100 protein-coding genes and 1 pseudogene (1 of these 101 cut by a window edge) are annotated in these 113,033 nt (G+C 69.0%); 59 read left to right on the forward strand and 42 right to left on the reverse strand.

The window, feature by feature from the left end; all coding sequences use genetic code 11:
• The 6 genes from QSK35_RS28075 to QSK35_RS28100 all read left to right on the forward strand — a co-directional run.
• Positions 1-633: the final stretch of a glutamine synthetase family protein gene (locus tag QSK35_RS28075; RefSeq protein ID WP_285750530.1), read on the forward strand. The gene continues 708 nt to the left of window position 1, outside the view; only the last 633 of its 1,341 coding nucleotides appear in the window; the start codon falls outside the window, past its left edge; the stop codon is at positions 631-633.
• Positions 614-1,309 (forward strand): gamma-glutamyl-gamma-aminobutyrate hydrolase family protein, encoded by a 696-nt coding sequence (locus QSK35_RS28080; RefSeq protein WP_285750531.1) that lies wholly within the window; start codon positions 614-616, stop codon positions 1,307-1,309. The genes QSK35_RS28075 and QSK35_RS28080 overlap by 20 nt, the downstream gene beginning before the upstream one ends.
• Positions 1,306-2,658 (forward strand): aldehyde dehydrogenase family protein, encoded by a 1,353-nt coding sequence (locus QSK35_RS28085; protein ID WP_285750532.1) that lies wholly within the window; start codon positions 1,306-1,308, stop codon positions 2,656-2,658. Before QSK35_RS28080 ends, QSK35_RS28085 begins: the two co-directional genes overlap by 4 nt.
• Before the next feature lie 19 nt (positions 2,659-2,677).
• Complete coding sequence (locus tag QSK35_RS28090) at positions 2,678-3,445, forward strand: 3-oxoacyl-ACP reductase (protein ID WP_285750533.1); 768 nt, start codon at positions 2,678-2,680, stop codon at positions 3,443-3,445.
• 3 nt (positions 3,446-3,448) lie between these two features.
• Entirely contained in the window at positions 3,449-4,144 is a 696-nt protein-coding gene (locus QSK35_RS28095) for a FadR/GntR family transcriptional regulator (RefSeq protein ID WP_285750534.1), read from the forward strand.
• Between the two features lie 145 nt (positions 4,145-4,289).
• Complete coding sequence (locus QSK35_RS28100) at positions 4,290-5,933, forward strand: AMP-binding protein (protein WP_285750535.1); 1,644 nt, start codon at positions 4,290-4,292, stop codon at positions 5,931-5,933.
• A 198-nt stretch (positions 5,934-6,131) separates the two neighbouring features.
• Here the strand turns inward: QSK35_RS28100 and QSK35_RS28105 are convergent, their stop codons facing one another.
• From QSK35_RS28105 to QSK35_RS28115, 3 genes are all read right to left on the reverse strand, one after another.
• Positions 6,132-6,566, reverse strand: coding sequence for a hypothetical protein (locus tag QSK35_RS28105; protein ID WP_285750536.1), 435 nt, complete (start codon positions 6,564-6,566; stop codon positions 6,132-6,134).
• A gap of 39 nt (positions 6,567-6,605) precedes the next feature.
• A complete protein-coding gene (locus QSK35_RS28110) occupies positions 6,606-6,905 on the reverse strand; it encodes a hypothetical protein (protein WP_285750537.1) in 300 nt (99 codons plus the stop codon).
• Between the two features lie 73 nt (positions 6,906-6,978).
• Positions 6,979-8,334 carry an alpha-amylase gene (locus tag QSK35_RS28115; RefSeq protein ID WP_285750538.1) on the reverse strand — a complete coding sequence of 452 codons (1,356 nt, stop codon included), beginning with the start codon at positions 8,332-8,334 and terminating at the stop codon, positions 6,979-6,981.
• A 171-nt stretch (positions 8,335-8,505) separates the two neighbouring features.
• Between QSK35_RS28115 and thrS the strand changes: the two genes are divergently transcribed.
• Both thrS and QSK35_RS28125 read left to right on the forward strand, forming a co-directional pair.
• Positions 8,506-10,512 (forward strand): threonine--tRNA ligase, encoded by a 2,007-nt coding sequence (gene thrS / locus QSK35_RS28120; protein ID WP_285750632.1) that lies wholly within the window; start codon positions 8,506-8,508, stop codon positions 10,510-10,512.
• Positions 10,509-11,054 carry an HIT family protein gene (locus tag QSK35_RS28125; protein ID WP_285750539.1) on the forward strand — a complete coding sequence of 182 codons (546 nt, stop codon included), beginning with the start codon at positions 10,509-10,511 and terminating at the stop codon, positions 11,052-11,054. Before thrS ends, QSK35_RS28125 begins: the two co-directional genes overlap by 4 nt.
• On the opposite strand, the gene QSK35_RS28130 is transcribed toward QSK35_RS28125, so the two are convergent.
• A complete protein-coding gene (locus QSK35_RS28130) occupies positions 11,018-12,070 on the reverse strand; it encodes a serine hydrolase domain-containing protein (RefSeq protein WP_285750540.1) in 1,053 nt (350 codons plus the stop codon). The genes QSK35_RS28125 and QSK35_RS28130 overlap by 37 nt on opposite strands.
• A 93-nt stretch (positions 12,071-12,163) precedes the next feature.
• Between QSK35_RS28130 and QSK35_RS28135 the strand changes: the two genes are divergently transcribed.
• The 6 genes from QSK35_RS28135 to QSK35_RS28160 all read left to right on the forward strand — a co-directional run bounded on the left by QSK35_RS28135 (position 12,164) and on the right by QSK35_RS28160 (position 18,423).
• Positions 12,164-12,865 carry an SDR family NAD(P)-dependent oxidoreductase gene (locus QSK35_RS28135; protein WP_285750541.1) on the forward strand — a complete coding sequence of 234 codons (702 nt, stop codon included), beginning with the start codon at positions 12,164-12,166 and terminating at the stop codon, positions 12,863-12,865.
• A 96-nt stretch (positions 12,866-12,961) separates the two neighbouring features.
• The gene (locus tag QSK35_RS28140; RefSeq protein ID WP_285750542.1) at positions 12,962-13,801 is read left to right on the forward strand and encodes a helix-turn-helix domain-containing protein; all 840 of its coding nucleotides are present in this window, start codon (positions 12,962-12,964) and stop codon (positions 13,799-13,801) included.
• Between the two features lie 1,070 nt (positions 13,802-14,871).
• Complete coding sequence (gene pgsA, locus QSK35_RS28145) at positions 14,872-15,465, forward strand: phosphatidylinositol phosphate synthase (RefSeq protein ID WP_285750543.1); 594 nt, start codon at positions 14,872-14,874, stop codon at positions 15,463-15,465.
• Complete coding sequence (locus QSK35_RS28150; protein WP_285750544.1) at positions 15,462-16,364, forward strand: phosphatidylinositol mannoside acyltransferase; 903 nt, start codon at positions 15,462-15,464, stop codon at positions 16,362-16,364. Before pgsA ends, QSK35_RS28150 begins: the two co-directional genes overlap by 4 nt.
• The gene (locus QSK35_RS28155; RefSeq protein WP_285750545.1) at positions 16,361-17,473 is read left to right on the forward strand and encodes a glycosyltransferase family 4 protein; all 1,113 of its coding nucleotides are present in this window, start codon (positions 16,361-16,363) and stop codon (positions 17,471-17,473) included. The genes QSK35_RS28150 and QSK35_RS28155 overlap by 4 nt, the downstream gene beginning before the upstream one ends.
• A complete protein-coding gene (locus QSK35_RS28160; protein ID WP_285750546.1) occupies positions 17,470-18,423 on the forward strand; it encodes an NUDIX hydrolase in 954 nt (317 codons plus the stop codon). Before QSK35_RS28155 ends, QSK35_RS28160 begins: the two co-directional genes overlap by 4 nt.
• Before the next feature lie 56 nt (positions 18,424-18,479).
• Here QSK35_RS28160 and QSK35_RS28165 read toward each other — a convergent pair whose 3' ends face one another.
• Genes QSK35_RS28165 through QSK35_RS28200 form a run of 8 tightly spaced genes read right to left on the reverse strand, consistent with a single transcriptional unit; the run spans position 18,480 to position 26,816 of the window.
• The gene (locus QSK35_RS28165) at positions 18,480-19,358 is read right to left on the reverse strand and encodes a DUF1906 domain-containing protein (RefSeq protein ID WP_285750547.1); all 879 of its coding nucleotides are present in this window, start codon (positions 19,356-19,358) and stop codon (positions 18,480-18,482) included.
• A 21-nt stretch (positions 19,359-19,379) separates the two neighbouring features.
• Positions 19,380-20,585, reverse strand: coding sequence for a M20/M25/M40 family metallo-hydrolase (locus tag QSK35_RS28170; protein ID WP_285750548.1), 1,206 nt, complete (start codon positions 20,583-20,585; stop codon positions 19,380-19,382).
• 3 nt (positions 20,586-20,588) lie between these two features.
• Positions 20,589-21,782: a hypothetical protein gene (locus QSK35_RS28175; RefSeq protein WP_285750549.1), complete on the reverse strand. Its 1,194-nt coding sequence runs from the start codon at positions 21,780-21,782 to the stop codon at positions 20,589-20,591.
• 15 nt (positions 21,783-21,797) lie between these two features.
• Positions 21,798-23,216: a hypothetical protein gene (locus tag QSK35_RS28180; protein WP_285750550.1), complete on the reverse strand. Its 1,419-nt coding sequence runs from the start codon at positions 23,214-23,216 to the stop codon at positions 21,798-21,800.
• Complete coding sequence (locus tag QSK35_RS28185) at positions 23,213-23,662, reverse strand: hypothetical protein (RefSeq protein WP_285750551.1); 450 nt, start codon at positions 23,660-23,662, stop codon at positions 23,213-23,215. The genes QSK35_RS28180 and QSK35_RS28185 overlap by 4 nt, the downstream gene beginning before the upstream one ends.
• Positions 23,659-24,981, reverse strand: coding sequence for a hypothetical protein (locus tag QSK35_RS28190; protein WP_285750552.1), 1,323 nt, complete (start codon positions 24,979-24,981; stop codon positions 23,659-23,661). Before QSK35_RS28190 ends, QSK35_RS28185 begins: the two co-directional genes overlap by 4 nt.
• Positions 24,971-25,741, reverse strand: coding sequence for a hypothetical protein (locus QSK35_RS28195; RefSeq protein WP_285750553.1), 771 nt, complete (start codon positions 25,739-25,741; stop codon positions 24,971-24,973). Before QSK35_RS28195 ends, QSK35_RS28190 begins: the two co-directional genes overlap by 11 nt.
• Positions 25,742-25,751: 10 nt before the next feature.
• On the reverse strand, positions 25,752-26,816 hold the full coding sequence (locus QSK35_RS28200; RefSeq protein ID WP_285750554.1) for a hypothetical protein: 1,065 nt from the start codon (positions 26,814-26,816) through the stop codon (positions 25,752-25,754).
• 213 nt (positions 26,817-27,029) lie between these two features.
• Between QSK35_RS28200 and QSK35_RS28205 the strand changes: the two genes are divergently transcribed.
• The gene (locus QSK35_RS28205; RefSeq protein ID WP_285750555.1) at positions 27,030-27,398 is read left to right on the forward strand and encodes a response regulator transcription factor; all 369 of its coding nucleotides are present in this window, start codon (positions 27,030-27,032) and stop codon (positions 27,396-27,398) included.
• Positions 27,399-27,457: 59 nt separating this feature from the next.
• On the opposite strand, the gene QSK35_RS28210 is transcribed toward QSK35_RS28205, so the two are convergent.
• The 4 genes and pseudogenes from QSK35_RS28210 to QSK35_RS28225 form a co-directional block, all read right to left on the reverse strand.
• Positions 27,458-28,450, reverse strand: a complete 993-nt coding sequence (locus QSK35_RS28210; RefSeq protein WP_285750556.1) for a TIGR03842 family LLM class F420-dependent oxidoreductase — start codon at positions 28,448-28,450, stop codon at positions 27,458-27,460.
• Positions 28,451-28,463: 13 nt separating this feature from the next.
• The gene (hydA, locus tag QSK35_RS28215; RefSeq protein ID WP_285750557.1) at positions 28,464-29,849 is read right to left on the reverse strand and encodes a dihydropyrimidinase; all 1,386 of its coding nucleotides are present in this window, start codon (positions 29,847-29,849) and stop codon (positions 28,464-28,466) included.
• The gene (locus QSK35_RS28220; protein WP_285750558.1) at positions 29,846-30,688 is read right to left on the reverse strand and encodes a nitrilase-related carbon-nitrogen hydrolase; all 843 of its coding nucleotides are present in this window, start codon (positions 30,686-30,688) and stop codon (positions 29,846-29,848) included. The genes hydA and QSK35_RS28220 overlap by 4 nt, the downstream gene beginning before the upstream one ends.
• Positions 30,639-32,190: pseudogene (locus QSK35_RS28225) on the reverse strand (NCS1 family nucleobase:cation symporter-1). Before QSK35_RS28225 ends, QSK35_RS28220 begins: the two are co-directional and overlap by 50 nt.
• 87 nt (positions 32,191-32,277) lie before the next feature.
• On the opposite strand from QSK35_RS28225, the gene QSK35_RS28230 reads away from it, so the two are divergent.
• Positions 32,278-33,465, forward strand: a complete 1,188-nt coding sequence (locus QSK35_RS28230) for an RNA-guided endonuclease InsQ/TnpB family protein (protein ID WP_285750560.1) — start codon at positions 32,278-32,280, stop codon at positions 33,463-33,465.
• A 211-nt stretch (positions 33,466-33,676) separates the two neighbouring features.
• The gene (locus QSK35_RS28235; RefSeq protein WP_285750561.1) at positions 33,677-34,381 is read left to right on the forward strand and encodes an alpha/beta hydrolase; all 705 of its coding nucleotides are present in this window, start codon (positions 33,677-33,679) and stop codon (positions 34,379-34,381) included.
• On the opposite strand, the gene QSK35_RS28240 is transcribed toward QSK35_RS28235, so the two are convergent.
• Positions 34,362-36,317: a tetratricopeptide repeat protein gene (locus QSK35_RS28240; protein WP_285750562.1), complete on the reverse strand. Its 1,956-nt coding sequence runs from the start codon at positions 36,315-36,317 to the stop codon at positions 34,362-34,364. The two genes, QSK35_RS28235 and QSK35_RS28240, sit on opposite strands and share 20 nt — an antisense overlap.
• Positions 36,318-36,385: 68 nt before the next feature.
• Between QSK35_RS28240 and QSK35_RS28245 the strand changes: the two genes are divergently transcribed.
• Both QSK35_RS28245 and QSK35_RS28250 read left to right on the forward strand, forming a co-directional pair.
• Positions 36,386-37,318, forward strand: a complete 933-nt coding sequence (locus tag QSK35_RS28245; RefSeq protein ID WP_285750563.1) for a LysR family transcriptional regulator — start codon at positions 36,386-36,388, stop codon at positions 37,316-37,318.
• Positions 37,319-37,394: 76 nt separating this feature from the next.
• A complete protein-coding gene (locus QSK35_RS28250; RefSeq protein ID WP_285750564.1) occupies positions 37,395-38,750 on the forward strand; it encodes a S1 family peptidase in 1,356 nt (451 codons plus the stop codon).
• On the opposite strand, the gene QSK35_RS28255 is transcribed toward QSK35_RS28250, so the two are convergent.
• Complete coding sequence (locus QSK35_RS28255; protein WP_285750565.1) at positions 38,747-40,510, reverse strand: tetratricopeptide repeat protein; 1,764 nt, start codon at positions 40,508-40,510, stop codon at positions 38,747-38,749. The two genes, QSK35_RS28250 and QSK35_RS28255, sit on opposite strands and share 4 nt — an antisense overlap.
• Positions 40,511-40,700: 190 nt before the next feature.
• Positions 40,701-41,321, reverse strand: a complete 621-nt coding sequence (locus tag QSK35_RS28260) for a class I SAM-dependent methyltransferase (RefSeq protein ID WP_285750566.1) — start codon at positions 41,319-41,321, stop codon at positions 40,701-40,703.
• 106 nt (positions 41,322-41,427) lie between these two features.
• On the opposite strand from QSK35_RS28260, the gene QSK35_RS28265 reads away from it, so the two are divergent.
• Complete coding sequence (locus QSK35_RS28265; protein WP_285750567.1) at positions 41,428-42,177, forward strand: class I SAM-dependent methyltransferase; 750 nt, start codon at positions 41,428-41,430, stop codon at positions 42,175-42,177.
• On the opposite strand, the gene QSK35_RS28270 is transcribed toward QSK35_RS28265, so the two are convergent.
• The 4 genes from QSK35_RS28270 to QSK35_RS28285 form a co-directional block, all read right to left on the reverse strand.
• Positions 42,161-42,553 carry an ankyrin repeat domain-containing protein gene (locus QSK35_RS28270; protein WP_285750568.1) on the reverse strand — a complete coding sequence of 131 codons (393 nt, stop codon included), beginning with the start codon at positions 42,551-42,553 and terminating at the stop codon, positions 42,161-42,163. The two genes, QSK35_RS28265 and QSK35_RS28270, sit on opposite strands and share 17 nt — an antisense overlap.
• A gap of 140 nt (positions 42,554-42,693) precedes the next feature.
• Positions 42,694-42,969 (reverse strand): hypothetical protein, encoded by a 276-nt coding sequence (locus QSK35_RS28275; protein WP_285750569.1) that lies wholly within the window; start codon positions 42,967-42,969, stop codon positions 42,694-42,696.
• Complete coding sequence (locus QSK35_RS28280) at positions 42,966-49,655, reverse strand: RHS repeat-associated core domain-containing protein (RefSeq protein WP_285750570.1); 6,690 nt, start codon at positions 49,653-49,655, stop codon at positions 42,966-42,968. Before QSK35_RS28280 ends, QSK35_RS28275 begins: the two co-directional genes overlap by 4 nt.
• Positions 49,656-49,782: 127 nt before the next feature.
• A complete protein-coding gene (locus QSK35_RS28285; RefSeq protein ID WP_285750571.1) occupies positions 49,783-50,490 on the reverse strand; it encodes a MerR family transcriptional regulator in 708 nt (235 codons plus the stop codon).
• 129 nt (positions 50,491-50,619) lie between these two features.
• Between QSK35_RS28285 and QSK35_RS28290 the strand changes: the two genes are divergently transcribed.
• Positions 50,620-51,054, forward strand: coding sequence for a hypothetical protein (locus tag QSK35_RS28290; RefSeq protein ID WP_285750572.1), 435 nt, complete (start codon positions 50,620-50,622; stop codon positions 51,052-51,054).
• Positions 51,055-51,102: 48 nt separating this feature from the next.
• Here the strand turns inward: QSK35_RS28290 and QSK35_RS28295 are convergent, their stop codons facing one another.
• Complete coding sequence (locus tag QSK35_RS28295; RefSeq protein WP_285750573.1) at positions 51,103-52,704, reverse strand: PucR family transcriptional regulator; 1,602 nt, start codon at positions 52,702-52,704, stop codon at positions 51,103-51,105.
• 108 nt (positions 52,705-52,812) lie between these two features.
• Between QSK35_RS28295 and QSK35_RS28300 the strand changes: the two genes are divergently transcribed.
• From QSK35_RS28300 to QSK35_RS28310, 3 genes are read left to right on the forward strand one after another with little or no spacing between them, the layout of a single operon-like run.
• On the forward strand, positions 52,813-54,096 hold the full coding sequence (locus QSK35_RS28300; RefSeq protein WP_285750574.1) for an aspartate aminotransferase family protein: 1,284 nt from the start codon (positions 52,813-52,815) through the stop codon (positions 54,094-54,096).
• Positions 54,093-55,553, forward strand: a complete 1,461-nt coding sequence (locus tag QSK35_RS28305) for a CoA-acylating methylmalonate-semialdehyde dehydrogenase (RefSeq protein ID WP_285750575.1) — start codon at positions 54,093-54,095, stop codon at positions 55,551-55,553. The genes QSK35_RS28300 and QSK35_RS28305 overlap by 4 nt, the downstream gene beginning before the upstream one ends.
• Positions 55,531-55,935 (forward strand): ester cyclase, encoded by a 405-nt coding sequence (locus tag QSK35_RS28310; RefSeq protein WP_285750576.1) that lies wholly within the window; start codon positions 55,531-55,533, stop codon positions 55,933-55,935. Before QSK35_RS28305 ends, QSK35_RS28310 begins: the two co-directional genes overlap by 23 nt.
• Here the strand turns inward: QSK35_RS28310 and QSK35_RS28315 are convergent.
• Positions 55,928-57,133 (reverse strand): sialidase family protein, encoded by a 1,206-nt coding sequence (locus tag QSK35_RS28315; RefSeq protein WP_285750577.1) that lies wholly within the window; start codon positions 57,131-57,133, stop codon positions 55,928-55,930. The genes QSK35_RS28310 and QSK35_RS28315 overlap by 8 nt on opposite strands.
• A 91-nt stretch (positions 57,134-57,224) precedes the next feature.
• Between QSK35_RS28315 and QSK35_RS28320 the strand changes: the two genes are divergently transcribed.
• Both QSK35_RS28320 and QSK35_RS28325 read left to right on the forward strand, forming a co-directional pair.
• On the forward strand, positions 57,225-59,462 hold the full coding sequence (locus QSK35_RS28320; protein ID WP_285750578.1) for a tetratricopeptide repeat protein: 2,238 nt from the start codon (positions 57,225-57,227) through the stop codon (positions 59,460-59,462).
• On the forward strand, positions 59,428-60,183 hold the full coding sequence (locus tag QSK35_RS28325; protein ID WP_285750579.1) for a maleylpyruvate isomerase mycothiol-dependent enzyme family protein: 756 nt from the start codon (positions 59,428-59,430) through the stop codon (positions 60,181-60,183). Before QSK35_RS28320 ends, QSK35_RS28325 begins: the two co-directional genes overlap by 35 nt.
• 1 nt (position 60,184) lies before the next feature.
• On the opposite strand, the gene QSK35_RS28330 is transcribed toward QSK35_RS28325, so the two are convergent.
• Positions 60,185-62,236, reverse strand: coding sequence for an elongation factor G-like protein EF-G2 (locus tag QSK35_RS28330; protein WP_285750580.1), 2,052 nt, complete (start codon positions 62,234-62,236; stop codon positions 60,185-60,187).
• Between the two features lie 72 nt (positions 62,237-62,308).
• On the opposite strand from QSK35_RS28330, the gene QSK35_RS28335 reads away from it, so the two are divergent.
• Complete coding sequence (locus QSK35_RS28335; protein WP_285750581.1) at positions 62,309-62,812, forward strand: pyridoxamine 5'-phosphate oxidase family protein; 504 nt, start codon at positions 62,309-62,311, stop codon at positions 62,810-62,812.
• An 83-nt stretch (positions 62,813-62,895) separates the two neighbouring features.
• Positions 62,896-63,795 (forward strand): pyridoxal 5'-phosphate synthase lyase subunit PdxS, encoded by a 900-nt coding sequence (pdxS, locus tag QSK35_RS28340; RefSeq protein WP_285750582.1) that lies wholly within the window; start codon positions 62,896-62,898, stop codon positions 63,793-63,795.
• A gap of 121 nt (positions 63,796-63,916) precedes the next feature.
• Here the strand turns inward: pdxS and QSK35_RS28345 are convergent, their stop codons facing one another.
• From QSK35_RS28345 to QSK35_RS28360, 4 genes are all read right to left on the reverse strand, one after another.
• Positions 63,917-65,269: a cytochrome P450 gene (locus QSK35_RS28345; RefSeq protein WP_285750583.1), complete on the reverse strand. Its 1,353-nt coding sequence runs from the start codon at positions 65,267-65,269 to the stop codon at positions 63,917-63,919.
• Between the two features lie 50 nt (positions 65,270-65,319).
• The gene (locus QSK35_RS28350; protein ID WP_285750584.1) at positions 65,320-65,727 is read right to left on the reverse strand and encodes a type II toxin-antitoxin system VapC family toxin; all 408 of its coding nucleotides are present in this window, start codon (positions 65,725-65,727) and stop codon (positions 65,320-65,322) included.
• Positions 65,724-65,939 carry a hypothetical protein gene (locus tag QSK35_RS28355; RefSeq protein WP_285750585.1) on the reverse strand — a complete coding sequence of 72 codons (216 nt, stop codon included), beginning with the start codon at positions 65,937-65,939 and terminating at the stop codon, positions 65,724-65,726. The genes QSK35_RS28350 and QSK35_RS28355 overlap by 4 nt, the downstream gene beginning before the upstream one ends.
• Before the next feature lie 115 nt (positions 65,940-66,054).
• On the reverse strand, positions 66,055-66,609 hold the full coding sequence (locus QSK35_RS28360) for a helix-turn-helix domain-containing protein (RefSeq protein ID WP_285750586.1): 555 nt from the start codon (positions 66,607-66,609) through the stop codon (positions 66,055-66,057).
• A 57-nt stretch (positions 66,610-66,666) separates the two neighbouring features.
• Between QSK35_RS28360 and QSK35_RS28365 the strand changes: the two genes are divergently transcribed.
• Both QSK35_RS28365 and QSK35_RS28370 read left to right on the forward strand, forming a co-directional pair.
• Positions 66,667-67,350 carry an AzlC family ABC transporter permease gene (locus tag QSK35_RS28365; RefSeq protein ID WP_285750587.1) on the forward strand — a complete coding sequence of 228 codons (684 nt, stop codon included), beginning with the start codon at positions 66,667-66,669 and terminating at the stop codon, positions 67,348-67,350.
• Entirely contained in the window at positions 67,341-67,649 is a 309-nt protein-coding gene (locus QSK35_RS28370; protein WP_285750588.1) for an AzlD domain-containing protein, read from the forward strand. The genes QSK35_RS28365 and QSK35_RS28370 overlap by 10 nt, the downstream gene beginning before the upstream one ends.
• Before the next feature lie 5 nt (positions 67,650-67,654).
• On the opposite strand, the gene QSK35_RS28375 is transcribed toward QSK35_RS28370, so the two are convergent.
• Positions 67,655-68,203 (reverse strand): Lrp/AsnC family transcriptional regulator, encoded by a 549-nt coding sequence (locus QSK35_RS28375; protein ID WP_502881725.1) that lies wholly within the window; start codon positions 68,201-68,203, stop codon positions 67,655-67,657.
• On the opposite strand from QSK35_RS28375, the gene QSK35_RS28380 reads away from it, so the two are divergent.
• The 6 genes from QSK35_RS28380 (at position 68,174) to QSK35_RS28405 (ending at position 73,362) form a co-directional block, all read left to right on the forward strand.
• Positions 68,174-69,364: a trans-sulfuration enzyme family protein gene (locus tag QSK35_RS28380; RefSeq protein WP_285750589.1), complete on the forward strand. Its 1,191-nt coding sequence runs from the start codon at positions 68,174-68,176 to the stop codon at positions 69,362-69,364. The two genes, QSK35_RS28375 and QSK35_RS28380, sit on opposite strands and share 30 nt — an antisense overlap.
• Positions 69,365-69,502: 138 nt before the next feature.
• Entirely contained in the window at positions 69,503-70,840 is a 1,338-nt protein-coding gene (locus QSK35_RS28385; protein ID WP_502881728.1) for an amino acid permease, read from the forward strand.
• A 21-nt stretch (positions 70,841-70,861) separates the two neighbouring features.
• Complete coding sequence (pdxT, locus tag QSK35_RS28390; RefSeq protein WP_285750591.1) at positions 70,862-71,497, forward strand: pyridoxal 5'-phosphate synthase glutaminase subunit PdxT; 636 nt, start codon at positions 70,862-70,864, stop codon at positions 71,495-71,497.
• Complete coding sequence (locus QSK35_RS28395) at positions 71,494-72,243, forward strand: YebC/PmpR family DNA-binding transcriptional regulator (protein WP_285750592.1); 750 nt, start codon at positions 71,494-71,496, stop codon at positions 72,241-72,243. Before pdxT ends, QSK35_RS28395 begins: the two co-directional genes overlap by 4 nt.
• 151 nt (positions 72,244-72,394) lie before the next feature.
• Positions 72,395-72,895 carry a DUF4262 domain-containing protein gene (locus QSK35_RS28400; RefSeq protein WP_285750593.1) on the forward strand — a complete coding sequence of 167 codons (501 nt, stop codon included), beginning with the start codon at positions 72,395-72,397 and terminating at the stop codon, positions 72,893-72,895.
• A complete protein-coding gene (locus tag QSK35_RS28405; RefSeq protein ID WP_285750594.1) occupies positions 72,892-73,362 on the forward strand; it encodes a GNAT family N-acetyltransferase in 471 nt (156 codons plus the stop codon). The genes QSK35_RS28400 and QSK35_RS28405 overlap by 4 nt, the downstream gene beginning before the upstream one ends.
• A gap of 131 nt (positions 73,363-73,493) precedes the next feature.
• Here QSK35_RS28405 and QSK35_RS28410 read toward each other — a convergent pair whose 3' ends face one another.
• The 3 genes from QSK35_RS28410 to QSK35_RS28420 form a co-directional block, all read right to left on the reverse strand.
• Positions 73,494-77,027 carry an nSTAND1 domain-containing NTPase gene (locus QSK35_RS28410; protein ID WP_285750595.1) on the reverse strand — a complete coding sequence of 1,178 codons (3,534 nt, stop codon included), beginning with the start codon at positions 77,025-77,027 and terminating at the stop codon, positions 73,494-73,496.
• 184 nt (positions 77,028-77,211) lie between these two features.
• On the reverse strand, positions 77,212-77,892 hold the full coding sequence (locus QSK35_RS28415) for a glycoside hydrolase family 75 protein (RefSeq protein WP_285750596.1): 681 nt from the start codon (positions 77,890-77,892) through the stop codon (positions 77,212-77,214).
• Between the two features lie 96 nt (positions 77,893-77,988).
• Positions 77,989-78,552: a TIGR03086 family metal-binding protein gene (locus QSK35_RS28420; protein WP_285750597.1), complete on the reverse strand. Its 564-nt coding sequence runs from the start codon at positions 78,550-78,552 to the stop codon at positions 77,989-77,991.
• A gap of 148 nt (positions 78,553-78,700) precedes the next feature.
• On the opposite strand from QSK35_RS28420, the gene QSK35_RS28425 reads away from it, so the two are divergent.
• A complete protein-coding gene (locus tag QSK35_RS28425; protein WP_285750598.1) occupies positions 78,701-80,170 on the forward strand; it encodes a peptide MFS transporter in 1,470 nt (489 codons plus the stop codon).
• 159 nt (positions 80,171-80,329) lie between these two features.
• On the opposite strand, the gene QSK35_RS28430 is transcribed toward QSK35_RS28425, so the two are convergent.
• Together QSK35_RS28430 and QSK35_RS28435 are read right to left on the reverse strand one after the other, a co-directional pair.
• Positions 80,330-81,613: a cytochrome P450 gene (locus QSK35_RS28430; RefSeq protein WP_285750599.1), complete on the reverse strand. Its 1,284-nt coding sequence runs from the start codon at positions 81,611-81,613 to the stop codon at positions 80,330-80,332.
• Between the two features lie 120 nt (positions 81,614-81,733).
• Positions 81,734-82,327, reverse strand: a complete 594-nt coding sequence (locus QSK35_RS28435; protein ID WP_285750600.1) for a TetR/AcrR family transcriptional regulator — start codon at positions 82,325-82,327, stop codon at positions 81,734-81,736.
• 126 nt (positions 82,328-82,453) lie between these two features.
• Between QSK35_RS28435 and QSK35_RS28440 the strand changes: the two genes are divergently transcribed.
• Both QSK35_RS28440 and QSK35_RS28445 read left to right on the forward strand, forming a co-directional pair.
• Positions 82,454-82,621: a hypothetical protein gene (locus QSK35_RS28440; RefSeq protein ID WP_285750601.1), complete on the forward strand. Its 168-nt coding sequence runs from the start codon at positions 82,454-82,456 to the stop codon at positions 82,619-82,621.
• Positions 82,622-82,835: 214 nt separating this feature from the next.
• Positions 82,836-85,724: a PQQ-dependent sugar dehydrogenase gene (locus tag QSK35_RS28445; RefSeq protein WP_285750634.1), complete on the forward strand. Its 2,889-nt coding sequence runs from the start codon at positions 82,836-82,838 to the stop codon at positions 85,722-85,724.
• Between the two features lie 91 nt (positions 85,725-85,815).
• Here the strand turns inward: QSK35_RS28445 and QSK35_RS28450 are convergent, their stop codons facing one another.
• Positions 85,816-87,339, reverse strand: coding sequence for a S8 family peptidase (locus QSK35_RS28450; protein ID WP_285750602.1), 1,524 nt, complete (start codon positions 87,337-87,339; stop codon positions 85,816-85,818).
• 160 nt (positions 87,340-87,499) lie between these two features.
• Here QSK35_RS28450 and QSK35_RS28455 point away from each other — a divergent pair, with 160 nt between their 5' ends.
• The 6 genes from QSK35_RS28455 (at position 87,500) to QSK35_RS28480 (ending at position 93,391) form a co-directional block, all read left to right on the forward strand.
• Positions 87,500-88,054, forward strand: a complete 555-nt coding sequence (locus QSK35_RS28455; RefSeq protein ID WP_285750603.1) for a YbhB/YbcL family Raf kinase inhibitor-like protein — start codon at positions 87,500-87,502, stop codon at positions 88,052-88,054.
• Positions 88,055-88,175: 121 nt separating this feature from the next.
• The gene (locus tag QSK35_RS28460) at positions 88,176-89,387 is read left to right on the forward strand and encodes a glutamate-cysteine ligase family protein (protein WP_285750604.1); all 1,212 of its coding nucleotides are present in this window, start codon (positions 88,176-88,178) and stop codon (positions 89,385-89,387) included.
• A 97-nt stretch (positions 89,388-89,484) separates the two neighbouring features.
• Positions 89,485-90,774: an ergothioneine biosynthesis protein EgtB gene (egtB, locus tag QSK35_RS28465; RefSeq protein ID WP_285750605.1), complete on the forward strand. Its 1,290-nt coding sequence runs from the start codon at positions 89,485-89,487 to the stop codon at positions 90,772-90,774.
• Between the two features lie 4 nt (positions 90,775-90,778).
• Positions 90,779-91,513 carry an ergothioneine biosynthesis protein EgtC gene (gene egtC / locus QSK35_RS28470; protein WP_285750606.1) on the forward strand — a complete coding sequence of 245 codons (735 nt, stop codon included), beginning with the start codon at positions 90,779-90,781 and terminating at the stop codon, positions 91,511-91,513.
• Positions 91,510-92,481: an L-histidine N(alpha)-methyltransferase gene (gene egtD, locus QSK35_RS28475; RefSeq protein WP_285750607.1), complete on the forward strand. Its 972-nt coding sequence runs from the start codon at positions 91,510-91,512 to the stop codon at positions 92,479-92,481. Before egtC ends, egtD begins: the two co-directional genes overlap by 4 nt.
• 79 nt (positions 92,482-92,560) lie before the next feature.
• Positions 92,561-93,391 carry a hypothetical protein gene (locus tag QSK35_RS28480; RefSeq protein WP_285750608.1) on the forward strand — a complete coding sequence of 277 codons (831 nt, stop codon included), beginning with the start codon at positions 92,561-92,563 and terminating at the stop codon, positions 93,389-93,391.
• Between the two features lie 16 nt (positions 93,392-93,407).
• Here QSK35_RS28480 and QSK35_RS28485 read toward each other — a convergent pair whose 3' ends face one another.
• A complete protein-coding gene (locus tag QSK35_RS28485; protein WP_285750609.1) occupies positions 93,408-94,124 on the reverse strand; it encodes a sulfite exporter TauE/SafE family protein in 717 nt (238 codons plus the stop codon).
• Between the two features lie 145 nt (positions 94,125-94,269).
• Between QSK35_RS28485 and QSK35_RS28490 the strand changes: the two genes are divergently transcribed.
• Together QSK35_RS28490 and QSK35_RS28495 are read left to right on the forward strand one after the other, a co-directional pair.
• A complete protein-coding gene (locus QSK35_RS28490) occupies positions 94,270-95,970 on the forward strand; it encodes a LamG-like jellyroll fold domain-containing protein (protein WP_285750610.1) in 1,701 nt (566 codons plus the stop codon).
• A gap of 93 nt (positions 95,971-96,063) precedes the next feature.
• Positions 96,064-97,089, forward strand: a complete 1,026-nt coding sequence (locus tag QSK35_RS28495) for an FAD-dependent oxidoreductase (RefSeq protein ID WP_285750611.1) — start codon at positions 96,064-96,066, stop codon at positions 97,087-97,089.
• Positions 97,090-97,094: 5 nt separating this feature from the next.
• Here QSK35_RS28495 and QSK35_RS28500 read toward each other — a convergent pair whose 3' ends face one another.
• Positions 97,095-98,030 (reverse strand): sigma-70 family RNA polymerase sigma factor, encoded by a 936-nt coding sequence (locus QSK35_RS28500; RefSeq protein ID WP_285750612.1) that lies wholly within the window; start codon positions 98,028-98,030, stop codon positions 97,095-97,097.
• A gap of 22 nt (positions 98,031-98,052) precedes the next feature.
• Between QSK35_RS28500 and QSK35_RS28505 the strand changes: the two genes are divergently transcribed.
• Positions 98,053-98,571: a YdcF family protein gene (locus tag QSK35_RS28505; RefSeq protein ID WP_285750613.1), complete on the forward strand. Its 519-nt coding sequence runs from the start codon at positions 98,053-98,055 to the stop codon at positions 98,569-98,571.
• Here the strand turns inward: QSK35_RS28505 and QSK35_RS28510 are convergent.
• Positions 98,540-99,511, reverse strand: a complete 972-nt coding sequence (locus tag QSK35_RS28510) for a helix-turn-helix transcriptional regulator (RefSeq protein ID WP_285750614.1) — start codon at positions 99,509-99,511, stop codon at positions 98,540-98,542. The genes QSK35_RS28505 and QSK35_RS28510 overlap by 32 nt on opposite strands.
• Positions 99,512-99,601: 90 nt before the next feature.
• Between QSK35_RS28510 and QSK35_RS28515 the strand changes: the two genes are divergently transcribed.
• From QSK35_RS28515 to QSK35_RS28530, 4 genes are all read left to right on the forward strand, one after another.
• A complete protein-coding gene (locus tag QSK35_RS28515) occupies positions 99,602-101,917 on the forward strand; it encodes an ATP-binding protein (RefSeq protein WP_285750615.1) in 2,316 nt (771 codons plus the stop codon).
• Positions 101,918-101,980: 63 nt separating this feature from the next.
• A complete protein-coding gene (locus QSK35_RS28520) occupies positions 101,981-102,643 on the forward strand; it encodes a dioxygenase family protein (RefSeq protein ID WP_285750616.1) in 663 nt (220 codons plus the stop codon).
• Positions 102,644-102,653: 10 nt separating this feature from the next.
• A complete protein-coding gene (locus QSK35_RS28525; protein ID WP_285750617.1) occupies positions 102,654-103,700 on the forward strand; it encodes a hypothetical protein in 1,047 nt (348 codons plus the stop codon).
• Positions 103,701-103,849: 149 nt separating this feature from the next.
• On the forward strand, positions 103,850-104,041 hold the full coding sequence (locus tag QSK35_RS28530; RefSeq protein WP_285750618.1) for a S1 RNA-binding domain-containing protein: 192 nt from the start codon (positions 103,850-103,852) through the stop codon (positions 104,039-104,041).
• Positions 104,042-104,080: 39 nt separating this feature from the next.
• Here the strand turns inward: QSK35_RS28530 and QSK35_RS28535 are convergent, their stop codons facing one another.
• Both QSK35_RS28535 and QSK35_RS28540 read right to left on the reverse strand, forming a co-directional pair.
• Positions 104,081-104,551 (reverse strand): hypothetical protein, encoded by a 471-nt coding sequence (locus tag QSK35_RS28535; protein WP_285750619.1) that lies wholly within the window; start codon positions 104,549-104,551, stop codon positions 104,081-104,083.
• Positions 104,551-105,936, reverse strand: a complete 1,386-nt coding sequence (locus tag QSK35_RS28540) for a helix-turn-helix domain-containing protein (RefSeq protein ID WP_285750620.1) — start codon at positions 105,934-105,936, stop codon at positions 104,551-104,553. Before QSK35_RS28540 ends, QSK35_RS28535 begins: the two co-directional genes overlap by 1 nt.
• Before the next feature lie 430 nt (positions 105,937-106,366).
• Between QSK35_RS28540 and QSK35_RS28545 the strand changes: the two genes are divergently transcribed.
• From QSK35_RS28545 to whiA, 7 genes are all read left to right on the forward strand, one after another.
• Positions 106,367-106,852 (forward strand): hypothetical protein, encoded by a 486-nt coding sequence (locus QSK35_RS28545; RefSeq protein WP_285750621.1) that lies wholly within the window; start codon positions 106,367-106,369, stop codon positions 106,850-106,852.
• 11 nt (positions 106,853-106,863) lie between these two features.
• Positions 106,864-107,262, forward strand: coding sequence for a Rieske (2Fe-2S) protein (locus QSK35_RS28550; RefSeq protein WP_285750622.1), 399 nt, complete (start codon positions 106,864-106,866; stop codon positions 107,260-107,262).
• Between the two features lie 130 nt (positions 107,263-107,392).
• Entirely contained in the window at positions 107,393-107,857 is a 465-nt protein-coding gene (locus QSK35_RS28555) for a Rieske (2Fe-2S) protein (protein ID WP_285750623.1), read from the forward strand.
• A 178-nt stretch (positions 107,858-108,035) separates the two neighbouring features.
• Positions 108,036-109,934, forward strand: a complete 1,899-nt coding sequence (uvrC, locus tag QSK35_RS28560; RefSeq protein ID WP_285750624.1) for an excinuclease ABC subunit UvrC — start codon at positions 108,036-108,038, stop codon at positions 109,932-109,934.
• A 112-nt stretch (positions 109,935-110,046) separates the two neighbouring features.
• On the forward strand, positions 110,047-110,904 hold the full coding sequence (gene rapZ, locus QSK35_RS28565) for an RNase adapter RapZ (protein ID WP_502881729.1): 858 nt from the start codon (positions 110,047-110,049) through the stop codon (positions 110,902-110,904).
• A complete protein-coding gene (locus QSK35_RS28570; protein ID WP_285750626.1) occupies positions 110,901-111,872 on the forward strand; it encodes a gluconeogenesis factor YvcK family protein in 972 nt (323 codons plus the stop codon). Before rapZ ends, QSK35_RS28570 begins: the two co-directional genes overlap by 4 nt.
• A complete protein-coding gene (whiA, locus tag QSK35_RS28575) occupies positions 111,863-112,849 on the forward strand; it encodes a DNA-binding protein WhiA (RefSeq protein ID WP_285750627.1) in 987 nt (328 codons plus the stop codon). Before QSK35_RS28570 ends, whiA begins: the two co-directional genes overlap by 10 nt.
• Positions 112,850-113,033 lie beyond the last annotated feature (184 nt).

The raw sequence follows: 113,033 nt of genomic DNA on the forward strand, positions 1-113,033 counted from the left end.
GCGCAGCAGGGCAAGTCGCTGACCTTCATGGCGAAGTACAACGAGCGCGAGGGCAACTCGTGCCACATCCACCTCAGCGTGCGGTCCCGCGACGGCGAACCCGTGTTCGCCGACGGACACGGCATGTCCAAGATGATGGAGCACTTCCTCGCCGGGCAGCTCAGGGCGTTGCGCGAGTTCACCTACTTCCTGGCGCCGAACGTCAACTCCTACAAGCGGTTCGTCAAGGGCAGCTTCGCGCCGACCGCCGTCGCGTGGGGCCGCGACAACCGGACGTGCGCGCTGCGCGTCGTCGGGCACGGGCAGTCGCTGCGGTTCGAGAACCGGGTGCCCGGCGGCGACGTCAACCCGTACCTCGCGGTGGCCGCGCTGATCGCGGCCGGCCTGCACGGCGTGGACAACGAGCTGCCGCTGGAGGACGAGTTCGTCGGCAACGCCTACGCCTCGGACCGGGCGACCGTGCCGCACACCCTGCGCGACGCGGCGGACCTGCTGGCGGGCTCCGAGCTCGCTCGCGAGGCGTTCGGCAAGGACGTAGTCGATCATTACCTCAACGCGGCCCGCGTCGAGCTCGACGCGTACGAGGCGGCCGTGACGGACTGGGAAAGGGTTCGTGGCTTTGAGCGTCTTTAAGCCACTCATCGGCATCAGCACCTACCTCGAACGCACGAGGTTCGGGTTCTGGGACGTCGAGGCCGCGGTGCTGTACCGCGGCTACCTCGACTGCGTCGTGCGCGCGGGCGGCAACCCCGTGATGCTGCCGCCGGTCGGCGACTGGAACGCCGACAGCATCGGGTTCCTCGACGGGCTCGTGCTCGCCGGTGGCGCCGACGTGGACCCCGCGACCTATGGTGCCGAGGCCGCCCCGGAGACCGGTGCGCCGAGGCCCGACCGTGACGCCGCCGAGCTCGCACTGGTGCACGCGGCGCTGAAGAACGACCTGCCGCTGCTCGGCGTGTGCCGTGGCATGCAGGTGCTCAACGTCGCCCTCGGCGGGACGCTGCACCAGCACGTCGAAGGGCACAACCCGGCGCCGTCGGTGTTCGAGCACACGGAGATCACCGTGTCGGACGGCGTGCTGGCCGAGATCCTCGGTGCGGGCACCACCGTCCGGTGTCATCACCACCAGGCGCTGGACCGCCTGGGCGACGGCCTGCGGGTGGTCGCCACCGCGCCGGACGGGGTCGTCGAGGCCGTCGAGCTGGACGGCGCCCGGTTCGTCGTGGGCGTGCAGTCGCACCCCGAGCAGGACGTCGAAGACCTCAGGTTGTTCGAAGCACTGATCGCAGCCGCAAGGAGAAACGCGTGACCTTCGACGTGATCAACCCCGCCACCGAGGAGCTGGTGCGGTCCGTGCCGCACACCTCGCTGGAGGAGACGGACGCCGCGATCGCCCGTGCGGCAGCGGCTTTCCCGGCGTGGCGCGATGTCGCGCCCGGTGACCGCGCGCGGCTGCTGCGCCGGTTCGCCGAGCTGGTCGACGGCCACGTCGAGGAACTGGCTCAGCTGGAGGTGACCAACTCCGGGCACACCATCGGCAACGCCCGCTGGGAGGCCGGCAACGTCCGGGACGTGCTGCACTACTACGCGGCCGCGCCGGAACGATTGTTCGGCAAGCAGATCCCGGTCGCGGGCGGCCTGGACGTGACGTTCCACGAGCCGCTCGGTGTGATCGGTGTGATCGTGCCGTGGAACTTCCCGATGCCGATCGCCGGCTGGGGCTTCGCGCCCGCGCTGGCGGCGGGCAACACCGTGGTGCTGAAGCCCGCGGAGCTGACGCCGCTGACCGCGATCCGGCTGGGTGAGCTGGCGCGCGAGGCGGGCATCCCGGCGGATGTGTTCCAGGTGCTGCCGGGCAAGGGATCCGTTGTCGGGCAACGGTTCGTGACGCATCCCGCGGTGCGCAAGGTGGTGTTCACCGGGTCGACCGAGGTCGGCAAGCAGATCATGGCCGGGTGCGCCGAGCAGGTGAAGCGGGTGACGCTGGAGCTGGGCGGCAAGTCGGCGAACATCGTCTTCGCGGACTCGGACCTGGAGCAGGCGGCCGCCACCGCGCCCTACGGCGTGTTCGACAACGCCGGGCAGGACTGCTGCGCGCGGTCGCGGATCCTGGTGGAACGGTCCGTCTACGACAAGTTCATGGAACTGCTGGAGCCCGCGGTCAAGGGCGTCGTCGTCGGTTCGCCCGGCGACGAGAAGACCGAGATGGGGCCGCTGATCTCGGCGGCGCACCACGCGACCGTGTCGTCCTATGTGCCCTCCGATGCTCCGGTCGCCTTCCGTGGCACTGCTCCATCCGGACCTGGATTCTGGTTCCCGCCAACGGTTCTGACTCCGCCTTATGAGGACCGGACCGTGCGCGAGGAGATCTTCGGGCCGGTGGTCGTCGTGCTGCCCTTCGAGGATGAGGCCGATGCCGTGCGGATCGCCAACGACAGCGAGTACGGGCTCTCGGGTTCGATTTGGACGCGAGACGTCGGCCGTGCGATTCGCGTTTCGCGGGCCGTCGAGGCCGGGAACCTCTCGGTGAACTCGCACTCGTCGGTCCGCTACTGGACGCCGTTCGGCGGCGTCAAGCAGTCCGGTCTGGGCCGGGAGCTGGGGCCGGACGCCCTGGACGCCTTCACCGATGTCAAGAACGTCTTCATCGCCGGCTGATTAGCGATTAGGGAGAATCATGGTGCAGCGACTCGAGGGCCGCGTGGCCGTCGTGACGGGTGGCGGTAGCGGCATCGGACTCGCGACCGTGCGGAGGTTCGCGAGCGAGGGCGCGAAGGTCGTCGTCGCCGACGTGGACCCGAACGCGGGCAAGGCCGCCGCGGACGAGGTCGGCGGCCTGTTCGTCCAGGTGGACGTCACGGACGAGGAGCAGGTCAAGGCCCTGTTCCAGACCACTGTGGACACTTACGGCAAGCTGGACATCGCGTTCAACAACGCCGGAATCTCCCCGCCCGACGACGACTCGATCCTCACCACGGGCATCGAGGCGTGGGACCGCGTGCAGAAGGTGAACCTCACGTCGGTCTACCTGTGCTGCAAGTACGCCATCCCGCACATGCAGGCGAACGGCAAGGGTTCGATCATCAACACCGCGTCGTTCGTCGCGACGATGGGCGCGGCCACGTCGCAGATCTCCTACACCGCTTCCAAGGGCGGCGTGCTGGCGATGAGCCGCGAGCTCGGGGTCCAGTTCGCCCGCGAGGGCATCCGGGTGAATGCGCTTTCCCCCGGACCGGTCAACACCCCGCTGTTGCGCGAACTGTTCGCCAAGGACCCGGAGCGCGCCGCGCGCCGGCTGGTGCACGTGCCGCTCGGCAGGTTCGCCGAACCTGAGGAAATCGCCGCCGCTGTCGCGTTTCTCGCGTCGGACGACTCGTCGTTCATGACGGCGTCGAACTTCCTCGTGGACGGTGGCATCGCCGGTGCGTACGTGACACCGCTGTAGACGATGGAACACGCGCAGGAGGCGTTGTTCCGCCCCGTGCGGGCGGGCAACGCCTTCGAGGAGACCGTCGAACGGCTGATGCAGGCCATCAAGCTGGGTGTCGTCGCGCCGGGAGAGCGGTTGCCCGCGGAACGCGAGCTGGCCACGAAGCTCGGGGTCAGCCGCGTGACGCTGCGCGAGGCGATCAGGACGTTGCAGGAGAACGGTTTCGTCGAGTCGCGACGCGGCCGCTACGGCGGCACGTTCGTCAACCTCGAGCTGCCGCGCGGTTCCGCGGTCACGGAGTTCGGTGACATCCGCGACGCCCTGACGTTGCGCAAAGTCCTGGAGACCGGTGCCGCGGAGTGCGCGGCGGGACGGACGCTGGGCCCAACGGAACGCCGTGGCCTGCGGTCGCGGCTGGCCGAGTGCTCCGAGGCGTCGCTGGAGGACTACCGGCGCAAGGACTCCCGGCTGCACCTGGCGATCGCGGAGGCGACCGGTTCGGCGTCGCTGACCGCGGCCGTCGCCGAGTCGCGGATGCGGGTGAACGAGCTGCTCGACGGCATCCCGTTGCTGGAACCGAACCTGGCACACTCCAACGACCAGCACGCACACATCATCGCGTCCATTTTGGACGGTGATCCGGTCGCGGCCAGGCAGGCGATGGCCGAACACCTCGACGGCACAGCGGCGTTGCTGCGCGGTTTCTTGACCTGACCGGTCAGTCTAAACGTGAAAACGTTTACAGTTATGAGATGTCCGGTTGTCATGCACATCCCGCATGTAACGCCCCTTCCCGAGACGCGGTCGGCCCGTTACCGTCCGAATACCTCGGGGAACCCCCGTACGCGAGGAGCGTTTGATGGCGGGTTTGCGCAAGGCGTTCCGTGACGCCATGGGCAGAGTGCATTCACTGCGGGTGTTGTCCGCCGCCGGCATGGTCAGCCTGACCAACTTCAAGATGTCCCTGCAAGCCCTGCGGGAAGTGTCGATCTGGGGCCCGAACGTGACGGCCGTCCGGCGAGCGGTGCGGCTCAACCCGGACGGTGTCGCCGTCGTCGACGAACGCGGTTCCGTGACCTACCGCCAGCTGGATCGTCGTTCGACGGCGATCGCACAGGGCTTGCGCGCCTTGGGAGTCCAGCACCAACACGTTGTCGCGGTCATGTGCCGCAACCACCGCGGCATGGTCGAGACCCTGCTCGGCTGCGCGAAACTGGGTGTCCGTGCCCTGCTGGTGAACACCGGCTTCGCCGCCCCTGTTGTATTGGACCTACTCCGCCGCGAGGGTGTCTCACTCGTCATCCACGACGAGGAGTTCACCCCGCTGTTCCATCAACTGCCGCCGCACATCCCGCGGTGGCTGGCGTGGTCGCGCGACGGTTTGGACCGTCGCACCCCGACGCTGGACCAGTTGGTGTCGCGTGCTCCGCGCGGTGAGCTGGAACCGCCGCGCGAACCGGGCATCGTCATCCAGCTGACGTCCGGCACCACCGGCGTGCCGAAGGGGACGTACCGCGAGATCAAGTCCGTGCTGACGGCGTCGGACTTCCTCGACCGCATCCCGATGGGGGCGGGGGAGTCGACGTTCATCGCCGCGCCCATCTTCCACGCGGTGGGGTACTCCCTGCTGACCCTGGCCCTCTCACTGGGGTCGCGGGCGGTGTTGCAGCGCCGTTTCGATCCCCGCAAGACCCTGTGGTCGGTGCAGGGTCAGAAGTGCACGACGCTGGTGCTGGTGCCGACGATGCTGCAACGCATCGTCGAGCTGGACCGGTCCATTCTGGACTCGTTCGACCTGTCGCATCTGCGTGTCGTGTTCTGTTCCGGTGCGACCATCCCACCCGATCTCGTGGAACGGACGATCGCGACGTTCGGCCCGGTTCTGTACAACCTGTACGGATCCACCGAAGTCGCGGTGGCCACGGTCGCCACGCCGGAGGACCTGTCCGCCTCGCCGTCGACCGTGGGGCTGCCGCCGCACAACTGCGTGGTGCGGATCTACGACTCGTCCGGTAACCGGATCACCACTCCTTATGTGACCGGACGGATCTACGTGCGCGGGTCGCTCACAGTCGACGGGTACACCGACGGGACGCAGAAGGAGATGATCGACGGCCTGGTGTCCACCGGGGACCTCGGGCACACCGACGCGGCCGGGCGGCTGTACTTCGACGGGCGCGAGGACGACATGATCGTCTCCGGTGGGGAGAACGTCTATCCCGTCGAGGTCGAGAACCTGCTCATGACGCACTACCGGATCCGCGACGCGGCCGTGCTGGGGGTTCCCGATCCCGAGTACGGGCAGCGGCTGCGGGCGTTCGTCGTGCCCGTCGCCGGGGCGCGGATCGATGTGCGGGAGCTGCGGGAGTTCGTGCGGACGCGGCTGGCGCGGCACAAGGTGCCGCGTGAGGTCGTCGTGGTGCCGAAGCTGCCGCGCAACGCGACGGGCAAGGTGCTTCGGCGCCAACTGATGTCAATCCGCTTCGGCCCCCAACCGCACTGAACCGAGGACTCGCGGGGCCTGAACTGAGGACTCGCGGGGCCTGAACTGAGGACTCGCGAGGGCCGAACTGAGGACTCGCGGAATTGTCAGGGTGCCTGGTTAGGCTCGATTCGGGGGCTGCTCACGCAGGCCGCAGACGCGCACGGTCCCCGAAATCGAGGCTACCGGCGGGCACCGACAATTCCGCGAGTCCTCAACTCAGCGGTCCCAGCGGTCGTGGTGGCCGCGGTCGTCCATGCGGCTGTGACCGGGGCGGTCGTGGCCGCGTGGGCCGAAGCCCGGGCCGCCGCGGCCGTCGCGGTCGAGGAGGGCGACGATTCCGCCGCCGAGGATCAGGCCCAGCAGGCCCACGGCGACGAGCTGGGTGGCGCGGTGGCGGGCGATCACGCGTACCCGTTCGCCGCGCGGCCGCGGTGCGGCAGCGGCCGGTTGCTGGAACGCGGCGTACTCCGGCGCCGGTTGCTGGGCGGCGGGCTGTTCGGGCGCGGGCTGCTGCTGGGCGGCCGCGGGCTGCTCGGGCGCGGGCTCGCCGGCGGGCGGCAGCGGCGACGTCCGCTGCTCGGGCGCGGGCTGCGGCGACCCGGCCGGTCGCTCAGGCGGAGGTGGTGCGGCGGCGGGCGGTTCTTCACTCATGCGTTCAGCATGCGCCGCTGACCTGTGTAAATCCTTAAGTCAAGCTGTCGGTATGACGTGGTTGAGCAGGTGCAACTCGGCATGCGCACACCCGTCCTGCGCGCTGTTCATGATCGGCTGACTCGGCGCGAACGTGTGGCGCTGGTCGGCGTAGGTGGCCCAGAAGCATGCGGGATCCAGACCAGGGGCGATGCACCAGACGAAGTTCAGCGTGGTGCGGGTGCCGTTGGCCGCGTCGCGACGCAGGTAGTGGTCGCGCAGGTCGGCGTACAGCAGGCGCAGCTCGTCCCGGTTCTCGCTGGTCAGAGTGACCGGGCAGTCGACGACCTCGAAGTGCATCGGTGGCTCCCTCGTGCGGTGGCGGGTCACCAGCGTCCTCGCTGACCCACCGCCACCGCATCCGAAAAACCACTTAGACGTGAATGGCGAGAGATGCGTGTGCGGGGACGACGGCGTGGAACCAGCCGGTGCTGTTGACCGCGTAGCAGCCGCCCGTTCCGGACACGTCGCAGTAGTTGCCCGCGGGCATGGACGTCTGGAACCAGCGGTCGGTCGCCGAGTCGGTGTCGTTCAGCACGGCGTAGCCCTTGGTACCGCGGCCGAAGGCGACCAGGTCGCCGCCGTCGTCCCACCAGTTCACGACGGACGTGCCGCGCACGACGTTGTGGAAGCCGACCATGCCCGCGGCCGCGCGGTGTTCGCAGAGCCAGACGGAACCGCAGGAGGCATCGGTAATGCGTCCCGACGAATCCTGGGGCGGGCCTTCGTCCGACGACGAGAACGCGTAGCCGGAGTACAGCGCGGGCGTCCCGTACGGCCACGCGAGCATGAACGTGTTCGCCAGGCGGTAGCGGGCACCGTCCTTGTAGGACAGGGTCGAGCCGTTGCGCTGCGTGTCGTGGTTGTCGACGAACACGACGGCCGACGAGCCGGCGATGTAGCCCCAGCCCTCGCCGTAGTTCTTCAGATACGCGAGCTTCTCGTTGTACAGCACGCGGCGAAGGTCGTAGGCGTAGCGGAACTCGTGCACGTCGCCGACGCCCGTGTACTCGGCCGGGCCGATGGGTTCGCCCGCGCCGTAGATGACCTCCTGGACGATGTACGCCGAGCGGGACAGGCGGGACTTGATCGCGTCGAGGTCCGCGACCGGCATGTGCTTCGCCGCGTCGATGCGCAGTCCGTCGACGCCCAGCGACAGCAGGTCGTTGAGGTACGTGGCGATGCGGTCGCGTACGTAGGTGGTGTCGGTGGCGAGGTCGGCGAGGTTGACCAGCTCGCAGTTCTGGACCTCCCAGCGGTCGCCGTAGTTGGCGATGTCGTCACCGCCGTTGCGGCCGCAGTGGTGGAAGTCCCACGACGCGTACGTGCCGGGGTAGTCGTAGTGCGTGTAGGCCGATCCCGCCCAGCCGGTTCCGGCGCCGCCCGTCGTGTGGTTGATGACGGCGTCGACCAGCACCTTCACGCCCGCGTTGTGGCACGTGGTGACCATCGAGGAGAACTGCGCGCGGGTGCCGAGTCTGGACTCGATCTTGTAGGACACCGGCTGGTACTGCGTCCACCACGCCGGGCCCGTCACGTGCTCCTGGGGCGGGGACACCTGGACGTACCCGTAGCCCTGGGGCCCGAGGAACGTCGTGCACTCACGGGCGACCGAGGCCCAGTTCCACTCGAACAGCTGAACGATCACGTCGCGCGGGCCGGCAGGGGTGGCCTTCGCGGGACACGACAGCACGCTCAGCGTCATTGCCAGCGTCAGCAGGATCCGCATCTCCGCACGTTACGACCACATGGCGGGAACCAGACAGGCCCGAAAGCGGGATCGCGGGCTGAAAAATTTGCAAGCTTTCCCTCTGGATAACATCAGACCGAACAACCCCGCCCAAATCGAGGAGTCACCGTGTCCGAGCACAGCCCCGTGTCCCCCGCGAACCCACCGCGCGTGGTGGTGCCGGCCGGGACGACGGCGGGTACGGCCGTGCGCGAGGCAGGGCTCCCCGGCAAGGGCGCCGACGCGATCGTCGTCGTGAAGGACGCCGAGGGTCACCTGCGCGACCTGTCGTGGACGCCGCAGGTCGACGTCGAGGTCGAGGCCGTCGCCGCGAACACCGACGACGGCCGTAGCGTCATCCGGCACTCCACCGCGCACGTGCTGGCGCAGGCCGTGCAGCAGCAGTTCCCCGAGGCGAAGCTGGGCATCGGCCCGCCCGTGAAGGACGGCTTCTACTACGACTTCCAGGTCGAGAAGCCCTTCACGCCCGAGGACCTGCAGGCGCTCGAGAAGCGCATGAAGCAGATCGTCAAGGGCTCGCAGCGGTTCTCGCGCCGCGTCGTGGAGTCGATCGACGCCGCCAAGGACGAGCTCAAGAGCGAGCCGTTCAAGCTCGAACTGGTCGACATCAAGAGCGACGTCGACACCAGTGAGGTCATGGAGGTCGGCGGCGGCGAGCTGACGATCTACGACAACCTCGACCCGCGCACCGGCGAGCAGGTGTGGGGCGACCTGTGCCGCGGCCCGCACGTGCCGACCACGAAGCACATCCCGGCGTTCAAGCTCACCCGCGTCGCCGCCGCCTACTGGCGTGGCAACGAGAAGAACCCGCAGCTGCAGCGCATCTACGGCACCGCGTGGGAGTCGCAGGAGGCCCAGGACCGGTACCTGGAGCTGCTGGCCGAGGCCGAGCGCCGTGACCACCGCAAGCTCGGTGTCGAGCTGGACCTGTTCAGCTTCCCGGACGAGATCGGCTCCGGCCTCGCGGTGTTCCACCCCAAGGGCGGCATCATCCGCAAGGCGATGGAGGACTATTCCCGCCAGCGGCACACCGAAGAGGGCTACGAGTTCGTCTACTCGCCGCACATCACCAAGGGCAACCTCTTCGAGACGTCCGGCCACCTCGACTGGTACCGCGACGGCATGTACCCGGCGATGCACCTCGACGCCGAGCTCAACGAGGACGGCACGGTCCGCAAGCCCGGCCAGGACTACTACCTGAAGCCGATGAACTGCCCGTTCCACGACCTGATCTTCAAGTCGCGCGGCCGTTCCTACCGCGAGCTGCCGCTGCGCATGTTCGAGTTCGGCTCGGTGTACCGGTACGAGAAGTCCGGCGTGGTGCACGGCCTGACCCGCGTGCGCGGCATGACGCAGGACGACGCGCACATCTTCTGCACCCCGGACCAGGTGCAGGACGAGCTGAAGTCGTTGCTGGGCTTCGTTCTCGGTCTGCTGCGCGACTACGGCCTCGACGACTTCTACCTCGAGCTGTCGACGCGAAACGAGGAGAAGTACGTCGGCTCCGACGAGGTGTGGGAGAAGGCGACCGAGGCGCTGCGTGCCGCGGCCGAGGACTCCGGCCTCGAGCTCGTCCCGGATCCGGGCGGCGCCGCGTTCTACGGCCCGAAGATCTCCGTGCAGGCGAAGGACGCGCTGGGCCGCACGTGGCAGATGTCGACCATCCAGGTCGACTTCAACCTGCCCGAGCGCTTCGAGCTCGAGTACACCGGCCCGGACGGCTCGCGCCAGCGCCCGGTCATGATCCACCGCGCGCTCTTCGGTTCCGTGGAACGGTTCTTCGGCGTCCTGACCGAGCACTACGCGGGCGCGTTCCCGGCGTGGCTCGCACCGGTCCAGGTCGTCGGCATCCCGGTGACCTCCGACAACATCGACCACCTGCTCGCGGTGCAGAAGACGTTGCGCGCCAAGGGCATCCGGGTCGAGGTCGACGCGTCGGACGACCGCATGCAGAAGAAGATCCGCAACCACACCATGCAGAAGGTGCCCTTCATGCTCCTCGCGGGCGCGAAGGACGTGGAGGCGGACGCCGTGTCGTTCCGCTTCCGCGACGGCACTCAGATCAACGGTGTGCCGGTTCAGCAGGCCGTCGCGCAGATCCTGGACTGGGTCGAGCGCCGCGAGAACGGCTCGCCCACGGCGGAACTGCTCCAGTGACCGACTTCGAGGAGCAGGACGGTGCCGGGATCCAGGACGCTTTCCAGCGGCTCTGGACCCCGCACCGCATGGCGTACATCCGTGGTGAGGGCAAGGCCGAGGGCGACGAGCCCGCGGGCTGCCCGTTCTGCCGCATCCTCGGCGGCGACGACGAGACCGGCCTGATCATCGCGCGCGGTGAGCTGGTGTGGGCCGTGCTGAACCTGTTCCCGTACAACCCCGGTCACCTCATGGTGCTGCCGTACCGGCACGTGCCGGACTACACGGACCTCACGCCGGAGGAGACCGTGGAGTTCGCGGAGTTCACGCAGAAGGCGATGCGGGTCATCCGGCACACGGCGGCGCCGCACGGGTTCAACATCGGCATGAACCAGGGCGTCGTCGGCGGGGCGGGCATCGCCGCGCACCTGCACCAGCACGTGGTGCCCCGGTGGGGCGGCGACGCGAACTTCATGCCGGTCATCGGGCACACCAAGGTGCTGCCGCAGCTGCTGGGCGAGTCGCGTCAGATGCTGGCCGACTCCTGGAAGATCGTCGACTGAAGCCAGAAGTCGCGCATCCACTGCGGCGGCACGGGATCCTCGGTGGCGGTTTGCGTGAGCAGGATCGCGACCGTGTTCGTCGACGGGACGATGTGCGCTGAGGTGCCCGTGCCGCCGACCCAGCCGTAGCGGCCGGGGACGTTCCACGGGTCGATCGCCGCGACGTCGACCGTGCCGCCGAACCCCCAGCCCTGGCCGTCGAGGAACAGCGCGCCGTCCCGCCGCTGCTGTTCGGTCAGGTGATCCGTCGTCATCAGGCGTACGGACTCGGGGGACAGCAGCCCGGCGCCCTGGTCGAGGAGCATGCGGCCGAACGCCAGCCAGTCGTCCGCGGTGGACACCAGGCCGCCCGCGCCGGACGGGAAGGCGGGCATCCTGCTCCACTGGCCGTCCGGCGGGTCGAGCACCTCGCCGTTCGCGTGGTAGGCCGGGAGGAGCCGGTCGGAACTGAAGCCCGTGTCCTTCATTCTGAGCGGCCGGAAGATCCGGGTTTCGAGGAACTCGGGTAGCGACATCCCGGACGCCCGCGCGACCAGCACGCCCTGGATGTTGGAGCAAATGTTGTACAGCCACGTCTCGCCGGGCTGGTGCAGCAGCGGGATGCGGGACAGCCGCGCCAGCCACTCGCCGGGCGCGGGAAGTTGTTGCGGGGCCAGTCCGTACTGCTCCAGTTCGGCGAAGAGCAGCTGGACCGCGGGTAGCGAGAAGTCCGCCGGGAATCCCCAGCCGGCCCGCGACGTGAGCACGTCGAACACCGTGATCGGCCGCCGCGCGGGCACCACGTCGTCTACATCACTGCCAGGTGTCCGGACCACCTTCGGGGCCGCCAGTTCCGGCAGCCACCGGCCGATGGGGTCGTCCAGCCGCAGCACGCCGTCGTCGACCAGCAACATCACGGCCGCGGCGACGATCGGTTTGGTGATCGAGGCGATGCGGAACACCGTGTCCCGCTCGGCCTCGCCGCTCACCTGAACCTCGACGGACGAACCACGCGCCATGAGCGTCACAGAATCCATGCCCGGACAGACCGTCCGTATCTTCGGAACTCATCGGTTGTGACGTGGACCGCACACCGTGAACCCGAATGGCCCAGTGATCGTGTGTGGCGCATGCGAATTCGACCCGGACAGGTAGCAGTCGTCACCGGTGCCGCCAACGGCATCGGACGTGCCCTGGTCTCACGCCTCGTCGCCGCGGGCGTGAAGGTCGTCATGGCGGACGTCGAGGAGGCGCCGTTGCGCGTCGCCGAGATCGAGCTGCAGTTCTTTGGCGGCGACGTGCTGGCCGTTCCCACCGACGTCACGGACCTGACCGAGGTGGAACGCCTGCGTGACCGGGCCTTGGAGCACTACGGCCGGGTCGACCTGATCGTCAACAACGCCGGCGTGATCGGCCCCAAGAAGCCGGTGTGGGAGCTCGAGGCGTCCGAGTGGAAGCGCACGACGAGCGTCAACCTCGACGGCGTCTTCTACATGCTGAAGGTGTTTGTGCCCGAACTGGTCACGCGCGGTCGCGGACATGTGGTGAACGTCGCGTCCGTCCTGGGCACGTCGACCACGCCGCTGATGGGTGACTACGCGGCGAGCAAGCACGCGGTCGTCGGCCTCACTGAGACGCTGCGCTCGGAACTGCCGGCTGAGATCGGTGTCACACTTGTCCTGCCCGGCCCGGTGCGCACGCGGTTGCTCGACGGCGAAAACGACCTGATGGGAATCGCTCAGTCGCCTTCGGCGGTCGCGGACCAGATCGTGGCCGCAGTGGATGCCGGACGGATGCGTCTGTCTCCGAACAGTCTTCTCATGGCCGCGTAAATATGCGATAGATCACCCACTCGCCGCGATCGGGCGACGGAATACCCCGCCGATGGCCGATCGTCTGAGCGTGTACAGACGGTTACGGTGCGATACATGACCGCACCCGAACGTTCGCGATTAGCGAGAGAACGGCTGTCGCGAGAGTTACGTCGGCTGCGCACCGAGGCGAAGATGACCGGCACGGCCACGGCCCGTGCCACCGGGATGAGCCAGTCCAAGCTGTCGAAGATCGAGAACGGCATGCTGCTCCCGTCGGTGACCGACGTCGAGCGCCTGGTCGCGGAGTTGGCCGCGACCAGGGAGACTCGGGTCGAACTGGTCGAACTCGCCAGATCGCTGCACGCCGAGGCCGAAACGCGCCGAGTCGTGCTGCACCGGGGCGCACACCGCCATCAGCAAACGATCAGCCGCGTCGAGGCGCGGGCAGCCACGAGCCGGTTCTTCCAGCTCAACCAGGTCCCACAGCTCCTGCAGAGTGAGAGCTACTTGCGGGTCGTGCTGGCCACGATGCCGCCGCAGGAGCAGGAGGCAGCCGTCGCCGCACTGCGCATCCGCCGCGCCAGGCTCGACGACCTCGCCAAACAGTTCGTCTTCCTCCTCACCGAGAGCGCGCTGCGCTGGCGGATGGGGTCGGCCGAGCTGATGTGCGAGCAGATCGACCACCTAGCCGCCACCCTCCGCCGTCCCAACGTGCGCCTAGGCGTCGTTCCATGGACGGCCGATGCGAACCTGGTGGCACTGCACGGGTTCCATGTGTACGACGAACGTGTCGTCACCGTGTCCGTGCTCACTGGGAACGCGACCATCACCGATCCGCTCGACGTCCGCGAGTACCTGCAGCTGTTCGGCAGGCTCGAGCGACTCGCCGTGCGCGGGGAGGAGCTGCAGGCGCTCCTCGCGCGAATCTCCGACGATCACCGTCGGCTCGGCTGAGCAGGCGTTTCGTTCCTCCACCTGACGGCGCGAGGCAACCCCTCGCGGGAGGAACGAATCCCTCGGACCCCTCGGACTCGGTAGGGTGAACTTCGCGGATACCCACAGTGTGCTTAGGGCTGCTGACCTGCGCTTGTGCAATATGGGGCGGCCCGAAATTGTCAGACCCCGGCGGTACGCTTGAAGCGCATAAGGAAGCGCGCGGGGATGGCGAGCGGCATCAGCTGGATGCGGGCTGCTAATGGGGCGAGCACTGCGGACGGCGAGCACTGCGGACGGCGAGCCACTGCGGACGGCGAGCCACTGCGGACGGCGAGCCACAGCGGACGGCGAGCCACAGCGGACGGCGAGCCACAGCGGACGGCGAGCCACAGCGGACGGCGAGCCACAGCGGACGGCGAGCCACAGCGGACGGCGAGCCACAGCGGACGGCGAGCCACAGGGGATAGCGAGCCACAGCGGATAGCGGCGGTCGCGGATGCGAGCCGCAGTCGGCGGCGGGCCAGCGGGCAGCGAGCAGCGGCGATAGCGGCCACGGCGGCCGCGAGCTATGGCGGACGGCGAGTTGCCGCGGCTGGCGAACAGCAGTGAACGCCGGGGCACAGCGCATGCGGGCCCAGGCGGATGGCGGACTGCAGCGGGTGGTGGCCGCAGCTCATGAGGGGCCACGGCGCACAGCGAACCACGGTGCAGGGCGGGTTTTACGGTGCGCCGCAGCGCACCGAGGGCCCAGCTGTCGCACGCTCCAGCGCACCGCGGGGCAGCGCACTGCGGGTCGCAGCGAGTGGCGAGCCAGCGCGCGGCGGGTCCCGCAGGCCACAGCGCACCGCGGGCCCAGGGCGCCGCGGACCCTCCGCACTGCGGGCTTCGGCCGGTGGCGCGGCCCAAGCCCACCGCCCACCTCGGGCCGCCGTGGGCCCAGTGCCCCACAGTCCCCATCGACACCGCCCACCCCAGCCCGCCACCGGTACCCGCCACGCGGGCCAGACCGCCCACGCCGGACACCCAGACGGCGATCACCCGGCCTCGGCGAAGCTTGACGGACTCTGCACAGCTAGGCTGCCTTCGCCATGCTGAACATCTTCGCTCGTGAATCGGTCTCGCGCGTCACCGACCCGATCGGGAGGTGGCTGGTCGCCCGCGGCCTGTCGCCGAACGTGGTCACCCTCGGGGGCTCCGCCGCGGCGATCGCGTGTGCGGTGTGGTTCCTGCCGCGCGGGCAGCTCTTCCTCGGCAGTGCGCTGATCACCGCCTGCGTCCTGCTGGACCTGATCGACGGCGCGATGGCGCGGGCGCAGGGCGGCGGGACGAAGTTCGGCGCCGTGCTCGACGCGACGTGCGACCGGATCGTCGACGGGGCGGTCTACTGCTCGCTGATGTGGTTCTCGTTCGCGCACGGCGACAAGCCGACGGCGTTCGCCGGGTGCATCGTGATCGTCGGGGCCGAGGTGATCTCGTACGTCAAGGCGCGGGCGGAGGCGTCGGGCCTCAACGCCGACGGCGGGATCGCGGAACGCGCGGAGCGGTTCATCATCGCGTTGGTGGGTGCGGGCTTCCAGGATCTGGGTGTGCCGCACCTGCTGCCGATCGCGATGTGGATTCTGGCCGCGCTGGTCGTGGTCACGATCGTCCAGCGCGTGCTCAAGGTGAGGCGGCAGGTATGAGCCTCGCTACGTTCGGGTACGCGGCTGGGTGGCGACTGGTCCGGATGCTGCCCGACAGGACGGCGAGAGCGCTCTTCCGGTTCGGCGCCGACCAGGCGGCCAAACGGAACGGGCCGGGTGTGCGGCAGTTGCGGGCCAATCTGACCAGAGTGGTCCCCCAGGCCGGCGAGGAGGAGCTCGACGACCTCGTCCGGGAGTCGCTGCGGTCGTACGCGCGGTACTGGTGTGAGGCGTTCCGGCTGCCCTCGATGGACCTGAAAGACGTGTACACCAGGTGTGACGACCTGGTGACCGGCCAGGAGAACCTCGACGCCGCCCTCGCCGAGGGAACCGGCGCGATCATCGCCTTGCCGCACAGCGGGAACTGGGACATGGCCGGCGTGTGGCTCGTCGGGCACTCCGGCACGTTCACGACGGTCGCCGAGCGGCTCAAGCCCGAGTCCCTGTACCGGAAGTTCGTCGAGTTCCGCGAGACGCTCGGGTTCGAGGTGTTGCCGCTCAACGGCGGCGAACTGCCGCCTGCCACGATCCTCAAGCAACGACTGCGCGACAACAAGGTCGTGTGCCTGCTGGGAGATCGCGACCTGACGTCCAGTGGTGTCCCGGTGAACTTCTTCGGCGAGCAGACGTTGATGCCGGCCGGCCCGGCGCACCTGAGCGCACAGACCGGGGCCGCGCTGCTGCCCGTGGGGTGCTGGTTCACCGAGGACGGGTGGGGGTTCCGCATCCACCCGCCGATCAAGACCGGCAACGTCAACGCCGCCACGCAGGCGCTCGCGGACGTGTTCGCCGCCGACATCGCGGCGCACCCCGCCGACTGGCACATGCTGCAGAAGCTGTGGCTCAACGACCTTCCGGAGAGCAAGCGCAAAGCGCTGGCGCGCAGGCGCGCGTCATGAAGGTCGGGATCGTGTGCCCGTACTCCTTCGAGGTTCCCGGAGGGGTGCAGGCTCACGTCGTTGACCTCGCGCGTGCACTGCAGAAGCTCGGGCACGACGTGAACGTGCTCGCGCCGGCGGACGAGGACACGAAGCTGCCGGATTTCGTTACGCCCGCGGGGAAAGCGCTCGGCATTCCGTACAACGGGTCCGTGGCGCGGCTGTCGTTCGGACCGATGTCGTACGCGCGGGTGCGGCGGTGGATCGCCGACCACGAGTTCGACGTGCTGCACCTGCACGAGCCGGTGGCGCCGTCGTTGTCCATGCTCGCGCTGATGGTGTCGGACGGGCCGATCGTCGCCACGTTCCACACGTCCACGCCGAAGTCCAAGATGCTGACGGCGTTCCAGCCGGTGCTGCAACCGTTCCTGGAGAAGATCACCGCGCGCATCGCGGTGTCGGCGCTCGCGCGGCGCGTGCAGGTCGAGCACCTCGGTGGCGACGCCGTGGAGATTCCCAACGGCGTGGACGTCGACTTCTTCGCGGGAGCGAAACCGCTCGACGGCTACCCGAAACCGACCGGCACGATCGGCTTCATCGGCCGCTTCACCGAGCCGCGCAAGGGATTTCCGGTGCTGCTGGACGCCTTCCGGCAGTTGGACATGCCGGACGTGCGGCTGCTCGTCGTCGGCCGCGGTGACGCGGACGAGCTGAAGAACCTGGACATCCACGACCGCATCGACTTCCTCGGCCAGGTGTCGGACGAGGAGAAGGCGCGTGTATTGCGCAGCGTGGACGTGTACTGCGCGCCCAACACCGGTGGCGAGAGCTTCGGGATCATCCTCACCGAGGCGATGGCGGCCGGGGCGGCCGTCGCGGCGAGTGACCTCGACGCGTTCCGGCGCGTGCTCGACGACGGCAAGGCGGGCGTGCTGACACCGGTCGGCGACGCCGATGCCCTGGCGAACGCCCTGAGGAACCTCTTGCAGGACAAGCGACTTCGCGACGACTACGTCGAGAGCGCTCGGCAACGGGTGCAGGCGTTCGACTGGTCGGTGGTCGCCGGACAGGTGTTGCGCGTCTATGAGACGGCGATGGCGGCCAACCCGCGGCGGGTGGCCGAGGCGTGATCACCACCCTGGTCGTCGTGCTGGGCCTGGCGGTCGTGATCGGCCCGTGGCTGCTGGGCATCGCGAACCGCCTGGACCGCCTGCACGTCCGCACCGACGCCGCGTGGGCCGCGCTCGACGCCGCGCTGGCACGGCGGGCCGTCGTCACCCGCGCCCTGCTCAACTCCGAGCTTTCCCTGATGGCGGACCGCGCCGAACGCGCCGACCGGTCCGAGCGCGAGGCCGCCGAGAACGAGCTCAGCCGCATGCTCGGCGCGGTCGACCGGTCCGTGCTGCCGCCCGCGCTCGCCGCTGAACTTGCCGACGCCGAGCAACGGGTCGTGCTCGCCCGCCGCGTGCACAACGACGCCGTGCGCGACACGCTCGTGCAACGGCGGCGCCGGGTGGTGCGGTGGCTCAAGCTGTCCGGCACCGCGCCGCAGCCCTCGTACTTCGAGATCGCCGAACCGGTCGAGGAGGCCGAGGCGGTCGTGCTCACGCCCCGGCCGTCCGCGCGCGTCGTGCTGACCGACCGCGACGGCCGCGTCTTGTTGTTCCAGGGCCACGATCCCGCACGGCCGCAGGAGCTCTTCTGGTTCACCGTCGGCGGTGGCGTCGAGCAGGGCGAGGAACTCCGCGACTGCGCCCTGCGGGAAGCCTTCGAGGAGACGGGCCTCCGCCTCACCGACGACCAGCTCGCCGGCCCGGTGTGGCGGCGGCGCGCGGTGTTCAGCTTCGACGGCGAGACCTTCGACGCCGAGGAGTGGTTCTTCCACGCCAAGGTCGACGGCCACACCGTCGACACGTCGGGCTTCAACGAGGTCGAGTTCGCGACCGTCAAGCAGTTCCGGTGGTGGACGCAGGCGGAGCTGGACGCCACCGAGGACACCATCTATCCCAGGCAATTGAGTGAGTTCCTGCCATCGCTCATCAATGCTCCCTGGGACGGTCGCACCCGCGCGATCCGTTGACCACCGTTAAGGCCACCTTCACTGCGTTCAACGCAGTGAAGGTGGCCTTAACGGCACTAGGCGGCCAGCTCGGCGGAGAGGGCCTGCGCGAACGAATCCGCCGTGACGCCCCGAGGCAGGAGGGGCGCCAGGGCCTTCGCCAGCACGCCGACGTCGCCCGAACCCGTTGCCAGGTCCCGCAGAGCGTCGACCACCCGAGCCTCGCCGTGCGTCATCAACGCGGCCGCTTCCTCGTCGTCGGAGTCCTCATCGGACTCATCGGAGTCGTCCGAGCCATCGAGGATCTGCTGCAGCAGGTCGATCGCCTCGCGGATGCGCTCGTGGTCCGGGTTCGGTTCCTCGCGCTCGGCGTCGTGCTGTCCCCAGTCCTCCTCGATCAGCACGTCGTTGATGTCGCACTGCACACCACCGACGACCCGCTGCTCGGCGTGCTGGTAGAGGTGCCGTGCCTCGAAGAGCCGCACCGGCGTGCCGGACCACGCGCGGCACTGCCAGAAGTAGGACGCGACCTCCTCGGCGGCCGCCCGCGACACGATGTCGTGCTCGCCGTACACGCCGACGAACTCGACGCCGCCGAGCTCCTCGGCCGCGCCGCGCAGGTATTCCATGGCGGCCTGGAACTCGTGCTCGTGCACCACGTCCTGGTCGACCGCGAAGTAGATCGGGCGGTCCGACGGGAATCCGATGGCGTCCGCGTGCTCTCGCGCACGGCGGGCCGAGGCGACACCGCCGTCGTAGCCCGCACGCCAGTCGCCCGCGGTGTGCTCGTACACCAGCGCCATGCCGAGATCGTGCTCGGCGAAGTCTTCGAGTTCCGCTGCCGTGGTGCACTTCGGGTTGTTCGGGAAACCGATGTAGCGAACGGCACCGCTGAAGCCGGCCTCCGCGATCGCCGCGGCACCGGGGAAACCCGCTGAATAGTCGAGAACCTGCATCTGTACCTTCCCCCTGAGTTGTTACGGTTGTGAAAGTTCGTGCAGCAGGGCCGTCGCGGTGTCGACGCCGCGGGTGAACGCGTGCAACGAGAGTCGCTCGTCCGGGGCGTGCATCCGCGAGTCCGGGAGCCCGAAACCCAGTAGCAGCACGGGAATGCCGCGGGCGGCGAACCTGCCCGCCACCGGGATCGAACCGCCGGACCGCACCAGCACGGGGGAGTGCCCGAACCCGCGCCGGCAGGCGCGGGCAGCGGCGGCCACGGCCCATCCATCAGTCTGCGATGAAAACCCGGCAGCGGAACCGTTTCGGCGCAAACCGACCCGAACGTCGGAACAAGTCCGCTCGCGGAAGAATCGCCGCACGAAGCGTTCGATCTGCTCGGGCCGCTGATCGGGACCGATCCGGATGTCCAGCGTCGCGCACGCCCGCGCGGGAATCGCGCCCGCGCCGGACCCGGCGCGCAGGGAGGTGACGGTCAACGCCGGACCGGAAGCGAAGTCACGAGCGGGCCGCAGCATCGGATGATCGCTCAGCGACGCGAGGAGGCGGGACAGTTCGAGGGCGGCCTGGGGAACCGCACCACCGAACCGTCCCGCGTGCAGATCGGTGGCCCTGCCCTGAGCCACCGCCGTCAGCTTCACGTTGCCGCGCAAGGAGATCGTCAACGACGGCACGTCCGGCGCCGCCATCTCCGTGTCGCTGATCACGACGAGGTCCGCGTTCATCCGGTCGAGGAACGGCATCGACGAACGGCTGCCGATCTCCTCCTCGCCGTCGAACACGTACCGCACGTTGACCGGGGGCCGGCCCGCCGTGCGCAGCCAGCTCTCCACCGCCGCGACGTGCGTCAGGAGCTGGCCCTTGTCGTCCGAAACCCCTCTGCCGTAAAGCAGATCGCCGGTAAGAGTCGGCGTGAACGGCGGGGAGTGCCATTCCACCAACGGACCCGGCGGCTGCACGTCGTAGTGCCCGTAGACGAGCACGGTGGGCCGGTGGCGGCCCGCGTCAGCGCGGGCCACCACCAGCGGATGGCCACCGGTGCGGACCGCCCGCACGCCGGACAGCCCGGCGCGCCGCAGCCGGCGCACCAGCCATGTCGCTGCCCGGTGCACGTCCGCACGGTGGCCGGGATCGGCGCTGACACTGGGGATCGCGGCGAACCGGACGACGTCGTCGATGAAACGACGCCGGTTCGCCGCCGCGTATCCCAGTGCCCGCGCCAGCACAGCTCACCGCTTGTGGCCGTTGACCGCGGCGAGGCCGCTGCCCTTGTACGCCCCGAGCCCGCCGCGCCTCGAATACGCGGGCAGGTCCGAAGGCGCCGCCACACCGACCGGCCGGTGCGCGTCCCACGGCAGGACCCGCTCGATGTCCGTCCGCTCGGCGACCCGCAGCGACTGCGCCGAGGTGATCCACTCCTCGGCCGGTTCCGCGACCTCCAGCAGCAGCGTCTCGAACTCCGCGCGCGTCGTCTCCAGCAGGTTCGGGCCGGCGAGCCAGCGCAGCACCTGCCGTCCGGTGACGCCCATCCGCTGCCGAGGCGAGGTCACGAGACGCTCGTCGAAGTAGCGGATCAGGACTTCGTCCACGACGTCCCACGCGTTGGCCGCGCCGAAGAGGTCCTTCACGTCCTCCGCGTTGAGGATCTTGAAAGCCTCCTCCAGCAGCTGCATGACCTCGACGCGCAACACGTTGAGGTGGCCGTAGGACGTGAACTTCAGGTTGTTCCTGAGGTCCAGCCCCGCGCGGCGCACCACCGCGATGCTGCCGAACGACGGGTCGTACGCCCGCGCCCGGATCACGTCCGAGATCCGCTTGTCCCGCCAGAACAACGCGATCTGGTTGTTCAGGTGCACGAACAGCCGGTGGAAGTCGGTGTTCGGCCGCGAGTTCGCGGACCCGGATCCCTTGCCGTAGCCCAGGATCCGCCGGTACGCCGAGATGCGGTCCTTCTTCGTGTACCGCAGCACGTCGCGCCGGTCGAACTTGTACAGCCCGAACGCGCCCACGCCGTCGGAGAGGCGGATCGCGCCGCCCTGGAACAGCTCCTGCAGCTTCTGCACCACGCGGAAAACGCCGATCCGCTCGTGCTGGTACAGGTAGTACAGGTCGCCGACCGCGTAGATCCGCTCGGACGCGACGTTCTCGTCGTAGCTCTCGACACCGCGCGGCAACGCGGTCTGCCCGAGCGTCTGCGCCGCCTCCGGGCCGATGCCGACCAACTGGCCGAGCCCGCCGTCCGGTGCGGACGGCTTGGCCCGCTCGGCGGTCTCGACGCTGTCGAGCATGTCGTCGATCTGCCGGATCAACGAGTCCGCGAGCTGCGGGTTGGACGTGAGCTCTCCCGCGAGCCGGTTGGCGACCTGCCCCCGCAGGGCCGCCACCCGGTCGAAGAGCTCCTTGTACTCCTTCTCGGTTGCCATCTCGATCCCTCCCCGCTACGCCTTGGGCCGCGGGCGGGGCCGCGGTTTGGCCGGTGGGCTCAGTTCGGCCTTGAGCCGCGCCACCAGGTCGTCGATCTGCTTGTCCGAGAGCTTCGCCGACCCGTTGGACTCGGGCAGGAAGTCGTCGGGGTGGTGCACGGACTGGGCGATCCGCACGATCTCCTGCAGGTCGTCGTGCAGCTCGTCGATCGCGATCTGCACACGCCTGCTGAAGAACCCGGCCGGCAGCGTGTTGGCGAAGTCCCTGGTGTTGTCCTCGCCCGGTGGCGTCCGGAACCTCCTCGGCAGCGCGCCGACGATGTCCTGCAACCGCCGCGCGACCTGGACGAACGCGTTGTCGACGCCGTCCTTGCCCAGCTCGGCCATCTTCTTTCCGTCGTTGAGCGCGAACTCGTGCACCCACCGGGTCAGTCCGCCGAGCGTCATGGACTCCTTCGGCGCCGTGTCCAGGTCGCTACCACCGCCGCCTGTTGGGATCACCGGTGGCACCGGAACCCGCAGCACCTCGCGCTCGCCGGCGTTGATGAGCACCGAGTCCAGCGCCGCCCAGAGTTCCTCGACCTGCGCGGCCGTCGCGGCCATCAGCTGCGACAACGCGATCAGCGCCGGGCCGAAGAAGCCGCTGGAGTCCGTCGGCGGGTTGAACGGGTCGATCCTGGCGCGCACGCGGGTCCACCCCTCGAAGAGCGAGACGTTCCAGTCCACCAGCGTGATGAACGAGGTCTGCACCCGTTCCTCCTCGATGGTGTTGACCAGCCGGGAGATCAGGCCGAACTCGTCGCGCAGCCGCCCGAGGTGACCGCCGACGTTCTCGTCGGTGATCGGGCCGCCGCCCACGCCCCCACGCCTGGTGTCGACGTCGATGGCGGAGTTGAACAGCAGCATCGCGAACAGCTGGTCCACCTTCGGCACCCGGATCAGCGGGCTTTCGAACTCGTGCAGCAGCCCCCGCATGTCGTCGCGCACCAGGCTGCGGAACAGTTCCGCGTCCTGCGGGTCGAAGTCCACCCGCAGCGGCGTCAGCGCGTCGAGCAACGTCAGCGAGTCCTTGATCGCGGTCCGCGCACGGGCCGCGAGCGACGCCTGCGCGCCGGTGACCGCGCCGAGATCCGCCTGCACGGCATAGCCGCGCGGCCGCCAGGTCGCCTCCGTGTGCCCCTCGATCTGCGTCAGGTCGAAGCTGCCGCTCAGCGCGGCCACGAAACCCTTGGCGTCACCGGGCCGGAACTTCCAGCCCAGCACGTCGCTGATCGCGTTGCTGGCCAGCCGGCCCAGCTCGCCCTCGCCCCGGTCCGTCGACGACGGCGTGACCGTGCCGACGTCCTTGGTGAGAATCGGGAACGCTGCGTCGATGTCGTGCGGGTTGCGGAGTGCGGCGCCGCGATCGCGCTTGTCGTCGTCAATGTCGTTCATCGTGTACCTCCCCCTTCATCCGTGATCTCGCGCCAGCACCTCATCAGCGCATCGCTCACCGCCTGCAGCGGTTCGGCGCACCTTTCACCGCCGGAGATGACCGAACCGGCCCAGCCGCGCCACTCCGGCCCGTGGCCCCTGATCCCGACCAGCAGATCGCTGACCGCGAGGTAGGACCGCATGCGTTCGTCGTACCTGCGCCGCAACGCCTCCAGCTCGACCGCCGCCGCGTAGACGCGGGCCGGGCTGGCCCCGCCGTCGAGCTCGCGCAACGCGCTGTCCAAGTAGGACAGACCGTCGACGACCGCTTCCTGCACGTCGTCGGCGACCGCGAGGCCCACGCCCGTGGGCTTGTCCTCCGTCACCGTCACGTTCAGCTCGCGCCACGAGTCGTGCAGGCGGGCGACGGCGTCGCGTAGTTGCGGCACTTCCGTTCGCACGCTCATCGCGACCTCCTCCCCAGTTCCGCGAAGAAGTTGTGCATCAGGCGTTCCGGCGGCGCCAGCTCCCGCTCGATCGCGTGACGCACGGCCCCGATGAGGAACCGTTCGGGCACCACGCCGGGGTCCACACCCTCGGCGAGCCGGCCGGCCGCCTCCTCGATCATCGCCTGCTCCTTCGGCTGGAACCGCAGCACGCGCAACAGGGTCCGGCCGCCCAGCGTCGGATACTTCGTGCCGCACACCGCGTCCACCACCAGTGGAACGGCGGTGCGCGCGGTCTTCAGCAACTCCGAAGGGATGTCCGACCCGCGCGTGTCCGGGTAGAGCGACCGCCACGTCCGCAGGTGCGCCTCCGCCTCGAGCGGAAACCCCATGCGCCGCAACAACTCGACGGACAGGAACGCACGCAGGTACGGCGTGGGATGCACCCCGCCCGGCGAGTAGGTCAGCGTCTGGCGCCGCGACCTGCCCACCACGTCGAACAACGAGCCGACCGCCGCGGGACCGCCGAGCAGCAGCCCGGACATGTCCGCGAAGATCTCGCGGTTCCACCGGGTCCACACGGCCGCCACCGACCGGGGCAGGCCCGCGTCCAGCAGCCTGCGCGCGATCGTCACCGGCACGGTCTTCTGCAACCCGAGGTCGTTCTGCAGGTTGTGGCTGACCTCGTGCAGGATCGCGCCGAGCGTCCACGGGTTCAGCAGCCGGTGGTACGGCAGTTGGATCAGCGCGAACGGGTTGAGCTGCTTCCCGATCTTGCTGAGCCGGATCCCACGCCGGTAGGTGGCGGGGGAGAAACCCGTGCGCATGTACGCGAACGGCGGCGGTGCGGGCACCGACCGCGTCACCCCGATGCCGAGGTACGCGTACTGGTAGCAGTCCAGCGCGATGCGGTCGCACGCCACCAGCCACGGTGCGAACGCCGACTGCCGTTGCCCGAACAGCTCGAGGTAGAAGTCCCAGACCTGTTCGGTGGCGCGAACCCAGTCGTGTGCCTTGGACTTCAGCTCCAGCAGACGCGTCAGCCGAGCTCGGCTCGGCTCGTCGACGGCCTCCGAAGCCGCGCGTTCGAGTTGTGCGAGGACCTTGCCGAGCGGCTTGCGGAGCGTGCCGAGGAGGTCGTTGACCGCCTTGACGTGCCCCTTGCTCGGGCCGGTCGCCGGATCGCCGAACTCGTCGAACCGAAAGGGCCGCAGGCCTTCCCGGTGCCGCACGACGTTCTGAGCCTGGCTGAGCACCCAGGTGCGCAGGTGATCGGACGCGCCGGCGGCGTCCGCCGGTCCGGTCCGGCGGGCCTGCGGCGCGAGGAGCTCAGCAACCACGGCGACGCCTGCCGGCGACGCGACGCTGTGCGGTGGGCTGGCGACGACGACGGGCCGGCGTGCGGTAGCCGCTCGCGCGGCGGCCGCCGTGGCCCGACTGGCGTTGCTGGTGCCTGCGGTTGAGCTGGTTGGTCGCGCGGACGGCGCCGGTGCGGTTGGAGCGCAGCGTGTCGGCCATGTTCTTGCCGAACGTGCCCGCCGCCTTGCGCCAGCTGATGTCCTTGCCGTCGGCCCACTGCCCGGCGAGGTCACCGGCGGTCTTCAGCACGGCGTCCGGCACGGCCTTCACCAGCTGCCGCGTCTCCGGCCGCTTCCACAGCTGGCGCCCGACGTTCGCGACCCCCTTGATCAGCTGCGGGCCGACCTTCCGGATCACCGGCAGCGCCTTGGGCAGGATCCGCGCCGCCAGCGGGACCAGCGCACCGAGGAACGCCTCGGCCTCGGCCTCGCTCTCGGCGTTCGCGGCCATGCTGGCGAAGTGCGCCATGAGCTCGGCTTCCTGCGCGACGCCGAGCCGGCTGGCACGGAGGTTGGGGTTGGCGAAGTCCTCCCACTCCGCCTCGTACTCCTCCTCGAGCTCGTCCTCGTACTCGTATTCCTCCTCGAACTCCAGCTCGCGGACGAGGTTCTCGAACTCGTTCTCCCACTCGCCCTCGTCCTCGTCCTCCCACTCGAACTCGGTCTCGTACTCGCCCTCCCACTCGAGCTCGTACTCGCCCTCCAGCTCGCCCTCGATCACCGGGTAACCGTTGCGCCTCATCGAATTCCCCCTAGAACTCGTTGTCCTGCCGGACACTCGCCGTGCGACCGGCCGGCACCGCCCCCTCGGGCACCTTCACGTGCGAGACCACCCGCACCAGCCGCGAGCCGTTCGCGGTCGGCACCCGCACCGGCGTCGTCACCTGCACGGTCGACCGGCCCGGACGCTTCGACGCGGACCCGTTCACGACCGGCGCGCGCAGCGGTCCCGGATAGGTGGCGACCATCCCGAGCTGCCGCGCCTTGCGCACGCCGCGGACGTGCCTGGTCAGCGCCTGGCGCGCGGCCTGTGGATCGGCCAGCACGCGCGTGGCGTGCGCGCCCAGCGCGTGTCCGACAACCTGGCTGTTCAGCGGCCGGCCGCTGCGGGCGTACTTGGTCAGCGTGTTCGCCGTCCGGTCTACAATGGACGGAACGATGCCGGTGTACGCGCGGGTGGCCTTGTTGCGGTGCAGCAGTTCGGCGAGCACCGACGCCCCGCGCACGAGGTCGGCGTGGACCTTGCGCAGCGCGCGGCGGTCCGGCCTGCTGAGCAACGTGCTGGCGGCCGCGCCGACGAGCGCCTCGGCCTCGCCCTCCGACTCGGCGTGCGCCGCACTGGCGGCGAGCGCCTCGGCCTGCGCGTGGGTGGCGCTGATCGGACGCGCGAGCTCCTCCTCGAACTCGGCCTCGTCCTCGTACTCGCTCTCCAGCAGCGACCCGATCGCCTTGCCCGCCAGTCCGCCCAGCGGACCGCCGAGCGCGGTACCGATCATCGGGGCGGCGATCTTCGCCAGCGGCCGCAACACCTTCAGCCCCCGGCTCGCGATGCGCCCGAAGCGGCGCAGCCCGCGGCCGATCCGCTTGAAGAACTCCTCGCCCTCGTCCTCGTACTCGTGGTACCTGGCTTCGTCTTCGTACTCGTGGTGCCTGGCTTCGTCCTCGAGCTCGTACTCGTGCTGCCCGACGAGGGCTTCCAGCTCCTCCTCGAATTCGCTCTCGTACTCGCCCTCGAGTTCCTCCTCGGCCTCCAGCTCGTCCTCGCCTTCACCCAGGACGTTGCCGAGGAACTCCTCGTATTCCAACTGCTGCGTCATGATGTGGCTCCTCTTCCCTGGCCTGTCGCACAGTCCACCTGCGCCGTTGAGCTGGGAAAAGTCACACATTCCATTGGCGTGCGATTGAGCTACTGCACACGTGTGTCACACGAATCGGGGACGCGGCGAATGGCGGATTGCGCTTTCCTGGTTACTGGAACCTTGCGCGATTCGCTCGGGGGAGCGGTTCCAACACGCCGGGGGAGGGCGTTCATGGATCGACAAGAAGTGATGGAGGACGACCGCGTCAGATCACTGCTACGCGCGCTCGTACGTCGCGTCGCCGAGCTGGGGGAGTCGTCGGGGGACGCTCCGCTGCTCGACACGCAGGAACTGGGGGTTCGGTGCCTGCTGTTGCCGTTGAACCCGGATCCGGTGGATCTGTTGTCACCGCGGGAACGGGAGATCGCCCGGATGGTGGGGCTGGGGCACACCAACAAGATGATCGCCGCCGTGCTGGAGATCTCGCTCTACACGGTGTCGACGCACCTGCGGCGGATCTTCGCGAAGCTGGACGTGTCGACGCGGGCGGCAATGGTGGCGGTGCTGGCCGACCACCACGCGCTGCCGCAGTCCGGTTAGCGTGTTCGTTGCTCCGGCCTGCGGGCTGATGGTCCGCAGGCCGGAACGAATTAACGGCGTCAGATTGCCGGAATGATCGAGGATCCGTACGCTTCGCGGGTCTTGTCCTTCTCGTCGTGCATCAGATACAGCGAGAACTGATCGACTCCGATTTCCTTCAACTCCTGAAGGCGATCCACGTGTGCCTGTTCCGGGCCGACCAAGCAGAACCGGTCGACGATTTCATCCGGAACGAAATCGGTGGACCGGTTGCCCGCTTTGCCGTGGTGGGAGTAGTCGTACCCCTCGCGGCCCTTGATGTAGTCCGTCAACGCCTTCGGCACCACGCCGGAGTCGCCGTACCGCGCGACGAGGTCCGCCACGTGGTTGCCGACCATGCCGCCGAACCAGCGCAGCTGCTCGCGCTGGTGCGGCAGGTCGGTGCCGACGTACGCGGGCGCGGCCACGCACATCGTGATGGCCGACGGGTCGCGGCCCGCCGCGGTCGCGGCTTCGCGGACCGCGCCGATGGTCCAGCGGGCGATGTCCGGGTCGGCGGTCTGCAGGATGAAGCCGTCGGCCTGTTCACCGACCAGCTTCAGCGCCTTGGGACCGTACGCGGCCATCCAGATCTCCAGCTTGCCGTCGCGCACCCACGGGATGCGCACGGGCGTGCCGTGGTGCTGGACCTCGCGGCCCTCGGCCAGTTCCTTGATCACGTGCATGGCCTCGCCGAGCACACCCAGCGTCGCCGGCTTCTGGCCGATGACCCGGCGCGCCGAGTCGCCGCGGCCGATGCCGCACACCGTGCGGTTGCCGAACATGTCGTTGAGCGTGGCGAACAGCGACGCCGTCACCGACCAGTCGCGCGTCGACGGGTTGGTGACCATCGGGCCGACGATCAGCTCCTTCGTGGCCGCCAGCACCTGCGAGTAGATGACGAACGGCTCCTGCCACAGCACGCACGAGTCGAACGTCCAGCCGTAGCGGAACCCGCAGTCCTCGGCGGCTTTCAGCCCCGAGACGACGTCCCGCGCCGGCGGGTCCGTCTGCAGCACGACACCGAAATCCACGAGGACTCCATTCTCAGATCAGGTACTGGTTGAGCTCGCGCTCAAGGAACTTGCCCTGCCCGGCCGCGCCACGGAACGTTCCGCCCGTGAGCACCACCCGACCGCGCGACAGCACGGTGTCGACCTTGCCGGTGACCTCGAAGCCCTCGTAGGCCGAGTAGTCGACGGCCATGTGGTGCGTCTCGGCCGAGATCGTCTGGCGGGCGGCCGGGTCGTAGATCACGATGTCCGCGTCCGCGCCGGGGGCGATCACGCCCTTGCGCGGGTACAGGCCGAACATGCGCGCCGGAGTCGTGGCGGCGATCTCCACCCACCGGTTGACCGTGATCTCGCCCTTCACCACGCCCTGGTGCAGCAGGTCCATCCGGTGCTCGACGCCCGGCATGCCGTTGGGGATCTTCGAGAAGTCGCCCACGCCCAGCTGTTTCTGGTCCTTGAAGCAGAACGGGCAGTGGTCGGTCGACACGATCGACAGGTCGTTCGTGCGCAGGCCACGCCACAGCTCGCCCTGGTGCTCCATGGGCCGCAGCGGGGGAGAGGCGACGTACTTCGCGCCCTCGAACCCCGGCTTGGCGAGGTCTTCCAGCGACAGGTACAGGTACTGCGGGCACGTCTCGGCGAACACGTTCTGCCCGGTGTCGCGCGCCCTCGTGACCGCGTCCAACGCCTGTGCCGCGGACAGGTGCACGATGTAGAGCGGCGAGCCGGTGACCTTCGCGAGCTGGATCGCCCGGCTGGTCGCCTCACCTTCCAGCTCCGGTGGCCGCGTCAGGCCGTGCTGGACGGGCTCGCCCTTGCCTTCCGCGAGGGCCTGCGCGACGAGCTGGTCGATCGCGATGCCGTTCTCGGCGTGCATCATGATCGTGGCGCCGGTCTCGCGGGCCTTCTGCATCGCGCGCAGGATCTCGCCGTCCGTGGCGTAGAAGACGCCGGGGTAGGCCATGAACATCTTGAAGCTGTTCACGCCCTGGCTGATGCACGACTCCATTTCCTTGAGCGACGTGTCGTTCACGTCGGAGATGATCATGTGAAACCCGTAGTCGATCGCGCAGTTCCCGTCGGCCTTCTCGTGCCACTTGTCCATTGTGGACAGCAGTGACGTGCCCTTGGCCTGCACGGCGAAGTCGATGATCGTCGTCGTGCCGCCCCACGCGGCCGCCGTGGTGCCCGTCTCGAACGTGTCCGCGGACTGGGTGCCGCCGAACGGCATCTCCATGTGCGTGTGCGCGTCGATGCCGCCAGGGATGACGTACTTTCCTTGCGCGTCAATGGTCTCGTCGGCCTGCAGGTCGAACCCCGGCGTGACCAGTGCCGCGATCTTCTCGCCGTCGACGAGCACGTCGGCGGCGTGCGTGCCCGTCGCGTTCACGACGAGCCCGTTGCGAATCAGGATGCTCATGGCGTGACCAGCCCCTCGTAGGTGTCGGGGCGGCGATCGCGGTAGAACGCCCACAGGTCGCGCACCTCGGCGAGCAGGTCCATGTCGAGGTCGCGCACGACGACCTCTTCCTCGGTGTCGCTGGCCGCGTCACCGACCAGCTGCCCGCGCGGGTTGACGAAGTACGTCTGGCCGTAGAACTCGTTGTCGCCCAACGGTTCCACGCCCACGCGGTTGATCGCGCCGACGAAGTACTCGTTCGCCACGGCCGCCGCGGGCTGCTCCAGCTTCCAGAGGTACTCGCTGAGGCTGCGGCTCGTGGCGGACGGGTTGAACACGATCTTCGCGCCGGCCAGGCCGAGCGCGCGCCAGCCCTCGGGGAAGTGCCGCTCGTAGCAGATGTAGACGCCGATGCGGCCGACCGCGGTGTCGAACGTCGGGTAACCGAGGTTGCCCGGCTTGAAGTAGAACTTCTCCCAGAAGCCCTTCACCTGCGGGATGTGGTTCTTGCGGTACTTGCCGAGGTACGTGCCGTCCGCGTCGATCACGGCCGCGGTGTTGAAGTAGACGCCGGGCTGTTCCTGCTCGTACATCGGCACGATCAGCACGACGCCGTTCTGCTCGGCGACCTGACACATCAGCTCGGTGGTCGGGCCGTCGGGGATGCCCTCGGTGTAGGAGTAGAAGTCCGCGTCCTGCACCTGGCAGAAGTAGGGGCCGTAGAAGAGTTCCTGGAGGCACACCACCTGGGCGCCCTGCGACGCGGCGGTCCGGATGTGCTCGACCGCGTTCGCGATCATCGACTCCTTCTCACCCGTCCACTTCTGCTGAACCAGTCCGGCCCGGACGATGTTGCTCACCTGGCGGTCTCCTTAGTGCGTAGGGACAGTGCGAGATAGGCGGCGAACCCCGCGACGAACCCGACGACCCAGTTGTAGTCGTAGAGCGGCTTGAGCAACGGAATCAAGCCGTCGGCCGGAAATGGTCCGCCGTACGCGCCGCCGACGGCGAGCACGCCGCCGATCACCGTCGCGACCACGGCCTTCCAGTTCCAGCCGCCGTTGAACCAGTACGCGCCCGTGCCGTCCTCGTAGAGGTCCTGCAGCTTCAGTGCGGTCTTGTTCAGCACCCAGTACCCGGCGACAAACACGCCCGCGACGGCCGCGAGCAGCCCGCCGTAGAACCCGAGCCACGCGAAGATGTAGATGTTCGGGTCGCTGATCAGCCGCCACGGCTGGATCACGATGCCGATCACCCCGGTGATCAGCCCGCCGAGCGCGAAGGTGATCTTCTTGGGGAACGCGTTGGAGAAGTCGTAGCTGGGGCTCACCACGTTCGCCGCGAGGTTCGCGCTGATCGTCGCCAGCACGAGCGAGATGAGCGCCACGAGCACGACCAGCGTGCTGTCGAACCGGCTGGCGAGGTCGGCCGGGTCCCAGATCGCCTGCCCGTACAACGCCTGCGCGCCGGACGTCGTCAGGATGGCGATGATCGCGATGAAGCTCATCGTCGTCGGCAGACCGAGGATCTGACCGGTGATCTGCTTCTTCTGGCTGCCGCCGAACCGCGTGAAGTCCGGCATGTTGAGGCTGAGCGTGGACCAGAACGCGATCATGCCCATCAACGCGGGAAAGAAGATCTTCCAGAAGTCCGCGCCCCAGCCCAGCTTGCTCGGCTCCTGCAGGATCGGCCCGAACCCGCCGGCCTTGCCGACGACGTACCCGAGCAGGATGAGGAAACCGATGCTGACGAGCGGCGCGGTCCAGTTCTCGAACCGCCGGATCGCGTCCATGCCCCGCCAGATGATCAGCATCTGCACGACCCAGAAGCCGAAGAAGCACAGCCACAACGTCCAGGGCTGGCCGCCTATCTGCGGTGCCTTGATCCAAGGGTCTCCAGCGAGCTTGCCGATGATCACGTGCAGGGCCTTGCCGCCGACCCACGTCTGGATACCGAACCACGCGCACGCGATGAACGCCCTGAGCAGCGCCACGAGGTTCGCGCCCCGCACGCCGTAGAACGCGCGGGCGAACACCGGGAACGGGATGCCGTACTTCGTGCCCGCGTGGCTGTTCAGCAGCATCGGGATCAGCACGATCAGGTTGCCGAGCGTGATCGTGATGAACGCCTGGACCCAGTCCATCCCGATCGCGATGAGGCTCGCGGCCAGCGTGTAGCTCGGGATGTTGTGCGCCATGCCCATCCACAGCGCGAAGAAGTTGTACGTCGTCCAGGTGCGATCCTTGATCGGCACCGGCGCCAGTTCGGGGTTGTAGAACCTGCTGTGTTCGATGGGACCCACGTCGGCGAGCTCTACGCGGCCATCGGGTGTGACCTGGGTCTGAGCGGGGTCAACGGCCATCGGTCATCGGCTCCAATCCAGGCAGGCTCTGGCCCTCCGGCCAGGCGCGCGACCGGTTTTGTCGGTGGCTGTCGATAGCGTGATCCCATGTCCCACCGCTATCGGCTTGTGCTCGCACCCGGTCAGGAGGCCGGGCTCCTCGAGCACTGCCGGCACGCTCGGTTCGTGTGGAACCTCGCCGTGGAGCAGCACCAGTACTGGCGGCCGGGCAGAGCCGCGGCGCCCGGCCTCGCGGAGCAATGCCGGCAACTGACGGACGCTCGTGCTGCCTTCAACTGGCTGGCTTCCGGATCGGTGACCGTGCAGCAGCAGGCGCTGCGTGATTTCCACCAGGCGATGCGGCGCTTCTACACCGGCACAAGCAGACGGCCCGGCTGGCGCAAGATGGGCACGCACGAGGGTTTTCGTCAGGTCGGGCTGCGGGCAGACCACGTGCGGCGGCTCAACCGCGGCAACGGCCGCGTGTGGGTGCCCAAGATCGGCTGGGTGCGGTTCCGCTGGTCGCGTGCGGTCCCGGCCAATGTCAAGTCCTACCGCGTCACCCGTGACGTGGCGGGGCGTTGGCACATCGTGTTCGCGAGCCGTCCCGAGCCGATACTCGCACCGGGCAACGGTCAGACGGTGGGTGTGGATCGAGGTGTGGTGGTATCCGCTGCTCTGTCGACCGGCGACCTGTTGTACTGCCCCGCCACGCCGACGAATGCCCGGCGTCGCCTCGTTCGCCTGCAGCGCAAGCTCGCGCGTGGCTGCCTGAGATCCAATCGGCGTCGCCGCGTCAAGGTCGCTGTCGCGAAGATGCATGCGCGGACGCGAGATCGCCGTCGGGATTGGGTGGAGAAGACCAGCACCGACCTGGCCCGTCGGTTCGACGTGATCCGGGTCGAGAACCTGACCGTCGCGAACATGACCCGGTCTGCGAAGGGCACCGCCGCTGAACCGGGTCACCGGGTCAGGCAGAAGGCCGGGTTGAACCGCGCAATTCTGGCGGCCGGCTGGGGACACCTCGTGTCGCGGTTGGAGCACAAGGCTCCTGGACGAGTGGAGAAGATCAACCCCGCGTACACGTCGCAGCAATGTTCCCGCTGCGGGCACGTGGCAGCGGAATCCCGCGAGAGCCAAGCGGTGTTCCGGTGTCGGTCCTGCGGCTTCGAGTGCAACGCGGACGTGAACGCGGCTCGCAACATCGCCGCCGGGCGGGCGGTGAACGCACGGGGAGGCGACCGGGTTGCCGGGCCTGTGAGCCGTGAACCTCAACTAGTCACCTCCGCCACATAGGCGCTGGTAGCTGCGTTGGAATCATCGCCCTGCCGGGCGATGAGGACGTCAATCCCTGGTTACGCTGCTGAAACAGCGCGGTGTGGTCGACGGCTCGTCCTGGTGTCCATCTCGGAATCCTGGGTCCGGTGTTCTTTGCGTGGCAGTGTCAGAGTGTCCACGCTTCCCATGATCGGCGCACATTGTGTCCGTTGCCGTGTTCAATGGTGTCGTGACGATCAATCGGCGCCTGCTGCTCGGCGGCTTCGGGGTGCTCGGTGCCGGGGCCGTCGCGGGCGCTCTGTCGGTGCCCGGTCGCCGGGTCCTGGGGTGGACCGGGCCCGACGGTGTGGTCCCTTCCGTCGACCCCGCTCCCGTCTCGTGGCAGCCGTGGGGTGCGGTGATCGGGTCTGGTCCCGCGGTTCTGGCGTTGCACGGGCGGGGCGGGTCCGCGCAGTGGTGGATCGACATGGGGCTGCCGCGGTTCCTCGCCGCGAGCGGCGGTGGGTTCTCGATGGTCGCGGTCAACGGTTCGGAGAAGTACTGGGTGGACTTGGAGCTGCCGTCGCCGGTGGTGGCCGCGCTGGGGATCTCCATGGGCGGCTTCGGGGTACTCGACCTCGCCACCCGGCAGCCATTAAAAGCCGTGGCCGCGATCAGCCCGGCGCTGTTCCCGTCGTGGGAGGACGCGGATCGGATCAAGGGCTTCGCGTCGCGGGACGTGTGGGAGGCGCACGAGCCGTTGCGCCACACCGAAGCCATCTCGGCACCCGTGGGGGTGTGGTGCGGCCGCGAGGATCCGTTCCACGATCCCGCGGTCGACTTGGCGACCGCGGTGAACGCCCAGGTGCGGTCGTTCGACCACGGCGCGCACGACGGTGGCTACTGGCAGCGCGTCCTGCCGGAAGCGTTGACCTTCATTCGGTCCCGGCTCTGAGCTGGGCCACATATGCCTCGAAGCCGGCGATCTGTGGTGAGTCGACCGCTCGAAAGGCGTCGAGCGCGGCCGCCCAGGCCTGCTCCGCCTCGGCCACCCGCCCGAGATCACGCAGAGCGTGTCCCAGGTTGAGCCGGACGTGTCCCTCGGCGGCCAGGTCACCGAAGGTGCGGCACGTGGTCAACGCGTCCTCCAGGCACAGCACGGCCACCTGTGGCCTGCCCATCAGGACGTAGGCGAGGCCCAACTGGTTGCGGGTGCTCACGCCGTGATGCGAGTCCAGGCCGAACCGTCGTTCCATCCGCAACGCCTCTTCGAGGAAGCGGGACGCTTCCTCCGGCCGGCCCTGGTCGAGGTGGATGGTGCCGAGATTCCCGAAGAACACGCACAACGTGTGACCGTCGCGGCGTTCCAGCGCTTCCGTGATTCCGGCGTGCAGCAGTGTGATGGCGTCATCGATCCGGCCGCTGCGCATCAACACCGCCGCGAGCGCACCGACCGCCGTGAACCCGACGTCGGGGAACTCGTGGTCCATCGCCAGCTTCCACGCCTTCATCAACGCCGCGTACGCGGGGGCCAGTTGCTCGATCGCGAACTGGGCCATGCCCTGTTGGGTCAGCGCCTCGGCCTCCGCGCGAGCGTCGCCGACCGCCCGTGCGGACGACATGGCCACCGCGCTGATGTCCAGCCATTCGGAGATGTGCGACCTGATGCGGAGATAGAAGTACGACCAGCGGGCCACATTGATCGCGCCGTCGTGCCGGTCGGTCGCGTTGGCGAGCGACGCCGTGCTGATCAGGTTCTGCCGGTTGGTGTCGAACCAGTCCAGTGCGGCGGCCCGGTCCGCTTCGTCGGCCGGCGAGTCCAAGCGCCGGCCCGTCAGGATGCTCTGGCCGGAGAAGTACAGGACGAGGCGGTCGAGCGCGGCCTCGCGGTCCGCGGGCGGCTCCTCGGCCAGGCGGCCCTTCGCGTAGATCCGCACGAGGTCGTGGAAGCGGTATCCGGGCTCCAGCAGGTGGGCCGTGCGCAGCTCCCGGAGCGTCTTGCGGGTCGGCTCCAACGGGACGTGCGACATCATCGCGGCGCACTCGACCGAGATGTGGTCACCGGGGTGCAGCGCGAGCAGCCGGAACAGTCGTCGCTGCTCCGCGGTGAGCCAGTCGTAGGACAGGTCGAACGCGGCGCGCACGGCTCGGTCGCCGTCGTCGAGGAGATCGAGCCGGTCACGGGCCGCACGCAGCCGGACGACCCATTCGGCGATGGGCTGTTCCGGTTCGGCGGTCAGCAGCGCGGCCATGATGCACAGCGCGAGCGGCAGCCACCCGCACAGCTCGGCCAGCTCCGCGTCGGGCACCAGGGTGAGCGCGGCCTCCCGGCTCAGGACGTCGAGTTCCAGGTGATCGGCGCCGTCCAGCCCGACGAGCTTGTGCCTGCTGGTGACGATCACCCGGTGCTTCGCGGGCAGCAGCGGCCGGACCTGTGCGGCCGACGAGGCGTTGTCCAGCACGACGAGCATCGGCTCGCGGCGGGCCGTTGCCGAGCGGTACAGGGCGGCTTTGTCGGCTTCCTCCGGCGGGATGTCCTCACCCCGGATGCCGAGCGCTCGCAGGAACGACTCCAGCGCCCGGCCCGGCTCGACCCGCCGGTCGCGGTCGTAGCCCTGCAGGTCGACGAACAGGTACCCGCCCGGATGCGGGGTGGTGTGGGCGAAGTGGAGCACCAGCTCCGTCTTGCCGACGCCGGCGAGCCCCGAGACGACGGTGAGCTCACCGGACTCCCGCAGCCGGTCCAGGTCGGCGGCACGTCCGGTGAACGTGGGACTGCACCGGGGTATGCCGTCGAGCGCGGTCGGCGCGGCCGGTGGGAGGTGCACCGATCCGATGGAGCCGGCCTGGACGAACGAACCGTAGTTGTCGCCGGTGAACTCGTTGGTCACGGCCGGTGTATCGCACGGCGAGACCAAATGGTTGCGCTGCGCGAGCCGGAAGGAGTCAACTGCGCGGCATGAAGCTGGAGCTCCGCCACCTCCGCGTCATCTGCGCGATCGCCGAAGCCGGCAGCCTGTCCAAGGCCTCAGCCGTCCTCGGCCTCGCCCAGCCCGCCCTCACCGCGCAGCTGCAACGGCTGGAAAGCCTGGTCGGCGGCCGGTTGTTCGACCGGGATCGGAGAGGCGCGAGACCCACGGCGCTCGGCGAGCTCGTGCTCGAACGGGCCAAGATCCTGCTGCCCGCGATCACCCGCCTCGAAGAGGACGTCCAGAAACTGGCGGAGCGACCGGAGCCGGACCGAATCCGCATCGGTGCGGTGAACGGGCCGTTCCTCGGCGGGATCGTGCATCGGCTGACCGAGGATCACGCCAACGTCAGCACGCAGGTGTCGTGGTCGGCGGACGAGCTGGCGAGGGGGCTGGACCAGGGCAGGCTCGACTGCGCGATCATCGGCGTCTGCGGCAACGACACCGCGCCCGAGGGGTGGGTGGAGATCGCGACGGACCCGGTGTTCGTCCTGCTGCCCGAGGAGCACCCGTTCAGCGGCGACCTCGCGGAGCTGAAGGACATGCAGTGGGCGGCCACACCCGGCGACGGGTGCTTCGGCGACTGCTTCGCGCGGGCGTGCGACGACGCCGGGTTCACGCCGAAACCGTTGTACGAAGTGGACGTCATGAGCTGCGTCGACCTCGTGCAGGCGGGCAAGGCGGTGGCGTTGTGCCAGCCGACGTTCCGGAAGGCGGCCGGCCTCGAGGTGCGCCCGATCAACGGGACACCGCTGCGGTGGCGGCACTTCATGGGCAACCCCACCGAGCGGATCATGGGGTACGCGGCTGAAGCCTACGTCGAGGCGGCCGAGCGGAACCCCCGATATGTGAGCTGGCTTCTGGATAACCCGGGCTTCGGGGTTATCAACGGATGTTATGACCCAAGCGGTATTACCCGCTGACCCGAATGCGGGTTAGCTTCGGACAACCGCTTCCGGAAGCGTGCCCACCCCTGCACTCCTGACAAAGGAGATCGGCATGCTGTACGCAAGAGCGCTGGCCGCTGCCTGCCTGGCCGCCGCGGTTCTGACCACACCGGCCAACGCTTCGGACGACATGATGTCCGCAGTCCAACGCGACCTCGGGCTGTCCGCCCAGGAGGCCCAGGCCCGCATCCAGGCCGACAAGCAGGCCAGTGACACCGCGGTCAAGGTCCGCAAGGCCCACTCCGCCATCTACGCCGGATCGTGGATCGACAAGGGCCGGCTCCACATCGCACTGACGAGGCAGGTCGACGTCCCCGGCGCGAAGACCACGGTCGTCAAGCGCACCGAGCAGGAACTCGACGCCATCAAGTCCACTTTGGATGCCAAGCCGAAGAACGAGAACGTCGTCGGCTGGTACGTCGACGTCGCCAGGAACCGCGTCGTGGTGAAGGCCAGGGACCTCGGCGAGGGCAAGAGGTTCGCGGCGGGCACCGACGCCGAAGTCGTCGTCACCAACGAGCAGCCGCGCGCGTTGATCGACGTCATCGGCGGCAACGCGTACTACATCAACGGCAACACCCGGTGCAGCGTCGGCTTCTCGGTCAGCGGCGGGTTCGTCACGGCCGGCCACTGCGGAACGAGCGGCGCGACGACGACCCAGCCGTCCGGCACGTTCCGCGGCAGCAGCTTCCCCGGCAACGACTACGCGTGGGTGCAGGTCGCCTCGGGCAACACGCCGCAGCCGCTGGTGAACAACTACGCGGGCGGCAACGTCACCATCGCCGGCTCGCAGGACGCGCCGGTCGGCTCGACGGTCTGCCGGTCGGGCTCCACGACGGGCTGGCACTGCGGCACCATCCAGGCGCGCAACGCCAGCGTCACCTACCCGCAGGGCACGGTCAACGGGCTGATCCAGACGACCGTGTGCGCCGAGCCCGGCGACTCCGGCGGTTCGCTCGTCGCGGGCGACCAGGCGCAGGGCGTCACGTCCGGCGGCTCCGGCAACTGCTCGTCCGGCGGCACCACGTACTTCCAGCCCGTCAACGAGATCCTGCAGGCGTACGGCCTCACGCTGCTCACCTCCGGCGGCGGTGGCGGCGGCTGCACCGGGCAGAACACCTACAACGGCTCCGTCAGCCAGGGCGGGTCGTCGTACCAGCCCAACGGCAGCTACTACTACTCCGGCTCGTCCGGCACGCACAGTGGCTGCCTGACCGGGCCGTCGGGCACCGACTTCGACCTCTACCTGCAGAAGTGGAACGGCAGTGCGTGGACCACGGTCGCCTCGGCCGAGTCGTCGAGCTCGTCCGAGACGATCAGCTACAGCGGCACGGCCGGGTACTACACCTGGCAGGTCTACGCCTACAGCGGTTCGGGCAGCTACACGCTGAAGACCAGCAACCCCTAGCCCTTACCACGCAGGAGGTCGAGCGCGGCGCGAACGCGTTCCACCTCCTGCGTGGCACCGGCTTTCTCGAGCACCTTCACAGCGAACGTCCAAGTCCGTGCGGCCGCATCGACCGCGCCCACATGCCGATGGACGAGGCCCATGTTGTACAGCCCCTGGCCGGCGCGCAGGAGGTCCTCGAAATCCATTTTGATGCGCACGGAATCGGCGAATGCGTCGAAGGCCTCGGCAAAGTCCTGACGGGTGTAGTAAGCCGTACCGAGATCGTTGAGCAGCAGGCCTTCGGTGTGCCGGTCCCCGATCTCCCGAAATATCGTCACCGCGCTCGAGAGACACGCGATCGCCTCGTCGAGTCGGTGCAGCCCGTGGTAGGCGCACCCCAGACTGGCGAGTGTCAGGCCTTCCGAACGCCGGTCATCCAGCTCCCGGTCGATCACAGCACACCGTTCAAGGCACGCGACGGCGTCGTCGAAGCGCCCCATCTTCGTGTAGAGGTCACCGAGGCCGTGCAACGCGAGGTCCTCCCAAGCACGATCACCGAAGCGGGAAGCCAGCTCGAGAGCGCTGCGCAAGCAGGAGATGGCTTCGTCGAAGGACTTCAGCTCGCGATGGGCGTCACCAAGACTCTTCAACGCCTTGAACTCCGCCACCTTGTCATCGTGCGCGCGTGCCGACACGAGCACGTGTTCCATGACTGTTCTCAGATCGCGCCAGCCTGACGCGAAGTAGAGATAGCGCACCAGCAGGAAACCGAGGTGGTGCCCCAGCTCGTGATTTCCGGTGGCCGTCGCCATGCCGACAGCCGCGACGACGCCGACATGGTGACGATTGACGGCCGGCAGCCGACTCAGGTCGTCCCTCACCGCTTCCATCATCACGACGTAGCTGCTCAGCAGCCGTTTGACGGCCGTGTCGCGGTCCGCGGCGGGCTCATCGGACAGGCATCTGCGTGCGAAAAGACGTACGAGGTCGTGGAACCGGTACCAGTCGGCCGTCACACCGTTTTCCAGCAGATGCGCACGCCGGAGCTCACGGAACAGTGAGCGGACGCGTTCCGGCGGCAAGTCCACCAGCCACCTCACCGTGTGCAGGTCGAACTCGTCGCCGGGATGAAGCGCGAGGAGCCGGAACAGCCGCTGCTGGTCGGGAGTCAGTGAGCCGTAGGAGAGCTCGAAGGCGGCGTACACCGGTGGACGGTCCCCGTCGTCGATGACGTCGAGCCGGTCCCGCGCTCCCCGCAGTTCCGCCGCCCAGTCGGCACGCGGATCGGTGACCATCAGCGCCCTCATGATCTGGAGAGCCAGCGGCAGCCCGCCGCAGAGCCGCGCCAGCTCGGCGTCACCCACCAGAGTCGCCGCTTCGGGCTCGTCGAGCACGTCGAGCTCGACGTGGCGCGCGCCGTCGAGGCCGGACAGCAGATGACGACTTGTGACCATCACGCGGTGTCCCGGCCTGCCGGGTAAGAGCGGTCGAACCTGGTCGGCGGACCTGGCGTTGTCGAGCACGATCAGCATGCGGGGTTGCCCGGTCAGGATCGAGCGATACAGCGCCGCCCGTTCGTCCTCCGCCGGTGGGATCTCCGAAACGCCCAGGGCCCGCAGAAACGACTCCAGGGCATCGCCGGGGAGCACGCGCAGCTTGTCGTCGTAGCCCTGGAGGTTCTTGAACAGAACGCCACCCAGGAACCGTTCCTCCGCGAGCGCGGCGTGCGCCGCGTGCAGGACGAGCTCCGACTTGCCCACCCCGGCGAGCCCGGACACGACGGTGAAGTCCTCGTCCCGCAGGACGAGCAGCTCGGCGTCCCGGCCGACGAACGCCGGCGTCGCGGGTGGCAGGCCTGCCAGCGCTTTCGGCGACGGCGCGGCGTGGAGCTCGACCTTGTCGATGTGCCCGGCTTGGACCACCTGGCCGTGGTTGTGCCCGGTGAAACGGTTGTCCATGTGACTGGTTCTACTGCCTGGTGAACTCCGCGAGCCAGCGGTCTTCGGTGCGGCGGATCGACACGGCCCGGAGGCCGTCGGTCGCGAACGACTCGACCTCGGTCGCCGTCAGCGGCCACGGCGGGCCGTCCGGGATGGGCGAGTCGTCGTCGCGCGCGCCGCCCATCACCAGCAGGGTGCTCTTGACGAGGCGGGCGACCTGGCCGATCGCCTCGGGGTGCAGCTCGATGGGCAGCGACTGCACGGTCAGGCTCTCCACGACGAGGTCGAACGCGTGGTGCCACTCGGCGGGCGGGGCGAGCAGGTCCGCGACGCGGTAGTCGACCGGCGAGTCGGGGAAGCGTTGCCGGACCGTGTCGATCGCGGTGGGGGAGATGTCGAACGCTGTGACTGCGAAACCCTTGCGCGCCAAGAACTCCGAGTCACGCCCGTAGCCGCAGCCGACCACCAGCGCGGTCCGGCCGGTGCCGTCGACGTCGCGCGCCCACTCCGGAAGCAGGGCGAACGGTTCCGGCCTGTCCCACGGCACCTCGGCGTTGCCCTGCGCGGCCTGGGCGTAGAGCTGCTCGAACCAGCCGGTCGGGCTCGAGTTCGCGGCGAGGTTGCGGGTGTGCTCATCGGGATCGACCATGCCCCTGTTGTACTCCTCTTCGGACAGTCCCGTACGCGGAAGCCACAGACCCGTCGGCGCAAAAGAGTTGGATCGCCTCGCAGTGTCCGGGGAACAATCGGGAGCCATGATCGACCACTACCGGGACCTGGTCGAAGCCGACCGGCTGACCAGGTCCATGCACGGGCGCCTCGAATACCTGCGAACCCAGGAAATCCTGCGTCGCACCCTTCCGTCGCGCGCCACCATCCTCGACGTCGGCGGCGCCACCGGCGTCCACGCGAAGTGGCTGAGCGACGACGGCCACCACGTGCACCTGGTCGACCCGGTCCCCGAACACGTCGAAGCGGCCCGTGAACAAGGCATCAGCGCGGCGATCGGCGACGCCCGCCGGCTCGGCGAACGCGATGACAGCTACGACGTCGTGCTGTTGTTCGGTCCGCTCTACCACCTCACCGGCGCCGCGGACCGGCGCCGGGCGGTGGCCGAGGCGCGGCGCGTCCTGCGCCCAGGCGGTCAGCTGTTCGCGGCCGGGATCTCCCGTTACCTGACGCTGCTGGAGTTCGGCACCAACGGCCGGCTCGGGCCGGACAACGAGTCCGATGTGGACACCGTGATCAGGATCGGTGCCTACAACCGGCACGCCGCGTTCACCGACGCGCACTTCCACACCGGCGACGAGCTGGCGGCCGAGCTGGCGGGGTTCACCGACGTCGAGGTGTTCGGCGTCGAGGGACCGGCCTGGCCGACCCTCGACGCCACCGGCAACCCCGGTCACATCGACGCGGCGCTCCGCGCGGCACGCCTGGTCGAGCAGGATCCGGCGCTGATCCACGCCAGCGCTCACCTCATCGCCCGCGCTACTCGAGGTCGGTGAAGAACCGGGCCACGTCGTAGTTCGTGATGAGCCGGGCCAGCGCGACCGGGGACTGGCCGTACGCGTTGACCCGGTGCGGATCCGCGCCGTGGTCACGCAGCAGTTCGATCAGGTCTCCCCGGCCCTGGGAACTGGCGACGGCCACGTGCAGTGGGGTGTTGCCGAAGTCGTTGGCCAGGTCGACGGTGGCCCCGTGCTTCAGCAGCACGCGGGCCACCCCGGCGTTGCCGTGGAGAGCCGCGAAATGCAGCGGGGTGAAACCGTTGCAGTCCTGCAGGTCGAGCTCCGCACCGGCGGCCAGCAGAACCCTGGCTTGTGCGGGTTTTCCTTCGGCGGCAACGTAATGCAGCTCGGAGCGTCCCAGGCGATCGACCACGTCGACGTCTCCTCACGCTCCGCGGCGGGCTCTGCATCACTGTCCGGGTTCGTTGCTCCATTCGTCAGTCTGCGATCGGCTGGCAATGTCGTTCGATCACCCGACACGTGTCGGGCGATCGAACGACAAGCGCGTTCCGTCTACTCCGGATCCGGCAACCCCTGGTTGTCGAGGTCCGGTGGCATGAACTCGTCGTCGACGATCCCGGCGGCGTGTTCGCGGATCGCCACGATCAGGCTGGCCGGCACCTGGACGTTCTCGTTGACGATGATCCAAGCGAGTGCGCACATGGCTTCTGCCGGCTCCCCGTGGTCGACGAGGTGCTGCACACGGCCGACGCCGTCGGCCGAGACGTAGTCGGCCGCCTTCCACACGATGGCCTGAACTCGGCCGACGTAGTCGTCCATGCTGCTCATGGGTTCCTCGGTGTGTTGGTGGGGTAGGCGGTCCAAATCTCGTTGCGCCGGATCAGCACCTCGATGTCGATCCCGTCTCGGGTGCCGTTGACCCAGAAGTCGCCAGGACGATCTCCTGTCCGCCACGTGATGTGCGGATCGGTCGCCACATCGGAGATGTGGTGCATGATCTCGTCATCGGACCATCTTGCCGGGAACTCCGACTTCCGGGGGTAGCCGGTTCCCGGTCGATGTCCACCACCGTAGGTCCCGTTCGGCCGCACTTCGCCGTCCAGAATGTGCGCCCGGCGGGCGGGAGACACCAGGTCGACGAACTCAGGGGTGCTCTTCTCGGTCTGGGAAGCCGAAGGCTTCGGGGCGGGCTCGTCCGCCCCTCCTCCGAGCTTGATGGAGCCCCGATCGTCACGCAGATCGACGGACCGCACGCGGTCCTTCAGGCCGTTCACGGCCCGTCCGACGGCGGGGGCGGCACCCTTGATCGACCGGCCGACAGCCGCGCCGGCCTTGGCGAGCCCGCCCGTCAACCCACCGAAGATTCCGGCAGCCGCCACGTGGTCGACGTCCACCCGCCCGGTGGCGAGGTACTGGCTGACGACGTCGCTCGCCGCCCCGGCCAGCGCACCGGCGACGATGGGACCCGCGCCGAGGGTGAGCCCGAAGACGAGACCCCCGACGCCGCCGGCGACCGCGCCGCGGCCGACGCAGCTGAGGACGGCCTGACCGTCGGGGCAGTCCAGTGCACCGCTCACCGCACCAGCGGCGGCGCCCGCGAGGACCGCGCAGCCGATCGTGCCCACGCCGACGCTGGCCGCTTCACAGGCCACGAACGTCACCGCGCCCACGGCGACCGTCGCCACGGTCTTGAGCAACGCCTTCGGGTCGCCGACGAGCTTGTAGAACGTGTCCTTGACGTCGGTGATGATCTGAGCGGCGTGGCTCTGCACGACGGAGCCCACCGAGCCGGGCAGCAGCACGCCCAGGACACCGAGCCCGACGCGCCACGGTTGTTCGGTCACGTTCTTCGCGATCGTCGAGACCGCCGAGGACACCGCGTTGCTCACGTCCTCGACGCGGTCGGACACCCAGTTCACGACCGTGGTGAACGCGCTCTTCACCGCGTCCCAGCCGGGCAGGCTCCAGTGGCCGTCGGGGTCGAAGAAGTCGAGCGGGTCGGCGTTGCCGTAGGTGTAACGGTTGAGCGTGACCGGTTTCGTCAGGTCGCCGATCACGTCGTCGGCGGTGGTGAACCTGCCCGTCGTCGCGTCGTAGGTGCGGGCGCCCATGTCGACCAGGCCGGTCGCCGGATCGGTGAACATCGACTGGAAGCCGAGCGGCACCGGTGCGCTGCCGGTCGTGGTGGCCTTGCCGAACGCGTCGTACACGGCCGTCTGCCGGACCGTCCCGGAGGAGGCGTCGGCCACCATGCCGAGGTCGCCGTGGATCGTCGGCCACAGCCGAGCACTGGTCGAGCCGTGGGTGGCCTCGGCCAGCGGCGTGCCGTTCGGTTCGCGCACCAGGTCCGTCGTGGCCGTGCCGCGCATCTGCGAGAGCGTCGTGGACACGCCGTCGTAGGACAGCTGCTGCGCGCCACTGCCGGACATGCGGCCGAACGCGTCCCGGCTGTAGTCCACAGTGGACGTACCGGTGCCGGACCGGACGAGCTCCCCGAAACCGTTGTAGTCGTAGTGGGTGGCCGGGCTGCCCGGCTTCGCCACGTCGGTGAGGTTGCCGTCGGCGTCGTAGGTGTAGGCGCTGCCGTCCGACGAACCGGTGAGCCGGTCCGCGGCGTCGTAGTCGGAGACCACTGTGGACTGTCCGGTGGTCGCGACGCTCGTGCGGTTGCCGTTGGCGTCCCACCCGTAGTTCGTGGTCGACACGACCGCGCCGTTGCGCGACAGCGTGGCGCTCGCGAGCCGGCCCGCGTCGTCGTAGCCGTACGCCGTGGTGTTGCTCGCGGCATTGCCCGGCGCGGTCTGGGTGAGGCTGCTGACCTGCCCGTCCGCGGAGTACTGGGCCTTCACCTCGTACGAGCTGGCGCCCGTGATCGACGTGGTGTGCCGCGCGACGTCGAGGTACCGCGACTCGCTGCCGGTGGTCGGGCTGACCGCGCTCTTCGTGACCTTTCGCGAGATGTAGCTGTAGCTGTAGTTGAGGTTCGTGCCACCGCGCACCTGGCTGAGCCGGCCGTAGCCGTCGTAGGTGTACGTCGTCGCGACGCCACCGGGCGGTGTCGTGGCGGACAACCGGTGGGCCGCGTCGTAGGCGTACGTCGTGTCGCCGCCGGCGTCGGTGCCGCGCACCCGCAGGCCGCGGTTGTCGTAACCGAAGCCCAGCGCGCCCGCCGAGGTGATCCGGCCCGCGTCGTCGTAGCCGTACGTGCGGGTGTCGGAGCCCGCGGTGCGTTGCGTCAAGCGGCCGGCGGCGTCGTACTGGGCGGACACGACGCGCCCGGACGGGCGGGTCGTCTTGGTGAGCCTGCCCTCGTTGTCGTGCTCGAACGTGGTGGTCGCGCCGAGCGGATCGGTCTCGCTCGACAACCGACCGGCGAGGTCGTAGTGGTAGCCGTACCCGCCGCCGCGCGGCAGGGTGAGCGCGGTCAGTTCGCCCGCGGCGTCGTAGGTGTAGCGGCTGGTGTTGCCGAGCGCGTCGGCCGCCGTCGCCACCCGCCCCGAGCCGTCGTAGGTCCGCGTCTGGGCGTGGCCGCTCGGCGGCGTCACGGTGACGACGTTGCCCGCCGCGTCGTAGCCGCGGGTGGTGCGCTGCTGCAGCGGATCGACGTCCGCGGTGCGCCGGCCGCGCGCGTCGTACTCGAACTTGGTGACCTGGTTGAACTCGTCGCTGTACGACACCAGGCGGCTCGCCGCGTCGTAACCCAGCACGCGGTCGTACCCGACGGAGGCGACCCTGGTGAGGCGGTTCAGCGCGTCGTAGGTGTTGGTGATCTTCACACCCGAGGGGTCCGTGCTGGTGAGCACGTTGCCGTTGAGGTCGTAGGTGTCCACCCAGCTGGCGCCGTTGGTGTCGCTGCGCACGGCCGGCCGGCCGGCGGGGTCGTACCCGATGGCGCTGAGCACGCCGGTCGGGTCCACTGTGGACGTCCGACGGCCGAGTGCGTCGTAGGTGTGCCTGGTCTCCTTGGCGAGCGGGTTCTTCTCGACCGTCACGCGGTTGGCCGCGTCATAGGTGTACTCGGACGTGGAACCGGTGCGGTCGGTGTGGGCGGTCAGGTTGCCCACGGCGTCGTAGGTGAACCGCTCCGTGCTCGCGTCCGGCCACGTGCGTTTGACGAGCCGGGCGAGGCCGTCGTACTCGGCGGAGGTCACGCGGCCGAGCGGGTCGCTCACGCCGGTCGCATGGCCGGCCGGGTCATAGGTGAACGTCGTGGTGCCACCGGTCGCGGCGGTCTGCGAGACGAGGTTGCCGTCCGCGTCGTATGCGCTGGTGCTCACGTCACCACGGCCGTTGGCGGCGCGGACGACCTCACCCGCCGCGTTCGAGGTGACGACGCTGACCACGCCGAGCGGATCGCTGATCGTGACCGTGCGCGCCGCATCGTCGTACGCGACCGACGTGACGACCCCGTTCTGGTCGGTGCGGGTGACCGCGCGGCCGACCTCGTCATATCCGATGACGATCGTCTTGCCGAGCGGATCCGTTGTCGTCGTGGGGTTTCCGGCGGCGTCATAGGCCTGCAGCCACTTGCCGCCCAGCGGGGTGACCGACTGGCTGGTCCGGCCGACCGTGTCGTAGGCGAACGTGCGCTTCGCGCCGTCCGGGGTCTGCACGGCGGTGGCCCGACCGGCGCGGTCGAACACGGTCTGGGTGACCTGGTTGAGCGCGTCGGTGACGCGGATCCCGCGTCCGGCCGGGTCGTACTCGGTCCTGGTGACCGCCCCGGCCGGGTCGGTGGCGCTGGTGGGCCAGCCCTCGGCGGAGTACGTCCGTTGCAGAACGCCACCGCGCGGGTTGGTGATCTTCGTCGGACGGCCGGCCGCGTCGTACTCCACCGTGGTGCGGCCGCCCGCCGGATCGACCGTGGCGCCGAGCCGGCCCGACCCGTCGTACTCGTAGCGGGTGACCGCGCCGGTGGGGTCGCTGCTGCCGGTCTTGCGGCGGTCGTCGTCGAACGTGACCGTGTAGACGCCGCCGCGCGGCTGGGTGATCCGCTCGGGCTCGTCCCACGCCGTATAGGCGATCGTGCGCCGCCGCCCGGCCGGATCGGTGATCGCGACCGGCCTGCCCTGCGCGTCGGTCTCGTAGCCCGTGGCGGAACCGAGCTCGTCGGTCACGCCGGTCCGATCCCCGTTCGCGGCATAGGCGTAGGTCGCGGTGCGGCCCAGTGGATCGGTGCGGCCGGTGGCCTGGCCGCGATCGTTGAACGTGTAGCGCCAGAGCTTGCCGTGCTGGTCGGTGACCGTCGCCAGCCTGCCCGCCGCGTCGTAGGTGCGGGTGATCGTCGTGTTGTCGGCGAACGTCGTGACAGCGGGCTTGTGGCCGGTGAAGGTGGTGCGGACCGTGACGCCCAGCGGGTCGACCCGCATCGCGGGATCACCGTTGCGGTCGAAGAACGTGGTCTCCGCGGCGGGCCCGAATCCCGTCATCGGCACGGTCGGCACCCCGGTCACGACGACCGTCGCGCGGCCCTCGGCGTCGTAGATCACGTGCCTGCCGCTGCCACCGATCACCTGGTCGGTCACCAGCCGGCCGCTGGTGTCGTAGTCCTGCCGGACGTGTGAGCCGTCGGGCAGGTCGATCGTGGTGCGCCGGTTGGCCGGGTCGTAGCTGAACGTCGATCGGCCGGCGCCCTCCTGCTCGATCCAGGCGACCTTGCCGTCGGCGCCGTACCCCGCGGCGAGCAGGGTCCGCCCGGACGGCGTGGTCACCTTGGTGAGCCGGCCGCCCTCGTAGGTGTAGGTCTCCGTCTTGCCGTCCACACCCGTGGCGGACGCGAGCAGATCACCCTCGCCGTAACCGAAGCTCACCGAACGCCCGGTGGAGTCGGTGACCGACCGGAGCTTGCCGTCGGAGCGTCCGTAGTCGAGCCGGCGACCGGACACACCGGTCACGCGGTCCAGTTGCCCGCCCGAGCGGCCGATGGTCAGCTTGTGCCCCGGATCGCCGAGCAACATCCCGGTGAGCGCGCCGTTCGGGTCGAACTGGTAAGTCTCCAGGCCCGGAGTGGTGACCTCGGATCCGCCCGCACCGCTGGAGAACCCGGCCGACACACCCGGAGCGGGCACGTACCCGGCGGCCGGATCGGTGCCGAACGCGATCGACTGTCCGTCCGATGTGGACATCGTCGCCACGCCGTTCGCCGTCGACAGCGCCTCGGAGAACGCCGACGTCCAGCCCTTCCCGGCATCGCCGGTCGTGACGTCGGAACGGTAGGTGCGGGTGGCGGTCACCTGCTTGCCCGCGTCCTGCATCACGAGGTCGGAGGCCTGGTAGGTGAGCGCGCCGGACTGCGTGTTGACCGGCCCGTACCGCGGTGCGGACGCCTCGTTGACCCCACCGGGAACCGTTCCGGGCGCGCCGGACAACGTGGGCAGCACCGGCTTCGAGTAGCCGGTCACCGGATAGGTGTAGGACGGCGAGTCGCCGCAGATGGTCGACGTGTTCAACGACCAGGGCGGGGTCGCAGCGTTCGCCTGAGCGGTCGTCGCGCACGCGGGCAGGGCGAAGGTGTTGACGTTGTAGCCCCACCAGTTCTGCGACCAGTCGTCGAGGTCCTGCGACGACGGGTACCAGTGGTTCACCCCGGCCTGGAAGGTGTTGTAGCGGACGTCCGCGGTCGCGCGCGTCGGACGCGGCGAGCCTCCGATCACGGACGGGCCGCTGCCGAAGGTGTTGAACCACATGCGCAGCTTCGTCGCGGCGTTGGCGAGCAACGACCGGTACCCGAACGAGCTGCCGAAGGTGTTGCCGATGACCTCGACCTGGCTGCTCCACGTGTTGATCCCGCAGCGGCTCCGATCGAAGTTGCTGTTGTAGACACCGACGAAGCCGTTCGCCCCGATGTTGCCGATCGAGATCGCGTTGTAGTGCGCGTCGGTGAACGACGAGTTCGAGATCACCACGCGGGCGTCGTAGGCGATGTCGACCTGCCCTGCGGCGCCGCACAGTCCGCCACTCCCGCGCCCGCCGTACCGCATGTCGGTGTAGTCGAGCGCGCTCACCGTCGTCGTCCGGGGCGTGGCGAAGCCGATCTTGAGGCCGGTGTAGTCACCGGGCACCGGGGCGGTCGCGGAGCCGTCGCCGTTGGTGTCCCCACCGACCGAATCGTCCTTGTAGGACGTGAACACAACGTGCCGGTCCGGGGTGCCCAGCGACAACAGCGGCCCGTCGACCCAGATGAGGGCCTGGTAGTAGTCGGGCTGGCCGTCGAACTTCACCACCGTGCCGGGCAGCAGGGTGAGCGAGGCCTGCGACTCGATCTTGACCTGGTTCCGGATGACGTAGGGCGAACCCTGCGGCCCCCACACCGTGTCGGTCTTGATGTGGACGCCGTCGAGGATCGTCGGCCCCGGCGTCATCACCGTCTGTACCACCGGCGCCGGGTTCACCGCGGCGGGCGGCTGGGCCGGCGTGGCCGCCTGTGCGGCCCCGTTCGACACTGCGGCGACCTGGAGCGCGAGCACTCCGGCCGTGAACAACGACAGCATGCGGACAACACGGTTGCGAGTCATTCCAACCCCCAGTGCCAGAAGGGGTCTCACTCTCCGTGTTCAGTTCTCCGCTCGTCAGTCGGGCGATCGGCCGGATCCCCGACCGATCGCCCGACACGCGTGTCGTGTGATCGAATGACTAGCGGCGCTACTCGGCGGCGCGCACCCGGTTCACGTAGTCGACGAGACCGTCGTCCGCCGCCCAGCCCATCTGGGTGCTGATGGCGGCCTTGTTCTCGTTCCACGACGCCTGGGCGGCGGCCTTGATGCCGTCGTCGTCGCCGTGGAACCGCGCCGCGAGCGCGTCCCATTTGCCGACCAGCTCCCGCACGGCGGGATCGTCGACCGGGGTGCCTTTGTTCATGTGCTCACGCAGCGCCGTCGCCAGCTCCAGCCACGACGCCTTCAGCTTCTCGACCGCCTCGGGCCCCATGGCCGCCGCGCGCTCGCGCAGGCTGGTCAGCTGGTCGGCGGTGAAGTAGCTCTCGTACACGGACATCATCTCCAAAGTGGACAGAAGGGACTCGGGATCGTCGTGACGCAGCAGCCCGGAGATGCGCGAGCGCAGCTGGTCCAACCGGAGCGCCTGAGCGTCCAGCGCGGCCAGTTGCGCCTCGAACAGCGCGTGCAGTGAGTCCGCCGAGGACAACATCGAGCGGATGTCCTCGAGCGAGAAACCCAAGGCGCGCAACGATCTCACCCGGTAGAGCAGCCGAACGTCGTCCACCGTGTACCGGCGGTGGCCGGACGGCGTGCGTTCGGATGCGACCACCAGTCCGATCTCGTCGTAGTGGTACAGGGTGCGGATCGTCAGCCCGCTCGCACGGGCGAGGTCTCCGATGCTCCATCGCGTCACGAGACGACCGTAAAACCTCCCGTTACGGGAGGTTCAAGTCCCCAATCACCTGATCGTGTGGATAAAGGAACCCGATAGCTGCTGCCGATGAACTCGAAGATCGGTCCCCAAACCAACGTGAGGAAAACTGTGTCTCGTACCGGACTGTTCCGTGCTGCCGCTCTGCTCGCCGCCGGCGCTTCGCCGCTGCTCGTCGGCGCCGCCAGCGCGGCCGAGACCCCGAACCTGCCCGCCGCGCCCGACGCGGGCACGGACAAGCTGATCGACACCGCGACGGGTGCCGCGAACCCGCTCGACGCCACCAAGGCCGTCCAGCTCCCGTCGGTCAAGGCCCCCGGTGCGCCGCAGGTCGCGCCCCAGGTCAAGACGCCGGCCGCCGGCGACGTCAAGGCGCCCGCCGCCGAGCGTTCGCTGCCGGTCGGCAGCCTGCCGGTCGGCACGCTGCCGACGCTGCCGGACGCCGGCACCGTTCCGGACGCGAAGGTCGCCGACCTGCAGGTTCCGGCCGTCTCCAAGCTGCCGGGCCTCGAGCAGGTCCAGGGCCAGCTGCCCGCCCTGGGCTGAGCCGAACCAACCCGCGAAAGCCGGGCCCATGACGCGGTGGCACCCGCGTCATGGGCCCATTTCGTGCACCAGCAGCGCGACATACAGCGACAGCACGGACTCCGGGTCCTCCAGCGACACCCCGAGCACCTGCTCGATCCGCGACAACTGCTGGTAGTACGCCGTCCGCGACAGATGCGCGGCCGAGGCCGCCGCGGACTTGTTCCCGCCGTGCTCGCACAGGCAGCGCAACAGCTCCACCAGCCGCGAGCCCTGCGCGGAGTCGCGCGACAACAACGGTCCGAGCTCGCGGTCCGCGAACGCGCGCACCCGCTCGTCCTCCCGCAGCAGGTGCAGCAACCCGCGCAGCCGCACGTCGTCGAGCCGGTGGTACAGCTGCGATCCCGGTGACCGCAACGCCGCCCCGGCCACGTGCGCGGCCTCACCCAGCGACCGTCGCACATCGACCGACGCGGACACCGTCGTGCCGACCGCGATGACGACCGACCCGGCGGCCGTGCGGTGGATCTCGCGCGCGACCTTGCGCAGCACCCCTTCAACACCCACGGTCAGCGGCAACGACAGCAGCGCGCGCACGGACGTGTCATCGACGACACCGACGAGTGCGGCCACCGTCACGCGGCGTGCGGCCAGCGCGGTCGCTTCGGCCAGGTCGCGCAGAACCTCCTGTGTCGCAAGGGTTTGCGCGGACGCGACCGCGCCCGAAGGCCGGATCGCGACGCCGACGAGCTGACGCCGTTCGAGCGGCACGCCCAGCGCCGCGGCCCGCGCGCCGAGATCCGGCGAGATCGGCGCCTGCCCGAGCAGCTGGGCCAGCAGCGTGCGGTGTGTCTGGCGTTCGAGCGACTCGCGGTCACGCGCGACGAGCCGGTGCACCGCGAGTGCCGACGCCGCGCGCTCGGCCACGACGATGTGCCGGTGCGGCGGCGGTTCGGGCGAGATCAGCACGAGCCGGCCCCAGTCCGCGCCCCGCGCGCCGACCACGGTGACCAGCCAGCCCGAGGCCGCGTGATACGCCGTGCGTTCGGACACCGTGACGTTGCGAGACCGCGAGCCCCAGTCCGCGAGCAGCTCGGAAGGGTCCTGACCTGCGGCGTCGTACGCGAGCACGTCGTGGCCGAGGGTCTCCAGCACGACCGCGAGCCCGGACGTCCGCGCCACCTCACGCAGCACCTCGGAGGGTTCGGCGCCCGCGACCGTGAGCGCGGTGAACGTCTCGTGCACCTGTTCCGCGGCCCGCAGCTCGGCGAGCTGGGCGTCCACGATCAACGCGACGACGGCCTCGGTCACCGAGACGTACCGCGTCTCCTGCGCGAGCGTGACGAGCGGTAACGCATGTCTGTCGGCGGCTTCCACGAGTGCTTGCGGTACCTCGTCGCGCCACCGGCGGCCCAGCTCCAGCACGAGCCCGGCCACCCCGACCGCGGCGAGGTCGTCGACGTACTTGGTCAGCGCGTCGTCGTCCTCACCGAGCAGCACGCCGGTCGTGAGCACGAGCTCACCGCCGCGCAGCAGCCGCGCCATGTCTGCGACCTCGGCCACATGCACCCAGCGCACACGTTTCTGCAGGCCCGCCTCGCCGGCCACGATCTTCGGCTTTCCCGCCCGCACCACGGGCAGAGCGACCACTTCGGCGACCGTCGGGTACATGGACACAACGTAATGCGAATCGCCCAATCCCGGTACAGGTTGTCCATGGCGGCAGACGGGCGGTGTCGACAGACTCCCAGCTAGGCGGAACGCGACCTGGAGGACCCCATGGACGACCTGTTGGCCCGGCACCGCGCGGTGATGCCGAAGTGGCTGGCCCTCTACTACGACCAGCCGTTGGAGATCGCGTCGGCGTCCGGCCGGCACGTGACCGACCGCGAGGGGAACACCTACCTCGACTTCTTCGCCGGGATCCTGACCAACGCGATCGGCTACGACGTGGCCGAGATCAGCGACGCGGTCCGGTCGCAGGTCGACACCGGCGTGCTGCACACGTCGACGCTGTACCTCATCCGCAAGCAGGTCGAGCTGGCCGAGAAGATCGCCTCGCTGTCGGGCATCCCGGACGCCAAGGTGTTCCTCACGAACTCCGGCACCGAGGCCAACGAGACCGCGCTGATGCTCGCGACCTCGTACCGGCGGTCCGAGCAGGTCCTGGCGTTGCGCAACTCCTACCACGGCCGGGCGTTCGCGACCGTCGGCATCACCGGCAACCGCGGCTGGTCGGCCTCTTCGCTCTCGCCGGTGAAGGTCTCGTGGGTGCACGGCGGGTATCGGTTCCGCAGCCCGTTCCGCGACTACTCGGACGCCGACTACATCAAGGCGTGCGTCGCCGACCTGCGCGACATCATCGAGACGACGACGTCCGGTGACGTGGCGTGCATGATCGTCGAGCCGATCCAGGGCGTCGGCGGCTTCGCGACGCCGCCGGACGGGCTGTTCAAGGCGTTCAAGGAAGTGCTCGACGAGTACGGGATTCTCCTGGTGTCGGACGAGGTGCAGACCGGGTGGGGCCGCACCGGCGAACACTTCTGGGGCATCCAGGCGCACGACGTGGTGCCGGATGCGATGACGTTCGCCAAGGGCCTCGGCAACGGTCTCGCCATCGGCGGCGTCGTCGCGCGCGGTGATTTGATGGACTGCCTGGGCGCGAACTCGATCTCCACGTTCGGTGGCAACCCGGTGTCCTCCGCCGGCGCTCTGGCGACGTTGAACTACCTGCTGGACCACGACCTGCAGGCCAACGCGGCCAAGCTCGGGTCGCGGCTGATCGCCGGACTGCGGTCGGTGGCTGAGCGTCACCCCGTCGTCGGTGATGTGCGGGGCAAGGGCCTGATGGTTGCTCTGGAGTTCGTCGGACCCGAGGGGGAGCCCAATCCCGCTATTGCCAGTGCCGTCCTGGAGGAGACGCGGCGGCGCGGGCTGCTGGTCGGCAAGGGCGGGTTGTACGGCAACGTGATCCGGCTGGCGCCGCCGATGACGTTGACCGAGGACGAACTCGAAGAGGCGCTGGGGATTCTGTCCGCGTCGGTGGAGGCGGTGTCCGCATGAGGATCACGCACTGGATCGGTGGCAAGCCCTGGGACGGGATCTCTTCTCGGTCGGGTGACGTTTTCGATCCCGCTTCGGGGGTCGTTGCGGCGCAGGTGGATTTCGCTTCTGTCTCGGAGGTCGATGCTGCCGTTGCTGCGGCTGCTGACGCTTTTTCGTTGTGGCGCAACGCTTCTCTGGCGCAGCGGTCTACCGTGATGTTCAAGTTCCGCGAGCTGCTGAACCTGCGCAAGGAGGATTTGGCGGAGATCGTCACCGCGGAGCACGGCAAGGTGCTTTCGGACGCGGCGGGGGAGATCCAGCGGGCGCTGGAGTCCGTCGAGTACGCGTGCGGAATTCCCGCGTTGCTGAAGGGCGGGTTCAGCGAGAACGCGTCCAACCGCGTGGACGTGTACTCGATCGAGCAGCCGCTCGGCGTGGTCGGCGTGATCTCGCCGTTCAACTTCCCGGCGATGGTGCCGCTGTGGTTCGTGCCGACGGCGATCGCCTGCGGTAACGTCGTGGTGCTGAAGCCCTCGGAGAAGGACCCGTCGGCGTCTCTGTTCATCGCCCAGCTGTTCGCCGAGGCCGGGCTGCCCGACGGCGTGCTGAACGTCGTGCACGGCGACAAGGTCGCGGTCGACCGGCTCCTCGAACATCCCACGGTGAAGTCGATCTCGTTCGTCGGGTCGACGCCGATCGCCCGGTATGTGTACGAAACCGGTACCGCACATGGGAAACGCGTGCAGGCGTTGGGCGGCGCCAAGAACCACATGGTGGTGCTGCCGGACGCCGATCTCGACCTGGCGGCGGACGCCGCGGTGTCCGCCGGGTTCGGGTCGGCGGGGGAGCGCTGCATGGCGATCTCCGTTGTGGTGGCGGTGGATCCGGTCGGTGACACCCTGGTGTCGAAGATCGCCTCCCGGATGCGGACCGTGGACGTCCGGCGCGAGATGGGGCCTCTGGTCACCGACGCGCACCGCGCCCGCGTGCGGTCCTATGTGGACGCTGGCGAGGCTTCGGGCGCCTCGATCGTGGTGGACGGCCGCGACTTCCCAGGTGACGGATTCTGGTTCGGGCCAACGCTTTTCGACCACGTTCAGCCCGACATGTCGATCTACACCGATGAGATCTTCGGCCCGGTGCTGTCCGTGGTGCGCGCGCCGTCGTACGACGCGGCCGTGTCCCTGGTCAACGCCAACCGGTACGGCAACGGCACGGCGATCTTCACCAACGACGGCGGCGCCGCCCGGCGGTTCCAGAACGAGATCGAGGTCGGCATGGTCGGCGTGAACGTGCCGATCCCGGTGCCGGTCGCCTACTACTCGTTCGGCGGCTGGAAGGAGTCGCTGTTCGGCGACTCGCACGCGTACGGCCCGCACGGCGTGCACTTCTTCACCCGCTCGAAGGTCGTCACGTCGCGGTGGCTCGACCCGTCGCACGGTGGGATCAACCTTGGATTCCCACAGAACACGTGAGCTGGTCCAGCGGTTCTACGCCGACGCGTGGAACCGCTGGGACTCGTCCGTGCTGCCGTCCCTGCTGGCCCCGGACTTCGAGTTCCGGGGCTCGCTGGGCGACACCGTGTACGGCATCCACGGCTGGTGCACCTACCGCGACAAGGTGCGGGCCGCGTCACCCGACTTCCACAACGAGATCGTGTCGCTCGTCGTGGACGGGCCGGAGGCGGCGGCACGCCTGCGCTACTCCGGGCACCACAACGGTGTGCTGCTCGGCGTCCCCGGCACCGGCGTGCTGTTCGAGTACGCCGGTGCCGCCTTCTTCACCGCCCGCGACGGGCTGCTGACGTCCGCGTGGGTGCTCGGTGACCTGGACGGGTTGCGGCGTCAGCTCAGCTGAGCACGACCGTGCTGTACCAGAGCTTGTCGTCGCGCCCGTGCGGGTAGCTGTAGTCGCCCGCGCAGCCCCAGTTGGTGTGGCAGTTGTCGCCCATGATGTACGCCGTGCGCGGCGACGTGACCGCCACACCCGTGTACCCGCTCGACCCGAGCGACGAGCAGGGCATGAACGTGCCGTCACCGGCGGGCTGGCCGTCGGTGCAGCCCGCGGTCGGGATGTTGTCGTAGAAGCTGTGCGCGGCCGACCACGTGGCGCCGCCGTCGTGGCTGAACGTGATCTTGTTGCGCGGCCTGCCGAACACCAGCATCAGCACGCCCTGGTCCATCGTGTGCAGCACGGGCGCGACGCCCTGCACCACGGTCTCGTCGGCCGCGCCCGGAACGACCACCGCCTTCAACGGCCCCCAGGCCGCGGTGGCGAGGGAAGCCGCGTCGTTCACCGGGCCGTTGGTCGTGCGCGACCCGAGGTGAGCGATGCGTTTGCCGTTCAGCACGACGTCGTAGCGGGAGATCATGACCAGATGGCCGTCCGCGCGGCGGGCGACCGAGGACTCGCTGTAGGTGTTGGTGTCGGACTTGAACACCGTCGCCGCACGCTTCCAGCTCGCGCCGTCGTTGGTGCTGACCAGCAGGTGCGACGCGTACCTGCCGGTGGCGTGCGCGGCGTAGAACGGCATCACCAGCGACTGGTCGGGCAGCCGGATGACGCGCTGGAACGCCCGCCCACCGCCGAGATAGGCCCCGCCGGACATGTCGAGCGCAGCGGTGTAGGACCGCCACGACACGCCTCCGTCGGTGGAGACGCGGCGCATGAGGTGCCCGTCCTGGACCTGTTCGTCGATCGTGGCCGTCGCACCTGTCGCCGTGCGATAGGTGTTGTTCATCTTGGCGTACGGCGTGGTGTACAGCAGCTCGCGACCGGTGGTGGCGTCGAGCGCGGGCTTCCAGTTGTTCGTGTCGGTCATGCTCGCCTGCCCGCCGACGTGGTACTGGACGCGCGTGACCAGGGAGCCGTCGTCCTTGCTGATCTGGAAGCTGCGGACGAACCGCTGCTTGGTCTGGCCGGCCTCGGTGTAGCTGACGTACTGCAACGCCGGCATCGACCGGTACTGGTAGCCGGGGTCCTGTGCCTCCACCGAGACGGGGCCGTACGTGGGTGTGAGCGCCAATGCGAGCGCCATCACCGCGACTTTCACCATGTGCCTCCCCCTTCTGGGTTTTGCCGAACTCTGCCCGTGGGGTTTCGGCCGAGCCAGTAAGTTGGAGCTGAGCTGGAGTTGGGGACCTGGAGTGAAACACCGCTTCGCGCGTGAGTTCGACGAGCTGCTCGGGCGATCCCCGTGGTCGGTCAAGAAGATCACCTCGGTGGCGCGGCGACATGGCATCGGCTACTCGACCTTGCAGACCTGGCGCACCGGCGAGCACCTGCCCCGCGCGCCCGACGACAATCCCGGCTTCTGCGCGTTCCTCGGCGAGGTGGCGGCTGATCCGGCCGAGGCACGGCGCGTGCTCGATCTGGCGACTTCGGCGTGGCGCGAGTCCGTCCGGCTCAAGAAGTCGCGGTTCGTCGGCCGGATCGAGTACCAGCAGGTGCTCGGTGCCTACCTGAAACCGAGTGATACTCCCAAGATCGTCGTCATCTGGGGTGCCGGTGGCATCGGGAAGACGGCGCTGGCGCGGCAGATCGTGCGCGACGCGGTGACCGTCGACCTGCGCGGCTCCGGTACCGATCCGCTGTCCGTGCGCCAGGCGCTGGCGGAGCTGCTCGAGTCGTTCGCGCCGGGGTTGAGCGGCGGGGTCGAGGTGCTGCGCGCGACGTACCAGCACCTCGTGTCGGCCCGGCCCGCGGTCCTGCTGCTCGACGACGCTTGTGACGCGGCGCAGGTTCTGCCACTGCTGCCTTCGTCGCCGGCGTGCGTCACGGTCGTGACCAGCCGCGATCCGTTGCAGGAGCTGGAATCCAGGGGTGCGCTGCGGGTGCGCCTGGGACCGCTGCGGCCCGCCGAGTCGCGGCAGTTGCTGTCTTCCGTGAACGCTCCGGTGTCTTCCCTGGACGAGCTCGCCGCGTTGTGCGGACACGAGCCGTTGGCACTGCGCATCGCCGCCGGACAGCTGGCCGGCTCGGACGGGCCGGCGTTGGCTCGCTATGTGGGTGCGCTGCGCGGCGGCCGGGCGACCCACGTCGAGCTGGCCTACCGCGACCTGCCCGCGGACGCGCAGGAGCTCTTCCGGCTGGCCGGCCAGAGCCCCGGTGTGGACTTCACCGTCGATGCGCTGGCCGCGTTGATCGGCAAACCCCTGACGGAGACCGAACGGCTGCTCACCCATCTCGTCGCGGTGAACCTCGTCGACCGCCGCGTGCCCGGCCGGTTCGGGCTGCACGACAAGCTGCGCCTGTTCGCGCAGGAACGTGGTGGCGACGGCGGGGCGGCGTCGCGCAGGCTCGCCGCGTACTACGCCACCGGCGCGTTCATGGCGGCGCGGCGGATCTTCCCGGAGATGCTGACGCTCGTCGAGATGCCGGTCGTCGCGGCGCCTTCGTTCGACACCGACCAGCAGGCGTCGGCGTGGCTGGCGGCCGAACGCGTGAACATCGTCGCGACCGCGTCGGCCGCGCCCGGTCTCTGGCTGGCCAACGCCTTGCGTGCGGTGCAACAGGTGCGCCCGCACGGCATCGACTGGACTCCTGTCGCCCTGGCGGCCCTGAGCAGCGCCGCTTGTGTTCGCGACCGCGCCGCCATGCATCTCGCTGCGGGACTGGCGCATTGGGGCATCGGCAAACTCGAAGCCGCCGCGGGGCACCTCTCCGACGCGGTGCGGTTGTACCGGGACCTGCGCAAGCCGCGTGAACGTGCCGTGGCGCTGCTCGCGCTGGGCGCGGTGGCCCATGTTCTCGGTCTCGCCGATGACGCGTGCGGCTACCTGACCGAGTCGCTGCGGCTTCGCCGCAGGTTCGGCGAACGCCGCGGCGAGTCCAGCGTGCTGATCTTCCTCGCCGACGTCCGTGCCGACCTCGGCGCGTTCGCGCAGGCGCAACAACACGCCTCGGTCGCACTGGAGCTGGCGGAGGAGACCGGCTACACCGCCGGAGTCGTTGGCGCGCTTGGCATTCTGGGCCGAGTCTGCGTCGCTCTGGGCGACACTTCCCGGGCCGCGTCGCACTTCCAGCGGCAGCTGGACCTCGCCACCGACCTGGAGTTCGGCTCCCGCAAGGCGATCGCGCTCGTCGGACTGGCGACGGTCGCGTGCGCCAACCGCCACTACGAGCAGGCCATCGAGCAGGCGACCTCGGCCGTGTCGATCGCCTCGGACAGCGGCAACACCGCGACGCGCTGCGACGCGCTGAACGTCATCGGCGCCGCGCACCTCGGCCGGGGCCGGCCCGCCGCTGCCGTGTCGTTCCACCGCCAGGCACTGGAGGCGTCCGAGCTGGCCGGGTACCTGCGAGGGCGCGCGGAGGCGTTGGCGGTGCTGGACTCGTTAGAGTCCTCCCGTGGACTGGGTGCGGCTGCGCCAGGAGATCACTGAGACCGCCTCGCGCGTGGGTGCGTCGCTGCGGGCGTTGCCGCCCGACACCCCACTGGCGCGGGTGACGTGGACCGCCGCCGAGACGGGCGCGCACCTGGTCAGCCTGCCCGGCCGGTACCTCGCGATGGCCGACGAGCCGCACCCGTTCCCGGCGTCGCTCGCGGAGGAGAACCAAAGGGAGCTCGCCGGCACGCGCGATCCCGCTGAGCTCGCCACCCTGCTCGAGGCCGAGGTCGGAAAGCTGCTCGCCGCGTTCATCGACGGCGACCGGCCGGTCTGGTACTACACCGCGCGGCTCGACGAATACGCGGTCACGGCGAGCATGCTCAGCGAACTGCTGTTGCACGGCACGGACCTGGCGCGTGCGCTCGGCAGGCCGTGGACCATCACGAGGCAGCAGGCCGTGGCGAGCCTGCGGGCCGTCATGCCCGCGGCCGTTCTGGTGGCCGATCCGCGAATGGCTCCGAAGGCGCGCGGCACGTATCACGTGCACGAGCGCGGTGGCGACGACTGGACTGTCGTCGTGCGCGACGAGGTGACCGTCTCACGCGGGAAGCCGGCCCGTGCCGATCTTCACCTGTCCGTCGATCCCGTGGGGTTCCTGCTCAACGCCGTCGGGCTGATGAGTCGAGCACGGTTCGCGTTGACCGGTGGCATGGTGATGTGGGGCCGCAAGCCGTGGCTCGCGGCCCCCTTCAGCGGGCTGTTCGCGCGCGTCTGAGCTATTTGGCCTTCGCTGCCAACGCTTCCGGCAGCGGGTCGTAGCGGCAGAACTGGCGGGTGAAGGTCCCGGTGCCGGACGTGAGGGACCGGAGCTCGATCGCGTAGCGCAGCAGTTCCGAACTGGGCACCTCGGCGCGAATGAGGGTGCGTCCACCCTCGTCGGCCTCGGTACCGAGAACGCGCCCCCGCCGGCCGGACAGGTCACCGAGCACGGTGCCGAGGTGTTCGTCGGGCAGCCGGATCGCCACCTCGTCCATCGGCTCGAGCAACGTGGTCCGCCCGTTGGCGGCGGCCTCCTTCAGCGCCAGCGACCCAGCCGTCTGGAAGGCGGCGTCGGACGAGTCGACCGAGTGGGCCTTGCCGTCGACCAGCGTCACCCGCACGTCGACGATCGGGATTCCGTCGTGCAGCCCGCGCTCCAGCTGGGCCCGCACCCCCTTCTCCACCGAGGGGATGAAGTTGTTGGGGATCGCGCCGCCGACGATCTTGTCGACGAACTGGAAGCCGGATCCGCGCGGCAGCGGCTCGACGATGATGTCGCACACCGCGTACTGGCCGTGGCCGCCGGACTGCTTCACGTGCCGCCCGTGGCCCTTCGACTGCGTGGCGAACGTTTCGCGCAACGCCACGCGCACCGGTTCGGTGTCGACCTCGGCGCCGCCCGCGCGCAGGCGGTCCAGCACCACGGCGGCGTGCGCTTCGCCCATGCACCACAACACCATCTGGTGCGTCTCGGGGTTGCGGTCCAGGCGCAACGTCGGGTCGCTCGCGACCAGGCGGTTGAGGTTGCGCGCCAGGTTGTCCTCGTCGGACCGGGTGCGCGGCACGACCGCGATCGGCAGCAGCGGCTCGGGCATGTCCCACGGCGCCATCAGCAGCGGCTGGTCCGGTTGCGACACGGTGTCGCCTGTCTCGGCCGAGGTGAGCTTCGTCAACGCGCACACGTCGCCCGCCACGCAGTACGGCACCTCGCGCAGGTTCGCGCCCAGCGGCGAGTAGATGTGCGCCACGCGTTCGTCCACGTCGTGGTCCTCGTGGCCGCGGTCGGCCATGCCGTGACCCGAGATGTGCACCGGGCGTTCCGGCTTCAGCGTGCCGGAGAAGACCCGGACGAGCGACACGCGGCCGACGTAGGAGTCCACAGCGGTGCGGACGACCTCGGCGACGAGTGGACCGTCGGGATCGGCGGCGAGCCTGGGGCGCGGGATGCCGTCGATGCCGGTGATCTCCGGCAGTGGGTGTTCGAGCGGGGACGGGAAGGCGCGCGCGATGCCGTCGAGCAGTTCGGTCAGGCCCATGCCGGTCGCGGCGCACACGGGGACCACCGGGTGGAAGGAGCCGCGTGCGACGGCGGTCTCCAGGTCCGTGATCAGCGTCTGCTGGTCGATCTCCTCGCCGCCGAGGTAGCGGTCCATGAGGGACTCGTCCTCGCTCTCGGCGATGATGCCCTCGATGAGCGCGGCGCGTTCCTCCGGGAACTCCTCGGACGTCAGCAGGCCCACCAGCCCATCGCCTTTGGGCAGGTAGAGCGGCACGACACCGGCGCCGAACGCCTCCTGGCACGCGGCGATCTCGGACATCACGTCCGCGCGGTGATGGTCCGTCCGCGTGATCACGACGGCGCGCGGCATGCCGACGCTCGCGCACTCCTCCCACAGCGTGACCGTGGCGGCGTCGACGCCTTCGAACGCGTTGACCACGAACAACGCGGCGTCGGCGGCGCGCAGGCCGGCCCGGAGCTCGCCCACGAAGTCCGCGTAGCCGGGGGTGTCGATGAGGTTGATCTTGATGTCACCGTGCTGGATCGGCGCCACCGCCAGTCCGACCGATCGTTGCTGCTTCACCGCGGCGGGGTCGTGGTCGCAGACCGTGTTGCCCTCGGTGACCGTGCCCGCGCGGGTCAGCACGCCGGTGGCGGCGAGCAGGGCCTCGGTGAGCGTCGTCTTGCCCGAGCCGGAAGGACCGACGAGCACGACATTGCGGACCTTGGCCGGGTCGTCCACAGCGACCGCGCCTGCCGAAGTGCCGTTGTCGGAATGTTTGCTGCCCATTTGCTAACGCTCCTCCCGGCCGTCAACTCGTAGTGTTCGATCTCACACCCGTTGAGCGGGGAGGACAAGTCCGTGGACCCGGTAGCAGCAACGCCAAGGTTGTACGGAGCGGCAGCGCCACCCGGTCGGCTGCTGCCATGGGAGTGGGCTCGTAGTCGCCTGATCGCCGCGCGCGACTACTGGATCGCGTCGGTTTCGGCGTCCGGGCGGCCGCACACCCGGCCGGTTTGGGGCGTTTGGGGGACGTTCGGGTTCTGGTTCTCGACCGGATCTTCGGCGCGCCGGAACCTGCTGGTGAACCCCCTGATCAGCGTGCATCTGCCGGACGCCGATGAGGTCGTTGTCGTCGAGGGGCGGGCTCGGTCGAGCGCGCCTGAAGCGTGCCTCCAGGCCTACAACGCCAAATATTCGTGGTCGTTCCGCGCTGATGGGGACGGGGTGGTCGACGACGACGGAACGTCCGGTGCGGCGTTCCTGGTCGTGCCCACCGCGGTGTTCGGCTGGGAGTCCGGGTTGGGCTCGCCGACAAAGTGGCACCCGTCACCACCAGGCACGGGAGACCAAGTGGACTGGTGATTACGTGCCGCAGTGGCCACCTTCAAGTGGCCACGTGGGACGTACCATCGAGGCGTTCGTTCCCTACTTGGAAAGGTTGCCCGTTGAGCACTCCCTCTGATCAGGTGACTGGCACCGCGCGCGTCAAGCGCGGCATGGCCGAGATGCTCAAGGGTGGCGTGATCATGGACGTGGTCGACGCCACTCAGGCGAAGATCGCCGAAGACGCCGGTGCCGTGGCCGTCATGGCCCTCGAGCGCGTCCCCGCCGACATTCGCGCCCAGGGCGGCGTCGCCCGCATGAGCGACCCCGACCTGATCGACGGCATCATCAACGCCGTCTCGATCCCCGTCATGGCGAAGGCCCGCATCGGCCACTTCGTCGAGGCGCAGGTGCTCGCCGCGCTCGGTGTCGACTACATCGACGAGTCCGAGGTGCTGACCCCGGCCGACTACGCGAACCACATCGACAAGTGGCAGTTCACCGTGCCTTTCGTCTGCGGTGCCACGAACCTGGGCGAGGCGCTGCGCCGCATCACCGAGGGCGCCGCGATGATCCGCTCCAAGGGCGAGGCCGGCACCGGTGACGTCTCGAACGCCACCACCCACATGCGCAAGATCCGTGGCGAGATCCGCCGCCTGCAGAACATGGCGCCCGACGAGCTGTACGTCGCGGCCAAGGAGCTGCAGGCGCCGTACGAGCTCGTCAAGGAGGTCGCGGAGGCGGGCAAGCTCCCCGTCGTCCTGTTCACCGCGGGTGGCATCGCGACCCCGGCCGACGCCGCGATGATGATGCAGCTCGGCGCCGAGGGCGTGTTCGTCGGTTCCGGCATCTTCAAGTCCGGCAACCCGGCGCAGCGCGCCGAGGCCATCGTGAAGGCCACGACGTTCTACGACGACCCGGACGTCATCGCCAAGGTCTCGCGCGGCCTCGGTGAGGCCATGGTCGGCATCAACGTCGACGACATCCCCGAGCCGCACCGCCTGGCCGAGCGCGGCTGGTAAGTCGTTTGGAGCGGACCCCCAGGGCTTGAGGCCCTGGGGGTCCTCTTTATTGGGGCCGAAAGGCCCTGGGTCGTGCTCCGGTCAGCCCGCACACTCTGTCGGTCGCCGGGTGATTGGAGCTTCAACTATGTATCGAGCTCGCCTGATGCTCGCCGCAGCGGCCGTCGGTGCCTTTTTCGCCGCTGTCTTGGTGTCCTTCTAGCTTCCGATACCGCACGCGGCACGGACTCTGCGGCCAGTTGTTGGCCTGCCCCTTCGCGGGCTGCGGATCCGTGTCGATCAGCTCCAGGTCCAGGCGCTGGAAGAGCCTGGTGACGATCACCTTCATCTCCGTGTAGGCGAAGTTCTCGCCGAGGCACCGGTGGAAGCCGCCGCCGAACCCGTACAGGGCAGGCTTCTTCTGGCCGATGAAGCGGTCCGGGTTGTACTCGTGCGGGTCCGGGAAGACCTCGTCGAGCCGATGCGACTTCCCAGGGTGCAGCACGACGATCGCGCCCTTCGGGATCGTGTGCCCGTCGTACTCGATGTCCTCGACCGCCTTGCGCACCACGCCGTTCGTGACCGGGTGCAGGCGTTCCGTCTCGTGCAGCGCGCGGTCGAGGTTCTCCATGCGGTGCAACGTCTTCGCGTCGAGCGTCTCCTCGTTCTCGATCTTGGTTCGCTCGTGCGGGTTGCGCAGCAGGTCGATCACGGCCCAGCTCAGGTGGCTGACCGTCGTCTCGTGGCCCACCCACACGAGCATCAGCACCATCGCGACGAGGACTTCGTCCGGCACCGGTTCCTTCGTGTCGGCGTAGATCGCGGTCGAGAGGGTCTGCAGGAAGTCCGGTTCTGGCAACGGGTTGCGGCGCCGGTCCTCGATGAGCTGCTTGCTCTTTTTCCGGAGCAGGTCCCGTGCGCGGTGGCTGCGGATCAGGTGCGGCGCCGGGAACCAGCCGGGCAGGATCGGGTCCATCCCCTCGGAGAACCGCTTGAACGTCGCGAAGAAGCCGTCGAACTTGGCCGCGACGTCCTCGCCCAGGAACGAGCTCGCCGTGATGTCGATGATCAGCGGGCCGAAGGCTTCGACGAGGTCGAACTCGCCCTGGTCCGGCAGGTTGTCGATGAACTCGTTCGCCTTGCGGTCCATAAGGTCGATGTGGCCGGCGATGTGCTTACCCGAGAACTGGGGGAGGAGGATGTCTCTTTGCCTGCGGTATTCGTCTTGCTCCGCAAGGAAGTACGCGCGGCCGAACATGTGCAGGAAGAACGGATAGGCGTCCTTGATGGACAGTCGCTTGTCCGTCTCCTTGAACAGGAAGCTCGCGTGGTCCGGGCCCAGCAGCACCACACCCGGCCGGCCGGGCAGCTTGACGCTGAAGATCGTGCCGTGTTCGCGGAGGCCTCTTTCGACCAGGGCGTCGGGGTTGCGCAGGAACTCGACGGTGTGGCCGAGGAGTGGTTTGGCGCCGGACACGGTGGGTGGAAGTGCCATGACTGGCTGTATACCGCCGTTTGTTCCATGCGGCCAAGCCGTGTGCCGCCTTACGAGACGGGATACGTCTCGATCTTCGCGCGGTGACCGTTCGAGCCCGCGAGCTTGGCGTCACAGGTGACGAGGGGAACGTCCAGCTCTTCGGCCAGCGCGACGTAGGCCGCGTCATACGCCGTGATGCTCTTGCGTAGTTCCCAGATTCGTGCGACGAGTGGTAGGTGCGGGACGCGCACGACCGGCATGGCGGCCAGGTTGTCCACGGTCAGCTGCGCCGCGTCCGCCGGGAGGCTGCCGACGCGCTCTTGCCTGCGCATGGCGTGGAGAATCTCCAGGTCGATGACGTGCGGTGCGCAGGCTGAGGCGCCGACGACGCGTTTGAAAAGATCCGGTTGTTCAGCGGGCTGATTGACGAACAGGGTGACCATCACCGAGGCGTCAACCACGATGCGGTTGCTCATACCTCGTGTCGGTCCCGCCACTCGCGGATCTCGGCGATGAGGTCGTTTGCGGTCACCGTGCCCCAGTCGAGCTGCTGGATCTCGCCCAGCCAGTCGGCCATGGTCGGCCCCTTGGCGAGCTCCCGCTCGGCACGCTCCACGTACGCCGTCAACGTCAGCGCCCGCGGGCGCACGGTGTCGCCGACGTGCTCCTGCCTGGCGTTTTCGGACATGGGATCAAGCCTATCCGGTGGTACTGACAAAGCCACGCTCCTTTCGTGTTCGATCACATGTTCTAGATCGGCCGTGCGAAAGCGTGGCTTGATCACTCGATCGGTTGCTCGGTGGTCAGATGTGCTCCATGACCAGGGTGGCCGTCGACCCCGCCTCCAGCGCCAGGCAGATGTGCGGCAGGTCCCCGGGATAGAGCAGGTAGTCACCGGGCCCGAGATCCACCGGCGAGTCCATCAGCCCGGCCCGCACCCGCCCGGTGCACACGATGATGTGCTCGACGGTCCCCGGCATGTGCGGCTCGGACTCCCGCGCGGCTCCGGGCTCCAGCGCCAGCCAGTAGATGTCCCGCCGCGCCCCAGGCGGGCACGAGGCCAGCAGCGAAGCCGCGTAGTGCGCACGTTCGGAGTGCACGACGGGCCCCTCGCCGGCGCGGATCAGGTGCACGCGCGGCACGGGCGGGTCCACGAGACGCGAGAACGGCACCCCCAGAGCGACGCCGAGGGACCACAGCGTCTCGACGGACGGGTTGCCGCTGCCGGACTCGAGCTGCGACAGCGTGGACTTGGCGATCCCGGCGCGCTTGGCCAGTTCGGACAGTGAGAGGCCGGCGCGGTCGCGTTCGCGGCGCAGGGACGCCGCGATGACGTCGAGGGGTGCAGTGTTCGACACAACAGTCCAATCGTTCGGCTTGACGAACGGCAAACCTAGTGTTCAGCATAGAAGACGATGCGTTCGATATGGCGAACCCTGGACTCGGTGCTGCTGCGTGATGTGACCGCGGTGGCGCTGGGCGCTGCTGTCAACGGTGCCTCGTTCGGCGCGATCTCGGTGGCCTCCGGGCTGCCGTGGTGGATGCCGGTGGTCATGTCCGTGCTGATCTTCGCGGGCGGGGCGCAGTTCATGATCGTCGGCATCATGGCCGCCGGCGGGAGTCCCGTCGCGGCGATCGTCGGCGGGCTCGTGCTCAACGCTCGGCACCTGCCGTTCGGGCTGGCCGTCGGCGACGTGCTGGGCAAGAGCTGGATCAGCCGCGTGGTGGGCAGTCACCTCATGATCGACGAGTCGGTCGCGTTCGCGATGAACCAGAGCGACCCGCGGAAGGCCAAGGCGGCCTACTGGGCTTGTGGCGTCAGCCTGTTCGTCAGCTGGAACGTCGGTGTCACGGCCGGGGCGCTCGTCGGGCAGGCGATCGGCGACCCGATGGCGTTCGGGCTCGACGCGGCGTTCCCGGCCGCCCTGCTCGCGCTGACGTTGCCGGCGCTCAAGGACCGCAAGACGCGTCAGGCGGCCATCGGCGGCGCTGCGATCGCGCTCGTCGCCACGCCCTACCTGCCGCCCGGCCTGCCGGTGTTGCTCGCGCTCGCGGGGCTCGTGGTCTTCAGGACCAAGGAGGTGCAGCCATGCCCATGAGCGTCTTGCTGGTGATCGCGGCCGGGACGTTCGCGTTCCGGTTCGCCGGGCCGCTGCTGCGGGACCGGATCACGTTGCCGGACCGGGTCAAGGAGGTCATGTCGGCGGCGGCGACCGTGCTGCTGGTCGCTCTGGTGGCCACCGCGGCCCTGACCAGCAACCGGCACTTCGCCGGGTGGGCGTTGCCGATCGGGGTGGCCGTCGGCGGGCTCGCGGCGTGGCGGAAGGCGCCGTTCATCGTGGTCGTGGTGATTGCGGCGGCAACGACTGCAGGACTGCGACTATTCGGGGTGAATTAGACATATCACCCGTGCTTGCGAATGTGCGAAAAGAGCAGGTTCGTGTGCACCTCTGCGACTTCGCGGCGATTGGTGAAGCGATCGAGCACCAGTCGTTGCAAATGGCCGACGTCCGCTACCGCGACGTGGACGAGGAAGTCCTCCGGACCCGTTACGTGAGAAAGCGCTAGCGTTTCCGGCAGGCTCAGCACATAGCGCATGAACGGTTCGACGATGTCACGGGTATGGGGACGGATTCGGATCGCGATCATGGCCTGTACGGGACTGCCGACGGCCGCCAGATCGACCGCGGCGTGGTAGCCGGTGATCACGCCGCGCTCGCGCAGCGACCGGTGCCGGACGATGCACGTCGAGGGTGCGACGTTGACCAGTTCGGCCAGGTCCTTGTTGTGCAGTCGAGCATCCTTCTGCAGTTCCCGCACGATGGCGGCATCGATCGAATCGAGCACGGCGATCACCTCGTCCAGTCGAAGAAGATGCGGAAGGATGACCGCAACGCCGACGAAATGTCCACCATTCGCCGCATGACGCGCATCGAGACCATGGCTGTCCACGGCGGACGTGACGACCTCACCGACCTCGGCGTGCACGCGCCGCCGATCGACCTCTCGACCACCTACCCGATGGCCGACCAGCTCAAGGCGGGCGAGGCGCTGCAGGACTGGGCCGAGGGCGCGGCGCACGCGAAGTCGCCGGTCTACGCGCGGCTGCACAACCCGACCGTCGCGCGGTTCGAGCAGGCGCTCGCGCAGCTCGAGGCCACCGACGCGGCCGTCGCGTTCGGCAGTGGCATGGCGGCCGTGACGGCGGTTCTGCAGGCCTCGTGCGTGATGCGCGGCAAGCCGCACGTCGTTGCCGTCCGTCCGCTGTACGGCGGCACGGATCACCTGCTCTCATCAGGGCTTTTGGGCGTCACGACGACGTACACGACCCAGGACGAAGTAGCTCGGGAGATCAGGCCCGACACGGGTCTCGTGGTGATCGAGACCCCGGCCAACCCGAACCTGGACCTGATCGACATCGCGCATGTCGTCGCCCAGGCCGGGGACGTCCCGGTCATGGTTGACAACACCTTCGCGACGCCGATCCTGCAGAACCCGGCCGCGTTCGGCGCGACCTACGTGTTGCATTCGGGCACCAAGTACCTCGGCGGGCACGGCGACGTGCTGGGCGGCGTCGTGGCGTGCGCGGAATCGCTTGCGGGACCGTTGCGGCAGGTCCGGATCCTCACCGGCGCCGTGCTGCACCCGCTCGGCGGTTACCTGCTGCACCGCGGCCTCGCCACCCTCCCGCTGCGCGTCGAAGCCGCGCAGCGGACGGCGAAACTGCTGGTGGAACGCTTGGGCAACCACGACGCCGTCGAGTTCGTCCGGTACCCGAAGCCCGACGGTCTGCAGCTGCGCGGATCCGGCGCGATGATCGCGTTCGCGACACGCGCCGACCCGTTCGACGTCGTGCGCCGGCTGAAGCTGATCACGCCCGCCGTCAGCCTCGGATCCGTCGACACGCTGATCGAGCACCCGGCCGCACTGACGCATCGGCTCGTACCAGGTCAGGCGCGAGAAGCGAGTGGTGTTCCCGCGAATCTTCTTCGCGTCTCTATTGGGCTGGAACACTTTGACGACATTTGGCACGATCTGAACCGGGCATTGTGTGACGCTGCTTACGTTAAGGCTTCCCCAAGCGATTACTGGGCGATGACCGCTGCTCACTAGAGTGCCCGAATCGGCGCATCGGGGCGCGGGAGGTTCCGATGCGATGCGAATTGTTCATTCGGGAAGGAACCCCTCGTGAGTTCTGTCGAAACCGACGCAGACGGATACACGAAAGCCCTGTCAAAGCGTCAGGTTCAGATGATCGCCATCGGTGGCGCGATCGGTGTCGGATTGTTCCTCGGTGCGGGCGGGCGCCTCGCCACCGCGGGACCTTCACTGATCCTGTCCTACGCGGTCTGCGGCCTGGCCGCGTTCTTCGTGATGCGCGCACTGGGCGAGCTGGTGCTGTACCGGCCCGTCTCGGGCAGCTTCGTGGAGTACGCCCGTGAGTTCATCGGACCGTGGGCGGGCTACGCGTCCGGCTGGATGTACTGGCTGAACTGGGCGATGACGGGCATCGCCGAGATCACGGCCGTCGCGATCTACATGCACCGCTGGTTCCCGGACCTGCCGCAGTGGATCACCGCGCTGGTCGCGCTGGTGTTCCTCGTCGCGATCAACCTGGTGTCGGTCAAGCTCTTCGGTGAGCTGGAGTTCTGGTTCTCCGTCATCAAGGTGACGGCAATCGTCGTCTTCCTCGTCACCGGTATCGGCCTGGTCATCGCCGCCGCCGACATCGGTGGCACCACGGCGAGCGTGTCGAACGTCGTGAGCCACGGCGGGTTGTTCCCGGCGGGCTTCGGCGTCGCGCTGATGACGCTGCAGGCGGTCGTGTTCGCCTACGCCGGCATCGAGCTCGTCGGCATCGCGGCGGGGGAGACGAAGAACCCGGACAAGATCCTGCCGCGCGCGATCAACGGCGTCGTCTACCGCATCGCCGTGTTCTACGTCGGCTCGGTGCTGCTGCTCACGATGTTGTTGCCGTGGAACCACTTCACGGGCACCGAGAGTCCTTTCGTGACGGTCTTCTCCGCGCTGGGCATCCCGGCGGTCGGCGACATCATGAACGCCGTCGTGCTCACCGCGGCGCTGTCGTCGTGCAACTCGGGCCTCTACTCCACGGGCCGCATCCTGCGGTCGCTGGCGCAGAAGGGCGAGGCGCCCTCGTTCACCGGCAAGATGAACTCGGGCCACGTGCCCTACGGCGGCATCCTCTTCACCGCGGGCGCCTACGTCGTCGGCGTGGTGATGAACTACCTGGTGCCGAAGGAGGCGTTCGACATCGCCATCGCGATCGCCTCGCTCGGCGTGGTCGCGACCTGGGCGACGTTGATCATCTGTCAGATGAAGCTGCGCGACAAGGCGTTGCGCGGCGAGGTGCAGCGGCCGTCGTACCGGATGCCCGGCGCCCCGTACACGAACTGGCTGACGCTCGGGTTCCTCGTGCTCGTGGTCGTGCAGATGGCCTTCGCGGCCGAAGCCGAGAAGATCGCGTTCTGGTCGATCCCGGTCGTCGTCGCCGTCCTGGCCGTCGGTTGGCGCTTCATCAAGGCGCGCGCCCCGCGTGACCAGGAGCTGGTTACTGTCGGCGACTGACCGCCGATTAGGCTGGGCGGCATGGTTGTCGCTGCCCAGCCGGTCGTCGGCGTGCTCGCCCTGCAGGGCGACGTGCGTGAGCACCTCGTGTCCCTCGCGTCCTGCGACGTCGTGGCGCGGCCCGTGCGCCGCCCCGAGGAACTGGACGAACTCGACGGCATCGTGATCCCCGGCGGCGAGTCGACCACCATCAGCCGGCTCCTGGAGACGTTCGAGCTGCTGGAGCCCCTCAAGGCCCGCATCAAGGCCGGAATGCCCGCGTACGGATCGTGCGCGGGCATGATCATGCTCGCGGACAAGGTCCTCGACGGACGCCCTGACCAGCACCAACTCGGCGGCTTGGACGTCGTGGTGCGGCGTAACGCGTTCGGCAGGCAGATCGACTCGTTCGAGACCGAGCTGGAGATCACCGGCGTGGGTCCCGTGCACGCGGTGTTCATCCGGGCACCCTGGGTGGAGTCGGCGGGCGCGGGCGTCGAGGTACTCGCTACGGTTCCCGTTACCCCTGAAGCGGGCGAGGCCGCCGGTAGGATCGTCGCCGTTCGGCAGGGGAACGTGCTGGCGACCGCGTTCCACCCGGAGCTGACGGGTGACGAGCGCGTGCACCGCCTGTTCGTGGACATGGTTCGTGGTTTGACTGGTTCGGAGGAGAAATGAGCGGCCACTCCAAGTGGGCGACCACCAAGCACAAGAAGGCCGCGATCGACGCCAAGCGGGGCAAGCTCTTCGCGCGGCTGATCAAGAACATCGAGGTGGCGGCCCGTACCGGTGGCGGTGACCCGGACGGCAACCCGACGCTCTACGACGCGATCCAGAAGGCGCGCAAGAACTCGGTGCCGCTGGACAACATCGAGCGCGCGCGCAAGCGCGGCGCAGGTGAAGAGGCCGGTGGCGCCGACTGGCAGACGATCATGTACGAGGGCTACGGCCCCAACGGCGTCGCCGTGCTGATCGAGTGCCTCACGGACAACCGCAACCGCGCCGCGTCCGAGGTCCGCACCGCGATGACGCGCAACGGCGGCTCGATGGCCGATCCCGGCTCGGTCGCGTACATGTTCTCGCGCAAGGGTGTCGTCATCCTGCCGAAGGCGGAGCTGTCCGAGGACGACGTGCTGATGGCCGTCCTGGACGCCGGCGCCGAGGAGGTCAACGACCTCGGCGAGTCGTTCGAGGTGGTGTCCGAGGCGAGCGACCTGATCCCGGTGCGCAAGGCGCTGCAGGACGCGGGCTACGACTACGAGTCGGCCGAGTCGTCCTTCCTGCCGTCGGTCACCGTGCAGCTCGAGGCCGAGGGGGCGCGGAAGATCTTCAAGCTGATCGACGCGCTGGAGGACTGCGACGACGTGCAGAACGTCTTCGCCAACTTCGACGTGTCCGACGAGGTCATGGCCGAGGTCGGGTGAGGCTCGGGATTGGGCGAGGTGTGCTCGCGGAGAGCGCTCGCCCTCATCCCTCCGCCGTGTTTTCTGGGGGTGCAACCCCCAGACCCCGCCCGGCGGGCTCCGCCCCCGGACCCCCGTAACACGAAGCCCACCCTTGCGTAGGGTGGGCTTCGTGTTGAGCCCCGAAGATCAAAGACTCCGAGCCTGGCTGTTGGAGCAGTCCGAGCGGTTCGGCCACGCCACCGTCACCGTCCCACCCGACGGCGACGGCGCCGGTTACGCGTTCAGTGTCGGCGCGTGGCGGCGGTTCGGCGCACCGGAGGCCGTGGTCATCGGGCTCGACAAGGACATGGCCGTCACGCTGATCCGCGCGTACGTCGACCGGGCCCGCGGGGGAGAGCGCTTCCGCCCCGGCCAGCTCTACTGGGACTTCTTCCAGGGCGTGCCGGTGACGTTCGAACGCGTGTACCGCGGCTTCTACCCGGAGTTCTTCGGCAGCGCCTTCCTGCTGTACGACCACGGAGACTTCGCCGCGACGCAGATCATCGTGCCGACGCCCCAGGGGCACTGGCCGTGGCAGCCCGAGGCGCCGCAGGGGTTCCACGAGTGGCAGATGATCCTGACGGAGAGCGGTATCCCGGAGAGCTGGACGCCGGGCGTGAACGGCCCATGACCGTCCATATCGGACCGGTCGGCCCCGAACACGCCGGTGAGATCATGACCGTGCAGCGCGCCGCGTACCTCACGGAGGCGCAGGCGCACGACGTCCTGGACCTGCCGCCGCTGGCCGAAACCCTCGACCAGATCAAGGCCTCCCTGGAGCTGGCGTTCGGCGCGTGGCTCGGCCCCCGTCTCGTCGGCTCCATCCGCGGCCGGGTGGAGGGTACGCGCATGCAGATCGCCCGGCTGTCGGTCGCGCCGGACATGCAGGGACAGGGCATCGGGAAGGCGTTGCTCAACGCGTTGACCGAGGGCCGCCCGGACAACGTCGACACGCTCTGGCTGATCATCGGGACGCGCAGCTTCGGCAACATCAGGATGTACGGCAACGCCGGGTTCGTGCAGACCAAGACGGGTGTCGACGAGATGAACGTGCCCATCGTGTTCATGGAGAAGAAGGTCATCTCGCGTTCAGGCTGAGGTCACGGGCGGCTGGCACAGTCGAGACCGGTCCACCCACGGCCACTTTCCGGTGCGGATGTCGATCACCCTCGGCTGATCCGTCCGGCACCCGTCGCCCCTGGCACACCCGGTGCCAGGGGCGTCGCGTGTCACGAGCATGCCGAAGGCATCGGCCGCGGGTCATTGCTGAAGTCGTTGTCCAAGCGCGAGCACGCCGTGCGCACGGCCAGTTGCGGCGAGATGGGCCAGACCGTGATGCCGTTGTCGTCGGCGACCGCCAGCTCGGTGCCGTCCTGACGCCACGCGATCCGGGTGCCGATGTAGCCGGTGGACGGCAGCGTCGCCCACAGTTCACGCGTCCGCGTGTCCCACAGGTTCACCTTGCCGTCGATGCCCGCGGTGGCCAGCAGTGCGCCATCCGGGCTGATGGCCGCGGCCAGGATCTCGCCGCTGTGCGCCGGCACTGTGCCGAGCTCTCGCAGCTCGCCCGGATCCCAGAACACCACGTTGCCGTCGCGCCGGGTGGCCGCGAGCACGCTGCCGCTGAAAAAGAGCTCATTGGCCTCGGCGACACCGGTCTGCCAGCCGCCGACACGCTTGCCCGCGGCGATGTCCCAGGTCGCGAGCTCCCCGTTCCGGCCGAGCAGCGTGAGCCGGCCGTCACCGGGGCCGAACACGAACGCCACCTCGTCGGCGACGGGAACGGTCCCGACGGGTTTGCCGGTCGCGATCTCCCACGTGTTCACGGCGGTTTTCGCGCGGAGCGCGAAGAAACGGCCGTCGCGACTGAACGCGTAGCTGTCGCTGGTCGCGGATCCCTTGCCCTCGAGCGATGTGCGGACGGTTCCGGTCCGCGCGTCCCTGATCTCGACGCGCAACGGTTCGACGAGCACCACGATGTTCGTCCCCGTCGGGTCGAAACCCAGCACGCGGTCGCGGTGGCTGGTGCGCGCCGGGGACAGCGGCGCGTCGAGCGACCAGGTCAGCACCGAGGTGTCGGGTGCGTCCCGGGACTGTTTACTGGTCGCGGAGACGCCGTTGGTCGTGAACGCCAGCGCGTCGATCGGGTTGTCCTTGCCGTCGAGCGGCGCGTTGTTCAACCGCCACAGGGAGATCTTGTCGAAGCCCATCGCGGCGATCGTGCCGTCGCTGCCGGCGGTGAGGCTGGACGTGCTCTCCGTGTTCGGCGCGCTCAGCACGCCCGCGTAGCGCCACCGGTGCACGTCGATGAACCTGATCTCGTCGGAGCTCGCGTACGCGAGGAGCTTGCCCCCGTCGGCGAACGCGAGACCGCTCAGGTGCCGCTCACGGGTGGGGAACTCGTTCGTCTTGGTCAACGTCCTGAGGTCCGCCAGCATCACCTTCGCCGTCTCGTCGGCGAACGCCACCGCGCTGCCGTCCGGGCTCACCGCGAGAGAGGTCACGGATCCCGCCAGCTCGCCGAGCTTCCGGTTCGTGCCGAGATCCCACGCGGAGAGTCCGCGAGTCGTGGAGACCACGACGGTATCGCCCGCGACCGCCAGGTCGGTCGCATCCGTGATCTCGTCCAGCACGCGGGCCGGTTCCGGGTGCTCGAGGTCCCACCGCAGCACGGTCGACTCTTCGGTGATCGCGGAAAACCGGCGGCCGACGCCGAGCACGTGCCGGGAGTCCGAGGTGAAGGCGAGGCGCGTCACGCCGGGGAACCTGTTGTCGGGCTTGAAGATCGTGCGGTCGGACACCACGTCCCACACGATCACGCCGGTGAACAACCCGATGGCCAGATAACGCTTGTCCGGGCTGAAGGCGAGCGAGATCGCGCCCTTCTCGCCGTCGAGCGGATAGGTCTTGAGCTTGCGGCGGTGCGGCACGTCCCAGAGATCGATCTCGCGACGGCGGCTCACGGCCAGCAACGAGCCGTCCGCGGCGAACGCCATCGGGTTCGTGCCCGTGGTCGCCGGGAAGGTGCCCTGGCTGGCGGGCCGGCCGGCGTTGCGGATCAACGCGCTGCGCGCCTCGGCGGTCGGGGCGGCACTGAACGCGTTGATGCTGTCCTTGAGGGCACCGGCCACGTCGGTGGTGGCGTTCTGCTGGGCACGGGCCGCGAGCGCCCGCGACTCCGACTCCCGTTGCTGCCGCACGGCGACCACCGCGACGACCGAGGCGGCCACCAGCAGCACCGCGAGAGCCGCCGCGAACAGCCGGGTGCGGCGCGTCTGCCGTTTCGCGACCTTGAGCTCGACCACCTCGGCGTTGAGGCTCGCGTCGAGGAACGCGGCCTCACGCTGCGACAGCGACGCGCGGTCGAGCTCCCGCGCCACGGCCAGGCGAGCGCCGCGGTACAACGCGCCGGGGTCGCGGTCGTGCGCCTCCCACTCGGCGGTGGCGTCGGTGAGCTGCCGGTGCACCCGCAGCGCCTGCCGGTCCTCCGCGAGCCAGTCGCGCAGCCGCGGCCACGACCGGATCAGCGACTCGTGCGTGATCTCCACCGACGAGCCGTCCACCGTGAGCAGACGGGCGTCGACCAGCGCTGCGGGCACGTCGTCGTCGAGCTCGCTCCGGTCGATGCGGCGCTTGGTGTCCTCGGTGCCCTCACCGGGCGCGGTGAGACGGAGGAACAGCCTGCGCACCCCGTCGGGATCCGCGCACGTCGCATAGAGCATCTCCGCGGTGCGGGTCAGCGCGCCGTCGATGCCGCCCGCCGCCTCGAACCCGTTGAGCGTCAACGTCGTCCCGCGGCGCCGGCGCCACGTCTCCAGCAGCGCGTGCGACAGCAACGGCAGCACGCCCGCGCGGCCGTTCGCCTCGGCGACCAGGTGCGCGAGCAGGGCGCTGTCCACGTTGAGGCCGGCGGCGGTGGCGGGTTTGGTGATCGCCTGGCGCAGCTCGTCCACGGTCATCGGGCCGACGGTCACCTGCGCGTCGCGCATCGCCTCGACGAGGCCGAGGTGGCCGCTGCAGTGCGTGTAGAAGTCCGTGCGCACACCGATCACCACGCGGGCGCGGTCGACCGACAGCAGCGCCGTGATGAACGGCGCCGGGTCGCCGCCGAGCGTGAAGACCTCCTCGAACTGGTCGACCACGAGCACGACGTCGCGCAGCAGCAACCTGAGGTTCGCCGGATCCGCCTCCAGGTCGGCGAGCACCTGCACTACGGACAGCCCCGTGTGCCGGGCGACGTGCACGGCGAGTTCGCGCATCGGCTGCGGGCCCGGCGTCATCAGGAGGCCGTCGACCGTGGGCAGCAGACCGGCGCGCAGCAACGACGACTTGCCCGCGCCGGACGCGCCGAACACGGCGACGAAGCGGTGCCGGTCGAGCTTCGCCCGAAGTTCGGCGACCAGGCTCTCCCGGCCGAAGAACCGGTCGGCGTGTTCCGCCTGGAACGCCGCCAGGCCCAGATAGGGCGCATCGGCCAGGTCGGGCGGTGCCGGAGGGGTGAGTTCGAGCGCCAGGTCGCGCCAGCGCGCCTCCCACTCCGCGACGTCACCGCCGCAGGCGGCCACGTAGGCCAGGGTGACCGCGAGGGTCGGCAGCTTCCTGCCGCCGGCCGCGTCGGACAACGTGGCCGCCGAGTAGTGCGCGCGCCGGCCCAGTTCCCGGTAACCGGGACCGCCGGCCTTGTCCCGCAGAAGTCGTAGATCGGCCGCGAACCTGGTCAGTGGCGTGTCAACGTCGTCAAGCGGTCGCTCGCGCCTAGGCACGTTTCCCCCAAGCCAATGTTCAGCATCTGTTGTAAGGCTCGCGGCGGCCGACACCTGACAACGTGATCAGGCTAGACATAGCAGTGCGCCGCCAGGGACGGGGGACCTCCAGCGGCGCATGTCGGGGGACGAAGTGCCCCGCCTCGCTTGGGGGAGAGAGGCGGGGCACTTCCCACAGAAGAGATCAGTTCTCGTTGATGAACTTCTGGGCGAGCGCCTCGCCCTGCTGGACCGTCTTGTTGTGGTCCTCGATCGGCGTGGTCTTCGAGCCCTTGAAGTAGATGTACCAAACGGGCCCGTCGGTGCCGCCGTTCTTCGGGTTGGGGTTGATGCCCAGGTTCACCGCGGAGGCGTAGGACGCCTCACCGATGATGTTGGCCGGACCGGTGTCGCCGATGACGACGTAGTCGACCTTGTTGTTGTAGATGATCGCGACGACGCCACCGCCCTGGATGCCCCACTTGCGGTAGTCCCAGTTGCCGCTCGGGCTGGGCACGACGACGTACGGCAGCTTGTCGGCGACGAGCGGCTTGCCCTTGGAGTCGTGGAACGCGGTGTCGGGCTGGAACCACGGGTCGGTGGACTTGCTGCACTTCGCGGTCGGCTGGCCATCGCAGTCGATGTCCATGTCGGCCTTGTACCAAACGGCGCCGGTCTTGTCGCAGACCGGGATGTTGGCGGCGGTCTCGCCGTCGCTCTTGTACTTGCCCGACGAGATCTGCTTGCAGCTCGTCAGCTTGGCGAGCAGCTGGGACGCGGACGGCCCGGCCTGCACGGAAACCGGCGCGGCTTGCGCGTTGGTGGAAACCAGGGCTGCTCCAAGGAGCACGGCCAGTGCGAAGAGCCCTGATGCGAGCTTGCGCATTGCCACCTCTTTCGACAGGGAAGTTTCCTGACAGAGGGCGGCGGAATGCTCACTATGCGCAACGAAAGTTACATCGGTCAAGAGTTGGACAGAGGTCTAGGGCTTTCGCCCGAGTAGTCCGATCAGTCTCGTTTGGGCGTCCGCGTCGGGGTCCACGGGCATCGGCGGCTCGAACATGCCCGAGCCCTCCCACTCGGAGATGTGCTCGGTGACGTACCCGAGCACGGCCTCGGCCAGCTCCGGGTCGATGTGTTCGTCCGCGCCGATCGAACGGGCCAGGTCCCACGCGTGCACGGCGAGGTCGACCGTCATCTGCCACGCGTAGTCCTCGGCGGTGATCTCGCCGAAGCTGACCTGCACCGGTTTGTCCAGCGCGCCCGGTTCCAGCCACGCCTCACGGGCGGCCGACGCGGCGAGCACCCACGCCAGCAGGGGATCGGTGCCCAGGTTGTCGTGGTCGAAGCGGTCGCCGACCTGCGCGGGCGTGCAGCCGGCGAGCAGTTCGGGCGCCCACAGCTGCTCGTACACGAGATGGCCGACGAGGTCGCGCACCGACCACTCCCGGCACGGGGTGCCGAGCGACCACTGGTCCGGCCCGATCGCACGCACCCTGCGGTCGAACTCCGTCATCGCCAGTCCGTGCGCCTCCATCAAGTCCATCTGAAGAGTTCATCAAAAGCTGCTCAACTCCGCACCCGTTGCTGTGTCATGGGCCACTCAACGCGTGTCTCAATTACAAACCGTACGGGCGTACCGCGTAAGGTTCCCCGATCCGCCGTGACATCGTTGACACGAGAGGAAGATCGCCGTGAGCGCCACGAGCGCCAGCATCTCCGCCCCGGACAAGGGCTTCTTCGGGCATCCCCGAGGCCTCTCCACGCTCTTCTTCACCGAGCTGTGGGAGCGTTTCTCCTTCTACGGCATGAAGGCGATCCTCGCCTTCTACCTGTACACGACCGTGACCGAGGGCGGCCTCGGCATCGACAAGGCGTTCGCCCTGTCCGTGGTCGCGATCTACGGTTCCTCGGTCTACATGTCCGGCGTCGCGGGCGGCTGGCTGGCCGACCGCGTGTTCGGTGGTCAGCGCGCCGTGTTCTACGGCGGCATCCTGATCATGTGCGGTCACATCGCGCTGGCGCTGCCGATCGGCGTCACGGGTGCGTACCTCGGCATGTTCTTCCTGGTGCTCGGCACCGGCCTGCTCAAGCCGAACATCTCCACCGTCGTCGGTGGGCTGTACGACGAGCACGACCGTCGCCGTGACGCCGGCTTCACGATCTTCTACATGGGCATCAACATCGGCGGTTTCGCCGCGCCCCTGATCTGCGGCTGGCTGTCGAAGGAGTACAACTACCACGTCGGCTTCAGCGCCGCCGCGATCGGCATGGCGCTCGGCCTCATCCAGTACAACGTGGGCCGCAAGAACCTCCGCGGTTCCGCCGCCGTGCCGCCGAACCCGTTGCCGGAGCACGAGAAGGCCGGCGTGCTCGCCAAGGCCGTCGCGTTCACCGCGATCCTCGTCGCCGCGCTCGCGATCGGCTACGTCGCCGGTGGCGGCGAGGGTGTCATCTACGTGATCTCGGGTCTGTCCGTGCTGCTGCCGGTCATCTACTTCACGATCATGATCCGCAGCCGGAAGACCACGGCCGAGGAACGCCCGCGCGTCATCGCCTACATCCCGCTGTTCATCGCGGCCACGATGTTCTGGCTGATCTTCGAGCAGAGCTCGTCGGTGATCGCGGAGTTCGCGGACACCAAGGTGGACAACCACATCTTCGGCCTCGAGTTCCCCGCGGCGTGGTTCCAGTCGGTCAACCCGATCATGATCATCGTGCTGGCGCCGGTGTTCGCGCTGCTGTGGGTCAAGCTCGGTGAGCGGCAGCCGGTCACGCCGCGCAAGTTCGCCTACGCGCTCGTGCTCATCGGCCTGTCGTTCGTGCTGATGTACTTCGCGTCCAACGCCGCCGCGGACGGCAAGGTCAGTCCGTTGTGGCTGGTCGTGATGTTCCTCGTCATGACGTGTGGCGAGCTGCTGCTGTCGCCGGTCGGCCTGTCCGTCACGACGAAGCTCGCGCCGCGCGCGTTCGCGTCGCAGACGATGGGCATGTGGTTCCTGTCGAGCGCCGCGGGTTCCGGTATCGCCGCGCAGCTCGTGAAGTTCTACACGGTGAGCCCGTCGGCGTACTTCTTCACGCTCGGCGGCGCGGCGGTGGTGCTCGGCATCGCGCTCGCGGCGGGGGCGGCTCCGATCCGGAAGTTGATGTCCGGAGTCGAGTGACCGGCTAAGGCGAGCAGGAGGCCCGTCGCGGCGGCGGTGCGGCGGGTCTCCCACTCACCTACCAGGATGCACTACGCAGACGTGTCATTGGTGTCCGAACGTAGGTCCGGGTGGGTGAACTCACGCGGCTAAACATCGGATTTTTGCCCAGTGTCAGGGTTAATTCACCGCCAGTGACCGACCGGCCGCCGTACCCGTAACCGGAAGACGGATTGCGCCGCGGATCAACCGAGACGGACGGCGCTTCATCGGACCCGCCACGCGAAGGTCGGGGAACCGGCGGAACAGCCCGTGCAACGCGGCCGCCGCCTCCATCCGCGCCAGCCCCGCGCCGATGCAGTAGTGGATGCCCGCCGAGAACGCGAGGTGCTCTCGCACGTTGGCGCGCAACGGGTCGAACTTCAGCGGGTTCTCGAAGACGTTCGGATCGCGGTTCGCCGCCGCCAGCAGCAACACCACCGCCTGGCCCGGTTTCACGGTCTTCCCGCCGACCTCGACGACCTGGTTGGGGAACCGGACCGTGTACTGCACCGGCGGGTCGAGCCGCAGCACCTCCTCGACGAACAGCTCCGCGTACTTCGGGTCCTCGATCAACGGCTCGCGCGTCTCGGGGTTCGCCATCACCGCCATGACACCGTTGCCGATCAGGTTGACCGTCGTCTCGAACCCGGCGACGAGCAGCATCTCCGTGGTGGCGACCAAGTCCTCGCGCGAGAGTCCCTCGTTCTGGACGAGGTGGCTGACGACGTCGGTCCCGGGATTGCGCCGGCGGTCGGCGATGAGGTCGTCGAGGAACGCCTCGAACTCGCCGAGCGCCTCGTGCAGCTCGCGCATCTCCTTCAGGGTCCGGATGCCGTCGAGCGTCGCCACGATCTTCGAACCCCAGCGCGCCAGCACGTCCTGGTCCGCGTCCGGCACGCCGAGCAGGTCGACGATGACCTGGATCGGTACGCGCACGGCGAAGTCACCGATGACGTCGAAGCTCTCGGGCAGCGGGTCGAGGTAGTCCTCGACGATCTTCTCGATCAACGGCGCGCGCTCCTTGAGCGCCCGCGGCGTGAAGAACGGCTGCACCAGCTTGCGCAGCCGCGTGTGGTCCGGCGGGTTGAGCAGCAGGAACGACTCCTCGACCGGGTTCACCAGCCGTTGGCCGTCGGGCCGGTACATCCTGGTGTCCAGCGGCGTGAAGTCGCTGGGCGGCAGCACGCCGAACCGGTGGTCGCGCAACACCGAGTCGCAGATCTCGCGCCTGGTGGTCACGAAACCGCCGAGGCGGCTCCACACCATGTCGCCCTTGGCGCGCACCTTCTCGTACAGCGGAAAGGGATCCGTGTTCGGCGAGAGCGCGAAAACCTTCGCGTAGTTGTCGCCGGACAGGGCGTACGCGCGGAGGACGACTCGACCCAACAGAAGCAGCGCTGCGTTCTTCAGCGTCGACGGCATGCCTCACACATTGCGCGCGACGCGAAGAATCCTCAAGTCTCCGTCCCGCTTTCGGTCACGCGGGAGCCCCGCGATGCATGACATGCATCGCGGGGCTCCCGCGTGACGTCAAAACGAGGGTCAGTGGACCCGGCGGTGCCGGCGCACGGTTTCCTCGACCAGATCGAGGACCGGTTCCATGTCGTCGGCGGGAAGTCCCATGGCGAGGTGCGAGACGAGTCCTTCGAGGACGAGCTCCAGGAAGCTGGTGAGCACGTCCACGTCGACGTCGTCGCGCAGGTTCCCGGCCTCGCGCTGCCGCAACAACCGCTCGCGCGTCGCCTTGGTCAGCTGCTCGGACCGCTCTGCCCAGCGGGCCCGGAAGTCCGGGTCGGTGCGCAGCCGGCGGGAGACCTCCAGCCGCGTGCCGAGCCAGTCGGCGGCCTGCTCCTCCTCGCGGTCGTGCGGCGGCGCGAGGAGGTCGCGCATCACCTGCACGAGGCCCTGTTCGGCGACCACGTCCGCCATCCGCAGGGCGTCGTCCTCGGCCAGCGCCAGGAAGAGCGACTCCTTGTCGCGGAAGTGGTGGAAGATGGCGCCGCGGGACAACCCGGTAGCCTCCTCCAGCCGCCGGACGGTCGCGCCTTCGTAGCCGTGGCGCGCGAAACAGGCACGCGCGCCGTCGAGGATCTGACGGCGGCGGGCATCGAGGTGGTCCTGGCTCACCCTGGGCACCCGAGGATCGTCTCAGCCGGAGGTCCGGAAATCCAATCCGTACGTACGGATTGACACAATCCTTTGGAGTGGATCTCCGCACGCCGGGTCGTAACGGCGGGCCGGACCCCAATATCGTGTCGCGCCATGGACACGCAGGACATCCCCAAGTTGTCGTCGCTCGCCGAACGGCTGGGCTGGGCGCCGCGGATGTCCACAGGCCGTGTTTCCACCGGCATCCACGTCGTCGACGTCCTGCAAAGTCGCAGTGCGACGGACCTCATCTCGCTGCTGGCGGACAGCAGGGAGCGGTAAGCGCTTTCCCGGGACTGTTGACAGGCATTGACAGCGCACACATGTGGTGGTGTGATCTGCGCGACAGATAGGAAAGTTTACAGCCAATAACTGAATTCCCGCCGCCGCTTCTCGATCCTCCACCCGACCCTGTATGCAAGCGGGAGGCTCTTCAGTGGCACCGAGAACAGGTCGTGCCGGCGCGTTGTGCGTCGCCGCGGCGACCGCGATCGCAATGATGTCGATACCGACGGGTGCCAGCGCGGCCCCGGTGCGGTACGAGGCGGAGAACGCCGCCATCTCCCAGGGCGTGGTGGAGTCCAACCACGCCGGATTCTCCGGTACCGGCTTCGTCAACTTCGACAACGTCGCGGGCAGCTCCGTGGAGTTCACGGTGAACGCCGCGCAGGCGGGCAGCGCGACCCTGACGTTCCGCTACGCCAACGGAACCACGGAGAACCGGCCGGTCGACGTCAACGTCAACGGCTCGCTCGCGGTCGACGAGCGGGCGTTCGCGGGCACGGGTGCGTGGACCACGTGGAGCTCCGTGACCAACACGGTGCAGCTCAACCAGGGCAGCAACAAGATCAAGCTGACCGCGACCGGTGCGCTGGGCGGCCCGAACCTGGACTACGTCGACGTCGAGCAGACGACTTCGGCACCCGCCCTCGAGCAGGAGGCGGAGCAGGCCACGATCAACCAAGGTGTCGTCGAGTCCAACCACGCGGGCTTCTCCGGCACGGGTTTCGTGAACTACAACAACGTGACCGGCAGCTACGTCGAGTACACGATCACCGCCGACCAGGCCGGTGAGCACAAGCTGACCTTCCGGTACGCCAACGGAACCACCACCGACCGTCCGCTCGCGATCACCGTCGACGGCGGTACCGCGACGAACCTGCCGTTCCCCGGCACGGGCGCGTGGACGACGTGGCAGACCGCGACCACGAGCGTCACGCTCAAGGCGGGCGCCAACAAGATTCGCGCCACGGCGACCACCGCGAACGGCGGCCCGAACGCGGACAAGCTGACCGCGACGTTCTCCGGTCCGGTCGACAACGAGCCGCCGACACCGCCGAAGAACCTGCGGGCGACCGGCCACACCTCGACCAGCACCTCGCTGGCGTGGGACGCGGCGACCGACAACGTCAAGGTCGTCGGGTACGACATCTACCAGCACGGCCAGCTGATGAAGAGCGTCGACGGCGAGACGCTCGCCGCCACGGTCGACGGTCTGGAGCCCGACACCGACTACGACTGGACCGTGTTCGCGAAGGACGCGACGCCGAACGTGTCGCAGGCGAGCAACAACGTCATCGTGCGCACCGACCCGGCGCCGCCGGACACCATCCCGCCGTCGAACCCGTCGAACCTGCGCTCCACCGGCAAGACCGCGACGAGCGTCGACCTCGCGTGGACCGCGTCCACCGACAACGTGAAGGTCACCGGCTACGAGATCTTCGTGGACGGCGCGCTGAAGCAGACCGCTGACGGCACCGCCACCACGGCGACGGTCGCGGGTCTCACCACGGGCAAGGAGTACGCGTTCAAGGTCCGCGCCAAGGACGCCAAGAACAACCTGTCCGGCTTCTCCAACGAGATCAAGGACACCCCGGCGGCGGGCGGCCCGAAGGGCGTGCCGAACCCCGGCACCGTCACCACGATCGCCAACGGCGTCGACGTCCCGTGGGGCCTGGTGTTCCTGCCGGACGGTTCCGCGCTGTTCAGCGAGCGCGAGACGTTCAACATCTACCGGCTGACCGAGGGCGGCTCGAAGACCCTGGTGGGCAAGGTGCCCAACGCGGTCGGCACCGGCGGTGAGGGTGGTCTGCTCGGCCTGGAGATCGCGCCGACCTTCTCGACCGACCACTACCTGTACATCTACCACACGGCCTCCGAGGGCAACCGGGTCGTGCGGATGAAGTACGAGAACAACGCGCTGAGCGAGTACAAGGTCCTGTTGCAGGGCATCGCGAAGAGCCGCTTCCACAACGGCGGACGGCTGCGCTGGGGCCCGATCGACAACAAGCTGTACGTCTCCGTCGGCGACGCGCAGAACGACAGCCGGGCGCAGGACAAGAACTCGCTCAACGGCAAGATCCTGCGCATCAACCCGGACGGCACCATCCCGGCCGACAACCCGTTCGGCAACGCGGTCTGGACGATGGGCCACCGCAACCCGCAGGGTCTCGACTTCGACTCGCAGGGCAGGTTGTGGCAGGCCGAGTTCGGCCAGAGCACCATGGACGAGGTCAACCTGATCCAGAAGGGCGGCAACTACGGCTGGCCCGCCTGCGAGGGAACGAGCGGCAACTGCAGCGGTTACATCGCGCCGAAGAAGACCTGGTCCACCTCGTCGGCGTCGCCCTCGGGTCTGACGATCATCAACGACTACGTGTTCGTCGCGACGACCGTCGGCTCGCGGGTGTACCGCAACCGCATCGACGCCAACTCGAACCTGGTCGAGCAGACGACGTACTTCCAGGGCACCTACGGCCGGCTGCGCACGGTCGAGGTCGACAAGGAAGGCGACATCTGGCTGACCACGTCCGCGGACAAGGACGGCAACCCGAACAACGACAAGATCCTGCACGTCGACATCGTGTACTCGGGTGGCGACCCGCAGCCGCCGGGCGACTTCAAGCTCACCAGCTCGGCGTTCGCGGACAACGGCAACATCCCGGCGAAGTACACCTGTGCCGGTGACGGGTCACCGGGGCAGGACACCTCGCCACCGCTGACCTGGGGTGCGAAACAGGACGCCAAGTCGTACGCGATCGTGTTCGCCGACGTGGCCAACGGCGGCAACAAGCTGCACTGGGCGATCTGGGACATTCCCGCTTCGTCCCTGTCGTTGCCGGAGGGCCTCGGGGCCGGATTCAACGTGCCCGGCCAGAACGGGGCGAAACAGAAGGCGATGGGATCCGGTGCCAATTCCCAGAAGTACTTCGGCCCGTGTCCCGGTGGTTCGACCCATCCGTACACGTTCACTCTTTATGCGGTGAACTCGGCTACGGTTCCGGGGCTGACTTCGTCTTCGACGATGGCTCAGATCGAAACGGCCATCAAGAACGCCAGCACCGCGAACACGAAGCTCAACGGAAAGTCGAACGCGGCCGCCTGAGGTAAAACTCAGGGGTCCGGACGGTAAGACACACGGGGCCGGAGCGTAAAACTCGCGCGAGTTTTACGCTCCGGCCCCTCGTGTTTTACGTTCAGTGCTTCTTCGGGAGCGTGATCGACCAGCTGTCGAGGGTGCCCGTGCCGCCCTCGGAGCGGTCGCGGACCATCAGCTGCCAGGTGCCGTTCTTGTCCTCAGTGGACAGATCGAGCGTGTAGCTGGGCTGCAGCACGGTGCCCGTGCCATTCGCCTTGATCGGGTAGATCTTGCCGCTCGGCCCGATCAGGTCGATCTTGAGATCACTCTTGTAGTCGTGCGTGATCTTGATGACGACCTTGGTGTTCTTCGGTGCCTTGCCCTTGCAGCCGGCGTAGCGGATCGCGGTGCTGATGGCCTCGCCGGCGTCTGGGATCTCGACCTTGTTGCTGTTGGTCTTCGTGCCACAACCGGGCGGCGGGGCCGGGGGAGTGATGCCGTGGTTGGTGTACAGCAACTTGTTCGGCGACTCCGGGCCGGGGTTCGTGACCAGGTCGGAGGACGCCGCGGCGACCAGCGCGTCGCGTACCTGCTGCGGCGTCGCGGTGGGGTTCTTCGACAGGTACAGCGCCGCCGCGCCCGCGACGTGCGGTGAGGCCATCGAGGTGCCGCTGGCGCTCAGCGTGGCGGTGTCACTGTCCTTCCAGGACGACGTGATGCCCAGGCCCGGCGCCCAGATGTCCAGGCACTTGCCGTACGAAGAGAAGTACGCGCGGCTGTCGTCGCGGGCAGTGGCGCCGACGGTGATGGCGCTGGGCTCGCGCGCGGGGGACATGGTGCACGCGTCGTTGTTGCTGTTGCCCGCGGCGACGGCGTAGGTGATGCCGGCGTCGGTGGAACGCTTCACGGCCGCGTCGAGCACCGCGTCCTCGCCGCCGCCCAGGGACATGTTGGCCACGGCGGGTTTCACGGCGTTCCTGGTGACCCAGTCGATGCCCGCGACGACCTGCTCGGTGGTGCCGGAACCCTTGCAGTCCAGCACCCGCACGGCGACCAGGTTGACCTTCTTGGCCAGCCCGAACTCCTTGCCGCCCACCGTGCCGCCCACGTGCGTGCCGTGGCCGTGGCAGTCGCTGGCGTCGTTGTCGTTGTCGATCGCGTCGTAACCGGACTTGGCCCGGCCCTCGAACGTCGTGTGCGTCAACCGCATGCCCGTGTCGATGACGTACGCGTGGACGTTCGACGCATCGGTGTTGTAGAAGTACGTCTGGTCAAAGGGAAGCGCCCGCTGGTCGACCCGGTCGAGGCCCCACGACGGCGGGTTGTTCTGCGAGTCGGTGATGGTGAGCCGCTGGTTCTGCTGGACGAGCTCGACGGCCGGGTCGGCGGCGACGCGCCGTGCCTCGGCGACGGTCATCGTGGCGGAGAAACCGTTGAGCGCGTGGGTGAAGGTGCGGTTCACCCGAGCGTTGTAGCGGCTGCTCACGTCGGCCGACGTGAGGTGCTCGCGCAGCATGACGATGTAGCTCTCCGGCACCGCGTTCGGGTTGTCCGCACCCAGAACGCGTCCCTCTGCGTGAGCGGGGGTGGCTGTGCCGGTGGCGATCAGCGCCGCCACCACGCCCAGTGCGAATTTACGCATTGTTCTCCCTTGTGAAACTCCAGGTAAGAGGTTCACGGGCGGATCGCGAACTGAGCGCACAGTAGAGCACGAACGTCACGCCGATATTGCATCGGTTCTCGATATGTGGTCGTATGGATGTGTTCGAACCTCCGCCGCCCGTTTCAACTGGAGGTTTGTCGTGAGAAGAATCGCAATGATCGCCGGAGCTCTTGCGCTCGGAATCGTGACGGCCACACCCGCGAGCGCCGCTCCGCTGGCACTCACCAGCACGGCGTACAAGAACGGTGGCAATATCCCCGACAAGTACTCTTGTGCGCAGGACCACAAACCTGGTAACGACATTTCCCCGCCATTGGCGTGGACCGACGGCGACCTGAAGGCGCAGAGCTACGCCGTGGTCTTCGTCGACACCGCGAACGGCGGGAAGCACTGGGCCGCGTGGGACATTCCGGCCACCGTCAAGGAGCTGCCCGAAGGCCTGAAGAAGGGCTTCGACGTGCCCGACGTGAAGGGCGCGCACCAGAAGGCGATGGGCAAGGCGGACGTCGCCGAGCAGTTCTTCGGGCCGTGCCCGCGCAACAAGCACAAGTACGAGTTCACGTTGTACGCGCTGAAGGTCGCGAAGCTGCCCGGCCTGACCAAGGCCTCCAAGGTCGCGGACGTCGAGGCGGCGGCCAAGAAGGCGTCGATCGCGGACACGAAGCTGATCGGCTTCTCCAGCGCCAAGCCGTAGCCGGGGAGCGGGGCCGCCCACACGTGTGTGGCGGCCCTTTTCCTTGATCCGTAAGAGTTTGCACGCGTGCGACTGTCAGACCCTCCGTGTAGCGTCGAAACGACGACGTTGATCACGGGGAGTGAGTCCTTTGACTGCGCTGCGCGACCAACCGGCGCCGGTCGTGTTCCGCGACCGCGCCGAGGCCGAGGCCTATGTGGCCTCGGTCTGCTTCAAGCACGGCCCTCCGAGGCTGTTCGGCGTGGAGCTGGAATGGACGGTCCACCACGCCGAGGACCCTTGCCGTCCATTGGATGCACGTCGGATGGCCGCCGCACTGGGTGTGCACGCGCCTCCGACCCTCGTTCCCGACAGCCCCCAGCGGCCCTTGCCCAGCGGCACCCCGCTCACCGTCGAACCCGGCGGTCAGATCGAGATCTCCACCCCGCCCCGCGCCTCGCTCAGCGAGTTGTTCAAGACGGTGGCGGAGGACATCACCCAGCTCACCGAGCTCCTCGCCGAGCAGGGCCTCGTGCTCGGCGACCGCGGCGCGGACCCGCACCGCCCGCCGCTGCGGATGCTCCAAGTCCCCAGATACGACGCGATGCAGCACGCCTTCGACCCGATCGGGCCGGACGGCCTCACCATGATGTGCAGCACCGCCGGCCTGCAGGTGTGCATCGACTTCGGCCCCCGCTCCGAGCTCAAGGCCCGCTGGGCCGCCGTGCACGCGCTCGGGCCCGTGCTGCTGGCCATGTTCGCGAACTCGCCGGGCGTGGGCGGCCGAAGACAGGACTGGGCTTCCGCGCGCATGCGCGCCCTTTACGGCACGGATCCGGTGCGCACGCGGGCGTCGGCGGTGTGCGACGACCCCGCACAGGCGTACGCGCGCCGGGTGCTGGACACGCCGGTCATCGTGCTGCGCAGGCCCAGTCCGAACTGGATTCCACCGCATCGCGTGACGTTCGCCGAATGGGTCGGCGGCGTACTCGACCGCCAGCCGACGAGCGACGACCTGGAATACCACCTCAGCACGATGTTCCCGCCGGTCCGCCCGCGCGGCTACATGGAGGTGCGCTACCTCGACACGCCGCGGCCGGGTGGGTGGATCGCGCCGACCGCGCTGATGGCGGCCCTGTTCAGCCATCCGTCCGTTGTGGACGGTGTGCTGGCCGCGACGGAGGCCGCGAAGGGCCGGTGGCTGCACGCCGCGCGGTACGGGCTCGCGGACCGGCGGATCGCCGACGCCGCACGGAAGGTCGTCGAACTGGGGTGCGAGGCGATGAGCCGCACGGACCTGTCCGCGGGGCAGGTCAGCGCCATCGCCGACGAGCTGCAAGGGGGCTTGGCATGACGGGCGCGTTGAGGGAACAGGTCGCCTCCCGGCTGCCGCGTGACCTGTCCGCGGGACAGGTCAGCGCCATCGCCGACGAGCTGCAAGGGGGCTTGGCATGACCGACGAACTGAGGGAACGAGTCGCCAACCATCTCCTGCGCGCACGCGAGCGCAGCACGTTGCTCACGAGCTCGGTAGACGAGAACGACCTGGTGCGCCAGCACTCCAAGCTCATGTCGCCGCTGGTGTGGGACCTCGCGCACATCGGCAACCAGGAGGAGCTGTGGCTCGTCCGCGACGTCGGCGGGCGTGAGCCGGTGCGCAGCGACATCGACGAGTACTACGACGCGTTCAAGTTCAGCCGCTCGGTGCGGCCCGAGTTACCGCTGCTCAACCCGCGCGAGGCGTGGCAGTACGTGAGCGACGTGCGCGGCAAGGTGTTCGACGTGCTGGAGCAGGTCCCGCTCGAAGGGCGCCGCCTGGTGGACAACGCCTTCGCGTTCGGCATGATCATCCAGCACGAGCAGCAGCACGACGAGACCATGCTGGCCACGCACCAGCTGCGCAAGGGCGACCCGGTGCTCGACGCGCCGCCGCCACCGGCGGGCAGTGCGGTGCTCACGGCCGAGGTCCTGGTGCCCGGCGGACCGTTCGAGATGGGTACCTCCACGGAACCGTGGGCGCTGGACAACGAGCGGCCGGCGCACACCGTGCACGTCGACCCGTTCTGGCTGGACACCACGCCGGTGACGAACGCCGAGTACGCCGAGTTCATCGCGGCCGGCGGCTACGACCGGCAGGAGTTCTGGAGCGCCGAGGGCTGGGTGCACCGCCTGCACTCGAAGCTCAGGGCGCCGCGGTTCTGGCAGCGCGAGGGCGAAGGGTGGGCGCGCACGGCGTTCGGCGTCACCGAGGCGCTCGTGCCGGACGAACCCGTGGTGCACGTGTGCTTCTTCGAGGCCGAGGCGTACGCGAAGTGGGCGGGCAAGCGGCTGCCGACCGAGGCCGAGTGGGAGAAGGCCGCGCGGTACGACCCGGCGACGGGCCGGTCGCGGCGTTATCCGTGGGGCGACGAGGATCCGGCGCCGGTGCACGCCAACCTGGGCCAGCGGCACCTGCGTCCCGCGCAGGTCGGCGCCTACCCGGCGGGCGTGTCGCCGCTGGGCGTGCACCAGCTGATCGGCGACGTGTGGGAGTGGACGTCGTCGGACTTCCACGGCTATCCGGGCTTCGAGGTCTTCCCGTACCCCGAGTACTCGAAGGTCTTCTTCGGACCGGACTACAAGGTGCTGCGCGGTGGTTCCTTCGGCACGGACGCGGCCGCGTGCCGCGCGACGTTCCGCAACTGGGACTACCCGATCCGGCGGCAGATCTTCGCCGGGTTCCGGTGCGCCAGGGACGCCTGACCAGATGTGCCGCCACCTGGGTTACCTGGGCCCAGCCGTGCCCTTGGCCGAGTTGCTGTTCGACCGGCCGCACTCGCTGGAGCGCCAGTCGCACGCGCCGAAGGACATGCGCGGCGGGGGAACCATCAACGTCGACGGGTACGGCGTCGGATGGTTCCCCGGTCCCGTGCGGTATCGCCGCGCGGGGCAGATCTGGAGCGACGGGAACCTGCGCGCCCTCGCCCGTTCCACGTCGTCCGGTGCCGTGCTGGCCGCGGTGCGGTCCGCCACGGCCGGAATGCCGGTGGTGGACCAGGCGTGCGCGCCGTTCACCGACGGCCGGTGGCTCTTCAGCCTGAACGGCCGCATCGACGGCTGGCCGGACACCGTCGCCGACCTGGCCTCGTCGGTGCCGGTCACGAGCCTGCTGTGCATGGACGCCCCGACGGACGCCGCGCTGTTGTGGACGGTCCTGCGTCATCGCCTGGACGCGGGTGACGAACCGGACAAAGCCGTTGCGGCACTGGTGAACGAGGTCTCCTCGGCGGCCCCGAACTCACGACTCAACCTGATGCTCACGGACGGTGTGACGCTCGTCGGTACGACGTGGACGCACGCCCTGTGGGTGCTCGAGAAAGCACAGTCGGTCACCCTGGCCTCCGAGCCGCTGGACGACGACGCGGGGTGGCGGGAAGTCCCCGACCGCAGCGTGGTGACCGCCGGAATAAACCCGTCCACAGTGGAGGTTCAACCGATATGACCGAACCAGTGGTGGATGTGCATCTGACCCCGGAGGACGCGGCGCACGCGTTACGCGCGGACGTGCGCGCGGGCCTGACCGCGACCCCGAAGTGGGTGTCCCCGAAGTGGTTCTACGACGCCGTCGGCAGCGCGCTGTTCGAGGACATCACGCGTCTCGACGAGTACTACCCCACGCGGGCGGAACGCGAGGTCCTGGGCCGTCGCGCGCGTGAGATCGCCGCGACCACGGGCGCGCATTCCCTGGTGGAACTGGGTTCCGGCTCGTCGGAGAAGACGCGCCTGCTGCTCAGCGCCCTGCGCGAGCACGGGACTCTCGCCGAGTTCGTGCCGCAGGACGTGTCGGCCGAGTTCCTGGCGGAGGCCGCCGCCGCGATCATCGCCGACTACCCGGGACTGCGGGTGCACGGCGTCGTCAGCGACTTCACGCAGCACCTGGGCCTGCTGCCCGGTGAGTCACCGCGCATGGTGGCGTTTCTGGGCGGCACGATCGGCAACCTCATTCCGGACGAGCGCGAGAAGTTCCTGCGCGAGGTGCGCGACGTGCTCGACGCGGGTGAGTGGCTGCTGCTCGGCACGGACCTGGTGAAGGACCGGGACGTTCTGGTGCGGGCATACGACGACGCCAAGGGTGTGACCGCCGAGTTCAACCGCAACGTGCTGCGCGTGCTCAACCGTGAGCTGGACGGCGACTTCGACGTGGACGCGTTCGAGCACGTCGCGTTGTGGAACGCCGAGGAGGAGTGGATCGAGATGCGCCTGCGCGCCACTCGGGCGATGCACGTCCGGCTGGCCGCGCTGGACCTGGACGTCTCCTTCGCCGAGGGGGAGGAGTTGCGGACCGAGGTGTCAGCCAAGTTCCGGCGTGAGGGCGTCAAGCAGGAGCTCGCGAACGCCGGGTTCGAGCTGCACCGGTGGTGGACGGACGACGAGGGCCGGTTCGCCGTCTCCCTGGCGCGCGCGAGTTAGTCCGAAGGTGCCTTGATCTCCGCGGCGGCGACGGCCAGAGTGGTCCCGCCGCCGCCGCGGATTCCGAGAGGCACCACAAATGAGAACTGCGGCTTTGGCGGTCGCCTTCCTGTTGCTGACCCCGGCCACCGCGGACGCGGCGACGATCCGCGGCTGGCACCAGACCGAACGGATCACGGTCCCCAGCAGCACCGCGAACGAGGGCCTGGGCACGAACAAGTCGGTCGTCTACTACCGCGGCGGTGGCACGATCCCACAAGCGCTGAAAGACGAGGGCTGGGGCCACATCGGCGACACGGACGCCGTCCGCGGCTACATCTTCGACGCCTACCAGTGGACGAAGGACACGAGTCGCACGGCGAAGATGTTCCTCGTGACCACGCCGGACGGTCAGAGCTTCAAGTACGAGCACGAGCTGACGCCCGGCGAACCGGCGCTGAACTCGAACTCGTTCGTCACGGTCACGCCGGACGGCCAGTGGCTGGTGGCGGGAACGCTGGAGAAGGTGCAGGAGCTGTTCGTCTTCCCCGCGCCGATCCTGAACAAGACCGTGCCCGCGGGCGGCGGCACGTTGCCGCTCAAGGCGAAGATCAAGCTGGACAGTCCCGTGCGGAGCGTGCAGGGCTGCGACTTCGTCAACGCGTTCCGGATCCTGTGCGGCACGAGCGACGCGTTCAACGACCTCTACCCGACGAGCATGTCGTTCCTGCAGCTGGACCTGAACCGCCCACTGCGCGGCCAGGACGTCCGGGCGCACGTGCGGTGGCTCGGTCAGGTGCCGATCGACGGCACGTGCACGGGCAACTACGTCACCGAAGGCGTGGACTACGACCCGGCCACCGGGTTGATGCGCATGTCGGTGAACCAGCCGTGCAACGCCGAGACCGCGGTCTACACGTTCGAGCGCTGAAAGCGGGTGGTGCTGGTCAGGACAGCAGGCTCCGCACGATCAGCACCACCGCGCTCACCCCGGACACGACGAGGACCGGGGTGCGGACGCCGCCCGCGTCGAACCGCTTGCGCAGCGGGCCGGACAGCAGGAACCCGACGATCAGGAACGGGATCAGCGCCAGACCGGTCCAGAGCTGCCGCGCGTGCACCTGGCCGGCCAGCAGCAACCCGAGCACCGACGTGCCCGAGCCGAGTACGAAGAACGCGGCCATCGTGGCGCGCACCTCGGGGCCTTTGGAGTTCTGGTACAGCAGGCCGACCACGGGACCGCCGACCGACATGGCGGTGCCGAACGAGCCGCTGGCCAGTCCGGCCGTGACCAGCGACCGGGGCGTCGGCGACGGACGCCACGCGACCACGGACAGGACCACGCACAGCAGCACGACCACGCCGACGACCAGGCCGAAGTTCTTCTGCGACAACGAGTCCACCAGCCACACCCCGACCAGGGTGCCCGGCAGCCGGCCGGCCATCGCCCAGCCGACGCCGCGCCAGTCGACGTGGCCGTGCTCGCGGATCAGCGACAGGACGGAGTGCGCGGTCGCGGCGATCAGCACCGGCACCGGAAGCAGGGCCGGGTCGAGCAGCGCCAGCAGGGGCACGGCCAGCAGTGACAGGCCGAACCCGACGAGACCTTGCAGGAGCCCGCCCAGCGCCACGACGACCCCGGCGAGCAGCAACCCCAGAGACACAGTTAGGCATGCTAACGGCATCGCTTGGTCCATGAGGGGAGCCTTCATGGACCTGACGTCCATGAAGGCTCCCCTCATGGACGTCGCGGCCGACGTTAACGTCAAGTTCGTTGACTGTTGGGTCAACCGACTTAGCATCCCGCCCATGACGAGCCGTCGATCGTTTCTGCTGGGCACGGGTGTCGCCGCCGCGAGCACCCTGGTGACAGTCCCGACCGCGGAGGCCAGGGGCAGGGCGGACCACGACAGCGAACGGTTCACGCTCGCGGTGATCCCGGACACGCAGTACCTGTTCGACCTGGACCGGGGTGACTCGGCGCCGCTCGACGCGACGCTGCGGTACCTGCTCGACAACGATGACAACGTCGTCTTCATCGCGCACCTGGGCGATCTCACCGAGCACGGCCTGAAGAGCGAGATCCAGGACATCGGCAACTCGTTCCGCAGGCTCGACTGGCGCCGCGTCGGCTACAGCGTGCTGGCCGGCAACCACGACCTGGACCAGAGCACCGACGACCAGCGTGGCCGCACGCCGTACCTCGACGAGTTCGGCCCGCAGCGGTTCAAGCACTCGCCGACGTTCCGGGGCGCGAGCCCGGACGGCTACAACAGCTACCACGTGTTCAAAGCCGCACAACGGGAATGGCTGGTCCTCGCACTGGACTGGCGCATGTCCGCCAAGGGTTTCGCGTGGGCTCGCGAAGTCCTCAAGCAGCATCCGAAGCTGCCGTGCATCCTCACCACGCACGAGCTGGTGTACGCGGGGGAGCAGCAGGCGGAGCTCTCCGACTACGGCCGTCGCGTGTGGGACGAGCTGATCAAGGACAACGACCAGATCTTCCTCACCCTCAACGGGCACTTCTGGCCGCCCGCACGGGCCGTGCTGCGCAACGCCGCCGGCAACGACGTGCACGTGCACATCACGAACTACCAGGACCGCTACTACGGCGGCAGCGCGATGATCCGGCTCTACCAGTTCGACCTCGCGCGCGACGTGATCGACGTGCGCACGTTCTCGCCGTGGCTGCTCGGCAAGCGGGAGCTCAACCCGTTGGAGCGCAAGGAGATCGAGCTCACCAGCAACGCCGACCGGTTCAGCGTGCCGATCGACTTCGACAAGCGGTTCGCCGGGTTCGCGCCCGTGCCGCCACGACCGGCCCGGCCGCCGCAGATCATTCCCGGCACCGTCGCGTACTGGCGGTTCGACGAGCTGAAGGACCTGTCCGGCAACGGGAACGGCCTGAAGCAGACCGGCGAGCTGCAGAGCGCCGGTGACCACCACCCGGACTCGCCGAGCCACGGCAGCCGGTACTTCGCCAAGGCCGGCTATCTGTCCACTGTGGACAGCGCGCCGATCAACGGGATGACGTTCGAGCGCGGATACACGATCGAGGCGTTCATCAAGCTGCCCCAGGGGTTCGACCACCCGTGGTGCGGCCTGTTCACGAAGCTCGCGCCGGGCAGCGCCGCGGGCAAGACCGGTGACGACCCGAGCGAGCCGCTGTGCACGTTGAACGTCGCGACCGGCGGTTCGCTGCAGTGGGCGGTGTTCCCGCGCAACCAGAACGGGCTCTCGACGAACTGGGGTCACGAGCTGGCCGAGGACACCTGGTGGCACGTCGCGGTCGTCAACGACGGCAGGCACACCAAGCTCTACGTCGAGGGCGCCGAACTGCTGCGCAACCCGTCGACTCCGGCGACCGGCATCGCCACGGCGGGAGACCCGTGGCTGATCGGCGCGTATGCGTACAACCGGGTGATCGAGAAGTCCTTCTACGGCTGGCTGGGTGACGTCCGGGTGGTCGATCACCCACTGTCGGTGGAGAAGTTCCTGACGTCTCGATAGGTGTACGTCATTTGGCCGCAAACCGGCTGAAACCCGAACTGCCCCTCCGGGGGCCACGTTTGTGCTCCTGTCGAACGCTTGTCAGGAGGACGGATGCGATATCACTTACCCCGGCGCTACTCGCGCCGGCTGCTCGTGCTCGGCGCGGGCGTGGTGGGGCTGACAACAGCCCTGGTCGCGCGGCGGCGCGGGTTCGAGGTCACCGTGGTCGCGGACCGGTACGCCCCGCACGTCACGTCCGCCACCGCGGCCGCGTTGTGGGAATGGCCGGTCGCCGACGCCCGCGCGAAGGAGTGGGCCGCCCTGTCGTACCGGATCTTCAACGACATGGCCGCCGACCCTTTGACCGGCGTCGCGATGCGGCCTTCCTTGTCGTACCAGCGGGTTCCGATCGATGCGAACCCCGAGGCGCTGGCCGGGATGACCGAGCTGCGGGCGCACGTCCGCGGCTTCCGGCACGACTCGACGCTCATCGCGGTCCACGGGGTGCGCGGGGACGTCACCGACGCCTACGAGTACCTCGCCCCGATGGTCGACACCGACCGGTACCTGGCGTGGCTGCTGCGCGAGGTCCGGTCCGCCGGCTGCGAGGTCGAGGTCGCGCTGATCCGCGGCAAGCTCACCGACGAACAGGACCGCCTGCTGCGCCGCTACGACGCCACCGCGATCGTGAACTGCACCGGCCTGGGCGCGATCGAGCTCGCGGCCGACCCGGACCTGCGTCCCTTGCGCGGTGCGTCCGTGCACCTGCGCAACCCCGGCATCGGTTGCGCGCACCGGGTCGACGGCCTGTCGATCGTGCCGCGCGCCCGCGACCGCGTGGTGCTCGGCGGCATCGTCGAGTCGGACCGGTGGACCACCGACCTGACCATGAAGAGCCACCAGATCCTGGAACTCGTCGCGCGGTGCCGGATCTTCCTGCCCACGTTGCGTGAGGCGCAGCCGGTGCCCGGCAACCCCGTGCGCTCGGGACTGCGGCCGCACCGGGACCGCGGCGTGCGGGTCGAGGTCGAGCGCGGTTGCCCGATCGTGCACAACTTCGGCCACGGCGACACGGGGTTCACCGTCTCGTGGGGCTGTGCCGAGGACGCCGTCGACCTCGTCGACAAGCTGGGCTGAGTCGTTTACCGGGCCGTTTCCGGCAGCCCGAACCTGGCGAACAGCCGCAGATCGAAGAACGACGCCACATGGCTGATGCCGTCCTTCGTCAAAGTCAGCACCTGCAGGTTGAACGGCCGGAACTCGCCGTCCGGAGCACGCAGGTACAACCCGTACGCCGGCTGACCGTTCGCCGTGACCGCCAGCATCCGCGACCCGCCCGGCACCGCCGGGCACTGGTTGGTGAGGTGCCACGCGACCATCTCCGGCCCGAGGTACCAGCCGGGGTAGGGCGGCATCTCCCAGACGACGTCCTTGGTGAACATCGACACGATCGCGGGGATGTCCTTGGCCTCGAACGCGGTCACCCACCGGTCGAGCACCGCGCGCTCCTCGGCGGACGACGGTTCGACGACGTCGTCCTCCGAGAGCGAGCCGACCTGCGTGCGGGCGCGTTGCAACGCGCTGTTGACCGCGGCGACGGTCATCTCCAGCTGTTCGGCGGTCTCGGTGGCGGACCACTTCAGTACGTCGCGCAGGATCAGCACGGCCCGTTGCCGCGGCGGCAACAGCTGCAGCGCCGCGACGAACGCCAGGCGCGTGGACTGCCGGGCCGTCACGACGTCGGCCGGGTCGGTCGGGATCGGCTCCAGCCACGGGACCTCGTGGTCCTCGGTCAGCTGGTCGTCCGGGCCGTACGAGGCGCCGATGCCGGCGGGCAGCGGGCGGCGGGTACGGCTGTCCAGCGCCGTGAGGCACACGTTGGTCGCGATCCGGTACAGCCACGTGCGCACCGACGAACGGCCCTCGAACGAGCCGTATGCCTTCCAGGCGCGCAGGTACGTCTCCTGCACCAGGTCCTCGGCGTCGTGCACCGAGCCGAGCATCCGGTAGCAGTGGGCGAGCAGCTCCCGCCGAAACGGGTCGGCAAGACGCGTGAAGTCCTCGCTGACCAGGGTCATGTGCCGACAATAGACTTCGGGGGTGACAAAGCGGCGAGTACTGATCGTTCTCGCGGTCGTGCTCGTCCTGTTCACCGGCGCGACGCTGCGCCTGTTCGTCTTCCCCGGCCTCGACCCGTTGCCGGACCGCGCCGACGCGATCGTCGAGCTGGGCGGTCCGGGCATCCGCGACGACGCGGCGCTGGAGCTTGCGCGGCAAGGCAAAGCGCCGTTCCTGGTCCAGTCGACGACCGAGCGGGAGGCGGGGACGAACTCCTGCCTGCCCGCTCCTCAGGACGTGAAGGTCCTGTGCTTGCACGCCTACGACACCAAGGCCGAGGGGCAGGCGATCGCGGAACTCGCCCGTGAACACCACTGGACGTCGGTCATCCTCGTCACCACGCCGGATCACGCGTGGCGCGCGCGGTTGTGGGTGCGGCGCTGCTTCCCCGGTGAGGTGTACGTGGCCACGTCGCCGCTGCCGGGGTGGTACTGGTTCCGGCAGATCCCGTACCAGTGGGGCAGCACGGTCAAGGCGCTGGTGTTCGACCGCTCCTGCTGACCGAGCGCGCCAGCCGTTGCGACAGCTCGCGCATGTGGTCGATGAGCTCCGGCGGTTCCAGCACGTCGAACTCGAGGTCGAGGTGCATCAGGTGGAACGCGATGGTGGTCAGTGACTCCGCACCGGACCGCAGCAGGCAGGTGTCCGCGTCGATCTCCTCCAGTTGCACCGACGTGGGTGTGGTGCGCTGGGCGACCACCGCGAGCGGCGCGTGGACGACCAGCACCGCCTGGTACGTGTAGGGGGACGAGGCGACCTGGCGGGACACGTACGACGCGAGGTCGTCGAACGGCGGCGTGCGCGGGGTGAACCGGCCGGCGAGCGTGGGGACGCCTTCGATCCGGTCGACACGGAAGGTCCGCCAGTCCTTGCGGATGACGTCCCATGCGACGAGGTACCAGCGGCGGCCGGTGTGCACGAGCCCGTGCGGTTCCACCAACCTGCGCGGCTCGGTGCCGCCGGTGTAGCCGAAGCGCAGCTGCTGGTGGTCACGGCACGCGCCGGCGATCACGGTCAGCGCCTCGGCGTCCACGGTCGGGCCGGCGGACGTCAGCGGCGTCGTGTGCACCTGCAGCGCCTGGACGCGACGCCGCAACCGGGACGGCAGCACCTGTTCGAGCTTCGCCAGCGCCCGCACGGACGTCTCCTCGATGCCCGTGATGGTGCCGTTCGCGGCCGTGCGCAACCCCACCGCGACCGCGACGGCCTCGTCGTCGTCCAGCAGCAACGGCGGCAGCTCCGCGCCCGCGCCGAGCTGGTAGCCGCCGGCGACGCCGGGCACGGAGTTGACCGGGTAGCCGAGGCTGCGCAGCTTGTCCACGTCACGGCGGATCGTGCGCACGTCCACGCCGAGGCGGCCCGCGAGCTCCGGTCCCGTCCAGTCGCGGCGGACCTGGAGCAGGGACAGCAGTTTGAGCAACCGTGCGGACGTCTCGAGCATGCGCGCAGTCTGGCACGCATCGCGGACAAGACGTGTCCGCAAATACTTGAGGTATTCGTCTCGATACGGACAGCTACTAGGCTTCCGTGGGTGACGGCGAGGACGTGTGAGATCTGCGGCGTCGCGCTCCAGCCCCGCGGCGGCAGACCGGCCAAGTACTGCTCGGACACCTGCCGGCAGCGCGGGCACCGGCGCCATCGGCAACCCGTGGCGCGGCTGGAAGGACTCGTCGGCCGCGACCGCGATCTGAGCAAGCTGCGCGCGCTGGTCAGGTCCAACCGGCTCGTCACGCTCGTCGGGCCCGGCGGGGTCGGCAAGACCCGGCTGGTGCTGGAGCTCGTCAACGGCGACGCGGCCGCCCGGCTGGTGGAGCTGGACTCCATCGCCGACGCGGAGCACCTGTTACCCGCGGTCGCCGCGGCGTTCGGCGCGGACGAACGCGGTGGCGTCACGATGATCGACGCACTCGTGCGGGCCACCGGCGAGCGGCGGGTGCTGCTCGTGCTGGACAACTGCGAGCACCTCGCCGAACCGTGCGCGCTGCTCGTCGACGAACTGCTGAAGCGCTGCCCCGGCCTGCGCATCGTGACCACGAGCCGGGAAGCGCTGCGGGTGCCCGGCGAGGTCGTGTACCGGGTCGGCGCGCTGTCGCTGCCCGCGCCGAACGCCGAGGACCGCGCCGAGCTCCTGCGGTCCGAAGCGGTGCAGCTGTTCCTGGACCGGGCCCGCGCGGCCGATCCGGACGTCGAGCTCACCGACGAGAACGCCTTGGTGCTGGGGTGGATCTGCCGCCGGCTCGACGGGCTGCCGCTCGCGATCGAGCTCGCCGCCCGGCGCGCGGGAGCGCTCTCGTTCGACCAGATCCTCGGCGGGCTGCACGTGCAGCTCCTCACCGATGGCGCGCGAACAGCGCCCGCGCGCCACCGCGAGCTGGCGGCGGCGATCGAGTGGAGCGACCGGCTGCTCGACCCCGCCGAGCGCGTCGTGTTCCGGCGGCTCGCCGTGCTCGCGGGCGGGTTCGACCTCGCGGGCGCCACGGCGGTGTGCGCGGGCGAGGGCATTGAGGCCGACGCCGTGGCGCGGCTGGTGTGCAACCTGGAGGCGAAGTCCCTCGTCGTGCGGATGCGCGACACCGGGCGGTTCCGGCAGCTCAACGTGATCCGGGCCTACGCGTTCGACCGGCTCGTCGAGTCCGGTGAGCTGACGATGGTCCAGAACCGGGCGGTGGACTGGCTGGTGCGGCTGGCCGGCCCGGTGTGCGGGACGCTGGTGCTCGGCGAGGAGCTGGGCCGCGAGCTGTGCCGGGAACAGGAGAACCTCGCCGCGGCGGTGGCCTGTACTTCCGGAGAACCGGAGGTGGTGCTCGCCGTCGCGCTCGTGCGGTGCTGGTACCGGCAGGGACAGATCACGCCGGCTCGGCAGTTGATCGCCGAGGTGCTCGAGCGGGTGCCGGACTCCGAGTCGCGCGGCGATGTGTTGTCGTTGTCGGCAGTGCTGGCGTGCCTGCAGGGGGAGCACGAGACGGGCGCCCCGCTGGCGGAGGAGGCGGTGCGGCTGGCCCGCGGCCGCGGCTGCCCGGACGGTCTGGCCAACGCCCTGGACGCACGCGCCCTCGCGTTGCTGTGCAGCGGCGAGCACACGGCGGCGGTGGCGTCGTACCGGGAGTGCCTGGAGATCGTCGAGTCGCGCGGGCGGCCGGTGGACGCGGCGATCGCGCGCAACCGGCTCTCGTGGGCGTTGGTGCAGAGCGGTGAGGTCGCCGCGGCGGCCGAGGTGCTGGCTGACGCGGTGGAGGTGCTGCGGGCGGACGCGACACCGCAACACCTGCCGGCCGCGTTGCACACGGAGGGCGCGATCCGGCTCGGCACGGGGGAGTGGGACGTCGCCGAGGCCGCGTTCACGGAGGCACTGCGGGCGTCGACGTTGTCGAGCCCGTTCTCGTTGTACTCCATGGAAGGCCTCGCGGTGACGGCTGCCGCCTCGGGTGACGCGCGGCGGGCCCTGCGGCTCGCGGCGGCGGTCGCGCGGGTGCGGGAGACGTCGCAGCGTCCACCCGAGGTGTATTGGCGGCGCGTGGTGGGCGACGCGATCACGCAGGCGCGCGGCAGGCTGTCCAGCTCCGCGGTGACGGCCGCCGAGACGTCCGGGCGGCGGCTGCGCGGCGAGGAGCTCGTGGCGTACGCGTTGAACTCCGATCGGGACGGGCCGTTGAGCCCACGCGAGTTCGAGATCGCGCGGCTGGTCGCGGCCGGGCGCACGAACCGGGAGATCGCGGCTCGGCTCGCCGTCTCAACCGGCACCGTCGCGACGCATCTCAACAGCATCCGCGACAAGCTTGGCCTGCGAACACGCACCCGGATCGCCCTGTGGGTGAAGGAATCCGCGTTTCGTGACGTGACCGCTTGATAGATGTGGTCGCGCTTCCTCGTCGCTTGGCTCGAATCGCCAGATTCCCTGCGAGGAGGTCCCATGCCACCGCAAGACCCGTCCAGGCGCGCGTTCATGAAGTCCGGAGCGCTGGGCGTGACGTCCGTGGCCATCGCGGCCGCCGCCAGCGCGCCGACGTACGCGGCGCCCCGGCCCAGCGACGCGCCGTTGCCGATCACGCCGTCGTGCTCGGGTCACGAGACGCCGTCGTCGGTCGAGGGTCCCCTGTTCAAGCCGAACTCCCCGGAGCGCACGAACCTGGTGACGCCGGGCATCACCGGCGTGTTCCTGTCGTTGCGCGGTGTCGTGTACGACCGCGAGTGCAAGCCGCTGCCCGGTGTGCTGATCGACTTCTGGCAGTGCGACCAGCACGGCGACTACGACGAGGTCGGTTTCTCCCTGCGCGGCCACCAGCTGACCGACGCCTCCGGTGGGTACAAGCTCGACACCATCGTCCCGCGCGACTACTGGGGCAGATGGGGCCGCCGCGGCGCGCACATCCACGTGCAGGTGCAGGCGCCGAACGGCCCCGTGCTGGTGACGCAGCTGTACTTCCCGGACGACACGCAGGCCTACGGCCGTGACTTCGCCGCCCACAACGCGGGCGACCAGTTCTTCAACCGCGCCTGCGTGATCACGCTCGGGCCGCTGCGCGGCGGGCGCTACGCCGGCCGTTTCGACTTCGTCATCAAGACTTCGGCCTGAGGAGGGTTTGATGTTCACGCGAATCCTGGTCGCGGTCTCCCTGATCGTCGCCGTTGCCCCTGCGTCGGCGTCGGCGTCCGCCCGCGGGTGGACGCCGACGCCCTCCGGGGTCGAGAAGGGCGACATCACCGCCGTCGCCGCCCTCGACGCCCAGCGCGCGTGGGCCGTCGGCTACCGGCTGGTCTCCGACAACGAGGCCCGTCCGGTCGCGTTGCGCTGGAACGGTTCCTCGTGGGCGCAGGAGTCCGAGCTGCCGCGCGACAGCTTCCCGTTCGGGCTGGAAGTCCGGTCGCCCTCGGACATCTGGACCATCGGTGACGGTGTGCAGCACTGGAACGGGTCCACGTGGTCGGCCGCTTCGTTCCCGCCCGCCTCGGACGGCTACTTCATGCCGGAGTCGCTCGACTCGGTGCCTTCCGGTCAGGCGTGGGTGGTCGGGCGGCTGGTCAACGACTCGGTGAAGGACCAGCATCCCGTCGCATACGCGTGGAACGGCACGGCGTGGAGCCGGGTGTCCTTGCCCGACCTGGGGATCGGCGCGCTGCAGTCCGTGGTCGCGGTGGCGCCCAACAACATCTGGGCCGCCGGGTTCGCCGCGGGCACGCCGCAGACCTCTCTGGTCGTCCACTTCGACGGTGTCTCGTGGCAGCGCGTCTCGTCGCCGTCCGTGCCGGGTGCGCACACGTGGATCTCGGGCCTGTACGCGTCCGGTGGTGAGCTCTTCGCCGTGGGCGGCAGCAACTCCGGTGCCGCCGACCGTCCGTTCGCCGCGCGCTGGGACGGGCGTCAGTGGGCCGTGACCCGGACGCCTCCGATCGCGGACGGCCGGCTGCGGGCCGTGACGGCCACCGGTGACGGATCGGTGTACGCGGTCGGTGGCAAGGGTGCGGTGACCGTGTTGCTGCGGTACCACCCGGTGTTGCGCGCGTGGACGCGGGTGTCCGCGCCGGACCTCGTGGTGCGCGGGTTCTCCGGGGTCCCTGGGTCTTCGGGCCTGTGGGCCGTCGGCATCTCGCATCAGGGCGACCTCGTGCCGGTAATCACTCGAACTCGCTAGGTTCGGTGGTGTAGGGTCGTTTTCATGACTGCCGGGTCGGCCTCAGGCCGTGCACAGAACGGTCGCCCGGCCGCGGCTTGATCCGCGGCCCGCCTCCCTCCGCGTTGTGTCCGTTGTGGACCGATGCGCGGGAGAGGAGGTGAATGCGCATGAATCCCACTGTTGGAGAGGTCTTCTCCGGCACCGTGGTCAAGGTGCTCCCGTTCGGGGCGTTCGTCGAACACCCGAACGGGAAGCACGGACTACTGCATGGTCAGCAGCCCGTTGAAGGGGCGACCGTCCAGGTCCGTGTCCTTGCCGTGGACGACGAGAAGCAGCGGTTCAGCCTCGAGCTGGCCTAGTTTCTGAGCAAGTGTGTGGCTCCGGCGCGCGACGGAGCTTCACCCTCGCTTCGCACCGTCGGGCCACACGACCTCGACGGGCACGCCGGAAGCCTGTGCCTCCTCAACGACTTCAGCTGTCCCACCACGCCCGCCGGGCTGCCCGTCCCACACCGCGATGAGCAGCTCGACGCTCGCCAGCATGCGCTGGTTCGCGGCCACATATGCGTTGCGCCCCGAATACTGCAGCGGCAGCACGGAAACCACGGTCGCCCGCGACCGCAGTTCGTCGTACTCGTCCACCTGGTGCGGCTTCAGCTTGTCCCGATAGTCCAATGCGGGCAGCACGACCTCGACCGCGCCGCCGACGTCGAGCACGGCGCGCGCGAACACCTGGTCCGCCCCCGGTGCCAGGCAGGTCACGCCGACCACAGGTGGCGGGAACTGCCCGAGCACGTTGAGGATTCCTTGGCGCACCAGGGGAACGCACGTCGGCACGAGGTTGCTGTGCCCGGTGATGCCGACCCGCATCAAGCCGTCCGGATGGCGCGGATCGCCTCCGTGGTGTCCTGCACCGCCTTGAGGTGACGGTGCCTGGACGCCTCCTTGGCGAAGTCCTGCAGCTTGCGCAGCACGCGGCCGGACGAGAGTTTCGCCGCGGTCGGCAGCACCTCGTTGATCAGGCCGCAGGCGGCCTCCGGGTCACCCGCGACCATCTTCGTGCGGGCCAGGCCGATCACGTCGAACGCCCGGTTGCGCACCTTGGACGGGTCACGCAGTTCCAGTGCGCGGCGGATGTGTTGTTCCGCGTACACCGCCTGCTTCGGGTCGTGCACCGCCAGGTCGCGGCACCTCGCGCCGATCACGCCTTCCAGTTCCGCCTCGTCGAAACTGCGCAGGAACTGCGGCTCGTTCGCCGTGTCCCGGCGCGCGAAGCTGTCCTGAGCCATGCCGACCGCGTGGTGGAACTCGCGCACCTGACCCATTTGCGCGTACGCCCACGCCTCGCGTGTGAGCAGCAGCGCCCGGAGCGTCGGTGTACCGGTCCGGCGGGTTCCGTACTGGCCGAGCTGCACCAGGTCCAGTCCGTCGTCCGCGCGGCCCAGGTCGAACATCTGCCTCGCCATCGCTGCCAAACACAATGCTGCGAAACCGTCGTTGTGGCCGGCCTTCGCCATCCGGACCGCCAGCACGTAGTAACGCTGGGCCGCGTCGTGCAGCCCCGCGTCGAACGACATGCTCGCCGCCACTTTGGACAGTTCCGCGCCGATGAAGAACGCCCGCTCCGTCGTCGGGCCCGCCGGCGCCCGCTGCAGTCGTTCGGCCAGCTCGTCGAGCTGACCGAGGACGGCCTTGCGCGCCAACCCGTATCCGCCCCGGCCTCCCCAGCCGCGCAGCCCGTCCGCGACATGCTGCATCGCGACGAGCTCCTCCTCACTGATCGCCGATGCCGACGACCAACGCGAGAAGTTCTGCAGCGGGTGCAACCACCGCTGCAGCGGCTCGACCAGTGCGGATCCCACCGTCACCGCGGCGGCTCCCGTGAGCGCCGCTCGTCTGCTGATCGCCAAGTCGCTCCTCGCCGTCTCCTCGACCGAACGGGCAATGCTCGTCGCGTCCCACGGAGCCGCGAGCACATCGGGCGGAGCCGCGCTCTCGGGGCCCGCTTGGCTTGGGATGACGGCGCGGTCGAACCACAGCCGTTCAGTCGGTACGCGCATCACCTGCGCGAAGTGCCGCAGCTTGTCCAGTCGCTCGATCGGGTTCTCCCCGGACTCGTAGCGGGACAGCTGCGCCTGGCTGATGCCCAGCCAGGCCGCCATGCGATCCTGAGTCACCCTGCTGACGTGCTGCGGGTTGTGCCGGTACGCGGAGATCACCGCACCCATGTCGCGGTCGGTGAACGCGGCCTGCATCGCCGGGTGGTCCCAGAACGAGTCCGGTACCTCCGGCGGGCCGTGGACGTCTGCTCGCGCGTTGCGCCGGCACCGGTGACACAAGCGATCCGTGTTGTCGGCCGCGATGAACGCTCCACACGGGCAAGCGCGCCTGGTGGTGGGTCTCCTACCAGCCATCCGCATCGCCCCCGTCACTGAGCGTGTTAAGAGTGTAATGAATGGTGATCAGGAGTCCATGCATCTCATGCATAAGTCGTAATGAGTGGCGTGTCGCAACGACCGCTCACCCGTGCGGTGGATCAGCTTGATGCATCCGCTGCATGAAGCCGATCCGCCGGCCGAATGGTGTTGTCGACAACTGGGACGCACCCTGCACATCAGCAGGTGACGGGCCGATCCCCTTCATCTGTGACCAGTGCCTGACCCACCACCGGGGAGGACGTCGCCGATGACACTCACTACCGCGGAAACCGGAACTTCCGGGATTCCACAGAACAGAGGGCACGACCGGCTGATCGGTGAAGCCGTGGCCGGCTACCGCCTGCTCGGGTGGCAGGTGTCGGTGACCGAGCAGGGTGTCTTCCTTCCGCTCGGCCCCGCGACGACAGCCCTGGCGATGCCGGCCCGCATCGGTTCGCGGGTGCTGGCGGACCTCAAGTCGCGCATGCTGGCCGGACCCGTCACGGTCATCCCCGGCCCGCGTGAGCACTGGGTCTTCCTCGCCGAGCTGGTCGCCCTGCTGCCGACGCACCTGAAGGCGCCGCCGGAGGTGCAGTTCGTCCGGTCACCGCACCGGATCGCGCTCCCACCGACGATGACCAGGTACGGCTCGCTGCGCTGGGCCAACCCGCCGTCACACAGCAGGCACTGGTTCCCGCCCTTCACCGCCGTGCTCGCGCTGGCCCGCCAGGCCACCGCGGAGGACCGCCGTTAAATAATCGCGGGGTGGATCGCCGCGCCCTGCTATGCGGGCTCGCCGGAGCTGCCTTGACGGCCTGCGGCGGGTCCGCCCCGACCAAGACCGGTGGTGTCGGGACCGCCCGTCCTGGTGACCGCCTTGCCTCGACTGCCGACATCGCCGTCGGCAGTGGCAAGCTCATCGACCTTCCCGGCAACGCCCAACTGCTTCTCGTGCAGCCCTCCGAGGGGCAGTTCCGGGCGTTCAACCCCACGTGCCCGCACGTCGGGTCGCTGGTGAACCCGCCCGCCCGCGGCGTGATCACGTGCCCGCTGCACGGCAGCACCTTCGACGCCTCCTCCGGCGCGGTGACGAAGGGCCCGGCACCCCGCGGTCTGACCGAGGTGGCGATCACTCGTTCAGGTGGAGATCTCTTGCTGGCATAGCTGTGTGGATCCTGTGGATCTTGTGTTGGTCTGAACTTTTCGAAGTACAAGTTCGTACCTTCTGGGTGAACGCATCCACCACCACGGAGGACCGGTCTTGAACTCCCCAAGTCAGACCAACCGTCGGTCCATGCTGTGCGGAATCGCGGTCGCGCTCGCCGTGCCCAGCGGCCTGATCACCACGGCCTGCTCGAGCGGTTCGACCCCGAGCCCCGGAACCGGTTCCGCTTCCGGTCCCACCAGCAACCCGGACAACGGCAGCACCGGATCGCCGCCCACCGGCCGGGGGAATCCCTCCGCGAGCGCCCTGATCGCGCTGGCGGACGTCCCCGAGGGCGGCGGCGCGGTCGTCGACAACCCGAACGGCGGCAAGATCGTGATCGCCCGCACGTCGGCGACCGAGGTCAAGGCGTTCAACGCGACGTGCCCGCACCAGGGCAGCATCGTCGGTGAGCCCGAGGGCGGCACGATCACGTGCCCCAGCCACGGCAGCCAGTTCGGCGCGGCCGACGGCTCGTTGAAGCAGGGCCCGGCGACCAAGGGACTGACCTCGATCGCGGTGAAAGTGCAGAACGACCAGGTCTTCCTGGCCTGAGGGTTGCGAGGTCGCGTCGGTCGTCCGGTCACCCGTTTTCGTCGAACCGGGCGGAGCGCCAGCGGAGCCCCGTTCGGCGAAAACCGGTGGCCGGACGACCGACTTCCTGGCGACCTCGCCGCCGTCTGCGGAGCAGCGGCCATCAACACTGTCAGACCCAGTCACTAGGCTGGGGTTCGTGGCAGATCCGTCGACGTACCGCCCCCCTGTGGGCACGATTCCCGAAGCTCCCGGCGTCTACAAGTTCCGTGACGCCGGGGGGCGGGTCGTCTACGTCGGCAAGGCGAAAAGCTTGCGCGGCAGGCTCAACTCGTACTTCGCGGACCTCGCCGGCCTGCACCCGCGCACCCGCCAGATGGTCACGACGGCCGCGAGTGTCGAGTGGACCGTCGTCAGCACCGAGGTCGAGGCACTCCAGCTCGAGTACAACTGGATCAAGGAGTTCGACCCGCGGTTCAACGTCCGGTACCGCGACGACAAGTCCTATCCGGTGCTGGCGGTCACGCTGCACGAGGAGTTCCCGCGGCTGCACGTCTACCGCGGCGCGCGCAAGAAGGGCGTCCGCTACTTCGGGCCGTTCGCACACGCCTGGGCCATCAGGGAAACGCTGGATCTGCTGCTGCGGGTCTTCCCCGCGCGCACGTGTTCGGCGGGCGTGTTCAAGCGGCACGGCGAGATCGGCCGGCCGTGCCTGCTCGGCTACATCGACAAGTGCTCCGCGCCGTGCGTCGGCAAGGTGACGGCCGAGGAGCATCGCGAAATCGTTGAAGACTTCTGCGACTTCCTCGCGGGCAAGACCGACCACATGATCAAGCGGCTGGAACGCGAGATGGCCGCCGCGTCCGACGCGCTGGAGTTCGAACGGGCGGCCCGGCTGCGCGACGATCTCGCGGCGTTGCGCCGGGCCATGGAGAAACAGGCCGTGGTGCTCGGCGATGGCACGGACGCCGACGTCGTGGCGTTCGCGCAGGACGACCTGGAGGTCGCCGTCCAGGTGTTCCACGTGCGCGGCGGCCGGGTGCGCGGCCAGCGCGGGTGGGTGCTGGACAAGGTCGAGGAGCTGGACGACAAGGCTCTCGTCGACCAGTTCGTCACCCAGTTCTACGGCGAGGACACCGAGTCCGTGCCGCGCGAGGTGCTCGTCCCGGAGGTGCCGGACGACGCCGAGGCGCTGCAGAAGTGGCTGTCCGTCCAGCGCGGCGCGAAGGTCCAACTCCGCGTGCCGCAACGGGGTGACAAGCGCGCGCTGATGGAGACGGTGGCGCGCAACGCCGCCGAGGCGTTCGCGCAGCACAAGCTCAAGCGTGCTGGTGACATCACCGCGCGCTCGGCCGCGTTGCAGGAGATCCAGGACGCGCTGGCGCTGGACACCGCGCCGCTGCGCATCGAGTGCGTGGACGTCAGCCACGTGCAGGGCACGGACGTCGTCGCGTCGCTCGTGGTGTTCGAGGACGGGCTCGCGCGCAAGTCCGAGTACCGCCGGTTCGCCGTCCGCGAGGGCGCCCAGCAGGGCGATGTCGGCTCGATCGCCGAGGTCGTGCGACGCCGGTTCCAGGCGATGCTGCGGGAGACCACCGACGGTCCGACGCCCGGCATCGACCCGGAGACCGGCCGGGCGCGGAAGTTCGCGTATCCACCGAATCTTCTGGTCGTCGACGGTGGTGCGCCGCAGGCCGCGGTGGCGGCGGACGTGCTGGCCGAGCTGGGCATCACGGACGTCGCGGTGGTCGGTCTGGCCAAACGGCTCGAGGAGGTCTGGCTGCCGGGCGAGCCGGACCCGGTGATCCTCCCGCGCACCAGCGAGGGCCTATACCTGCTGCAGCGGGTGCGTGACGAGGCACACCGGTTCGCGATCGCGTACCACCGGCAGAAGCGTTCGACGAGGATGACGGCGTCGGCGCTCGACGGCGTTCCCGGTCTCGGGGAGACCAGGAAAGCCGCGCTGTTGAAGCACTTCGGCTCGGTGCGCAAGCTGCGCCAGGCGAGTGTCGAGGAGATCAGCGGGGTGCCGGGCGTGGGCCGGCGCACCGCCGAAGCAGTACACGCAACATTGAGCCAGGAAGGGCCGAAGTCGTGATCACCACACGGCACGGCACGTCTGGTGTTGTAATGCCCGCGAGCCCGCAGGGGGAGCCGCGGGACGAACCGAGTCAAGGGGAGTCACAGTCGTGAACGCGGAGAAGTCCGGCATCGAAGTCGCCGTGGTGACCGGGCTGTCCGGCGCGGGCCGTAGTACGGCCGCCAAGTGCCTGGAAGACCTGGGCTGGTTCGTGGTGGACAACCTGCCACCCGAGCTGATCGCGACGATGGTCGAGCTCGGCGCGCAGGCGCGCGGCGCGATCACCAGGGTCGCGGTCGTCATGGACGTGCGCAGCCGTGCGTTCACCGAGGACCTCGCGTCGATCATCAAGGACCTCGACGCCCGCGGCTACAAGCCGAAGGTGTTGTTCCTGGAGGCGACCGACGACGTGCTGATCCGCCGCTTCGAGGCGGTCCGGCGCGGTCACCCCATGCAGGGTGACGGCAGGCTCGCCGACGGCATCGAGGCCGAGCGGATCCTGCTGACGCCGTTGCGCGAGGAAGCGGACTTGGTGCTCGACACGAGCGCGCTGTCGGTGCACCAGCTGCGCGCCAAGATCGAGGACACGTTCGGCACCGAGTCGGCGCAGCGGACCAGGGTGACCGTGCTGTCGTTCGGCTACAAGTACGGCCTGCCGATGGACGCCGACCTCGTGATGGACGTCCGGTTCCTGCCGAACCCGTTCTGGATTCCGGAGCTGCGCGAGTTCACCGGCCTGGACGGCGAGGTGCGCAACTACGTGCTGTCGCAGGAGGGCGCCGAGGAGTTCCTCGACCGCTACCACGAGCTGCTGCGCCTGATCGGTGCCGGCTACCGGCGCGAGGGCAAGCGGTACCTGACGCTCGCGATCGGCTGCACCGGCGGCAAGCACCGCAGCGTCGCGCTGTCCGAGGAGCTGGCGTCGCGCCTGGCCGCCGAGGACGGCATGGCGGTCAAGGTCGTCCACCGGGATCTGGGGCGCGAGTGAGTTTTTCTGCAGTCGCTCTTGGCGGAGGTCACGGCCTGCACGCCACGCTCTCGGCGTTGCGGCAGGTCACCGAGGACGTGACGGCCGTGGTCACCGTCGCGGACGATGGCGGCTCGTCCGGCCGGTTGCGGCGGGAGCTGTCCCTGCTGCCACCCGGTGACCTGCGCAAGGCCATGGCCGCGCTGGCGGGGGAGGACCCCGAGAGCCAGCTGTGGACGGAGCTCTTCCGGCACCGCTTCGGCGGCACCGGCGCGCTGGCGGGTCACGCGGTGGGCAACCTCGTGCTGGCCGGGCTGCTGGAGCAGCTCGGCGACCCGGTGCGGGTGCTGGACGTGGCGTGCCGCCTGCTCGGCGTGAAGGGCCGCGTGCTGCCGATGTGCAACTCGCCGTTGAACATCGAGGCGGACGTGAAGGGCCTCGACGAGGACGCGGAGGTGGTGCGCCGGATCCGCGGTCAGGTCGCGATCGCGACGACACCCGGACTGGTGCAACGCATCCGCTTGAGTGCCCCGATAGGGCGACCTGTCGGCTGCCCGCAGGCGGTCGAGGCTGTACTCGGCGCCGATCTCGTGCTACTCGGCCCCGGATCATGGTTCACCAGCGTGTTGCCCCATTTGCTCGTGCCAGAACTGCACGACGCGCTGCTCCGAACGCCCGCCAAGAAGGTCCTCGTGCTCAATCTCGTCCCCCAACCGGGCGAAACTGAAGGTTTCTCTCCCGAACGGCATCTGGACGTACTCTGCGAGCACGCACCCGGCCTCCGGGTGGACGCGGTGATCGCCGACGTCGACTCGGTCCCGACTCCGGACCGGTTGACCCGAGCCGCGTCCGCTCTGGGGGCCCGGACGCACCTGGCCAGGATCGCCGCCCCGGACGCCGCCGAGCGACACGATCCAGGCGCATTGGCAGGCTGTCTTCTCGAGGTTCTGGGGAAGACCGAAGTGGGAGGAACGGGCACGTGGCGATGACCTCGGCGGTCAAGGACGAGCTGAGCAGGCTGGCCGTCTCGAAGACCTGTTGCCGCCGGGCTGAGGTGTCCTCCCTGCTGCGCTTCGCCGGCGGGCTGCACATCGTGTCCGGCCGCGTCGTCGTCGAGGCGGAACTGGACCTCGGCTCCGCGGCGCGCCGCCTGCTCAAGGAGATCCAGGCGCTCTACGGCCACCACGCCGAGGTGTTCACGATCTCGTCGAACGGCATCCGCAAGGGGACCCGTTACGTCGTGCGGATCGTGAAGGACGGCGAGGGGCTTGCCCGGCAGACCGGGTTGCTCGATCCGCGCGGCCGGCCGGTGCGTGGGTTGCCCGCGCCTGTCGTGTCCGGCGGGGTGTGTGACGCCGAGGCTGCTTGGCGTGGTGCCTTCCTGGCGCACGGGTCTCTGACGGAGCCCGGTCGGTCTTCGTCCCTGGAGGTCACGTGTCCTGGGCCTGAGGCTGCGTTGGCTCTCGTTGGGGCTGCTCGGCGGATGGGGATCAGCTCCAAGTCCCGGGAGGTTCGGGGGGCCGAGCGCGTGGTGATAAGGGATGGCGACGCTATCGGCGCGATGCTGACCAAGCTCGGGGCTCACGATTCTGTGTTGGCTTGGGAGGAGCGGCGGATGCGGCGCGAGGTTCGCGCTACCGCCAACCGGCTGGCCAATTTTGATGACGCCAACTTGCGGCGGTCGGCTCGGGCGGCTGTGGCTGCTGCTGCTCGGGTGGCTCGGGCGTTGGAGATTCTTGGCCCCGAGGCGCCTGATCACCTCGCTGCTGCCGGGCAGTTGCGGTTGGCTCATCGGCAGGCTTCTCTTGAGGAGCTTGGGCAGTTGTCCGATCCGCAGATGACGAAGGATGCGGTGGCTGGGCGGATTCGGCGGTTGCTCGCTATGGCGGACAAGCGGGCCAAGGATCTCGGTCTTCCGGACACGGAGTCGGCTGTTACCGCGGACATGCTCGAAGCTGAGGTCTGAGCTTTCTTGTGTTGACGCGGCGGCTTCCGTAGTCGGTCGCGTTTGTGTTGACGCGGTGGCTTTCGTGCTCGGGGCTCCGCCCCGGACCCCGGCTCAGCTCAAAGAGGGGCCCTTGGGTGGTTTCGTTTCGTAGTGGGTTGCGTTGGGGTGGTGTGCCCCTCCCGTCGCATCGCACCTGAGGCAG

It is taken from the genome of Lentzea sp. NBRC 105346 (assembly GCF_030269605.1).
Lineage (GTDB): Bacteria > Actinomycetota > Actinomycetes > Mycobacteriales > Pseudonocardiaceae > Lentzea.

Coding starts and splice junctions, on each gene's coding strand:
- QSK35_RS28090 (WP_285750533.1), top strand. CDS start 2,678: ATGGTGCAGCGACTCGAGGGCCGCGTGGCCGTCGTGACGGGTGGCGGT.
- QSK35_RS28095 (WP_285750534.1), top strand. CDS start 3,449: ATGGAACACGCGCAGGAGGCGTTGTTCCGCCCCGTGCGGGCGGGCAAC.
- QSK35_RS28100 (WP_285750535.1), top strand. CDS start 4,290: ATGGCGGGTTTGCGCAAGGCGTTCCGTGACGCCATGGGCAGAGTGCAT.
- QSK35_RS28105 (WP_285750536.1), bottom strand. CDS start 6,566: ATGAGTGAAGAACCGCCCGCCGCCGCACCACCTCCGCCTGAGCGACCG.
- QSK35_RS28110 (WP_285750537.1), bottom strand. CDS start 6,905: ATGCACTTCGAGGTCGTCGACTGCCCGGTCACTCTGACCAGCGAGAAC.
- QSK35_RS28115 (WP_285750538.1), bottom strand. CDS start 8,334: ATGCGGATCCTGCTGACGCTGGCAATGACGCTGAGCGTGCTGTCGTGT.
- QSK35_RS28130 (WP_285750540.1), bottom strand. CDS start 12,070: ATGGATTCTGTGACGCTCATGGCGCGTGGTTCGTCCGTCGAGGTTCAG.
- QSK35_RS28135 (WP_285750541.1), top strand. CDS start 12,164: ATGCGAATTCGACCCGGACAGGTAGCAGTCGTCACCGGTGCCGCCAAC.
- QSK35_RS28140 (WP_285750542.1), top strand. CDS start 12,962: ATGACCGCACCCGAACGTTCGCGATTAGCGAGAGAACGGCTGTCGCGA.
- pgsA (WP_285750543.1), top strand. CDS start 14,872: ATGCTGAACATCTTCGCTCGTGAATCGGTCTCGCGCGTCACCGACCCG.
- QSK35_RS28150 (WP_285750544.1), top strand. CDS start 15,462: ATGAGCCTCGCTACGTTCGGGTACGCGGCTGGGTGGCGACTGGTCCGG.
- QSK35_RS28155 (WP_285750545.1), top strand. CDS start 16,361: ATGAAGGTCGGGATCGTGTGCCCGTACTCCTTCGAGGTTCCCGGAGGG.
- QSK35_RS28165 (WP_285750547.1), bottom strand. CDS start 19,358: ATGCAGGTTCTCGACTATTCAGCGGGTTTCCCCGGTGCCGCGGCGATC.
- QSK35_RS28175 (WP_285750549.1), bottom strand. CDS start 21,782: ATGGCAACCGAGAAGGAGTACAAGGAGCTCTTCGACCGGGTGGCGGCC.
- QSK35_RS28180 (WP_285750550.1), bottom strand. CDS start 23,216: ATGAACGACATTGACGACGACAAGCGCGATCGCGGCGCCGCACTCCGC.
- QSK35_RS28185 (WP_285750551.1), bottom strand. CDS start 23,662: ATGAGCGTGCGAACGGAAGTGCCGCAACTACGCGACGCCGTCGCCCGC.
- QSK35_RS28195 (WP_285750553.1), bottom strand. CDS start 25,741: ATGAGGCGCAACGGTTACCCGGTGATCGAGGGCGAGCTGGAGGGCGAG.
- QSK35_RS28200 (WP_285750554.1), bottom strand. CDS start 26,816: ATGACGCAGCAGTTGGAATACGAGGAGTTCCTCGGCAACGTCCTGGGT.
- QSK35_RS28205 (WP_285750555.1), top strand. CDS start 27,030: ATGGATCGACAAGAAGTGATGGAGGACGACCGCGTCAGATCACTGCTA.
- hydA (WP_285750557.1), bottom strand. CDS start 29,849: ATGAGCATCCTGATTCGCAACGGGCTCGTCGTGAACGCGACGGGCACG.
- QSK35_RS28230 (WP_285750560.1), top strand. CDS start 32,278: ATGTCCCACCGCTATCGGCTTGTGCTCGCACCCGGTCAGGAGGCCGGG.
- QSK35_RS28245 (WP_285750563.1), top strand. CDS start 36,386: ATGAAGCTGGAGCTCCGCCACCTCCGCGTCATCTGCGCGATCGCCGAA.
- QSK35_RS28250 (WP_285750564.1), top strand. CDS start 37,395: ATGCTGTACGCAAGAGCGCTGGCCGCTGCCTGCCTGGCCGCCGCGGTT.
- QSK35_RS28260 (WP_285750566.1), bottom strand. CDS start 41,321: ATGGTCGATCCCGATGAGCACACCCGCAACCTCGCCGCGAACTCGAGC.
- QSK35_RS28265 (WP_285750567.1), top strand. CDS start 41,428: ATGATCGACCACTACCGGGACCTGGTCGAAGCCGACCGGCTGACCAGG.
- QSK35_RS28275 (WP_285750569.1), bottom strand. CDS start 42,969: ATGAGCAGCATGGACGACTACGTCGGCCGAGTTCAGGCCATCGTGTGG.
- QSK35_RS28280 (WP_285750570.1), bottom strand. CDS start 49,655: ATGACTCGCAACCGTGTTGTCCGCATGCTGTCGTTGTTCACGGCCGGA.
- QSK35_RS28295 (WP_285750573.1), bottom strand. CDS start 52,704: ATGTACCCGACGGTCGCCGAAGTGGTCGCTCTGCCCGTGGTGCGGGCG.
- QSK35_RS28300 (WP_285750574.1), top strand. CDS start 52,813: ATGGACGACCTGTTGGCCCGGCACCGCGCGGTGATGCCGAAGTGGCTG.
- QSK35_RS28305 (WP_285750575.1), top strand. CDS start 54,093: ATGAGGATCACGCACTGGATCGGTGGCAAGCCCTGGGACGGGATCTCT.
- QSK35_RS28315 (WP_285750577.1), bottom strand. CDS start 57,133: ATGGTGAAAGTCGCGGTGATGGCGCTCGCATTGGCGCTCACACCCACG.
- QSK35_RS28330 (WP_285750580.1), bottom strand. CDS start 62,236: ATGGGCAGCAAACATTCCGACAACGGCACTTCGGCAGGCGCGGTCGCT.
- QSK35_RS28345 (WP_285750583.1), bottom strand. CDS start 65,269: ATGGCACTTCCACCCACCGTGTCCGGCGCCAAACCACTCCTCGGCCAC.
- QSK35_RS28350 (WP_285750584.1), bottom strand. CDS start 65,727: ATGAGCAACCGCATCGTGGTTGACGCCTCGGTGATGGTCACCCTGTTC.
- QSK35_RS28355 (WP_285750585.1), bottom strand. CDS start 65,939: ATGTCCGAAAACGCCAGGCAGGAGCACGTCGGCGACACCGTGCGCCCG.
- QSK35_RS28365 (WP_285750587.1), top strand. CDS start 66,667: ATGCGTTCGATATGGCGAACCCTGGACTCGGTGCTGCTGCGTGATGTG.
- QSK35_RS28370 (WP_285750588.1), top strand. CDS start 67,341: ATGCCCATGAGCGTCTTGCTGGTGATCGCGGCCGGGACGTTCGCGTTC.
- QSK35_RS28380 (WP_285750589.1), top strand. CDS start 68,174: ATGACGCGCATCGAGACCATGGCTGTCCACGGCGGACGTGACGACCTC.
- QSK35_RS28385 (WP_502881728.1), top strand. CDS start 69,503: ATGATCGCCATCGGTGGCGCGATCGGTGTCGGATTGTTCCTCGGTGCG.
- pdxT (WP_285750591.1), top strand. CDS start 70,862: ATGGTTGTCGCTGCCCAGCCGGTCGTCGGCGTGCTCGCCCTGCAGGGC.
- QSK35_RS28395 (WP_285750592.1), top strand. CDS start 71,494: ATGAGCGGCCACTCCAAGTGGGCGACCACCAAGCACAAGAAGGCCGCG.
- QSK35_RS28405 (WP_285750594.1), top strand. CDS start 72,892: ATGACCGTCCATATCGGACCGGTCGGCCCCGAACACGCCGGTGAGATC.
- QSK35_RS28415 (WP_285750596.1), bottom strand. CDS start 77,892: ATGCGCAAGCTCGCATCAGGGCTCTTCGCACTGGCCGTGCTCCTTGGA.
- QSK35_RS28420 (WP_285750597.1), bottom strand. CDS start 78,552: ATGGACTTGATGGAGGCGCACGGACTGGCGATGACGGAGTTCGACCGC.
- QSK35_RS28430 (WP_285750599.1), bottom strand. CDS start 81,613: ATGCCGTCGACGCTGAAGAACGCAGCGCTGCTTCTGTTGGGTCGAGTC.
- QSK35_RS28440 (WP_285750601.1), top strand. CDS start 82,454: ATGGACACGCAGGACATCCCCAAGTTGTCGTCGCTCGCCGAACGGCTG.
- QSK35_RS28445 (WP_285750634.1), top strand. CDS start 82,836: ATGATGTCGATACCGACGGGTGCCAGCGCGGCCCCGGTGCGGTACGAG.
- QSK35_RS28450 (WP_285750602.1), bottom strand. CDS start 87,339: ATGCGTAAATTCGCACTGGGCGTGGTGGCGGCGCTGATCGCCACCGGC.
- egtB (WP_285750605.1), top strand. CDS start 89,485: ATGACCGACGAACTGAGGGAACGAGTCGCCAACCATCTCCTGCGCGCA.
- egtC (WP_285750606.1), top strand. CDS start 90,779: ATGTGCCGCCACCTGGGTTACCTGGGCCCAGCCGTGCCCTTGGCCGAG.
- egtD (WP_285750607.1), top strand. CDS start 91,510: ATGACCGAACCAGTGGTGGATGTGCATCTGACCCCGGAGGACGCGGCG.
- QSK35_RS28480 (WP_285750608.1), top strand. CDS start 92,561: ATGAGAACTGCGGCTTTGGCGGTCGCCTTCCTGTTGCTGACCCCGGCC.
- QSK35_RS28490 (WP_285750610.1), top strand. CDS start 94,270: ATGACGAGCCGTCGATCGTTTCTGCTGGGCACGGGTGTCGCCGCCGCG.
- QSK35_RS28495 (WP_285750611.1), top strand. CDS start 96,064: ATGCGATATCACTTACCCCGGCGCTACTCGCGCCGGCTGCTCGTGCTC.
- QSK35_RS28500 (WP_285750612.1), bottom strand. CDS start 98,030: ATGACCCTGGTCAGCGAGGACTTCACGCGTCTTGCCGACCCGTTTCGG.
- QSK35_RS28510 (WP_285750614.1), bottom strand. CDS start 99,511: ATGCTCGAGACGTCCGCACGGTTGCTCAAACTGCTGTCCCTGCTCCAG.
- QSK35_RS28520 (WP_285750616.1), top strand. CDS start 101,981: ATGCCACCGCAAGACCCGTCCAGGCGCGCGTTCATGAAGTCCGGAGCG.
- QSK35_RS28525 (WP_285750617.1), top strand. CDS start 102,654: ATGTTCACGCGAATCCTGGTCGCGGTCTCCCTGATCGTCGCCGTTGCC.
- QSK35_RS28530 (WP_285750618.1), top strand. CDS start 103,850: ATGAATCCCACTGTTGGAGAGGTCTTCTCCGGCACCGTGGTCAAGGTG.
- QSK35_RS28535 (WP_285750619.1), bottom strand. CDS start 104,551: ATGCGGGTCGGCATCACCGGGCACAGCAACCTCGTGCCGACGTGCGTT.
- QSK35_RS28540 (WP_285750620.1), bottom strand. CDS start 105,936: ATGCAGGCCGCGTTCACCGACCGCGACATGGGTGCGGTGATCTCCGCG.
- QSK35_RS28545 (WP_285750621.1), top strand. CDS start 106,367: ATGACACTCACTACCGCGGAAACCGGAACTTCCGGGATTCCACAGAAC.
- QSK35_RS28555 (WP_285750623.1), top strand. CDS start 107,393: ATGCTGTGCGGAATCGCGGTCGCGCTCGCCGTGCCCAGCGGCCTGATC.